The sequence below is a fragment of the Burkholderia sp. BCC1988 genome, assembly GCF_905339895.1.
GTDB lineage: Bacteria > Pseudomonadota > Gammaproteobacteria > Burkholderiales > Burkholderiaceae > Burkholderia.
Genome location: NZ_CAJPHA010000003.1, coordinates 170,074 through 285,416, shown reverse-complemented (window position 1 = coordinate 285,416; position 115,343 = coordinate 170,074). Strand labels below are relative to the sequence as shown.

85 protein-coding genes and 1 pseudogene (2 of these 86 only partly in view) are annotated in these 115,343 nt (G+C 65.6%); 38 read left to right on the top strand and 48 right to left on the bottom strand.

The features are described from left to right. Positions 1–86, top strand: the end of a protein-coding gene (locus tag U4012_RS06110) for a carboxymuconolactone decarboxylase family protein (protein ID WP_124487932.1). The gene continues 244 nt to the left of window position 1, outside the view; only the last 86 of its 330 coding nucleotides appear in the window; its start codon lies beyond the left edge, outside the window; it ends in the stop codon at positions 84–86. Between the two features lie 149 nt (positions 87–235). Next, the gene (locus tag U4012_RS06105) at positions 236–1,069 is read left to right on the top strand and encodes a class II glutamine amidotransferase (protein WP_044844085.1); all 834 of its coding nucleotides are present in this window, start codon (positions 236–238) and stop codon (positions 1,067–1,069) included. A 21-nt stretch (positions 1,070–1,090) separates the two neighbouring features. On the opposite strand, the gene U4012_RS06100 is transcribed toward U4012_RS06105, so the two are convergent. The 23 genes from U4012_RS06100 to U4012_RS05990 all read right to left on the bottom strand — a co-directional run bounded on the left by U4012_RS06100 (position 1,091) and on the right by U4012_RS05990 (position 40,269). Continuing rightward, positions 1,091–1,768, bottom strand: coding sequence for a GNAT family N-acetyltransferase (locus U4012_RS06100; RefSeq protein ID WP_321797092.1), 678 nt, complete (start codon positions 1,766–1,768; stop codon positions 1,091–1,093). Further along, positions 1,768–3,096, bottom strand: a complete 1,329-nt coding sequence (locus U4012_RS06095) for an aminotransferase class I/II-fold pyridoxal phosphate-dependent enzyme (RefSeq protein WP_321796960.1) — start codon at positions 3,094–3,096, stop codon at positions 1,768–1,770. The genes U4012_RS06100 and U4012_RS06095 overlap by 1 nt, the downstream gene beginning before the upstream one ends. 37 nt (positions 3,097–3,133) lie before the next feature. Beyond that, positions 3,134–4,048 carry a UDP-3-O-acyl N-acetylglycosamine deacetylase gene (locus tag U4012_RS06090; RefSeq protein ID WP_135801181.1) on the bottom strand — a complete coding sequence of 305 codons (915 nt, stop codon included), beginning with the start codon at positions 4,046–4,048 and terminating at the stop codon, positions 3,134–3,136. Beyond that, positions 4,045–11,658, bottom strand: coding sequence for an SDR family NAD(P)-dependent oxidoreductase (locus U4012_RS06085; RefSeq protein WP_321796959.1), 7,614 nt, complete (start codon positions 11,656–11,658; stop codon positions 4,045–4,047). Before U4012_RS06085 ends, U4012_RS06090 begins: the two co-directional genes overlap by 4 nt. A 2-nt stretch (positions 11,659–11,660) precedes the next feature. Then, positions 11,661–13,193, bottom strand: a complete 1,533-nt coding sequence (locus U4012_RS06080) for an LTA synthase family protein (protein ID WP_321796958.1) — start codon at positions 13,191–13,193, stop codon at positions 11,661–11,663. A gap of 1 nt (position 13,194) precedes the next feature. Then, the gene (locus U4012_RS06075) at positions 13,195–13,980 is read right to left on the bottom strand and encodes an SDR family NAD(P)-dependent oxidoreductase (RefSeq protein ID WP_321797089.1); all 786 of its coding nucleotides are present in this window, start codon (positions 13,978–13,980) and stop codon (positions 13,195–13,197) included. A 1,105-nt stretch (positions 13,981–15,085) separates the two neighbouring features. Beyond that, positions 15,086–16,561, bottom strand: a complete 1,476-nt coding sequence (locus U4012_RS06070) for a glycosyltransferase (protein WP_321796957.1) — start codon at positions 16,559–16,561, stop codon at positions 15,086–15,088. A 15-nt stretch (positions 16,562–16,576) separates the two neighbouring features. Further along, a complete protein-coding gene (locus U4012_RS06065; protein ID WP_321796956.1) occupies positions 16,577–17,662 on the bottom strand; it encodes a glycosyltransferase family protein in 1,086 nt (361 codons plus the stop codon). Continuing rightward, on the bottom strand, positions 17,643–18,983 hold the full coding sequence (locus U4012_RS06060) for a glycosyltransferase (protein ID WP_260444599.1): 1,341 nt from the start codon (positions 18,981–18,983) through the stop codon (positions 17,643–17,645). Before U4012_RS06060 ends, U4012_RS06065 begins: the two co-directional genes overlap by 20 nt. Then, positions 18,980–19,954 carry a polysaccharide deacetylase gene (locus tag U4012_RS06055; protein WP_044844072.1) on the bottom strand — a complete coding sequence of 325 codons (975 nt, stop codon included), beginning with the start codon at positions 19,952–19,954 and terminating at the stop codon, positions 18,980–18,982. The genes U4012_RS06060 and U4012_RS06055 overlap by 4 nt, the downstream gene beginning before the upstream one ends. Before the next feature lie 2 nt (positions 19,955–19,956). Continuing rightward, complete coding sequence (locus tag U4012_RS06050) at positions 19,957–20,508, bottom strand: hypothetical protein (RefSeq protein WP_124894053.1); 552 nt, start codon at positions 20,506–20,508, stop codon at positions 19,957–19,959. Further along, complete coding sequence (locus U4012_RS06045) at positions 20,505–21,617, bottom strand: hypothetical protein (protein WP_321796951.1); 1,113 nt, start codon at positions 21,615–21,617, stop codon at positions 20,505–20,507. Before U4012_RS06045 ends, U4012_RS06050 begins: the two co-directional genes overlap by 4 nt. Continuing rightward, entirely contained in the window at positions 21,614–22,783 is a 1,170-nt protein-coding gene (locus U4012_RS06040) for a nucleotide sugar dehydrogenase (protein ID WP_044844069.1), read from the bottom strand. The genes U4012_RS06045 and U4012_RS06040 overlap by 4 nt, the downstream gene beginning before the upstream one ends. A 159-nt stretch (positions 22,784–22,942) precedes the next feature. Continuing rightward, positions 22,943–24,331, bottom strand: a complete 1,389-nt coding sequence (locus U4012_RS06035) for a BNR repeat-containing protein (RefSeq protein ID WP_321796947.1) — start codon at positions 24,329–24,331, stop codon at positions 22,943–22,945. 105 nt (positions 24,332–24,436) lie between these two features. After that, positions 24,437–29,857, bottom strand: coding sequence for a glycoside hydrolase family 99-like domain-containing protein (locus U4012_RS06030; protein ID WP_321796945.1), 5,421 nt, complete (start codon positions 29,855–29,857; stop codon positions 24,437–24,439). 2 nt (positions 29,858–29,859) lie between these two features. Then, positions 29,860–31,707 (bottom strand): BNR repeat-containing protein, encoded by a 1,848-nt coding sequence (locus U4012_RS06025; RefSeq protein WP_321796943.1) that lies wholly within the window; start codon positions 31,705–31,707, stop codon positions 29,860–29,862. Further along, the gene (locus tag U4012_RS06020) at positions 31,704–34,058 is read right to left on the bottom strand and encodes a hypothetical protein (RefSeq protein WP_321796941.1); all 2,355 of its coding nucleotides are present in this window, start codon (positions 34,056–34,058) and stop codon (positions 31,704–31,706) included. The genes U4012_RS06025 and U4012_RS06020 overlap by 4 nt, the downstream gene beginning before the upstream one ends. Then, a complete protein-coding gene (wecC, locus tag U4012_RS06015) occupies positions 34,058–35,323 on the bottom strand; it encodes a UDP-N-acetyl-D-mannosamine dehydrogenase (protein ID WP_321796939.1) in 1,266 nt (421 codons plus the stop codon). The genes U4012_RS06020 and wecC overlap by 1 nt, the downstream gene beginning before the upstream one ends. After that, positions 35,320–36,438 (bottom strand): non-hydrolyzing UDP-N-acetylglucosamine 2-epimerase, encoded by a 1,119-nt coding sequence (gene wecB, locus U4012_RS06010; protein ID WP_124668532.1) that lies wholly within the window; start codon positions 36,436–36,438, stop codon positions 35,320–35,322. The genes wecC and wecB overlap by 4 nt, the downstream gene beginning before the upstream one ends. A 14-nt stretch (positions 36,439–36,452) precedes the next feature. Then, complete coding sequence (locus tag U4012_RS06005) at positions 36,453–37,625, bottom strand: chain-length determining protein (protein ID WP_321796936.1); 1,173 nt, start codon at positions 37,623–37,625, stop codon at positions 36,453–36,455. Next, positions 37,622–38,284: an ABC transporter ATP-binding protein gene (locus U4012_RS06000; protein ID WP_124668533.1), complete on the bottom strand. Its 663-nt coding sequence runs from the start codon at positions 38,282–38,284 to the stop codon at positions 37,622–37,624. Before U4012_RS06000 ends, U4012_RS06005 begins: the two co-directional genes overlap by 4 nt. Then, entirely contained in the window at positions 38,281–39,096 is an 816-nt protein-coding gene (locus U4012_RS05995) for an ABC transporter permease (RefSeq protein WP_124668534.1), read from the bottom strand. Before U4012_RS05995 ends, U4012_RS06000 begins: the two co-directional genes overlap by 4 nt. A 6-nt stretch (positions 39,097–39,102) precedes the next feature. After that, on the bottom strand, positions 39,103–40,269 hold the full coding sequence (locus U4012_RS05990) for a polysaccharide biosynthesis/export family protein (RefSeq protein WP_124668535.1): 1,167 nt from the start codon (positions 40,267–40,269) through the stop codon (positions 39,103–39,105). 714 nt (positions 40,270–40,983) lie between these two features. Here U4012_RS05990 and U4012_RS05985 point away from each other — a divergent pair. Next, the gene (locus U4012_RS05985) at positions 40,984–41,796 is read left to right on the top strand and encodes a mechanosensitive ion channel family protein (protein WP_321796933.1); all 813 of its coding nucleotides are present in this window, start codon (positions 40,984–40,986) and stop codon (positions 41,794–41,796) included. Between the two features lie 176 nt (positions 41,797–41,972). Here the strand turns inward: U4012_RS05985 and U4012_RS05980 are convergent, their stop codons facing one another. After that, a complete protein-coding gene (locus U4012_RS05980; protein WP_124551347.1) occupies positions 41,973–42,656 on the bottom strand; it encodes a DedA family protein in 684 nt (227 codons plus the stop codon). Between the two features lie 171 nt (positions 42,657–42,827). Between U4012_RS05980 and mutL the strand changes: the two genes are divergently transcribed. Both mutL and miaA read left to right on the top strand, forming a co-directional pair. Continuing rightward, positions 42,828–44,822, top strand: coding sequence for a DNA mismatch repair endonuclease MutL (gene mutL, locus U4012_RS05975; RefSeq protein ID WP_321796930.1), 1,995 nt, complete (start codon positions 42,828–42,830; stop codon positions 44,820–44,822). After that, a complete protein-coding gene (miaA, locus tag U4012_RS05970; RefSeq protein ID WP_321796928.1) occupies positions 44,819–45,796 on the top strand; it encodes a tRNA (adenosine(37)-N6)-dimethylallyltransferase MiaA in 978 nt (325 codons plus the stop codon). Before mutL ends, miaA begins: the two co-directional genes overlap by 4 nt. 169 nt (positions 45,797–45,965) lie before the next feature. Here miaA and purM read toward each other — a convergent pair whose 3' ends face one another. Further along, the gene (gene purM, locus U4012_RS05965; protein ID WP_014897998.1) at positions 45,966–47,021 is read right to left on the bottom strand and encodes a phosphoribosylformylglycinamidine cyclo-ligase; all 1,056 of its coding nucleotides are present in this window, start codon (positions 47,019–47,021) and stop codon (positions 45,966–45,968) included. A gap of 247 nt (positions 47,022–47,268) precedes the next feature. Between purM and hda the strand changes: the two genes are divergently transcribed. From hda to U4012_RS05930, 7 genes are all read left to right on the top strand, one after another. Beyond that, a complete protein-coding gene (gene hda / locus U4012_RS05960) occupies positions 47,269–48,003 on the top strand; it encodes a DnaA regulatory inactivator Hda (protein WP_044844057.1) in 735 nt (244 codons plus the stop codon). 11 nt (positions 48,004–48,014) lie between these two features. After that, entirely contained in the window at positions 48,015–48,692 is a 678-nt protein-coding gene (locus tag U4012_RS05955) for an HAD family hydrolase (protein ID WP_044844056.1), read from the top strand. A 5-nt stretch (positions 48,693–48,697) separates the two neighbouring features. Next, positions 48,698–50,233, top strand: coding sequence for a polynucleotide adenylyltransferase PcnB (gene pcnB, locus U4012_RS05950; protein ID WP_321796924.1), 1,536 nt, complete (start codon positions 48,698–48,700; stop codon positions 50,231–50,233). Positions 50,234–50,268: 35 nt separating this feature from the next. After that, positions 50,269–50,811 carry a 2-amino-4-hydroxy-6-hydroxymethyldihydropteridine diphosphokinase gene (gene folK, locus U4012_RS05945; RefSeq protein WP_044844054.1) on the top strand — a complete coding sequence of 181 codons (543 nt, stop codon included), beginning with the start codon at positions 50,269–50,271 and terminating at the stop codon, positions 50,809–50,811. Beyond that, complete coding sequence (locus U4012_RS05940) at positions 50,808–51,494, top strand: deoxynucleoside kinase (protein WP_044844053.1); 687 nt, start codon at positions 50,808–50,810, stop codon at positions 51,492–51,494. Before folK ends, U4012_RS05940 begins: the two co-directional genes overlap by 4 nt. 43 nt (positions 51,495–51,537) lie before the next feature. After that, the gene (gene panB / locus U4012_RS05935; RefSeq protein WP_044844052.1) at positions 51,538–52,353 is read left to right on the top strand and encodes a 3-methyl-2-oxobutanoate hydroxymethyltransferase; all 816 of its coding nucleotides are present in this window, start codon (positions 51,538–51,540) and stop codon (positions 52,351–52,353) included. Positions 52,354–52,539: 186 nt separating this feature from the next. Next, entirely contained in the window at positions 52,540–52,992 is a 453-nt protein-coding gene (locus U4012_RS05930; RefSeq protein WP_321796919.1) for an STY0301 family protein, read from the top strand. Positions 52,993–52,999: 7 nt separating this feature from the next. On the opposite strand, the gene U4012_RS05925 is transcribed toward U4012_RS05930, so the two are convergent. The 5 genes from U4012_RS05925 to grpE form a co-directional block, all read right to left on the bottom strand. Beyond that, complete coding sequence (locus tag U4012_RS05925; RefSeq protein ID WP_321796917.1) at positions 53,000–54,937, bottom strand: bifunctional anthranilate synthase component I family protein/class IV aminotransferase; 1,938 nt, start codon at positions 54,935–54,937, stop codon at positions 53,000–53,002. Between the two features lie 4 nt (positions 54,938–54,941). Beyond that, positions 54,942–56,078 (bottom strand): molecular chaperone DnaJ, encoded by a 1,137-nt coding sequence (gene dnaJ, locus U4012_RS05920; RefSeq protein ID WP_044844050.1) that lies wholly within the window; start codon positions 56,076–56,078, stop codon positions 54,942–54,944. 264 nt (positions 56,079–56,342) lie between these two features. Then, on the bottom strand, positions 56,343–58,286 hold the full coding sequence (gene dnaK, locus U4012_RS05915; protein WP_044844049.1) for a molecular chaperone DnaK: 1,944 nt from the start codon (positions 58,284–58,286) through the stop codon (positions 56,343–56,345). A gap of 147 nt (positions 58,287–58,433) precedes the next feature. Further along, entirely contained in the window at positions 58,434–58,874 is a 441-nt protein-coding gene (locus U4012_RS05910) for a thioredoxin family protein (RefSeq protein WP_321796913.1), read from the bottom strand. Between the two features lie 10 nt (positions 58,875–58,884). Then, positions 58,885–59,430 (bottom strand): nucleotide exchange factor GrpE, encoded by a 546-nt coding sequence (gene grpE / locus U4012_RS05905; RefSeq protein WP_044844047.1) that lies wholly within the window; start codon positions 59,428–59,430, stop codon positions 58,885–58,887. Positions 59,431–59,780: 350 nt separating this feature from the next. Between grpE and U4012_RS05900 the strand changes: the two genes are divergently transcribed. Then, positions 59,781–59,942: a hypothetical protein gene (locus U4012_RS05900; protein ID WP_006476841.1), complete on the top strand. Its 162-nt coding sequence runs from the start codon at positions 59,781–59,783 to the stop codon at positions 59,940–59,942. Here U4012_RS05900 and U4012_RS05895 read toward each other — a convergent pair. The 3 genes from U4012_RS05895 to hrcA all read right to left on the bottom strand — a co-directional run bounded on the left by U4012_RS05895 (position 59,914) and on the right by hrcA (position 62,551). Further along, entirely contained in the window at positions 59,914–60,321 is a 408-nt protein-coding gene (locus U4012_RS05895; RefSeq protein WP_124487960.1) for an RNA-binding S4 domain-containing protein, read from the bottom strand. The two genes, U4012_RS05900 and U4012_RS05895, sit on opposite strands and share 29 nt — an antisense overlap. Positions 60,322–60,326: 5 nt before the next feature. Beyond that, entirely contained in the window at positions 60,327–61,391 is a 1,065-nt protein-coding gene (gene hemH, locus U4012_RS05890) for a ferrochelatase (RefSeq protein WP_321796910.1), read from the bottom strand. Positions 61,392–61,528: 137 nt separating this feature from the next. Then, complete coding sequence (hrcA, locus tag U4012_RS05885) at positions 61,529–62,551, bottom strand: heat-inducible transcriptional repressor HrcA (protein ID WP_011544637.1); 1,023 nt, start codon at positions 62,549–62,551, stop codon at positions 61,529–61,531. Between the two features lie 130 nt (positions 62,552–62,681). Between hrcA and U4012_RS05880 the strand changes: the two genes are divergently transcribed. Both U4012_RS05880 and recN read left to right on the top strand, forming a co-directional pair. After that, a complete protein-coding gene (locus tag U4012_RS05880) occupies positions 62,682–63,584 on the top strand; it encodes an NAD kinase (RefSeq protein WP_124487961.1) in 903 nt (300 codons plus the stop codon). Between the two features lie 19 nt (positions 63,585–63,603). After that, a complete protein-coding gene (recN, locus tag U4012_RS05875) occupies positions 63,604–65,253 on the top strand; it encodes a DNA repair protein RecN (protein ID WP_044844043.1) in 1,650 nt (549 codons plus the stop codon). Between the two features lie 259 nt (positions 65,254–65,512). Here the strand turns inward: recN and glnE are convergent, their stop codons facing one another. Further along, positions 65,513–68,314 carry a bifunctional [glutamate--ammonia ligase]-adenylyl-L-tyrosine phosphorylase/[glutamate--ammonia-ligase] adenylyltransferase gene (gene glnE, locus U4012_RS05870; protein ID WP_321796906.1) on the bottom strand — a complete coding sequence of 934 codons (2,802 nt, stop codon included), beginning with the start codon at positions 68,312–68,314 and terminating at the stop codon, positions 65,513–65,515. 226 nt (positions 68,315–68,540) lie between these two features. Between glnE and U4012_RS05865 the strand changes: the two genes are divergently transcribed. The 6 genes and pseudogenes from U4012_RS05865 to U4012_RS35885 all read left to right on the top strand — a co-directional run. Further along, positions 68,541–72,740: a YhdP family protein gene (locus tag U4012_RS05865; protein WP_321796904.1), complete on the top strand. Its 4,200-nt coding sequence runs from the start codon at positions 68,541–68,543 to the stop codon at positions 72,738–72,740. A 51-nt stretch (positions 72,741–72,791) separates the two neighbouring features. After that, positions 72,792–73,619 (top strand): carbon-nitrogen hydrolase family protein, encoded by an 828-nt coding sequence (locus tag U4012_RS05860; RefSeq protein WP_044844040.1) that lies wholly within the window; start codon positions 72,792–72,794, stop codon positions 73,617–73,619. Positions 73,620–73,711: 92 nt separating this feature from the next. After that, positions 73,712–75,178, top strand: a complete 1,467-nt coding sequence (gene tldD / locus U4012_RS05855; protein WP_057926717.1) for a metalloprotease TldD — start codon at positions 73,712–73,714, stop codon at positions 75,176–75,178. Between the two features lie 397 nt (positions 75,179–75,575). Then, on the top strand, positions 75,576–76,649 hold the full coding sequence (gene aroG, locus U4012_RS05850) for a 3-deoxy-7-phosphoheptulonate synthase AroG (RefSeq protein WP_044844038.1): 1,074 nt from the start codon (positions 75,576–75,578) through the stop codon (positions 76,647–76,649). 119 nt (positions 76,650–76,768) lie between these two features. Further along, entirely contained in the window at positions 76,769–77,077 is a 309-nt protein-coding gene (locus U4012_RS05845) for a type II toxin-antitoxin system Phd/YefM family antitoxin (RefSeq protein ID WP_321796898.1), read from the top strand. Beyond that, positions 77,034–77,126 (top strand): annotated as a pseudogene (locus U4012_RS35885) (type II toxin-antitoxin system VapC family toxin); the annotation flags it as partial. The gene U4012_RS05845 and the pseudogene U4012_RS35885, both read left to right, overlap by 44 nt. 309 nt (positions 77,127–77,435) lie before the next feature. On the opposite strand, the gene U4012_RS05840 reads toward U4012_RS35885, so the two are convergent. The 3 genes from U4012_RS05840 to U4012_RS05830 form a co-directional block, all read right to left on the bottom strand. After that, a complete protein-coding gene (locus tag U4012_RS05840) occupies positions 77,436–78,233 on the bottom strand; it encodes a hypothetical protein (RefSeq protein WP_321796896.1) in 798 nt (265 codons plus the stop codon). Between the two features lie 1,058 nt (positions 78,234–79,291). Then, positions 79,292–80,500, bottom strand: a complete 1,209-nt coding sequence (hmpA, locus tag U4012_RS05835; protein WP_321796894.1) for an NO-inducible flavohemoprotein — start codon at positions 80,498–80,500, stop codon at positions 79,292–79,294. Between the two features lie 93 nt (positions 80,501–80,593). Further along, positions 80,594–81,145: a cob(I)yrinic acid a,c-diamide adenosyltransferase gene (locus U4012_RS05830; RefSeq protein ID WP_044844034.1), complete on the bottom strand. Its 552-nt coding sequence runs from the start codon at positions 81,143–81,145 to the stop codon at positions 80,594–80,596. 140 nt (positions 81,146–81,285) lie between these two features. Between U4012_RS05830 and U4012_RS05825 the strand changes: the two genes are divergently transcribed. The 6 genes from U4012_RS05825 to proC all read left to right on the top strand — a co-directional run bounded on the left by U4012_RS05825 (position 81,286) and on the right by proC (position 88,722). Beyond that, positions 81,286–82,695, top strand: a complete 1,410-nt coding sequence (locus U4012_RS05825) for an FAD-binding oxidoreductase (protein ID WP_044844033.1) — start codon at positions 81,286–81,288, stop codon at positions 82,693–82,695. A 37-nt stretch (positions 82,696–82,732) separates the two neighbouring features. Then, a complete protein-coding gene (locus U4012_RS05820; protein WP_044844032.1) occupies positions 82,733–84,226 on the top strand; it encodes an FAD-linked oxidase C-terminal domain-containing protein in 1,494 nt (497 codons plus the stop codon). 180 nt (positions 84,227–84,406) lie between these two features. Next, on the top strand, positions 84,407–85,495 hold the full coding sequence (gene glcE / locus U4012_RS05815; protein WP_044844031.1) for a glycolate oxidase subunit GlcE: 1,089 nt from the start codon (positions 84,407–84,409) through the stop codon (positions 85,493–85,495). A gap of 290 nt (positions 85,496–85,785) precedes the next feature. Next, complete coding sequence (glcF, locus tag U4012_RS05810; protein ID WP_044844030.1) at positions 85,786–87,012, top strand: glycolate oxidase subunit GlcF; 1,227 nt, start codon at positions 85,786–85,788, stop codon at positions 87,010–87,012. A 148-nt stretch (positions 87,013–87,160) separates the two neighbouring features. Beyond that, the gene (locus U4012_RS05805) at positions 87,161–87,859 is read left to right on the top strand and encodes a YggS family pyridoxal phosphate-dependent enzyme (protein ID WP_321796889.1); all 699 of its coding nucleotides are present in this window, start codon (positions 87,161–87,163) and stop codon (positions 87,857–87,859) included. 50 nt (positions 87,860–87,909) lie between these two features. Further along, positions 87,910–88,722: a pyrroline-5-carboxylate reductase gene (proC, locus tag U4012_RS05800; protein WP_321796887.1), complete on the top strand. Its 813-nt coding sequence runs from the start codon at positions 87,910–87,912 to the stop codon at positions 88,720–88,722. A gap of 102 nt (positions 88,723–88,824) precedes the next feature. Here the strand turns inward: proC and ubiA are convergent, their stop codons facing one another. The 6 genes from ubiA to recG form a co-directional block, all read right to left on the bottom strand. Beyond that, complete coding sequence (gene ubiA, locus U4012_RS05795) at positions 88,825–89,697, bottom strand: 4-hydroxybenzoate octaprenyltransferase (RefSeq protein WP_044844028.1); 873 nt, start codon at positions 89,695–89,697, stop codon at positions 88,825–88,827. 298 nt (positions 89,698–89,995) lie between these two features. Beyond that, complete coding sequence (gene dpsA / locus U4012_RS05790; RefSeq protein ID WP_044844027.1) at positions 89,996–90,484, bottom strand: non-specific DNA-binding protein DpsA; 489 nt, start codon at positions 90,482–90,484, stop codon at positions 89,996–89,998. A 120-nt stretch (positions 90,485–90,604) separates the two neighbouring features. Then, positions 90,605–90,739: a hypothetical protein gene (locus U4012_RS05785; protein WP_268906939.1), complete on the bottom strand. Its 135-nt coding sequence runs from the start codon at positions 90,737–90,739 to the stop codon at positions 90,605–90,607. Positions 90,740–90,844: 105 nt separating this feature from the next. After that, complete coding sequence (gene katG, locus U4012_RS05780; protein WP_044844026.1) at positions 90,845–93,031, bottom strand: catalase/peroxidase HPI; 2,187 nt, start codon at positions 93,029–93,031, stop codon at positions 90,845–90,847. 550 nt (positions 93,032–93,581) lie between these two features. Next, positions 93,582–94,541 (bottom strand): hydrogen peroxide-inducible genes activator, encoded by a 960-nt coding sequence (locus tag U4012_RS05775; RefSeq protein WP_009689274.1) that lies wholly within the window; start codon positions 94,539–94,541, stop codon positions 93,582–93,584. A 137-nt stretch (positions 94,542–94,678) separates the two neighbouring features. Then, positions 94,679–97,018 (bottom strand): ATP-dependent DNA helicase RecG, encoded by a 2,340-nt coding sequence (recG, locus tag U4012_RS05770; RefSeq protein ID WP_321796880.1) that lies wholly within the window; start codon positions 97,016–97,018, stop codon positions 94,679–94,681. 167 nt (positions 97,019–97,185) lie between these two features. Here recG and queA point away from each other — a divergent pair, with 167 nt between their 5' ends. From queA to U4012_RS05740, 6 genes are all read left to right on the top strand, one after another. After that, positions 97,186–98,253 (top strand): tRNA preQ1(34) S-adenosylmethionine ribosyltransferase-isomerase QueA, encoded by a 1,068-nt coding sequence (gene queA / locus U4012_RS05765; protein ID WP_321796878.1) that lies wholly within the window; start codon positions 97,186–97,188, stop codon positions 98,251–98,253. 207 nt (positions 98,254–98,460) lie between these two features. Next, positions 98,461–99,660, top strand: a complete 1,200-nt coding sequence (gene tgt / locus U4012_RS05760) for a tRNA guanosine(34) transglycosylase Tgt (protein WP_044844022.1) — start codon at positions 98,461–98,463, stop codon at positions 99,658–99,660. Between the two features lie 231 nt (positions 99,661–99,891). Then, complete coding sequence (gene yajC, locus U4012_RS05755) at positions 99,892–100,215, top strand: preprotein translocase subunit YajC (RefSeq protein ID WP_006476868.1); 324 nt, start codon at positions 99,892–99,894, stop codon at positions 100,213–100,215. A 106-nt stretch (positions 100,216–100,321) separates the two neighbouring features. After that, complete coding sequence (gene secD / locus U4012_RS05750) at positions 100,322–102,352, top strand: protein translocase subunit SecD (RefSeq protein ID WP_321796875.1); 2,031 nt, start codon at positions 100,322–100,324, stop codon at positions 102,350–102,352. Between the two features lie 18 nt (positions 102,353–102,370). Continuing rightward, the gene (gene secF, locus U4012_RS05745) at positions 102,371–103,321 is read left to right on the top strand and encodes a protein translocase subunit SecF (protein ID WP_044844020.1); all 951 of its coding nucleotides are present in this window, start codon (positions 102,371–102,373) and stop codon (positions 103,319–103,321) included. Positions 103,322–103,481: 160 nt separating this feature from the next. Further along, entirely contained in the window at positions 103,482–105,050 is a 1,569-nt protein-coding gene (locus U4012_RS05740) for a S41 family peptidase (RefSeq protein WP_321796872.1), read from the top strand. A gap of 27 nt (positions 105,051–105,077) precedes the next feature. Here the strand turns inward: U4012_RS05740 and U4012_RS05735 are convergent, their stop codons facing one another. From U4012_RS05735 to U4012_RS05715, 5 genes are all read right to left on the bottom strand, one after another. Next, positions 105,078–105,515, bottom strand: coding sequence for a hypothetical protein (locus U4012_RS05735; RefSeq protein ID WP_321796870.1), 438 nt, complete (start codon positions 105,513–105,515; stop codon positions 105,078–105,080). Between the two features lie 276 nt (positions 105,516–105,791). Beyond that, complete coding sequence (locus U4012_RS05730; protein WP_321796868.1) at positions 105,792–107,069, bottom strand: MFS transporter; 1,278 nt, start codon at positions 107,067–107,069, stop codon at positions 105,792–105,794. A gap of 176 nt (positions 107,070–107,245) precedes the next feature. Further along, positions 107,246–107,827, bottom strand: a complete 582-nt coding sequence (locus tag U4012_RS05725; RefSeq protein ID WP_044844018.1) for a YceI family protein — start codon at positions 107,825–107,827, stop codon at positions 107,246–107,248. Positions 107,828–107,893: 66 nt separating this feature from the next. Further along, positions 107,894–108,454, bottom strand: a complete 561-nt coding sequence (locus U4012_RS05720; protein ID WP_124520275.1) for a YceI family protein — start codon at positions 108,452–108,454, stop codon at positions 107,894–107,896. Between the two features lie 8 nt (positions 108,455–108,462). Then, positions 108,463–109,023, bottom strand: coding sequence for a cytochrome b (locus tag U4012_RS05715; protein WP_044844017.1), 561 nt, complete (start codon positions 109,021–109,023; stop codon positions 108,463–108,465). 258 nt (positions 109,024–109,281) lie between these two features. Between U4012_RS05715 and U4012_RS05710 the strand changes: the two genes are divergently transcribed. From U4012_RS05710 to U4012_RS05690, 5 genes are all read left to right on the top strand, one after another. Beyond that, positions 109,282–109,947, top strand: coding sequence for a paraquat-inducible protein A (locus tag U4012_RS05710; protein ID WP_044844016.1), 666 nt, complete (start codon positions 109,282–109,284; stop codon positions 109,945–109,947). After that, complete coding sequence (locus U4012_RS05705; RefSeq protein ID WP_124487981.1) at positions 109,944–110,573, top strand: paraquat-inducible protein A; 630 nt, start codon at positions 109,944–109,946, stop codon at positions 110,571–110,573. Before U4012_RS05710 ends, U4012_RS05705 begins: the two co-directional genes overlap by 4 nt. Then, positions 110,566–112,182, top strand: coding sequence for an intermembrane transport protein PqiB (locus tag U4012_RS05700; RefSeq protein WP_044844014.1), 1,617 nt, complete (start codon positions 110,566–110,568; stop codon positions 112,180–112,182). Before U4012_RS05705 ends, U4012_RS05700 begins: the two co-directional genes overlap by 8 nt. Then, positions 112,182–112,919 (top strand): PqiC family protein, encoded by a 738-nt coding sequence (locus U4012_RS05695; RefSeq protein ID WP_321796860.1) that lies wholly within the window; start codon positions 112,182–112,184, stop codon positions 112,917–112,919. Before U4012_RS05700 ends, U4012_RS05695 begins: the two co-directional genes overlap by 1 nt. 512 nt (positions 112,920–113,431) lie before the next feature. Beyond that, a protein-coding gene (locus tag U4012_RS05690; protein ID WP_321796858.1) for a site-specific recombinase crosses the window boundary here: on the top strand, positions 113,432–115,343 show its 5' portion. It continues 212 nt past the right edge of the window; 1,912 of the gene's 2,124 nt are visible here — the first part of the coding sequence; its start codon is at positions 113,432–113,434; its stop codon lies off the right edge, out of view.

Genomic DNA, 115,343 nt, shown 5'->3' with positions numbered 1-115,343 from the left:
CCGAGGCGCTCGGCGTCGCGATCGCGCTGAATGCGGGCGCGGCGCTCGTCTATTCGGCCCGCGTGATGGACGCGCTCGGCGAGTGACGCGCACCTGAAGGGTGCGGCGCCCGCCGCATCCTTCGCGGACGATCGCCGGCGCGGCCGGCCAGCCGGCGGACGCGGCGCGGTCGCGTACGCCGGCGCCGCGAAGTCGGCTACCATGCGCGAGAAGATTCATCGCGAAGGAGCGCTCCATGTGCCGCTGGCTCGCCTATACGGGTAATCCGATCCATCTCGAGACCGTACTGTTTCGCGCGAAGCATTCGCTGATCGACCAGAGCCTGCATTCGGAGCTGGGCGCCACGACCACCAACGGCGACGGGTTCGGCATCGGCTGGTACGGCCGCCCCGAGGAACTGCCGTTCCGCTATCGGTCCGTGCATCCCGCATGGAACGACCGCAACCTGCGCGAAGCCGCGCGCGCGATCCGCTCGCGGATGTTCATCGCACATATCCGCGCGGCAACCGACACGCCCGTCCAGGAAACCAACTGCCATCCGTTCCGCCACGGCCGCTGGCTGTTCGCGCACAACGGGCTGATTCGCGATTTCCACAAGCTGCGCCGCGACCTGACGATGAAGGTCGACCCGGCACTGTTCCCGACGATCGAAGGGACGACCGACTCCGAGCTGATGTTCCGTCTCGCGCTGACCTTCGGCCTCGAGCAGACGCCGCTGCCGGCGCTCGAACGGATGGTCGGCATGGTCGAGGAAACCGCCGCGCGATACCGCGTTGCCGAGCCGCTCAACATGACGATCTGCGCGACGGACGGTGAGCGGATCATCGCGGTGCGCTACTCGAGCGAACGGCAATCGCGCTCGCTGTTCCACAGCACGTCGTTCAAGCATCTGCACGAACTCTATCCGCACAACCCGCGCATCGCGGAAGCGGGCGACGACGCGTTCATGGTCGTGTCGGAGCCGCTCGTCGACTTGCGCGGCGCATGGGAGGAAGTGCCGGAAAGCATGGCGATCGTCGCGCAGGGGGCGGATGTGCAGCAGCGGCCGTTCAATCCGCGGCATAAGTAGGCCGCGACGGCGGGGACACCGTCAGCCGCGGCGCGCGAGCCGCATGCGGACCGAAGCGAGTTCGGCGGGCAGCCGGCGCGAGCGCTGACGTGACCGCGTCAGCACGGCAAAGCCGAGCCGCTCGTACAGTTCGCGGGCACGTACATTCCGGGCCAGCACGTCGAGCACGATGTCGCGGCTGCCGTCGTCCGGCACCGCACCGGTCTCGAGCGCGTCGCGCAGCAGTGCGGTGAAGATGCCCGTGCCGCGCTGCCGCTCGTCCGTCGCGCAATGCGCGATGAGGATCTGCGCACGTTTCGGCGCCGGAATCTCCGTTTCGAGCACCAGCCCGCGCAGCAACTGGCCGATCGCGCGGCGCACGCCGAAAAAGCGCGCCAGGGCCCACACGACGTGAAGGTCGTCGAACATCGTCCGGCGCCCGTCATGGATGGCCATCACGGCCTGTACCGTGCCGTCGGCGCCGACCGCGACCCGATGCCGGCGCCATGAGAACCGGCCGTGACGCGAGCGGAACGCCTGTTGCAGGAACGCAATGCAGCGCGCGTCGCTTTCACCGAGGAAGAAGCCGAATTCGCCGACACCGGATGCGAACACGAGCGGCGCGCATGCCGCCGCATCGTCCGCGCAAGCGGCGCGAAACGGTGTCGACGCATCGGCATGCGGCGCGTCGACGGACGGTGCGAGCGCCGCGGCGGGCATCACGTTGCCCGCCCCGCCAGGCGCGCCAGCACGGCGACGGTCCGGCTGATCTGCGCCGGCTCGTGCGTCGAGCAGATGAAGAAACGCAGGCGCGCGGCCTTTTCCTCGACGGCCGGATAGAAGATCGGCTGCACGTTGATCCCTTCGTCGAACATCGCGTTGGCCCATTGCGCGGCTTTCAGCGAACTGCCGGTGATCACCGGCACGACCGCATAGCCGGCGCTCGTGCCGGTGTCGAGCCCCGCGGCGCGCGCCTCGGTCAGGAACTGCCGGCCGCGTGCCTGCAATTGCGCCACCCGCTGCGGTTCGGCATGCAGGCGTTCGAGCGCGGCCAGCGACGCTTCTGCGAGCGTCGGCGCGAGTCCGACGCTGTAGAGAAAGCCCGGCGCCAGATGGCGCAGCATGTCCACGAGCGGCTGGCAGCCGGCGATGAAACCGCCGCAACCGGCCAGCGTCTTGCTCATCGTGCCCATCCACATGTCGACCTGGTCGGGCGCGACCGCGCAATGTTCGCGGATGCCCTTGCCCGTCGCGCCGAGCACGCCGAGCGAATGCGCTTCGTCGACCAGCAGGAACGCGCCGTGGCGCGTCTTCACGTCGACGAAACGCTGCAGGTCCGGAAAATCGCCATCCATGCTGTACAGCCCTTCGATCGCGATCAGCACGTGCCGGTATTCGCGCCGCACGCGCGACAGCAGAGCGTCGAGCGCCTGCCAGTCGTTGTGCGCGAAGCTCAACCGCTTCGCGCCGCTCAGCTGCGCGCCCTGCACGATGCTGTTGTGCGCGAGCGCGTCGTGGACGATCAGGTCGCCGGGGCCGAACAGCGCACCGATCACGGTCACGTTGGTCGCGTGGCCGCTCACGAACGCGACGCAATCGTCGGTCTCGTAGAACGCAGCCAGCGCGCGCTCGAGGTCGCGCTGCACCGGACGCTCGCCCGCGACCATCCGGCTCGCGGACGCCGACGTGCCATAGCGGTCGATCGCGGCCTTCGCCCGCTCGGATACGGCCGGATCGCCGGCGAGACCGAGATAGTTGTAGTTCGCGAAGTTCACGTATTCGCGACCGCCGATCTGCGTGGTCGCGCCGGCGATGCCGTCATGCACGCGGAAGAACGGCGAGTCGACGCGCAGCTTCTCGCCCATCTCGCGCATGATCCTGACCTGCTGATACTGCGGCATCGATTCGAAACGGCTGCGCGCCGACGCGACCTGTGCCGCCGGTGCAGCGGGCACACCGGGCGCCGCGACGGCTTCCGTCGCGCGCTCCAGCTGCCGTTTCAGGGCTTTCGCCGCCAGTTGCTGGCGAAGGTGTTCTCCGAGTGCCATGTCTTTGGTTCCGGGCAATCCGTGCGTTGCGTCCGCATTACGCGGACACGTCGACCCATTCGTACGCGTCGGGCGTACCTAGCAGCGCGCTGAGGAGTCTGTAGTTCATTTCGTGGGTGGGGCGATGTGCGATGACACGCCCGAGCAGCGGCGAACCCGCGAGCGCAAGGTCGCCGACGAGATCGAGCACGCGATGACGCACGAATTCGTCGGGCGCACGCAGCCCGCCGATCACGTGATTGCCGATGATCGACGCCGTGCACGACGGTCGTGCGCCACGCAGGATCGGCGTGCCCGTCAGGTAACCGACCGCGATTGCCGGCACGGCCCACTTGATCCGTCCGTACGAACGCGACGACGAAATCTCGCTGGCAAACGTCCCCGGCGTGAGCTCGCCGTCCCACTGCATATCGCCGAACCCCTTGAGATCGTCGCGCACGCTGAATTCGTAGCGCTCGGCGGGCTCGACGCGCAATTCGCGCCGCGACGCACCTTCGCCGTCGGCCACGCTCACCGGTTTCAGCACCCGGAGGAAGCGCTTCGAACGCTGCAACTCGGCTCGGCCGCCGGCGGCGATCGCGTCGATCCAGGGCCGTGCGCTACCGTCGAGAATCGGCACTTCTTCCGCATCGAGTTCGACGATCGCGTGATCGATCTCACAGGTCAGCAGCGACGCGAGCAGGTGCTCGACCGTACGCACGCCCATGCCGTCGTCCGCTCGCAGCATCGTGCAGAGCGGTTGTGCACGACGCACCGCCGGGCCGGCGGCAAGCCTCCCCAGTTCATGCTCGCCGCGCATGCGGCGAAATACGATCCCGTGCCGTTCGGCCGACGGGGCTGCGGGCAGGATCCGCACCTGGACCCGGCGCCCGGTGTGCAGGCCATGTCCGGTCATCGTCACCGGCCGGGCGACCGTCCCTTCGCTGGCCCGCCATCCTTGCGGCGCTTTCACCCGGCATGCACCGGCGTCGATTTGCATGTTGCTGCCCTCTGGTTTTCGTGATCCTGATTGCGTGCGAGTGTCGCGCGCGCCTCGTCGCCCAGCCCATGCCTCGCGACCAGCGCATCGGCCAGCTCGTCCGCTGCCGCGACGTTCTCGTTGCCGCCGTGCGCATCGAGCAACTCGACGATGCGCTCGGCCAGCGTATGGACCGTCGCGCCTTCCGCGATCGCCATGATCGACAGCTTGACGCCGAAGGTCTCCTCGACGGCCATGCCGAGCTCCATGCCCATCAGCGAGTCCATTCCGAGATCCAGCACCGACCGGCCGGCATCGACGCGCTCCGGCGACATGTGCAGAATCCGCGCGATCTGGCCGCGCAGCGCCGACTCGACGAGCGCGACGGCCTCGGCCGCCGACAACGTTCGCAATTGCTCCAGCAACACGCGATCCTCGCTCGACGCCTCGACCGCCCCACCCGTTTGCAATGCCGCGTAACGGCGCGCGTGCGCGGCCGGCATGCCGCGCGAGATGGCGCCCCAGTCGAGACGCACGACCGCTTCGCCGGCGCTCCCTTGCACAAGCGCGCGTTCGAGCGCGCCCATCGCCTCGTCCGACGTGATCGACGCACCGCCGATCCGCGACTGCAACGCCTCGCGCGTGTCGGCGTTGCGCGCGAGGAAACCGACGTCCTCGATCGGCCCCCATGCCATGAACATCGCCGGCAGCCCCGCCGCGCGACGATGTGCGACCAGCGCCTCGAGGAAGCCGTTGGCGGCCACATATGCACCCTGCCCCGGATTGCCGAGATAGGTCGTCGCTGACGAGTACACGACGAAGAAATCGAGCGCACATCGCCGCGTCGCGCGATGCAGGTTCCATGCACCGGCCACCTTCGGTTCGAGCACGGCCGCGAAGCGCGCGTCATCGACGTTGCGCAGCAGACCGTCGTCGATCTGCATCGCCGAATGCAGCACACCCTTGAGCGGCGTCCCGCGACGCTCGATCTCTTCGATGAGGGTTTCCAGCGCCGCGCTGTCGGTCACGTCGCATCGCGCGACCGACACCTGCGCGCCGAGCGCGTCGCGCCAGCGATCGGCTTCGGCCTGCATCGCGGCGCCCAGTGCGCCGCCGCGACTCGCGAGTGTCAGGTGCCGTGCGCCGCGCTCGATCATCCAGCGCGCGGTCGCGAAACCCAGCCCGCCGGTGCCGCCGACGATCAGGTACGCCGCCTGCGGGTCGAGCCGCAGGGTCGGCACCGCGACGCCGCGCGTCGGTACCGGCGTGCCCGACGGATAGGTGACCAGCACCTTGCCGATCTGGCGCGCCTGCTGCATGTAGCGGAACGCTTCCTCCGCACGCGCGGCCGGGAACGCGCGGTACGGCAGCGGATGCAGCACGCCGCCCGAGAACAGGTCCATCACTTCCTCGAACAGTCGCGTCGTCAGCGACGGCAGCACGCCCATCAGCTGATCGGCGTCGATGCCGAAATAGCTGATGTTGTTGCGGAACGGCCGCAGGCCGATCTGGCTGTTCTCGTAGAAGTCGCGCTTGCCGAGTTCGAGGAAACGGCCGAATGGACGCAGCGTATCGATGCTGCGCACCATCGCTTCGCCGGCGAGCGAATTGAGCACGATGTCAACGCCTTCGCCGTGCGTGCGCGCGAGAATCTCGTCGGCGAACGCGAGGCTGCGCGAATCGAACACGCGGTCGACGCCAAGCAGGCGAATGAACTCGCGCTTCTCGTCGCTGCCGGCGGTCGCGAAGACTTCCGCGCCAAGATGTCGCGCGATCTGGATCGCCGCGATGCCGACTCCGCCCGCACCGCCGTGCACGAGCACGCGCTCGCCGCGTCGCAGCCGCGCCAGTTCGCACAACGCGTAGTACGCGGTGAAGAATGTCGTCGGGACCGTGGCGGCCTCCTCGAACGACATCGTGTCGGGCTTGCGTGCAATCGCGGTTGCGCGCGTGACCACGCGTGTCGCGAACGATGCCGGCGCGAAACCGAGCACGGCGTCGCCCGGTACGAAACCGTCAACGCCCGGGCCGATCCGGACCACGCGCCCCGACATCTCCATGCCGATCGTCGCGCCCGCGAAGCCCGTCTCGACCGCCTCGTCGGACAGCAGCCCCATCGCGTACATCACATCGCGGAAATTGAGCCCGGTCGCCATCGGCTCGATCTCGACCTCGCCGGCGGCGAGATCGTGTGCTGGCATCGCGAACCATTCGAGGTTGCGCAACGAACCCGGCATGTCGAATGCGAGCCGTGCTCCCGGGTGGTCCGATGCAGGCGGTAGCGCGTTGTCACGCTCGGCCGCCTGCGCAGCCGGCAGCATGCGCGGCACGTAGCGGCCCTGCGGCGCCAGCAGCACTTCCTCTTCGCCATCGTCGCCGAGCAGCACCATCGCAAGCTGCAGCGCCGGTTGTTCGACGGCCTGATCGACGTCGATCAGACGGATCGGCAGCGTCGGATACTCGTTCGCGATCACGCGGCCGAGGCCCCACAACGTTCCGTGCTCGGGATGCGCCGACGCACCGGCCGCGAACGGCGCCCCGCCGCGCGTCACGACGCACAGCCGACCGCGTTCCGCCGCGCCCGCCGCCTCGAGATCGCGCACGAGCGACGCCAGCGCGAGTGCGCCGCCGTGCTGCGCGCGCATCACGGCCGCACCGTCGGCCGAGTCGAGCGATGCAAGCGGCGCCACGAACACGACATGCGCCGGATGCTCTGCCGGCTGACGCGCCGACCATGCGGCAGCGTCACGCACCGATGCCGATTCGACCCGGCAACCGAGCCGCTCGAGCTCGCCCGCCAAGGAAATGCCGAACGCGTCGTCACCGTCTTGCGCGATCAACCAGTGCGCCGCGTCGCTCGTCGCCATGCGACGCGCGAGATCCGCGTCGTGCGATGCGATAGCCACCGGTTCGTCGGCGAATGGCTTGCGTGCGGCGATGAAGGTCGGCACGCCTTCGAGATCGAGGCCTTGTTCGGTATCGCGCACCACGTCGACGAGCCCGGCGCGTTCACACATCGCGACGATCGCGGCTGGCGCCAGCGTGCCGTACGCACCGGCGGACACTTCGCCGCCGGCCATGCCGAACACGATGTCGGAGAACCGGCTTCGCCGCCCTTCCGTGATGGCGACCAGGCCGCCCGGTGCGAGCCGTTCAGTGATCGCCGTCAGCGCGGCGAGCGGATCCGGGTGATCGCCCAGCATCCGGTTGACGATCACGACGTCGAACGGCGTCGTATCGCAACATTGCGCGAACAACGGCGCGTCGGTCGCAAACACCAGCGTTCGTACCTGCGCGTGCGCTTCTGCATCGAACCCGGCGAGCTGCTGCTGCGTACCTGCCAGCAGGTATTCGCAGCGACCGGCCGGCACGTCAACGTCGAGCGGTTGCAGCACGTCGCCGCTCGCGGCACCGATCTCCAGCACACGCAAGCGCCGTGCATCCGGCCACGCTGCGATCGCCTGCGTCACGCAGGCGGCGAGCAGCGCACGCACATGCGCCCAGGTCGGCGAGGCATCGAAGAACTGCTCGACCAGACTGCGCCCGGTCGACGACAGCAGCGCGCCCTCGGACGACGCGTCGCTCAGCACGCGCGGCAACGCCGCGCCGACGTGCGCCAGCAACGTCAGTTCGGCGACATGGGCCGGCGATGCCGCCAGCACGTCGCGCCACAGCGCGTCACGCGCGGGCATCGCCGCGCAGGCTTCGTCATCGCGAACCAGACTATCGCCGTCGAAACGGGCCAGCCCGTCTTCGACGACGATCTCCGCCAGTCGCGCGACCTGTTGCGGGTGCGTGCCCATCGGCAGCGCCGGCTGGGCGAAGACGCCAAGCGCATCCAGTGCGTCGAGCGCATGCAGACCGGCGAGCACGTCGAGCAGCGGCAGCATTTCGGTCAGATGCTGCGTGCGGCGCGCGTGGTCTTCGCGCGCCGCGACATGCGCGTTCGCACGCTCGACGAGCATACCCGGCTGTGGCAGTGCCGCGGCCGTGTAACCGCCCGGCAGCGGCCGCGCCTCGAGCACGTAGGCAAAGCGCGCCGGCGCGCCGTGACGGCGCCCGGCGAGATCGACGCGACGGAAGCGGCACGCGGCAAGGCGCGCGACGATGCTGCCGCTGGCATCGATGAATTCGAACGATGCGACGATCGAATGCGGGCTGCGGCGGTGAATGCGCGCCAGCACGCGACGAATCGATTCGCCGCTCAGGAAATCAACGCGGCCGATCTGGACCGGAACAAATGCCGCATGCGCATCGTCCGGTGCGGCGCCGGCCTGCCCCAGCAACGCGAACAGCGGATGGAAACCGCTGTCCATCAGCGCGGGATGCAGCAGATAGTCCGGCTGCACACACACGTCGGCCAGGACCGTCGGCACCTCGAGCTCGGCAAGCGCGTCGTCGCCCGACACGCACAGCGACCGCACCCAGCGGAACGCCGGGCCGTAGCTGAGGCCGATCGCCTCCGTGCCCGCATACAGCGCGTCACCGGATAGCACCGGACGCGATTGCAACCGGGCGATCACGGACGCCTCCGGCATGCTGTCCGCATCGAGCGTATTGCCGCTTTCGAGCAGGCGCCCCGTCACGTTCAGGTTCCACGGGCCGTCCGTCATCCGGTCGCGCGTCTCGATCGTAAACGACGCGGTGCGCACGTCGATCGCGAACCGGAACAACTTTGCGTGCTGCGGCTGGAACACGACCGGCATGCGGATCTCGACGTTCTCGATGGCCACATCCGGCGTCCCGAAGAACGTGCGCGCCGCCGCGAGCGCCATTTCGACATAACCGGCACCGGGGAACGCGACGCCACCGTCGACGACGTGATCGGCGAGCATCGCCACGCGCTGTGGATCGAGCTGGTTCTCCCAGGCGAACGCATGCTCGTGCAGGCGATAGCCGAGCAGCGGATGATCGACGCGGCGGTTCACGAGCCCGTAACCCTCGACGCTCGGCACCAGCCAGTAACGCTCACGCTGCCACGGATAGGTCGGCAGCGCGGCGTGCGGCGCGTCGGGCACGAAGCGGTCGAGATCGACGCGCGCGCCTTGCGCAACCGCCGACAGGATCGAATGGGCGAGCATCTCCGCGCTATCGTGCTGGCGCTTGAGCGTCGGCACGACGACGCCAGGCGCAACGCGCGCCGCAAGCGTCTGCTTCACGTAGGTGCGCAGGATCGAGTGCGGCGCGATCTCGACGAACACGCGCACGCGATCGTCGGCCAGGCGGGAAATTGCGTCGCCGAAACGCACCGGCTCGCGAATGTTGCGCCACCAGTAGCCCGCGTCGAGCGCGGTGCCCGGCAGCGTGTCGCCGGTCACCGTCGACACGAATCGCGTATGCGTCTCGCGCGGCGCGAGATCGGCCAGCCCGTCGCGCACGACCGGCTCGATCGCGTCCATGCGGCTGCTGTGGAACGCGTAATCGAGGTCGAGCATCTGGTAGAAATGGCCCGCGTCCGCAAGCGCCGCGCCGAGCGCGTCGAGCGCCGCTTGCGACCCCGCGAGCGTGACCGAGTCGGGGCTGTTGGCGCCCGCGATTTCGATCGCTGCGGCGAGATCGAGACGCGCGATCCAGTCGCGCGCCGCGGCTTCGCCGACGCCGGCCGCCGCCATCCTGCCTGCGCCACGCGTGAGACCCTGTGCCCCGCTGCGGATCCGGATCACGCGCACGGCTTCAGCGAGCGTGAGTGCGCCCGACGCCCAGGCCGCGGCGATCTCGCCGACACTGTGGCCGACTGCCGCGTCGAAGCGGATGCCGCGCGCGGTCAGCACACGCGTGATGCCGACCTGCATCGCGAACAACAGCGGCTGCGCGTTCTCGGTCGCGGCGAGCCATGCGGCGTCGACACCTTCGCACATGACTTCGACGAGCGACGCGTTGCCGTCCGCGCGCCAGAGCGCATCGACTTCGTCGAGTGCCGCGCGAAACACCGCATCTTCGGCATAGAGCCGCTTGCCCATCCCGGCCCATTGACTGCCGTTGCCCGCATAAACGAACGCGACCGGCGCGTCGCCTTCGACGGCCTGCCCCTGCACCGCGCACGCCGGCAGCCCGCGCGCCGACGGCTCGGCAAGTGCGGCGAGCGCGGCCAGCCCTTCGGCCCGATCTGCCGGCGCGATGACCGCGCGATGCTCGAGCCACTGGCGACGCCGTGCGGCGGCAGCCGCGAGTGCGGCCCAGTCGGCACCCGACTGCAGACGTGCGAGATAGCGCGCAGCGACGGCCGCCAGCGCAGCCGGTGAACGTGCGGTGAGGACGAGCGGCGGCAACGGTGCATCGATCCTTGCCGCCGACTGTGCGGTGGGCGCGGGTGCCGCTGCTTCGGTGATGACGACGTGCGCATTCGTGCCGCCAAAGCCGAACGAGTTGATGCCGATCGTCAGCGGTGCTTCGCCGCGCTCGAGCGGCGTGAACCGATCGACCACGCGCAAGCGGCCGCCATCGAAATCGATGCCGGGATTCGGCGTATCGAAATGCAGCGAGCGCGGCACCGCACGATGCTTCAGGCACAGCACCGCCTTCAGCAGGCCCGCCATTCCCGATGCCGTTTCGAGGTGCCCGATATTGGTCTTGACCGAACCGATCAGCAGCGGATCGGATTCGGGCCGGCCGCCCGACACCGCATCGATCAACGCACGCGCCTCGATCGGATCGCCGACCGCCGTGCCCGTTCCGTGTGCCTCGAGATACGCGAGCGTGCGCGGATCGATACCAGCGCGCCGATACACGGCGCGCAGCAGGTCCGCCTGCGTCGCCGCGGCCGGCACGTTGATGCCGCCATGCGAATGGCCATCCGAATTCACGCCCGATCCGGCGATGACCGCGTGGATCGTATCGCCGTCGGCCAGCGCCTGATCGAGCGGCTTGAGCAGCACGAACGCACCGCCCTCGGCACGCACGTAGCCGTCGCCGGTCGCGTCGAACGCACGGCAGCGGCCGCGCGGCGACAGCATCGACGCCTTCGAGAAACTGACGAATCCGAACGGGTGCAGCAGCAGGTTCACGCCGCCGGCCAGCGCCATCGCGGTCTCGCCCGACTGCAGCGCCCGGACCGCCTGATGGAGCGCGACGAGCGAAGACGAGCATGCGGTGTCGACCGACATGCTCGGGCCGCGCAGGTCGAACAGGTAGGACACGCGGTTCGACGCAATGCTGAGCGTGTTGCCGGTTGCCGAATACGGATCGATCGTGTTCATGTCGTCCATATTGCGGTTGCCGTAATCCATGCCCGCCACACCGACGAACACGCCGCAGTCGCGGCCGCGCATCGCAGCCGGACGCACGCCGGCGTCCTCGAACGCCTCCCACGCGAGTTCGAGCAGCAGCCGCTGCTGCGGATCCATTTGCGCGGCCTCGCGCGGCGAGATGCCGAAGAATTCGGCGTCGAAGCCCGCGACGTCATCGACGACGCCCGCGGCGAACGTGTAGCTCTTTCCCGGCTCGCGCTTCGACGGGTGCTGGTAGAACGCCGTACCGAAACGGTCCGGTGGGATGGCGGTCACGGCATCGCGTTCGTCACACAGCAGTTGCCAGAAGTCGTCCGGTCCCTCGACCCCACCGGGAAAGCGGCACGCTATCCCAATAATTGCAATTCGTTTTTCCATCATCACGCCGGCGTCTGCAGCATCCCGGTCGGCGAAGCGGCGCGCGTGCAATCGACGTGCACCATCGCGCGCTGTATCGCGGCACCGAGACTCTCGACGCGAACGTTTCGTTGCTCGCCGAAATCGTTCGCGAAGTTGCGCCAAATAAAGTAGTCGCTATTGGTCGGTTCGGTTCCGAGCGCGTCGAACACCGAAATCAAAGCAGGAACGTGATCGCCGTAAAAGCACAGCACGGTCGGTCGTTCCCGCATGCGGAGATAATCAGTCAGCTTGCCGATCATGCCGTCGGCATTCTCGACATGTCGAAGATAGGCGGTCAGGTCGCGCCAGCGCGCGTCGTCGCCGAGCGTATGCCGCGATTCGGACTCACCCGGCCCGACCGATTCCAGATGCAGCGGGCCATGGTTTTCCATCGTGATCGCAAATGCGAATACCGGCCTGTCGCCGTGCGCCTGGAGGGCCGCGATGATCGCATCGGCCACCGGACCGTCGCCGATATACGGCCCGATTCGCGTCGCATCGCCGAAATCCCGAATGTCCAGAAAGCGGTCGAAATGCATGAACCGGAATGCCCGGTCGCGCCCGAAGAAGTCGGCGTGATACGGATGAATCGCGAGCGTGCGATATCCGCCTTGCTTGAACCAGCCCGCCAGCGACGCGCACGCGCGGCGCACGTACATGTACGGATAAAAGCGCGAATAGCCGAGCGCCGCCGACGGCAAACCCGTCAGCATCGCGAATTCGCTACGCATCGTATTCGCGCCCCAGGCGGGAACGTCCAGGCTGCCCTGCATGAATGCTTCGCTGCGGGCGCGATCGAGGTTCGCGTAAGGCTCCGACAGCACGCTTGCGCCGAGACGGCGCGCGTCGAAATAGGATTCGCTCTGGATGACGATCACGTCCGGCGTGCTGTCCGGACGGCCGCCGGAGAATGGCCCGGCATCGACCGCGCGAAAAAACGCATTGCGTTCCGCGCGCCGCAGCCCGTTGACGAGGTAAGCGACGAATGTCGCGAAGAACCCCGTCCGGCGCTGGTCCGCCATCGGGTCGAGCGTCAGCGGCATGCGACGCGACAGCGCGACGCAAACCGGCACGCAAGCGGCCGCGATCAGTGCGGCGGCGCTACGCGCCGTCGAGCCGGCCGATTGTTCGAGCAGAAACCCGGCCGTCGCGACCGCAACGGCGGCAGCGATGCCGAGCACCTTGCCGGCACTCAGAAACGGCAGATAGAGACGCGGATGTGCGAAGACCTGGCTGAACAGGCTCAGGTCCGTAAAGACGAAGGGCTCGCGCAGGGATTCGTATTTTGCGTTGCTGATGACCGCCAGCAAGGCGATCAGCACGAGGGCGACGGATGCCGAGAAAAGCGGCCGTGCCGTCACGGCGAAAGTCGCGCCCGCCACGATCGCGAACGCGCAGACATGCAATGCGATCGCCGCCGGCGAACGGGCGAGCGACGTGCGCGGATACGCGATGGCCTCTACGAGAAATGAGAGTGCGGCTGCGGCAGCCGCGAACGCGAATCCGGGCAGCACGTCACGCCTTCCCGCGCGGGAGGTAGGACAGACGACCGAGAATGGCATCCGCCAGCGTGGCCGGCAGCAGGCGCAGCAACTTGATGCCGAAGGCAAGACTGAACGGAAAGGCGATTTCCACGCGGCGTCGCGCGAGGCGCTTCTTGATGTATCCGGCGGCCTTGTCCGCACTCCACATGAATGGCTTGCTGCCCGGGAAGACGTCGCTCATTGCCGTGCGGACAAAACCCGGCATCACGACCGACAGGCCGATGCCCTCGCGTGCGAGGATCGGGCGCACGGAATCGCAGTAGGCGACCAGCGCCGCCTTGCTCGCGCAATAGGCGGGCGAGATGGCCATGCCCCGCAATGCGGCGAGCGAGCTGACGACCGCGATCTGTCCGCGCCCGCGCATGCGCATCCGGTCGATGGCCGGCAGCACCGCATGGAGTGCGCCGTACAGGTTGGTATCGACGACGTCGGCGGTACGCGCCATGTGCTCCCAGTCGTCGGCGGACTGCAGCGTGCTGGCGACGCCTGCATTCGCAATCATCAATTCGATCGGGTATCGCGTATCGAAATCGATCATCCAGTCCTGGACGGCGGCCGAATCGCGCACGTCCATGCAGCCGATCACGACGCGGGCGCCGCGCGCGCGGCATTCTGCAGCGACGGATTCCAGCCGTGCCGAATTTCTGCCAATCAACCCCAGCGTGATATCGGGCGCGGCATAACTCAATGCCAGCGCGCGCCCAAGCCCGGCACTACTGCCGGTTATCACGATTGCTCGTGGCCCGCTTGCGCTCACCTGCCCTCCCCGGTTGCGAATATTGCTGTTTTTCCATCGTTTTAAACGAACATTGTTTTTCAGCGGCCGTCTGGTTATCGATCTCCAAGCGCCAAGCGCTGCCTGATATTTCGACCAAGCAGCGGACAACATTGTCGATTTATTGCGTTTGATTATTTCGTATGATTTGACTACGCCCGCAACATGCCACGCACTGATATCGCACATCGACGTGACGACGTGCGACCGCCCGAATCAGGGTTGCGAAAAAATGTGCGGACCATGCAGCGAACGCAACCACATGGAAATTTGCGCGGCGCGAAAGGCAGTTGGCCACAAGCTTACAACGCGCCGACGCGATCATACATCAATATTAATATTCGAGTAAAACCTTACGTGTTACAACTGCTTACATCAGACATGCGCCGGCGGTCCTGCTCCATGCAAAGGTAGAAACTCGCGTTGCCTGCAATCCTCAAGTACCGGCCGCACACCGATTCCCGAAGTACAAATATCGGAAAAAAATGCCGAACCGCTCTCCTGACCGTCCGGTCGCGACCGATCCTCAGGATGCTTTAATCGTGCAGATAACCGATGCGCGCGGCACCGCGCGGCGGACAGCATGCGGCCATCCCGCAAGCAATTCTTAAAGTTCTTCCGGCTATTTGTCAGACATACCCTCCGACCTGGCGAGTTCGACGAAAGGCTGTCTGGTGGCATTCTGCTCCGTCCAATTGGGTCGGATAGAATTCCTCGAATGTTCTTTGCAAATCTTGATGATCCTTCGACTCGCTTGGTTCGCTGAACTATGTATGGAGATCGTCAGGCAGCGTCTTCGACCGGCGCCAGACCGGCGAAGCGAGCGCAACCGGACGGCCGCGCCCTCGGTAAAAATGAATGGGCCGCCCTCGGCGGATCGAGCGGCCGGTCAGTGCATCAGCGGTCTGCGGAACTCGTCTTACGGTATCGATTGTTATTGCGCGTTCTCTCGTCGCGCAAACATCGGGGTTGCTTTCGATGCTGACAATTTCTTTACGCAGGCCACATGGAAGAAAGGAAGGTGCCCTTAACGAATCGGCAATTCTCGCCCGTCAATTGGACCGATTCGACTGCGCGCACCTTGAAATCACGATTGCTCACGGGCACGGCGCTCTCGCCACGACCAATAGAGAACCATCCCGAAGCCGACGCAAACCGTTACGTTGAGCGGAATCAGAACGTAGTTCTTCTTCTCAATCGCCAGCAAAATCGTCACGAGCGAATAGGAAAACGTGGCGATTTCTCCGGCCAGCAGGACTGCATTGATACGCGGCATCGTGGAACGATAGGCTTCCTTTCCTTTTGGCGTGCGATGAAAACCGCTATACACGCCGAAAACGGCGCGCACGCCCCCCGCGAAGTAATACCAGGCCATCGGCAAGAACATCGCGATATAAAGGTAGGTATCCCATACGGTTTTCAGAACACTCGGTTTGTCGTCGAATCTCGCGCCCTTGCGTGAACCGAACGCATTCGCAAGCGCCCAGATTGCCACCAGTACAAAAAAGACGAATGCGCCGAGATGAATACCTTCGCCGTCGAAATGCACCAGGCAGGTCAACGGCAGGCTAAGCAGGATCAGCACATAGATCGAAGCCAGCAGCACGGACGAGAACATCACCGAGATCGCGTGCATCCGCTTCATCAGCGGCATGCTTTGCGACAACATTTGCCCGACATGCTTGAACCCGCTGTGGATCAGGCCGCGCCCCCAGCGTTCCCGTTGAATGCGAAACGCGCTGATGGTCTCCGGCAGCACCGACATGGAAACGACCTCTCGCAGATACGCGTATTTCCATTCACCGAACTGCGCGCGATAGCCGAGGTCCACGTCTTCGGTGACCGTCGACGCATTCCAGCCGCCCAGTGCATCGACGCACTCCTTGCGCCACACACACGAGCTGCCGCTCAGCGAAGCCATGTCGCCGTCCTCGCTCAGCCCTACCGTCACGTACTGCTGGTGACCCATTTCCATGGCCTGGAAGCGCGTCAAAAACGACGCATCGCGATTCTCGTAGCCGATGCCGGTCTGAAGGAAACCGAGCTTCGGATCGGTGAAGCACGGAATAGTCTTCAGCAGGAAATCCGCCGGCGGCACGAAGTCCGCATCGAAGATCGCAAAGAACTCGCCGCACGACTGCTGGATGCCGTTGACCAGATTGCCGGCCTTGTAGCCCGTTCGCGACTGGCGCTTGACGAGCCGGATGTTGATTCCGTCGGCGGCGTAGCGATCGACTTTCGCCCGTGCCAGTTTCGTCGTCGCATCCGACGAGTCGTCGAGCACCAGGATCTCGATCTCGTTCGGCGGATAGGTCAGCCGGCAGGCCGCGTCGATCAGCCGCTCGACCACCTCGGACTCGTTGCAGATCGGCAGCAGCACACTGACCCGAGGATGAAACCCGTTTTCGGAAATCCGGACGGGCTGCGCCAGGTCGGTCAGCTTGCGCCGTTCGACCTTGCGCGAAATCAGCAGCACGCGCAGTTCGAGCAGCACGTACAGCGCAAAGTAGAGCACCACCAGCAGGAACACCAGCTGGGCAGCATAGGAGAGCAGCGCGAGCATCGTGACCGCTTCTCCTCAGATCTTCACGACGGCGAAGATTTCCTCCAGCCGGTGCGCCCACGTATGGTTTTGCCGTACGTAGCGTGCGCCTGCCTCGGCTCGGTCCAGATCGTCCTGCGACGGACCGTGCCGAAGCCGCGAAAACAACTCCCGCGCCTCGTCAGGCGTATCGATCACGTGGCAGAACCCGCGGAAGTACCGGTCGACCGAACGGCTCGCGTTGGTCACGGCGATGCCGCCACACGCGAGGATTTCGACCAGGCGCCGCGAGAACATCGTCTCGGAGCCCGTCACGGAATTCACGTTGATCGAGATCGCATGGGATTTGTACACATGCGCCGTTTCCCGATGCGGCACCTTGCCATGCACGCGCAGCCCGCTCTTCTTCGGATAGCGAAACTCGAAGAAGCGCGACAGGCGATCGTGATTGCGGTCGAATACGTTGAGCGGCAGATTGCTCTGCTCGCAGGTGTCGAACACCATGTCGAGAAAGCGGCGGCGTTCGTTCAGGATGCGCCGGTAATAGCTGCCCGTGAAGCACGCCTCGTTGCGCACGAAATTGAAGCCCGAGAAGTTGTGTGACGCCGGCTGATACGGCATCACGAGCGTATTCACCGGCACATGCGCGGGCACCTGCTGCCGATACCGATCGAGACACTCCTCGTCGGTCGTGAACACGTAGTCGAATACCTTCGCCACGTCGATGAACGTGTCGAAGAACGCGCCGTCGTCCTTGTTCCAGAATACGGTCGGCACACCCGCGCGCCTGGCGAAGTCGACCAGGCGAAAGATCGCCGTCGGCTTGCCCAGGCGCATCGGCGGCGACTGTCGCGCCAGCTCGTAGCGCCAGCTTCCGTCCACGCCATGAAACGCCGATTCCACGAACACGAGATCGGGCTTCCAGTTGCCGATCACATCCGCGTAGTTGGCAGGCGTCATGGTGCGCACGCGGCATTCCGCCGACAGGCAATCCGCCGTGAAGTAATCCGTGACGAGCGCGATCTTCAGGCGCCCGAAGCGCCCGGCCTGCTCCACGTCCTCCGCAACCGTCGGGTAGTCGTAGACCAACGAACCCAGTTTTCTAATGACCCTGCCGACCATTTAACCCCTCACCCTGCGACATTGGCAGTGCGTTCATGACAAATTCGCGCCAGCGGCGCTGCGTGGCCGCGTATTCTCTCGCCTGGCCGCGCAACGCCGCGAGCGTGCCGCGATCGGACAGCGCCGCATCGATGACCCGCGCCAGGTCGACCGCATCGCCGGCCTTGAAAAACCAGCCGGCCGGACTCGGGCCCAGTTCGTCGCGAAACACCGGCAAATCCGGCACGATCACCGGCTTGCCCATCGCGAGCGCCTCCACGAGTTTGATCGGCGGCACGATCTCGCAAACCTTGAACGGTTTGCGCGGAATGCACACCAGCGCGCAACGGCCGAGCGTCCTGCGCGCCTGCTCGGGCGACGTCCGGCCCAGAAAGCGAACCTGCTCCGCCAATCCGAGGCGTCGGACCTGTGCCTCCAGCGCCGGCCGTGCCTCGCCTTCTCCGACGATCTCGACCCGCACCGTGCGCCCTTCCCCGATCAACCGCCCGACCGCATCGATCAACGTATCGAGCCCTTCATAACCGATCAGCGAACCCGCATAGCCGATCGTGTCCGCGTCGATCTCATCGGGTTTCGACGGCGTAAACCGCTCGGGGTCCACGCAATTCGGCAGCAGATGCATCCGCTCGCCGGCAATCCCCCAGCGGTCCCGCGCGAACCGCCCCAGCTGCGCCGAGATCACGAACAGCTTGTCCGCGTGACGGGCCACCAGGCCCTCCAGTTGCAGCCCCTGCGCGAACCCCTGGCGCCCTTCGTATTCCGGCATGCGCGAGATGCGCGTCAACTCCCACAACCCGCGCATCTCGTACTGGAACGGGATGCCCAGTTGCCGCGCCGCCAGCAGGGCCGGCAGCGCGTTCACGTGATTCGACGCCGCGTGGATCACGGACACGCGATGCTGCATGGCCACGCGCGCGATGACCGGCGCTGCCTGCAACGCATACATCAGCACCGGCCGGTTGTTCAACGGTGCGCTCGCATGCAGATACCGGACCTCGCTGACCTGCGTGTCGCTTCCCGCGACATCCATCAGGCGATCCACGCGATCGCCGGGATAACCGGGCCGCGTCAGCGGATGCACGCGACCGCCCGCAGCGGCCAAGGCGCGAACGACTTCGTGCGTGCGCGTCGTATAGCCGCTCGTGTGATACGGCAACGCGCTAGCCGCCACGTACAGCATGCTGTCCGGATCACCGACGAACGGCACGCCGCGCGAACGCTGCTTCACCTTGCGCTCGAGCACATGCGCCGTCAGTCGACGGCTCATCGCGAGAAGCGGCTCGGTCAACGCCGTCTGCAACGAATCGAGCATCGTGCTCATGCTTTCACCGCCCCGGCCGCCTTCAGTTCGGCATGGGCGAGATCGGTCGTATGCGTGGTCCGGATCTTTCCTCGGGCCTGCAGGTCCAGGAATTCCGCCGTGGTGATCACGTCGTAGTCCTTCGTCAGCCGCGACAGCAGCTTCCGGTAGCCTTCGACGCGCTGGTCGTCCCGGTAGGTCGCGTGCCCGTTTTCGTCCCAATACAGCAGCGACCACGAATGGAGCAGGAAGATCGAGAACGTCGGGCTGCCGCTGAACGCGTCGAGCAGCAGCTTGCCCCACCACGGACGGAACCGGAAATACGGCGACTCAGGGTAAGTCAGGCGTGCCCACCATTCTTCCTTGCCCACCTTCGGCAGGATTTTCTTTTCCGTCATCGGCACCTCGATCACGCCGTTCGACCACTGGAACGGCAGATTCGTGGGCTCGCTGTAATTGCACTGCCCGGCATGGACGGCGCACAGGGAATTGTTGAACGACAGTTGTACGCCGGTGGACTTCAGCGCCCGGATCGTCGACGCGTTCCAGCGGAACGAACCTGCACGGTGCGCCAGCACCGGCTTGCCCGTTTCCGCCGAAATCAGCCCGCCGAAGTGGCGAATCACGAACTCCGCGCGCGCATCGTCCGTGTATTGGTTCATGTATTGCGGACGCCGCGCGAGGCCGTGCTCGGCCCAGAACGCGTCCGGCAGGTATTCGGGATGCGTGTGCAGTTGCACGTCCTGCCCTGCGGCATCCAGTCGGCGCACGACGTCCTTCGTCTCGTCGAGATACGCATATGCGCCGCACTGGTCCACGAAGAACACGTGCTTGACGCCGAACTCGTCGCCGATGGAAGCCATTTCACCGACCCCCGCCCGCCCCTTTTCGTGCACACCCCACATCAGCCGTTTGACGTGATCCTCCGTGGCACGCTTGGGCAGCGCCTCGGTATCCACCGTCAACATGGCATAGCGATTTCTATCCATCATGTTCAGTTCACTTCCACCAGTGCCTTCCAGTCGGCGTCGTTGGCCTGCGCCGCGGCCGGCGGAACGATCCGCGCATCGCGATAGCGCCACGCAAGGTACGCGCGCTTTCTCTCGCGATAGGAACGGTCCTCACCGCTCAATTCCGGCAGGTATTCCACCAGCCAGCCCAGCCGCGAATAGAAGGCGAAATCGGCCACGTCGGTCACCAGTACCGGCGCCAGCGCATCGTTACCTCTCAGCCGCGCGGAAAATCCTTCGCACGCACGGCGCAGTGCATCGCGCTCCGTACCCGGCGCCCAGATCAGCAGCGTGTTCGCTTCGGCCGAAACCGGTGCGTGCTTCAGGGTCGACAGCCACGGATATTTCGTCACGTGAGGCGGAATCACGCCCAACGTGGCCAGCAAGCGCCTGGCACCGCGCCACGCGCGCTCCTTCAATGTGGCAGGCGGTTTCCCGGCGAGCAGGTCGTGGCGCGTCAGCAACGTCCAGTCGGGCTTCGCCGCCAACGCACGCAACTCACGCCTCAAGGTCCGGGTTTGGTCGATGATGCTCAATGCGTTCGCCTCTTGTCAGCAATCCTGGCGATGATCTCGTCCGCCGCGAGCGACGCGCCGTTCATCGGCACCGCGCACTGCGCCGGTCCTGCATCGGGCAACAGGCCCAGCAGCGCGTCGACGGCCGTCTTGCGCTCCTGTTCAGTCTCGCACGCCGAAACGACAGCCGGCATCACGTCGGCGACCATCAGTGCGCGACGCACCTGATCGTCCACCAGTTGTGCGTTGGGCACCAGCAGCGCGGGAACGCCCGACTGCACCACTTCGCAGCAGGTGTTGTAGCCCGCTGCGCCGACAAATGCATCGAACGCACGCAGATAGCGCGCCAACGGATAGACCGAGACCGGCAACACGCCGGCCGGCAATTCGACGTCACGCACCGAAATGGGCGCACGTGCCCAGACCACCTGGAAACCGGCCGCCTCGAAGGAGGCGATCAGTCCGTGCCCGATGCCGGCGACATCCTTCAGATTGCCCGGGCCGAGCGAAAAGAGGACGAAGCGGCCCGCCTGCGGCAGGCCAAGCGCGTCTCTCGCCGCTCCTCGGTCGAGCAACTCGTCGTCCTCCAGCAGGCAGACCGGCGGAACCGTCAGCCGCGTGCCGCCGTTCGTCAGGGACGCGCGTGCTTCGGTCGCACCCAGTTCACCGGGCTGGATCACGAGATCGAACAACGATTCGTCCACCGGCACCGCTTTGGTATCGGCTTTGAGCAGCCCGCGATTGGACCACACGAGGACGGGTGATCCATACATTTCGCAGGCCGTCAGCAAACCCTTGAACGGCCACGTGCCGTCGAATACGACCGCATCCGGACGCACCCGCTCCAGCATCAGGCCCAATCGGACGGCCAGTTCACTGTTCCAGCCGAACGTCGAACTCGACGACCAGTAATGCGAAACGAAGTAGTCCGCTTCGAATCCCATCTCCTCGATGATTTCGATCGCCGACGCCAGCGAAAAGAAATACGGGCGAGCGCGGCCCCGCAGGCGACGCGCGTATGCGAGGCAACGGTTCAGATGGCCCATGCCCGAGCCGTTCACGTTGAAGAACAGGATGCGCGGCAACGCGCTCGCCGCGCCTACCGCGTGACCGGACTGCTGGTCGATCATGCGTCCCCGCCGAACAGGTCGCGCGTGTAGACCTTGGCTGCGACGTCGGTCAGATCGTCGGTCAGCCGGTTTGCAACGATCACGTCGGCGGAGTGCTTGAATTCGGCCAGATCGTGCACGACCGACGAATTGAAGAACGTCGATTCGTGCAATGCCGGCTCGTAGACGATGACCTCGACGCCCTTGGCCTTGATGCGCTTCATGACGCCCTGGATGCTCGACGCGCGGAAATTGTCGGACCCCGCCTTCATCACGAGACGGTAAATGCCGACAACCTTCGGCTTGCGCTTGAGAATGCTCTCGGCGATGAAGTCCTTGCGCGTGCTGTTCGACTCGACGATCGCGCGGATCAGGTTCTGCGGCACGTCGCGATAGTTGGCCAGCAGCTGCTTCGTGTCCTTCGGCAGACAGTAGCCGCCGTAGCCGAAGCTCGGGTTGTTGTAGTGTGCGCCGATGCGTGGATCGAGACAGACGCCGTCGACGATCTGATGCGTATCGAGACCGTGCTGCGCGGCGTAGGTGTCCAGTTCGTTGAAATACGCCACGCGCATCGCCAGATACGTATTCGCGAAGAGCTTGATCGCCTCGGCTTCCGTGCTGCCGGTGAACAGCGTCGGAATGTCCTGCTTGATCGCCCCCTGCTTCAGCAGATCGGCGAACGCCTCGGCTCGCCGCGAACGCTCGCCGATCACGATCCGCGAAGGGTGCAGGTTGTCGTACAGCGCCTTGCCTTCGCGAAGGAATTCCGGCGAGAAGATCAGGTTGTCGGTGCCGAGTGCCGCACGCGTGCGCTCGGTGTAGCCGACCGGAATGGTCGACTTGATCACCATTACCGCGCGCGGGTTGATCGCCATCACGTCGCGGATGACGACCTCGATCGAGCGGGTGTTGAAGTAGTTCGTATCCGGATCGTAGTCGGTCGGCGTGGCGATCACCACGTAGTCGGCCCCGGCGTACGCGTCTTCCTTGTCCAGGGTCGCGCGGAAGTTCAGATCCTTGTGGCGCAGGTAGTCCTCGATCTCGGCATCCTCGATCGGCGACTCCTTGCGGTTGAGCATCGCCACCTTCTCGGGGACGATGTCCAGAGCAACGACTTCATTGTGCTGCGACAGCAGGACGGCGTTGGACAGGCCGACGTAGCCTGTGCCGGCGATAGCGATTTTCATGCGTATTTCTCACAGGCAAACACAGGAATCTTCATCTCTTATATCTACCCTTACTTTCATCGTCTGCTTACGGTGAAGCAGTTAAAAATATCTGATCCAGAGCCACGGGCCGACACCTACCCACCGCCGCGAAACCCGCGGCAGGTCAAGGCTCCATCATCAGGGCGACTTGCGATCCGTATGCAAGATCAAATCCGAAGTGAAATCACACGGAACAGCCGAGTTGTCGCAATTGCGCGGCTTGTCCCTGTTATCCGCAGGCAAACTGAACCACGTAACGACATGCCCCTCCTTCGACTCATTGGCCGCCATATTCTCGAATCTCACCGTCTGGACGTTAGGTACTGCGCCTTTAGGTGCCTGAACCTTCTTTACGGCCGGAGACGGACTCCACACACTGGGAGAAAGAGCCTCCGCCACCTTCATCGATCCGTCGTCGTAGACAAATGTCTTCGCACCGATTTCCGGCTGACTCACCTGCTCGATCAGGTGACCATCACTCACCTTGACGCCCGAGAAATTGATTTCACCCTTGATGGTGCCGCCACCTCTCGGATCCCAACGATAGGTCCATTGCGTTGCTGGCGCCGTCTTCCAGATTCCGTTTTCAAGACGAGCATGGAACAGTTGCGTCGCTCCTTTGGAATCGAATTTCAAGTAAGAAATAACCGGTCGGCCGGCTTCATCGAACCCCAGCCGGATATTGTTCAGCAGACCGCTTTTTTCCGGGATCTCATCCACGACTTCAGCCGTCCTTGGTGTAATCGGCAAAGGAATGACGTCGCCCGCACTGTTTTGCCACGTCTTAAGGTCACGACTCTTCGCGTAATTCACGTTGAAGTTCGTCTCGACGAAGTAATTTTCCCGCCAGACCCACGCAACATGGAAGAACCCATCCGGCCCGCGAACGTAATTCGTGTGGTACGCATTCACTGGTTTCTTCTCGGAAGTCGGAGCAAAAATTGGACGATTTGTCCAGCGGACCCACCCGGAGTTGTCGAGCCGGTTGATGAATTCCTCGCCGTCTCCGCTATGTCCGGAGCGGTACGAAAACCCGAGCGCCCCATCCATGAACCGGAAGAAATAGGGATACGTCGCTTGTGCCTCGTCTGATCCGATCATCGGTCGAACTGCTTCCAGTCCCGCCAGTTTGTCCGGAGCGTCCATCCGTGCATATACGAGCGGAGAAGCGTGCATATTCCCGGAAACATGAAGTCGATTCGACTTGTCGAGCGCAATGACAATCGAGTTGTGGGCGTCCCATCCGACAAAGCGCGATCCAACGCGCGTCTTCTCGACCTCCCCAGTGCACTTGTTTATCTGTGCAACCGACAGCCATCGATCCGCGTCGTAGTACGACACATAAACAAATTTCTTATCTTCCAGCGCATCGAATTTGACTCGCGAAGCGCCCCACACTCGATCGATCTTCAGATCCGGAGAAATACCCACGCACTTCGCATCCGTTGCGTCAGCCGCCCACGATACTGAAGATGCCGTGACACTCAGCAAGACCAGCAACCGAACAGCAACCTTCTTCGTTTCCAAGGGCACCTCCTCTCCAAATCATCCCAAATCTCACCGCGCCAGGAACCCACCTAAAGCGGCGACCGCGCCTCACCACAAGTTTCGTCGGCGATCGCCGCCGCAGACTCAGCCGTTCACTACCGATCCGGCCGCTTCACGTACGCGCCCCATCTCGGCGCCTGCAAAGGCCGCTTTAACCAGTCCTGCGTATTCCGGATATCGTCGGGTCACCACATCCACGCCCGCCTTGACTAACGCAGTCTTTTCTCCCTTGAAGCTGGCCGTTCGAATGTGATAGACGAACGACCAAGGAGAAATCAGGTTGCGCCAACCAGCCTTATAGGCGCGCATGCAGAAGTCGTTCTCCTCTCCGTAGCCTCGAGGGAAACCCTCTTCGTCAAATGACCCGCATTCGTCAATGAGCGCTCGGCGAATGTACATGCAGAATCCCGAACCGGTGGGCACCTCCGGCGGAACACATGCCTGTGTTGCCTGTGTCACAAGGAGCGCATATTCGTCATGACTCAGATGCGACGGACGCGGACAGTGTTCATTGAACTTAGGGAATGAAAACGCGCCTGCGTTATCACTCATTGCGGTAACGGTTGCTACCTTCTCGCGACTATAGGCGACAGCCCGCAACCCTTCGAGCCAGCGCGGCGTTACAACCGTATCCGAGTTCAGCAATACGACGTCATTGTCACCCGCCTCGCGAATCCCGCGATTTATCGTCTTGGTATAGCCGATATTGACGTCATTCTTGAGGATGAGGACACCCGGCACACCCTCGAACTCTTCAAGCATCGGCGTGATGCCCGGATCAGGGCTGCCGTCGTCGATCACGATCAGCCGATCCCTGGTCAGATCGGTATGTTGCAGCACCGATCGCAGGCAGTCGCGAACTGCAGTGACTGCGTTATAGACGGGCACGATCACGGTCGTCGGCGGTGCATAACCGATCGCTCGTGCCGCGACAACGGCAGGTGCATTGTCACTCGGGAGCAAACCTTTCCGACCGAGAATCTTTGCATAGCCATCCGAAAGCGCGGCCTTCAGATTGTCTTGCGTGAAATGCTGCTCGACAAACAATCGACCAGCCTGCCCCATTTCCGAAACAAGCGTGTCGTCTTCGCAAAAGCGCAGCACCGCGTCCACGACTCCGTCGATATCGCGGTAAGGCACAAGAAAGCCAGTCTTCCCGTGCTGCACCAGTTCGCCCAGTGCACCCCAGTCATAGGCAATAACCGGGCGGCGTGCAGCCATGCCCTCGGCGACCGTACGGCCGAAGCTCTCGGCAAAGTGCGAGAGATTGAGAAGCACGTTCAATTCCGACATCGCCTTGCGCGGATGCTCGGCATAGCCGGCAATGATCAGGTTATCAGGACGTGCGCCCGACTCGACCTCTTCCTGCCACTTTTTGACCTGGGCATTCACCGGGCCGACCACCACAAAGCGGGCTCGCGGTGTGAGTACCGCAGCTCGTCGCGCCACCTCGACGAAATCCTCCACGCCCTTCTTAGGGATATTCGAACTGACGATGCCAAACTTGATCGTGTTACCGAACTTGTTCCCCAGTTCGAAATCACTCAGCGTCACCGCATTGGGTACGTAAAGCGTCTTCCCCGGACGCGAAAACAACTGAGTCGTGGCGCGACTATTTCCAATCACCCAGTCCGAACGTTCGAATACACGCCCAATGATTTCGCTGATCGTCAGTCCAAGTTGTTCACGCAACGGATCGTCAAGCGAAATCAGCTCGCGCGAATGAACGACCCGCGTCCTGCCCATGCGCGTCGCAGCCTCCAACGGCTCAAGCAGCACGATGGTGTTCGCATGCACAACATCGACCGCGTGACGCGCGATGATATCTGCAAACGTCACCGTCAACCAAGCCTTGCTGTCCCGGTTGTTTTTCCACTGCGGATAGGGGAAGCAATATACACCTAGGCTGCGCTCGCATATTTCGCGGATATAAGCCTTGTTTCCGCCAGACGGCAGCGTCATCACAACATTGACGGATTGCTCGGCGAACGCGCACAGCACATCCAGGAGACTCCGCTCGCCGCCGAACAGATGATGGCCCGAAATGTGCGCGCAGAGCATCACGGTCGGCCAATCAGGATTCGGTTGCCTCTGCCCTTCATGCCAGACAATCGAAGGCAGCGGCTTCCCATCCGTGATGGCGTCCTTCGAATCCGAAAGCGAATTTCCCGGCAGCACGGGTACATCCGTTTCTCTCGGATAAGAAGCGATCCCTGCAGGCAATACCTGGGGCGTGATACCCGCGACAGACTGAGTGGCCGAAGCAAAGGCCTTCAGATAGGAGCGCCCCCAACGCTGGTCGGGTTCAAGATACGTACCCTCCGCCCACTCGTTCCACGCGTTGATGAAGACGAGCGACTCGTTCCCTTGATTGAAACGCTGCTCCTGCTCGAGGATGTTCTTCATCCAGCGACGGAAGCCATATGGCGTCGCTCCGTGGAACACGCGCGCATCGGTCAAGCGGCGAGCAGTATTGTCCCAGCCCAGCATGGTTCCTCGGTGCACCGGCCACGAATAGCCATCGTCAAATTTCGCGACATCGCCCTCCACCACTGCAGAGTAATCGAAGATCTGACCGCCAAAGTTCTTGTGCAGGTCATGCACCTTGTCACGCAAGTCCACGCGCTCCGCTTCGTGAGGCGGAAACAGCACATAGCTATCGAGCTGGTAATCCTCCGGAGAACCTTGCAACGTTTCGAGCCCGAATCGAACGGCGCACAGGTGAATCTCGCCCAGCCCCGCCTTGCGGCACTCCTCTCGCCACGCAGCGGCAGTTTCCAGCCAGTTCGGGATAATCGAAATTCGATACACCATCATGACCGGCTTGCCGTTGTAACGAATCCATCGGGGATCCCTCATCATCGGGATCAATTCCCGAATCAACGCGACATTGCTCTCGAGCGTATAGGTCTGCTCCATCAGCACGTGGCGGTTCTGGCCATCCCAGTTCCGCGACCAGTTTTCGTTGGCCCAGCAAACGCAGAAACCCGTATCGACGTTCTTGGATCGAGCCATCTGCTCAATCGGATGATTCAGCAACTTCTTGCCATCGAACCAGTAGTAGTAGTAGCAGAACCCGTGAATGCCGAATTCGCTGGCCAGTTTAGCCTGCGCGATCTGTGTCTCTTCGAGACGCAGATCGTAGTATCCGAGTTCGGTCGGCACTCGCGGCTGATAGTGGCCTCTGAACAACTGTCGAGCGCGTGTGACGTTAGTCCACTCCGTAAACCCTTTCCCCCACCACAAATCGTTTTCCGGGATCGGGTGAAACTGCGGAAGATAGAACGCGATCGTCTTCAACGTCCGAGGACGAGCAGGTTGAACGGGCTGTGCCCCTCTGTCCGCTTCAGATTGGACAACCAGATTCCCGAGTTTTGCCAGCACGGACAATACGCTCAGAACGGTCGGACGTCCCGGAAACCCGTTGGTTGCATTCTTGTCGCCAACCAGTTCACTCGGCCAAAGCGCGGAAGCCAATCCTCTCAGCAGCAAAGGTTTGAGCCATACTTCGGCTCCAACTGGCACCGCGATCGTCTCGTCGGAAAGGCTCAGCCCCATGCGCGACAGTGCAATCTTTACACCATCGATCACGCGATGATTGCCGCCCTCCTTGGAAAGCGAAACGAACCGCTTTGCGCGCATGCCCCAGCCTGAATCCGCGGTAAATTCGGCCGCCCGGCTCGCGACATCCGAAAGCTCGTCGTCGCCCTCGCCGGGTGTCAGCCACAGAACAGCCTGGTAGTCATCGAATACGTTCGATCCGGCCAGTCGCAGAAAATGCTCGGCGTTCCCGTCACCATCGCCGTCACCCACGATTGTCACGGATGCCGTCAGGTTGCCGAAATTTACGTGCTCGACATCGGAGAACCCTAGCACAAACAAGTCGTGTCGCTGGCCCAAGGCCGGAAGCATCCTTCTCACACGCTCCCATGCTTCGTCGTTCATCACGTTTGCCACAACGGCGATCGGGGCCATCGGACGCAGTCCGCGCAACATGAACGCGTCCTTTCCCAACCTAAACTGCGGCTGGTCACTCCGATGGGTAACGTTCGACTTCGTGACGACGTCATTGGCCCCTCGGTCCGGCCGAATCGCTTCGACGGTGGTTTCGCGCTCACGCCCTTGATTGATCAAGTGGCCAAAGAGCCGAACGATTTCAGCGTCGTTCGAGCAACGAAGATCCGTCACCCAGTTGCGGAGCTCGTCAGCGTTCACCCCCACCGACAGGACGTCGTGAAACAGCGTGCTGCGGTGGTTGCCCTGCGGCCGGTTTCCATCGACAGCACTCAACACCGCGCCCAGCGCGTGCGTCAGCTTGTCCATCGAAACCATCGAAACGTCGTCATACTCGAACAGATCGGCCATTGCCGGCGAGTCACACGCCAGCACGGGGACACCCATCCCGACGGCATCGGTAAGCTTCGCCGGAACCTGAAACTGCGCGACCATTCCCCCGTCGTGTAGAAAGACACAAACGTCAGCCATCGAGACGACTGCGGGAATTTCGGCGAATGGCTTGTTGGCAATGAATGCCGTCTGGCAACCACGAACCTGCTCGAGCGTCTCCTTCAGCGACTGATCCGGGAAGTCTCCGACGATCGCGAACAGGACATCATTCCGCCCGAGCGCGGCAATTGCTTCGGCTGTCTCGACCAGCCCCTTGTGCGGCCGGGGAGTACCGAAGAACAGGACAATTTTCTTGTCCGCAGGCAGCCCGTATTTTTTTCGGCTCTTCGCCTTCAACTCCGGCGAAGGAGCAAAGGCATTTTCGTCGCGAGCGTGACGAACGATCAGACCTCCATATCGATTCTGCAGCGCCGGGTTCGAAACGGTAACCCCGTCGAACAGACTCACCATGCCGACAGCAATCCGCGTCCAGTCCTGCCCGGTCAGATTCAACTTAGGAAGCTGCTGATGCTTGGCCACGTACTCCGCGATGCCGATAGGCGACTCTGCCTGGACAAATGCCAACTCCTCGTCGTCGATGTCCATCAATACCTTCGCATCCCAGATCAGCTTGTAGAGCGCTCCAAACAAGACATTGGGGCCGCGCGGCTTCGAGAGATGCACGATATCGTAGGGATGCGCGACGACCAGTTCGATGGCCTGCTCGACAAATCGCGTCTCGTCCTCGACCAGGATGGCGTGCTTCGCAATTTCGGTTTCCTGGATCGGCCCCCAGATCTCTCGCCCGAACTTTGGAAAGAGGCTGCCGATGATCTCGACGTCGGCAAATCGCTCATACAGCATCGCCAACGTGTAGGCTCGCCCGGCCGAATTGTGTGCGAGCTCCCAGCTGCAGACACCGACTCGCGGTCTGCCCGCCTCATCGCGACTTTTTCGGTATCTTTGCTTCGCAAGAGCGAGGTTCGCCGATGCAATCCGGGCAAGCCCGGGCGTGGTGATCAAAACCTCGGCATATTTCCGAATAGCTTCTTCGTACTTCCCCGAACGCATGTATTCGTTGCCAAGTGCGAGTGGCGTTTTCATATTCTTGTTCATCATATTTAGTTATTCGTGAATTTGATGTCCAACAACGTGACTGCAGCGTTCACAACTTGGCAATCAAGGTCATGCGCTGGTTGTTCGTTACGCTGCAACAACAGGCTGAGAACACTCTCATTTTCCCAGCGAGTTCGATCGATGATTGGCTCGGCAAAGCCGAAACCCTCATCCAGAATGAATCGTGTGTGTTTTTCCGACCAAAGGTAGTCAGGTGCCGCAAGCATAGTCACCGCCATTCGATCGCGACTATGATCTCCGCGAGTGATGACGTATACGTTGTCGAACCGATCGACAACGACTTCCGGGCGACTAATTGGAATTTGCAGCGTCCCCTTCCCTCGCAACACAAAAGGCTGAGTGCGCGCTGAAATGATCTGATGCCGCCACTGCGCACCATCGAAGTACAAATGCTGATACTGAGGAATTCCACCCGAATCGTCCGCATAGAAAACAATATGCGGACGATTTCGGCTGTCCAGTGCCATGCTGCACTGGTTGATCAGATTACTTCCAGGCGAGACTGGAAAAATGATTTCGGCATTTACCTGAGTGATCGGAAGTTGATAGCCTCGCCCCTTTGATGTCTGCCAGCTGACGCCGTTATCGAATGAACATGCGTATCCGATATTCACGTTGTTGATGAGATCTTCCTCACCGAGCGTATGCGTGCGCCACACGAAGCTGAGGTGCAGACTTCCGTCGCTACCGATGGCAGGATGGTTCCAGTAGGCGTTGCTCGTCCATGGCTTCGACTCACTGCCGCTCAGAATCGGCAAGGGGCGATCCGCCCAACTCTCGGTCTCTTCGTCATAAACCTTGACGCGAGCGTTTCCGCTATCGTGCACGCCGTCACGATAGAGCAAGACCAGTGGAAACCCGTGATGCGGCTGAACGAAGGTTGGATAGGTCACCCGTTCCTCGGACGTCCCCGTCATCGGAAGCTCATCCGTCCACCCGTTGATATCGTTGGCCCTGATGCTTCGGCGATAGCGCAATCGCGTAGCATGATGTCCGTAACACAGGTGGACATGCCCCCTCCGGTCGACGCCAAGGCTAATACTGTTGTGCGCATCATTCAGGTCGTACGCACCTTCAATATCATGGCTCTCGATAACTTCCGTCTTCAGATTGCGCTGAACAATGCGCAGCCTGCGTGAATCGACATAGAACGCGGTAGTCTGCCAGTCGAGATGGGTCAGGATTCCGTGATGTCGGAAAATGACGGTATTGATGGTATTACCCGCCCATGCCTCACCGAGATGGTGCTTTGATAGCGTGACGACTTCGAATGCGGAACTTGCACGAGGAAGTTCGCGCAGTGCAGCGCTTGCGTCACTGGCGAGATACGTGGACGTCATGCCAAGCTCCTGGCACTGTTGACTGACTCGCGCTTTGGTCAGCAGCACCTTGTCCGATCCAGGTGCACCGACCCTGATAGACGATTCGAAATGCTTCAATGCCCGAGGTAAACTTCCTGCGACGACAGCGGCACGCCCCAGGCTGTTATGAACACCAGCGACGAGAATCTGACAAAGATGACGCTCGCTGACGCCCCAGTCCCGAGCCAGTCGTACATACAGCTTCGCCTCGGCGAACCTTCCCAGCTGCAGACGCCCCGATGCCGCGAGCAACGCCAGCTTGGCACGATCGGGATGATGTTGCAGGGTGGCGCGCTCCAGCCTGGCGAGGCTTTGCCAATCGCCAAACTGCCACTGGGTACGTGCTCGTTCAAGCAAATTCTCGTCGTAAGGCACGACGGTTTGCTCGGACCGAACCTCGACAATTTCTGCCGACCGCCCACGTTGATTGGCCAGTGCCTTGTAGCGCACGTTCACCGACTTCTTTCTCATAGCTCTGGCTCTCGAAGCAGGATGTCCTTGATCAGCTCAAGCTGCGCTTCCGCTCGAATCATCTCTTCCTGCACCAGCCTCTGACGCGCCTTCAACTCCGCATCGCTCTCCTGTTGATTTTCGAGTTGTTGTTGTAACGCGTTGATTTGCTCGACGTGCTCCGCCACAAGTCGGGATGACTCGCCGTGCTGACTCATCAAGGTCGATTTCTCGCCTTCCAGTTGCGTCTTGGCCGCCTGCAGAAGTTCGATCTCTCGTTTGCGCTCGACCTCCTGCTTGACGGCGTCTTCATTCCGCGCCGCCAACGTCTGCCGCTCTCGCTCGGACACGGCATTGGCTTGCTTGAGCGCCTCGAGTTCGCGCGAACGCTCGGTCGCATGCTCGTTGGCACCTTCGAGCTGGGTGGTCAGTGCCGAGGCTTGTTGTTCCAGCTTGGCTTTGACCTGCGTCAGCAGTTCAATTTCATGATCGCGCTCGCTCACGTGTTTGACGACGTCTTCGTACTGCGCGGCCAACGTCAGATTTTCGCGTTCAAGACGTGCCCGATCCTGTGCAAGGACATCGACTTCTCGCGCGCGTTCGGCCACCTGCGCCGCAATCTCCGCTTGATGCCGCGCAGTCAGCACCCTTATTTCCAGCTCCAGTCGCGTAGCCATCTGTTCGAGATCCACGACGTGTCGTGCCTGCTCGGCCGATTGCCGGAGCGTCGCCTCGTGCTGCCGCTCGAGCGCCGCCTTCTCCTGTTCGAGCCGCATCGAGATCCGTTCCAGTGCTTCGACCTGCCTTGTTCGCTCAACCACCTGCGCGCTGATCTCGTCGTGTTGCGCCAATGCAGACAGTTTTTCCTGTTCCAGTTGAGCCCACGCCTGCTTCATGGTCTCGACTTCCTGGCTACAAGCAATCAGTTGCTCGATCACTTCCTCATGCATTGCGATTGAGGCAAGCAGTTCTTCTTCCAGTTGCGTTTTAGCCTCTGTCAGGTCGGTGACGTCCTGACAGAGTTCGCCGACATGCTCGACGTTTCTCTCATGCTGTTCGACGAGCCTGGAGCGCTCTTGCCCGAATCGCTCTTCGACCTGTTTCAGGATTTCGACTTCCTGCGTACGCTCGGTCACCTGTCTGACAGCATTTTCGTGGCGAGCCATAAGCTCGGATTTTTCACGCTCGAGGCCAGATTTTTCTCGCTCAAGGTTTGCCTTTTCTCGTTCGAGGTCTGCTTTTTTTCTTTCGAGGTTTGCCTTTTCTCGTTCGAGATCTGCTTTTTTTCTTTCAATGACTGCCTTTTCTCGTTCGAGATTAGATTTTTCTCGTTCGAGGCGCGCATTGGCCTGTTTAAGCGTATCGACTTCCTGATCTCGAACGCCCGAATGCTTCAACGCCTTTTCCTGGTGCGTTGCCAACGCGGACTTTTCCTGCCTCAATTGCGCATTGATCCGCGTCAGCTCCTCGACTTCGCGGTTACGTTCGGCAAGCAATCGCGCGCTCTCGTCACGCGCGCGAGCCAGACTGCCCAGTTGCTTCTCGAACTGGTCCCGGCGCTCGGCGAATCCGGTACGCTGCTTCGCTTCGCGTTGGCGAGCATGCTTGGCCTCATAACGCAACTGGCTGGCTTGACGAGCCTCCGAATCACTGAATTTCGTATCCGACGGCAAGATGTCCAGCAATGCTTCCGCTTCAGCGAGACTGCCAGCCTCATGAAGCCGGAAGGCGAGCCACTTTAGTCGAAAGGACTTCGGCTCCAGCGAGTATGCGCGTTGCGCTGCCTCTGCTGCGCCGGCGCGATCGCCAGTCATCAAATGTCGCCCAAGCGTCGTATAGCCATTCGCGCGCGTGACCGGTGAAATGCCGTTGCCGGCCATCAGCTTTTCCACCGCCTCGAAGCCACCCTCGTCATATGCGGCAATGACCTTCGTAAAGGCTTTCCCGCCCAGCACTTCGGGAGGCGATTGACGACGATAGCTGCGCCAGATCTTCCCGAGTGCACCGGGTACGGAGAACAGCGCCTTCGGCGAGTCGACGCCCTGAATCAAGAGATTCCCGAGCTTGATATTCAGGGCGTTTTCCCTTTCGAGCCGATGAACCTTTCTCTGCGCGCTCACCAAGGCACGCAAGCGCTGATTTTCAACCAGCGCGTTGTGAAACTCGTCATCGGTCCCGCCCGCGACCGGCACGACATTTCCCAGCGCCCCGCTCGGCCAACCTTCTTCCGCAGCTCTCTTCTGCTGATAGTGGTGTTCGAGCTCTTCCTGAACCTGGTGAAGTTGCAGTAGCAGAATCTCGTTTTCCTCTTTCATTTCATGGAGGCGAGATTCAACATTGACCCGGGTGGTAGAATTTTCTTGTTCGATCATTATTTTACGCCCTTCCAAATGCCACGAGTATCGATAAGCACCTTTCCGTCGCTCCAGCCAGGTTTTACGCTTTTGAACTCAGCGTGATCAACCAGCAAAACTAATATGTCGGCTCGAGAAATCGCCTCATCGAGCGTTGCCAGAACCAAACCCGAATTCGCCAAGCGTTCCGGCATTTCTGCGAGATTCGGCTCCACTACCATGACCTTGCCGCGGTGGCTTTCGGCCAGAATTCCGGCAATTTGCAGCGCCGGACTTTCACGCAAATCGTCGATATCCGCCTTGTAAGTAATGCCAAGGCACGCGATGCGGATATCGCCGCGCGTAGCGCCCGACCTCGTCATCTCGACAATGGCCTCGCTCACCTTGCGAATGACCCACTGGGGCTTGACATCATTGACATGGCGAGCGGCGCGAATCAATGTCGATTCATCCGGCGTGCTATCCACGATGAACCAGGGATCGACGGCGATGCAGTGCCCGCCCACGCCGCAACTGGGCTGCAGGATATTCACGCGAGGATGCCGATTTGCCAGCTTGATAAGCTCCCAGACATCGATGCCTTGCTTGTCGCAAATCATCGAAAGCTCGTTGGCAAAAGCGATGTTGACATCACGAAAGCTGTTCTCGGTCAGCTTGCACATCTCCGCAGTGCGCACGTCAGTGACAATACAATCACCTTGCACAAATGCCTTATAGAGTGCGACGGCTGCGTCGGAACAGCCGCGTGTCATGCCGCCGATCACACGATCATTCACAACCAGCTCATGAACGATTCTCCCCGGGAGAACACGTTCAGGACAGTAGGCGATACGAATATCGGACACGTCGCCCACCTGCTGCGGAAAACTAAGGTCTGGGCGCATCTCGGCCAGCCAATTGGCCAACATTTCTGTCGTGCCCACCGGCGACGTCGATTCGAGAATGACGAGGTTGCCTTTGGAAAGCACGGGAGCGATCGATCTGGCCGCCGATTCGATGCAGCTCAAATCGGGCCGGTGATCCGGTGTCAATGGCGTCGGTACGGCAATGACGAATGCATCCGCCGGCTCGGCCTGAGTCGCCGCTCTCAGATATCCGGCGCCCACCGCCGCCTGGACCAGGATGTCCAGTTCAGGCTCGACAATGTGAATATCACCACGGTTGATCGTATCGACGACATACGGCGATACATCGACGCCAATGACCCACCGCTTGCGTGAAGCGAATAGCGTTGCGGTCGGCAAGCCGATATAGCCAAGACCGATGATTGAAATGGTGTTCAACGTGTACTCACTAGAATATCGCGGATGCGTTGCGCAGCCTTGCCATCACCGTACGGATTCGCCGCTCGCGCCATCGCGGCATAGCTCGCCGGATCGTCAAGCAACCTGGTTGCCTCCGCAACGATTGTGGCTTGATCGGTTCCCACAACCTTTGCCGTACCCGCCGCAACGGCTTCCGGGCGCTCCGTCGTCTCGCGTGTCACAAGTACGGGCTTGCCCAGGGCCGGCGCTTCTTCCTGAATGCCACCGGAATCCGTGATGACCAGTGCTGCCCGGTTCATCAAGTAGACGAATGGCAGGTAATCCTGCGGTTCGATCAAGAACACGCCGGGAACATTTTCGAGAAGACGATGAACCGGTTGCTTGACCTTGGGATTAAGGTGCACCGGGAAAACTATTTCGACGTCACCCCGCTGCGCGATTTCCTGCAGCGCGAGACACACGGCCTCGTGCCCTTCGCCCAGATTTTCCCGGCGATGGCCGGTAACAAGAATCAACCGTTTTTCCGGATCGAGAAAAGCGAATCGAGTTTCCAGCGCCTTGTGCTGAGCAGCATCCTCGTGCATGCCAGCCACGGTTTCCAACAGGGCATCGACAACCGTATTGCCCGTGATGTGGATGCGATCTTCCGAGACACCCTCTCGCAAAAGATTGTCACGCGCATGCGATGTCGGAGCGAAGTGATACTTCGCCAGGACACTCGTCAGGCGGCGATTCGCTTCTTCAGGCCACGGAGCCGACAAATTCCCGGTGCGAAGACCTGCCTCCACGTGACCTACACAGATTTGCCGATAGTGTGCCGATAGCGCCGCGGCGAGCGTTGTCGACGTGTCGCCCTGTACCAGCACTAGGTCCGGACGAGCATCGCTCAACACGGAATCGAGGCCTGCCAATGCCCTGCTCGTCATGCCGAGAAGGGATTGATCGGGGGCCATGACGTCCAGATCGTAGTCGGGACGAACACGAAAGAACCCGAGCATCGAGTCGAGCATCTGCCGATGTTGCGCGGTCACGCAGACTTTCGCGTCGATCTCCGGATCTTTCTTCAGCACGTTGACCAGCGGCGCCATCTTTATCGCTTCAGGTCGCGTTCCGAGCACGATCAGGGTTCTCATTGCCATCCCCGCTCTCAATCCACGTGATCCATGATGATGCTTTCCAGCAGCTTCACCACTCCGGCCAGCGCAGCCGCAAGCAGCAACGTGACAAAGGCGTTGTAGAGCCGTCCCGGCTCCGTCGGATAGCCCGGCTTGGTCGGCGTCTGAATGATCGAGACCATTTTCAAGGTCCGCGCAGCATCCATCCGCCCCTTCTCCAATGCAGACAGGGCCGTCTTATACAGATCCTGAGCGAATCCAACCTGCATTTGCAGACGCTGGAACTCTTCGACGGTGTAGTTGAGCGTTCTTCGCGACGGAGAGGCAAGTTCGGCTCGCTTCTGGGCGATCTGTTGCTCAAGTGCATTGAGCGTGTTCCTGAGCATCACGACCGTGGGCTGATTCGGACTCAGGGACGCCGGCAGGGCCGACAACTGGGTCTGAACATCGGTTTTTTGCGCTTCGAGCTTGTCGATGATTGCGTTCAGACTCTCCACCGTCGCCTGCGGAGCGACCAGGCCTTTGCGATTCTGAAAGTCGATTACGGTATGCGTTGCATCCAGAAGCCGGTCGTGCGCCGCGGTCACTTGCCTCGACAGGAAATCGACTTGCGATTGCGCCAGTTGATGCCCAATCTGATTCATGTGGGCCTCACCCTCACGAACCATCAGCTTCACAATCGCCTGCGCCATGTCGGGATCGTATGCCTGCGCTCGAATATGTAATACCCCGCTATAGTCATCGTATTGGACGTCGATGCGCGACAGCCAGTACTGATAAAACCATTCAGTCGGCGCATTTTTGAACCACATCCGCGAAATGGGATCGCGGCGCCAATTGCTGAAATGCGAGCGCAAATCCAGGGAAGCATCTAGCTTCTTGAGCATGTCGAGTGACAACAGATATTCACGCAGTAGCAGCTGATCTGCACGGTTAGGGCCGCCGGCACCCGGCACGATTGCCGATACGTCCACGCCTGGATTGCTGATTTGATCGGTTGTCTGGATGATGACGTTCGCCTCCGATGCATAACGATCAGACGCGATCAGCAGCCAGTACGGAATGGATATCACCGCATAAATAAAAATAACTTTTATAATCAGACTAAAAATCCGGACAGAACACGCGACATCTTTGGCCTTTCGGAAAATGGCCACCAGCCGAGCGACAACGCCCCCTTTCCCGATGGATAGCTGCTTGTTCATGCAAAAATATTTTCCTTGTATGCCCGCAATGCCTCGTCGAGATCATCGAACCAGGAAGCGCGACCTTCATTAATCCAAATTCCAGACTGACAGAACTGCCGAAGCGTGCTTTCGTCATGAGAAACCATGATCACACTCGCCTGGCTTGTTTTTCCCTTGAATGCGTCAGCAGCTTTCTTTCTGAATTTTGCATCGCCAGCAGCCGTGACCTCGTCGGATATATATACGTCGAAGTCGAATGCGAGCGACAATGCAAATTGCAGACGCGATCTCATCCCCGACGAATAGGTCTGAACCGGTCTATCGAAAGCCTCGCCCAACTCTGCGAAATCCTGGATAAAGGCGAGCCGATCCCGGAGTTCGTCCTGTCGACCGTGAATCCGGCAGACAAATTTTGCGTTCTGACGTCCGGTCAACGTTCCCTCGAGCCCACCCGCCCCCATCGGCCACGACACACGACACAACCGCTCGACACGCCCCTTGGTGGGATGGTCGACGCCACCGATGATGCGCAACAACGTCGACTTTCCGGCTCCGTTCACTCCGATCAGCGCGACGCTTTGCTTTGGCGGTATCGTCATGTCGATCCCGCGCAACACCCATTTCCCGACGCCGTGTTCGGTCATGTAACGCTTATGGACGTCCTCGATACAGATCATCGCGTCACCAATTTATTAGAAAAACGACGGTAAAGCGCCAGACCCAGCAACATGGAGCCAAGAGCCCACCCGTAGAGATAAGTCAGACTGACGCCGGGTGCCGTGTGATACGAAGGCAAAAAGCCGATCCGGACCAACTCCAGACCATGTACGACTGGGTTGACCAGCAAAATGTCCCGATATGGATTGGGTATCGACATAATCGGAAACAAGGCACCTGAGATGTAATAAAGCGGCAAATAAAACAACTTGAAGATATGGTCTACTTCGGGAACGAAATTCATCGCTACCGACGTGACCAATCCGAGTCCCAGACCAAACAACCACAACCCCAGAAGGCTAGCGATTGCCAATAGTGGATCCGCCGGAAGCAAAACCGGATTAAGCAGATCGGGCGTTATCACACGCCCCGTAGCAAGTGCTGCCGCGATGATGATGATCGAGATCGGAACCATTAGAAACAGCTCCAGCACCGCTCTCACGATCGCCGCATCAAAAGGCTTTACCTGTCGGTAGACAAAGAACGCATAGTTGCAATCAATCCCGTGCAACACCTGGATCCACGTGCGCCGCCACAGCAGGAAGCCAATAAATCCCGCGATGATCCACATGGTTATCGCGATTCCACCGACTTCGTGAATCCGGAAGGTCGTATATCCGAATGCGTGTATCGCGATATAAATCACGGGTTCCATCAACAACCACAGCCACGCCGCACGCGCTTCGAACAACCGATCCAGTGCCTCGCGCAGGAACATGGCTCTCCAGACGGAGACCGTGACCTCGAACGGAGTACGCACCTTTCCCGACATCGCGCCTTACTCCAGTTCGCGGTTGAGCGTCGCCGCCGGGCTGGCGACCATCACAACGAGCGTAAGGAACTTCTTGAACTCAACCTCGGGCGAGTTCGAGACGTAAATCACGTCATGATTCTGAATCGGGAAGTTCTGTGTCACGAAGAACGCTGCTGGATCCCGCAGGTTGATCTCGTAGACCACCGGCACGGTGCCGTTGATGGCCCTGACCGCCTTGTCCTGCGCATCGACCAGCTTCGCGTCTTCGAATCGGAACACGAACACGCCGCGCGCGTCGGCACGGTTGTCGTTGAGGCCACCCGAACGCGCGAGCGCCTGGGCCAGCGAAATGCCTTGCGCTTCGAAAGGAATCTCGTCGTTCTTGCCCGTTGCGCCCAACACCGAAAAGCTCTGCGACTGGAAAAGTGCCGTCACGACATCGCCCGGCTTGAGCACGACGTTCTGGTGCGGATCACGAATGACCGAATCGAGCGGCATCGTCGCAGTGACACTGCCTCGCGAAAGTTGCACGGCCATGCGGTTGACCGACTGCTTCACGCCGCCCGCAAATGCCAGCGCATCGAGCAGACGCTCGCCCTTCGGGGTCAGCGGCATCAGCGCACTCGTGTTGACTTCGCCCACGACCGTGATGTTCGACGCATTGTTCTTGGTGACGCTGACGAGAACCTGCGGCAGGTTCGCCTTGCCCTTGAGATGGCCGACGATGCTCGACTCGATCTGCTCCGTCGTGCGCCCTTTGACCGGGATCCGCCCCGCGAACGGGATGGTGATCGTGCCGTCCGAGGCCACCATCTGGTTGGGCAGCGTGACGCTGTTGGCCGTGCTCGTCGTCATCGGCTGCGCGGGCGCCAGCGTGCTGAACAGCATCGCCGGCGGCGCCTCCCAGATCGTCACTTCGATGACGTCGCCCGGGCCGATCAGGTAGTTGTTGGTAACCGCACTCGGAAAGATGTTCGCGAATTGGCCCAGCTTCTTGCTGTCGGCAAGTTTCCGCGCCAACGTATCGTTGACGTCCACCAGTTGAATGCCTTCGATCCGTCCGCCGGTTTCCGGCACTTCCTGCACTTTCTGGCGCGACGCACCGGAAGCAGGTATCCAGTCCGGATAGGTTGCACACCCCGAAAGCGCCACAGCGGCAAGAACGGAAATTGCCAATACACTCTTTTTCATGGATCTTGAGGCCAAGACTTTTTACTATTGATTTGCAAGCGTCATTTCCCGGGCGTTCAATCAACGCATCCCCCGAACACCCGAACGCTCATTCATCAGCCGATTGACTCGATCAGGCCACCGGCGTCTCAAAAATTCTTCACTTAAATTTGCACTCTTTCGGACATTGACGACCGAAAAAGCAACAAATCCCCCCTCTGTGACAACAGAAGAAATGGTTACTGCACGTCGAATCCCGCCACGGATACCTGGCCAGTTAGCGAACGAACGTCGGAAAACCACGGAAAATAACCAACACGACGGCACACCTGCAAAGCACGTCCGGCATTGGCAGCCGGCCGATTGCGCCTGTTATCAGGGGTGTTCGACCGTCTCATGCAATCGAACTGCCCGCTCAGGTTCTCGCGACTTACAGCGCAGGGTCTCCCGACGCCGGCATTATCGCATGGAAGTCGGACACACCCGAAATCACTCTGTAAGTTATAGGATCAGTCCGCATCACGATCGACCGGTAATAAGCGGTAATTAATACGTACTGCATACCCGATTTAACAATGTTCGTGTCGTGGCAAACGGCATGCGACACGCGGATTGAAACGTTTTACATGCCGCTGCTCCGGCAGGTGCGGTGGTTGTCTCGGTCATGCAGGTCGGTTATAACCGTGCGACGAAAATCGGCCGCAGGCCATTCTTTAAACCCGCCATGGAGCCCCCATGCTGAACCTGGAATCCACCCAGCAATTCCTAATGACCCGCGGCCTCGACTTCGGCCTCAACCTCCTCGCCGCGATCGCGTTGTGGTTCATCGGCCGCTGGGCGATCCGCCTCGGCACGCGCCTGCTGGGCAAGGTGGTACGCCGCAGCGGCAAGGTCGACCCGACGCTCACCGACTACCTGACCTCCGTAGTCAGCGTGCTGCTGACGATCCTGCTGATCCTTGCGATCCTGCAGATCTTCGGTGTTCAGACCACGTCGTTCGCCGCCCTGCTCGCCGGCCTCGGCCTCGCGATCGGCACGGCCTGGGGCGGCCTGCTCGCGCACTTCGCCGCCGGCGTGTTCATGCAGGTACTGCGTCCGTTCAAGATCGGCGACGTGATCAGCGCGGGCGGCGTCACGGGCACGGTGAAGGAACTCGGCCTGTTCGGCACGACGATCATCACCGCCGACAACGTCGTGACGATCGTCGGCAACAACAAGATCTTCTCGGACAACATCGCGAACTACAGCGCGACGCCGCATCGCCGCGTGGACCTGACCGCGAAGATCGCGAACGGCGTCGACGCGGCCGATGCGATCAACCGCCTGAAGACGCAGATCCAGTTGATCCCGAACGTGATGAAGGTGCCTGCGCCGGACGTCGGCGTGCTGCAGTTCACGCCGGAAGGCCCGCTGCTGTTCGTGCGTCCGTCGACGCAGCCGGAGAACTACTGGCAGGTGTACTGCGACACCAACCGCGTGATCCTCGAGACGTTCCGCGACGCGCAATACCCGACGCCCGAAACGCCGATCTTCCATCGCACGACCTGAGGAACGGTGTCGCCAAGCGGTTCGCAGGATTCTGACTGAAGCAGCCGGCGTCAAGCAGCCGGATCGGCCGATACCGCACATCGGCAATCGATCGGACCGCACGAACCGCACGGACGAAAAAAAAAGCGTGGCAACTGCCACGCTTTTCACTGCGCCGAAGCGGAAAACGCGCAGGCTCAGCGGCCGCGCGTGTTCTGCGTACCGCCCGAATGCCGCCCGCGCACCAGCTTCCACAGCGCGCCGAGCGCGACCGGCACGATCGCCGCGCCGATCCCCGCCAGCACGATCACGTTCAGATACTGGCGGATGAACGGGATATTGCCGAAGAAGTAGCCGAGCAGCACCAGCAGCAGCACCCAGAGCAATGCGCCGATGACGTTGAACAGCTGGAAGCGCGCGACGCTCATTGACGACGCGCCGGCGACGAACGGCGCGAACGTACGCACGACCGGGATGAAGCGCGCGAGCACGATCGTCTTGCCGCCGTGCTTGTCGTAGAACGAGTGGGTCTTCTGCAACGCCGCGCGATCGAGGAAGCGCTCGAGCACCGGGATATGCGTATTGAACACCTTCGGCCCGACCCAGCGGCCGATCAGGTAGTTCACGGTATTGCCGGCAATCGCAGCGACCAGCAGCAGCACGATCAGCCCGCCGACGTTCATGTCGCCCGTCGCCGCGAACGCGCCGCCGATGAACAGCAGCGAATCGCCCGGCAGGAACGGCAACACGACGAGCCCCGTCTCGCAGAACACGATCAGGAACAGCACCAGATACACCCACGCACCGTACTGCCGGATGAAGTCGCCGAGGAACGCGTCGATATGCAGGACCAGGTTGACGAAATGAAGCAGCGTATCCAAATGCGATTCCTCGAAGGCGAAAGGGCCGGAGCGGCCGAAAAGCGGAAGTGCCCGCCGCACAAGGCGGTGCGCGGAACGCAGTCATCATACCGAAACTACCTTAAGGCTCCGTGAAAAAAACGTAAGCGGCCCCGGCCACGGCATCCGCCGCCGCCTCGCTATAATTCGGCCATGTCCGAAATCACCGAAACGGCCGCAGGCGCCGTGCCCACGCCCGCCGCGCGCCCGCTGCGCGCGATCCAGCCCCTGCCCGACCAGCTGATCAGCCAGATCGCCGCCGGCGAGGTGGTCGAACGCCCGGCGTCGGTCGTCAAGGAGTTGCTCGAGAACGCGATGGACGCCGGCGCAACGACGCTGCGCATCGTGCTCGAGGAAGGCGGGGTCAAGCGCATCTCGATCACCGACGACGGCTGCGGGATTCCGCCCGACGAACTGCCGCTCGCGCTGATGCGTCACGCGACGAGCAAGATCCGCTCGCTCGAGGAGCTCGAGGCGGTCGCAACGCTGGGTTTCCGTGGCGAAGCGCTCGCGTCGATCGCGTCGGTCGCCGAGATGTCGATCACGAGCCGCACGGCCGAGGTCGCGCATGCGACGAAGATCGACGCGACCACGGGCGCGCTGTCGCCGGCCGCCGGCGCGGTCGGCACGACGATCGAGGTGCGCGAGCTGTACTTCAACACGCCCGCGCGCCGCAAATTCCTGAAAAGCGAGCAGACCGAGTTCGGCCACTGCCTCGAAATGATCCGCCGCGCGGCGCTCGCGCGGCCGGACGTCGCGATCTCGGTGCTGCACAACGGCAAGGCCGTCGAGCACTGGAACGCGACCGAACCCGCACAGCGCGTCGCGAAGATCCTCGGCGACGGCTTCGCGACCGCACACCTGCCGCTCGACGAGCAGGCCGGGCCGCTCGCCGTCTACGGCTGCGCGGGCCTGCCGACCGCGAGCCGCGGCCGCGCCGACCAGCAATACTTCTTCGTCAACGGCCGCTTCGTGCGCGACAAGCTGCTCACGCACGCGGTGCGCGCGGCGTACGAGGATGTCCTCCACGGCGACCGTTACCCGTCGTACGTGCTGTTCCTCGATCTGCCGCCCGAAGCCGTCGACGTGAACGTGCACCCGTCGAAGATCGAGGTGCGGTTCCGCGATTCGCGCTCGATCCACCAGTACGTATTCCACGCGGTGCAGCGCGCGCTCGCGCGCCACGCGGGCGCGTCGCCGGAAACCACCGCGGGCGGCCATGCCGCACAACTCTCACCGGCGCCGAGCGGCCCCGCGTCGTTCCTGAATACGCCGCTCGGCCAGGACGCGGCCGCCGGCACGGGCGGCAGCGGCTTCTCGTCGGCGTCGTCCTCCTCGTCGTCGGGCAACACATGGATGCGCCAGGCGCGCATGACACAGGGCACGCTGCCGGTCGCGCAGCCGCTCGCGCTCTACGACGCGCTGTTCGGCCGCAAGGACACGGGCGCGGGCACGCCGGACGGCACGACGATCGTCGCGCGCGACGCGGCCGATGCAGCGGCTGCGCCGGCCGCGCCGCTGTCGGGCTTCGTCGCGTCGCCGCTCGCCGCCACCGCGCACGACGAGCAGCCGCTCGGCTTCGCGCTCGGCCAGATCCACGGGATCTACGTGCTCGCGCAGAACGCGCACGGCCTCGTGATCGTCGACATGCACGCGGCGCACGAACGGATCCTGTACGAACAGTTCAAGAACGCGCTCGCCGACCGCACGGTCGCCGTGCAGTCGCTGCTGCTGCCGATCTCGATGACGGCGACGCCGGTCGAGATCGGCACGGTCGAGGAAGAACGCGACACGCTCGAATCGCTCGGCTTCGACCTCGCGGTGCTGTCGCCGACGTCGCTCGCGATCCGCGCGGTGCCCGCGCTGCTGAAGGACGCGGACCTGCAGTCGCTCGCGCGCGCGGTGCTCGCCGACCTGCACGCGTTCGGCGGTTCGCGCGTGCTCACCGAACGCCAGCACGAGCTGCTCGGCACGCTTGCGTGTCACCACGCGGTGCGCGCGAACCGGCGCCTGACGCTCGACGAGATGAACGCGCTGCTGCGCCAGATGGAAGCGACCGAACGTGCGGACCAGTGCAATCACGGCCGGCCGACGTGGTATCAGCTCACGCTGAACGATCTCGACCGTCTCTTCATGCGCGGACAATGAGCGCTACACCGCAGTCCGCTCCGACGACGATCGCCTGCCTGCTCGGCCCCACCGCCTCCGGCAAGACGGCCGCGGCGCTGGCGCTCGCCGCGCGCCGTCCGATCGAGATCGTCAGCGTCGATTCGGCGCTCGTCTACCGCGACATGGATATCGGCACCGCGAAACCGACGCGCGACGAGCGCGCGAGCGTGCCGCACCATCTGATCGACATCATCGACCCGGCCGATGCGTATTCGGCGGCCGAATTCCGCGCGGACGCGCTGCGCCTGATCGGCGAGATCGCCGCGCGCGGCCGCACGCCGCTGCTCGCGGGCGGTACGATGCTGTACTACAAGGCGCTCACGCAGGGCCTCAACGACCTGCCGACTGCCGATCCGGCCGTGCGCGCCGAGCTCGACGCCGAGGCCGCGCGCGACGGCTGGCCGGCACTCCATGCGCGGCTCGCGCAGGTCGACCCGGCGACGGCCGCGCGGCTCGCACCGAACGATTCGCAGCGGATCCAGCGCGCGCTCGAAGTGTTCCTGCTGAGCGGGCAGCCGATGTCAGTGCTGCTCGCCGCGCCGCGGCGCGCGGACGACGCGGCCGCGGCCTATCGCTTCGTGCCGGTCGCGCTCGAACCGTCGGACCGCGCGGTGCTGCACGCGCGCATCGCGCAACGCTTCGACGCGATGCTCGACGCGGGCTTCATCGACGAAGTCGAACGGCTGCGCCGCCGCGAGGATCTGCATCTCGGCCTGCCGTCGATGCGCTGCGTCGGCTACCGGCAGGCATGGGAATTCCTCGACGGCGACACCGACTACCGGACCATGCGCGACAAAGGCATCTTCGCGACGCGCCAGCTGTGCAAACGGCAGATCACGTGGCTGCGCGCGATGCCGGAGCGGATCGTCGTCGACTGCGTCGCGCCGGATTCGACGGCGCAGGCGCTCGACACGCTCGAACGCGTGCTCGACGGTCGCATCGACGATCAATAACGGGGCAGGATCGCTGCGCATCGATCCTGCTTGCGTGCGATACCCTCGTCTTCGGTCATTGTCGTTCCTTCTTCGGGCCGCCCGCCAATACGCCAACGGCCACGCCAGAAAAAAAGCCGCCCGGATCGACTCCGGGCGGCTTTCCTTGCTGCATCCTGCGTGCGCTGCGTCAGACCACGACCGTCTGCGCCTCGCCTTCGCGGCTCGCACGGACGGTGCCGATCTTCCACACCTGTTCGCCGGCGGCCGTCAGGTCGGCGATCGCCGCGTCGGCATCGGCTGCCGAGACGATCACGGCCATCCCGATCCCGCAGTTGAACACGCGGTGCATTTCCGCGTCGGCGACGCCGCCGTGCTCCTGCAGCCACTTGAACAGCGGCGGCAGCGGCCACGCGTTCTGGTCGAGCTCGGCCGTGAGGCCTTCGCGCAGCACGCGCGGAATGTTCTCGACGAGGCCGCCGCCGGTGATGTGGGCCATGCCCTTCACCGACAGCTTCTGCATCAGCGCGAGCAGCGGCTTCACGTAGATGCGCGTCGGCGCCATCAGCGTGTCGGCCAGCGAGCGGCCGTGGAAATCGGCCGACAGGTCGGGGTTCGCGCGCTCGATGATCTTGCGCACGAGCGAGAAGCCGTTCGAGTGGATGCCGCTCGACGCGAGGCCGAGCACCACGTCGCCTTCGGCGATCGTGCTGCCGTCGATGATCTTGCTCTTCTCGACCGCGCCGACCGCGAAACCGGCCAGGTCGTATTCGCCGTCCGGGTACATGCCCGGCATTTCGGCCGTTTCACCGCCGATCAGCGCGCAGCCGGACAGTTCGCAACCATGCGCGATGCCCTTGACGACGGTCGCGGCCGTGTCGACGTCGAGCTTGCCGCACGCGAAGTAATCGAGGAAGAACAGCGGCTCGGCGCCCTGCACGAGGATGTCGTTCACGCTCATCGCCACCAGATCCTGGCCGACGGTGTCGTGTTTGTTCAGATGAAAGGCGAGCTTGAGCTTGGTGCCCACGCCGTCGGTGCCCGACACGAGCACGGGCTCCTGGTACTTCTTCGGCACTTCGAACAGCGCGCCGAACCCGCCGATGCCGCCGAGCACGCCGTCGCGCAGGGTTTTCTTCGCAAAAGGCTTGATCTTGTCGATGAGCGCGTCGCCCGCGTCGATGTCGACGCCTGCGTCGCGGTAGGACAGACCTTGGGCGTCGGGAGCGGATTTCGGAGGATTCATGGGGGAATGCGAGAAGGTCGGTAAAATGCGATTTTACCCGAAGCCGGCCCGTTGGCCGGAATTCCCAGCACCGAATCGTCAGGGATTGCATCTTGGTCGACACGTCCCCGTTTTCATCGCCCCGCGAGCCGCGCCGGAAACCGCGCGCCGCCGTGCGTGCGGCCGCGTGTTCAGGCACCGGAGCAGCCCCCCGCGCGTGCCCGGCGTACGGCGCGCGTTTCATCAACCGACCTGCATTGTGACTGTTGTGTCCCGTCAACTGACGCTCGATCTCGGCACGCCGCCGCCCGCCACGTTCGACAACTTCATCATGAATGAGGAGAACGACGAGCTCATCTCGCGGCTCCAGAAGCTCGACCTCGCGCTCGCGGCGGGGCCCGTGCCGGACCGGTCGTTCTACATCTGGGGCGAGCCCGGCAGCGGCCGCACCCACCTGCTGCAGGCGCTCGTGAGCGACGCGTCGTACGGCTACGCGCGCTACCTGACGCCGCAAAGCCCGCTCGGCGCGTTCACGTTCGACCCGCGCATCGGCATCTACGCGATCGACGACTGCGACAAGATGAGCGACACGCAGCAGGTCGCGCTGTTCAACCTGTTCAACGAGGTCCGCGCGCACCCGTCGAGCGCGTTCGTCGCGGCGGGCCCCGCGGCGCCGCTCGCGCTCGACGTGCGCGAGGATCTGCGCACGCGCCTCGGCTGGGGGCTCGTGTTCCACCTGTCGCCGCCGTCCGACGCCGGCAAGATCGCCGTACTGAAGCTCGCGGCGAAGGAGCGCGGGATCGCGCTCACCGACGACATCGCCGCTTACCTGCTCACCCATTTCCGCCGCGACATGCCGAGCCTGATGGCGCTGCTCGACGCGCTCGACCGCTTCTCGCTCGAGCAGAAACGCGCCGTCACGCTGCCGCTGCTGCGCCGGATGCTGGCCCGCCCCGGCGACGACATCGCACCACCGGGCACAGGCCCGAACCGCTTCGAGTAAAATGCGCTTCCATGACTAATCTGGCACTCTTTGACCTCGATCACACGCTGATCCCGACCGATAGCGACCACGAATGGGGCCGCTTCATGGTGAAGCTCGGCATCGTCGACGCGGAAAGCTTCTCGCGTCAGAACGATCAGTTCTTCGCCGACTACAAGGCCGGCAAGCTCGACATCCATGCTTACCTGTGCGCGATGCTCACGCCGCTCGCGAAGTATTCGCGCGCGCAGCTGGCCGAATGGCACGAGCAGTACATGCACGAGGTGATCCGCCCCGCGATGACGCCCGCCGCGCTCGAACTCGTGCGCAAGCACCTCGATGCCGGCGACCTGTGCTGCGTCGTGACCGCGACCAACGAATTCATCACGCGTCCGATCGCGACCGCGTTCGGCGTCGACACGCTGATCGCGTGCGAGGTCGAAACGACCGACGGCCATCCCGACTCGCCGTACACGGGCCGGCCGACCGGCACGCCGAGCTATCGCGAAGGCAAGATCGTGCGCACCGAAGCGTGGCTCGCGTCGCTCGGCAAGCACTGGGACGACTTCGAACACAGCTACTTCTACAGCGACTCGCACAACGACATCCCGTTGCTCGAGAAAGTCACCGACCCGATCGCGACCAACCCCGACGACACGCTGCGTGCGCATGCAAGCGACCGCGGCTGGCGCATCCTCGATCTCTTCTGAACGTCGTGATCAAAAAATTCATTCGCAAGCTGCTCGGCCAGGACGGCGCCGAACACACGTCGCCCGTCGAGGCGCCCGCCGTCGAAACGGCCGCTGCCCCGCGCCCCGCGAAGGGGAGCCGCGGCGGCGGCGCCAAGAAGGCGCGCAGCAACCACGAGCCGACCGTCGTGCCGGCCAGCGTGCACCAGATCGATCCGTCGCTGATCTCGCGGAACGCCGTGCGCGTGACCGACACGCTGCAGCAGGCGGGCTTTCGCGCGTTCATCGTCGGCGGCGCCGTGCGCGACCTGCTGCTCGGCATCGCACCGAAGGACTTCGACGTCGCGACCGACGCGACGCCGACCGAGGTGCAGCGCCTGTTCCGCCGCGCGCGGCTGATCGGCCGCCGCTTCCAGATCGTCCACGTGCAGTTCGGCCAGGAACTGATCGAGGTATCGACGTTCCGCGCGCTGGTCGACGCCCCGCCCGAAGCCGCCGCGGCCGAGCCGCCGAAGCGCCTGAAGCGCGACGAACTCGACCGCCGCACGCATGCGGTGGACGCGAGCGGCCGCGTGCTGCGCGACAACGTGTGGGGCGAACAGCACGAAGACGCCGCGCGCCGCGACTTCACGATCAACGCGATGTACTACGACCCGTCGACGCAGACGGTGCTCGACTACCACGACGGGATGGCCGACATGCGCGCCCGCCTGTTGCGGATGATCGGCGACCCGGCCACGCGCTTCCGCGAGGATCCGGTGCGGATGCTGCGCGTCGTGCGTTTCGCGGCGAAGCTCGGCTTCGAGATCGAGCCGCACACGCGCGAGCCGATCAACGCGCTCGCCGACCTGATCAACAACGTGCCGGCCGCGCGCCTGTTCGACGAAATGCTGAAGCTGCTGCTGTCGGGCCACGCGCTCGCGTGCCTGCAGCAGCTGCGCAAGGAAGGCCTGCACCACGGGCTGCTGCCGCTGCTCGACGTCGTGCTCGAGCAGCCGCAGGGCGAGAAGTTCATCACGCTCGCGCTGAACAACACCGACGCGCGCGTGCGCGCCGGCAAGCCGGTGTCGCCGGGCTTCCTGTTCGCGACGCTGCTGTGGCACGACATGCGCCAGCGCTTCGAGCAATACACGGCGGAGGGCGAAATCCCGGTGCCGGCGCTCCATCGCGCGATGGACGACGTGCTCGACATGCAGACCGAGAAGCTCGCGATCCACAAGCGCTACTCGGCCGACATGCGCGAGATCTGGGGCCTGCAACTGCGCCTCGAAAAACGCTCGGGCCGCAGCGCGATGCGGCTGCTGGAACACCAAAGGTTTAGAGCGGGGTATGATTTCCTCCTGTTACGCTGCGAATCCGGCGAGCTCGATGCGGAAGTCGGACAGTGGTGGACGGATTTCATCGAAGGCGACGCGGCCGCCCGTGAGGCACTCCTCACGCAGGGCGGCTCGAAGGAAAAATCGCCCCGCAAGCGGCGCCGCCGCGGCGGTGCGCGAAATCGCAAGCCGGGCGAAGGCGCCGCCGAGCAGGCGCCGGACACCGCGGGCGGTTCCGACGACTGACGCGCTCGCCGGCGAACGACGTAGGAAGTGATGCCATGACGGTTGCATATATCGGACTGGGGGCGAATCTCGGCGATGCGCGCCAGACCCTGAAGGACGCGGTGGTGTGCCTCGCGCAGCAGCGCACCATCTCGATCCTCGGCAAATCGAGCCTGTATCGCACGGCGCCCTTCGAAGCGGGCGGCGACGATTACTACAACTGCGTCGTCAAGCTCGACACGACGCTGTCGGCCCGGGAGCTGCTCGCGCTCTGCCAGAAGATCGAACATCACTTCGGGCGCGAGCGCCCGTATCGCAACGCGCCGCGCACGCTCGACCTCGACATCCTGCTGTTCGGCTCCGATTCGATCGACGAACCCGACCTGATCGTCCCGCATCCGCGCCTCACCGATCGCGCATTCGCGCTCGTGCCGCTCGTCGAAATCGAACCGGCGCTCGACATCCCCGCGCGCGGCCGCGCCGATGCGTTCCTCGCCGCCGTCGCCGATCAGCGCGTCGAGAAGGTGCAGACCTGCCAATGCCTGATGCAGAAGGCCCTTGCCGCCGGCGCTGACGCCGACAAGAACCCCTGCCGATGAACACCACTCCGCTGACCGTCACCGCGCCCGACCTGCGCGCCCCGCATCGCTACCTCGTGATCGAAGGCCCGATCGGCGTCGGCAAGACGACACTCGCGCGCCTCTTCGCCGAGCGCTGGTCGATGCAGGCGCTGCTCGAACGACCGCAGGACAACCCGTTCCTCGAACGCTTCTATCGCGACACCGCGCGCTATGCGCTGCCCGCGCAGCTGTCGTTCGCGCTGCAGCGCGCGCAGCAGGCGCGCGAACTGATCGGCGCGCTCGATACGGGCCGGCCCGTCGTCGCCGATTTCATGCCGCAGAAGAACGACATCTTCGCGCGGCTGAACCTGCCGGAAGACGAATGGCAGCTGTACCGGTCGATCGCGACGCACCTCGACGTGCCGCAGGCACCCGCGCCCGATCTCGTCGTCTACCTGCAGGCGAGCCCCGAGGTGCTGTTCTCGCGCATCCAGAAGCGCGGGCTGCCGATGGAGCTGCAGATCAGCGACGCGTACCTGCGCTCGCTCGTCGATGCATACAACGAATTCTTCTATCACTACGACCGCACGCCGGTGCTGACGGTCGCAGCCGAACACCTGAACCCGCTGGATTCCCCCGAAGACCTCGCGCTGCTGGTCGAGCGCATCGACACGATGCGCGGCCGCAAGGAATTCTTCGTCAAGGGCGAGACGACGCGCTGACGCGTCCTCGCCTGTCGTTCCTCCCCATCGAACCGGATTTCCCATGACCTATCTCCAGGAATCGAGCCGGCCTGCCGTCACGGTGCCCAAGCTGCAGGCAATGCGCGAAGCCGACGAGAAGATCGCGATGCTCACCTGCTACGACGCGAGCTTTTCCGCGCTGCTCGATCGCGCCGGCACCGACGTGCTGCTGATCGGCGATTCGCTCGGCAACGTGCTGCAGGGCCACACGACCACGCTCCCGGTGTCGCTCGACGACATCGCGTACCACACCGCATGCGTCGCGCGCGTGCAGCCGCGCGCGCTCGTCGTCGCCGATCTGCCGTTCGGCACGTACGGCACGCCGGCCGAGGCGTTCGCGAACGCGGTCACGCTGATGCGCGCCGGCGCGCAGATGGTGAAGCTCGAAGGCGGCGAATGGCTCGCCGACACGATCCGCTTCCTCGTCGAACGCTCGGTGCCGGTGTGCGCGCACCTCGGCCTCACGCCGCAGTCGGTGCATGCGTTCGGCGGCTTCAAGGTGCAGGGCCGCACGGAAGCCGGCGCCGCGCAGCTGCTGCGCGATGCGCGGGCGATCGAAGATGCGGGCGCGCAACTCGTGGTGCTCGAAGCGGTGCCGACGCTCGTCGCGTCCGAAGTCACGCACATGCTGAAGATCCCGACGATCGGCATCGGTGCGGGCCTCGATTGCTCGGGTCAGGTGCTGGTGCTGCACGACATGCTCGGCATCTTCCCCGGCAAGCGGCCGCGTTTCGTGAAGGATTTCATGCAGGGCCAGCCGAACATCCAGGCGGCCGTCGAGGCGTATGTGAGCGCGGTGAAGGACCGCACGTTCCCGGGCCCGGAACACTCGTTCTGACGCGGGACGGGCGTGCCGTGGCGCGCGGTCGGCGCTTGCTGCGGCACACTCGCTGACGTGGCCGCGATGCGGTGCGCCGTTTCTCGTAGTGCATTGCGGACAATACGTACTTTCTAACTCGTCCTATTCCTGCACACCTTCGTCGCTGCGACCATCAAACCTTCGTCAAGCGAAGGAGTGGAAAAGATGGCGCATGTGTATGAAAAGGCGGCTGAACATCGGCTGCTCGCCATCGCCGCGCTCGCATGCAGTCCGCTCGTCGCATTACCCGCGTCCGCTGCGACCGAAGACTGCCCCGCACGCGTTGCCGTTACCCAGCGGCTCGACGGTCAACCACCCGATGGCTGGAAAAGCTTCGACACGCAAAGCACCTACCCGCTTGCCAGCGTCACCTTCTGGTCAGGGCCGCCGGACCGGATGATGTCCTTGCTGCCGAACCGCTCGCGCTCCGAACGCAAAAGCGACGTCTATACCTGGTCGCTCGCTGAAAACCGTGAGGATTACTGGGTCTCATGCGACTACGGGAATACGAGCGTCGTGATCGCACGACCGCTCGGCAGACAGGCGCAGACTTGCGTCGCGCGTTACAGGCGTGGGCACGCCATCGTACAAAGCTGGCAATGCACGCCGGGGAAGTAATCCGTGTTCAGGCCGGTGCGCTGCCTTGAATCAGCCGCGCCGCGACCGACCCGCGCAACGCATTGCAGATCATCAACTCGTCCGCGTTCAGCACATCGTCGAGCGTCAGCACACGCTCTTTTGCGCCTAGCGCCGGATCGTCGAGCAGCACACCGCGCATCACGCCGGGGAGCACGCCGCACGACAACGGCGGCGTCAACCACACGCCATCACGCTTCACGAACACATTCGACCGCCCGCCTTCCGTCACCTCGCCGCGCTCGTTGACGAACAGCATGTCGAAGCCGCCGAGCGCTTCCGCCGCCTGCCATGCACGGTCGTACTCGGCACGGCGCGTCGTCTTGTGCAGCAGCAGCGCATCGTCCGCGCAGGTCGGCGCGAAGCCGTGCGCGGACGCGAGCATCACGCCGACCGGCCCCGCGGGCAGCGGCTTCAGCGCCGCGGCCGTGATGTCGACCGTGCCGTCCTTCGCGAGTGCGAGCCTCATCCGGTACGGGCCGTTGCCGTCGAGCGCCGCGCAGCGCGCGTCGATCTCGCGGCGCAACGCATCGGCGTCGAGGCGGAAGCCGAACGCATCCGCGCTGCGCTGCAGCCGCGCGAGATGGCGCTCGAGATGCCGGATGCCGTCCGCACGTGTCGCGGCCGTGGTTTCGAACAACTGGAAGCCGGGATCGGCATCGGTCAGGAATCGCGCTTTCAATTCGCACTCCGCATATTCGTCGGCGGCGACGCTGTCGAGCACGATGCCCGCGCCGACACCCATCCTGCCGCGCCGCCGGCCGCTAGCGGCCGTTGCCGCGTCGCGCGAGCCGATCGTTGCGGCAGCATTCATACCGACCGCATCGAGCGTCAGCGTCCGGATCGCGACCGACAGGCAGAAATCGCCGCAGCCGGCCACGCCGTCGGGCACCGCAGCGCCTGCCGAAAGGCCTTCCTTCGGTGCATCGAGCCAGCCGATCGCGCCCGTATAGAGCCCGCGCGGCGTCGACTCGATCGCGTCGATCAGTTCCATCGTCTTGTGCTTCGGCGCACCGGTGATCGATCCGCACGGAAACAGCGCACGCAGCATCTGCGCGAACGTGGTGCCGTCGCGCCAGCCGGCCTCGACCGTCGACGTCATCTGCCACACCGACGCATACGGCTCGACCGAGAACAGCGCCGGCACCTTGACCGTGCCCGTGCGCGCGATCCGCGACACGTCGTTGCGCAGCAGGTCGACGATCATCACGTTTTCCGCGCGGTTCTTCGGATCGTTCGCGAGGAACGCGGCAGCCGCCGCATCGTCGCGCGGATCGGCCGAGCGCGGCGCGGTGCCCTTCATCGGCCGCGCGCGCAGCACGTCGCCGTGCTTCTCGACGAACAGCTCCGGCGAGCACGACACGACCCACGCGCCGTCGGGCAGCGCGATCAGCGCGCCGTAACGCACGGGCTGACGCGCGCGCAGCCGCCGGTACAGCGCGAGCGGCGTGCCGAACATGTCGAAATTCAACCGGTACGTGTAGTTGATCTGATACGAATCGCCCGCCCGCAGCGCGTCGTGCACCGCGGCGATCGCCGCGTCGAACGCGTCGCGCGACACACTCTTCGCGACGTGCGCGACGCCCGCGATCGACGGCGGGCCGCCGCCGTCCTGCTGCGCGAGCCAAGCATCGACTTCGTCGCGCGACAGGCGCTCGCAGCGCGCATACAGCAAAAAGCGCAGCGGGGCATGGCCCGGCTGCGCTCTGTCCAGATTGCGTCCGAATTCGTAGTCGCCAACGACGATCGCATGCAGCCCGTCGCGCAGATCCTGCGCCACCGCCGCATCGACTTCGTCGAGCCGTGCCGGATCCGTGCACACGCGTTCGCGCACGAAACCGGAATACAAACGACTCGACCGCGCGGACGCGGTCGAGTCGCAATCGTCCAAGAGCGCGAACGACGCGCTCTCGTTGCCTTCAGTCATGCCGTTACTCGAAGAAGCTCTTCACCCGGTCGAACCAGCTCTTGCTCTGCGGGCTGTGACGCGCACCGCCCTCGGCCAGCGACTTCTCGAACTGCTTGAGCAGGTCGCGCTGCTGGTCGGTCAGCTTCACGGGCGTCTCGACCTGCACGTGTACGTACAGATCGCCCGCGATGCTCGAACGCAGACCCTTGATCCCCTTGCCGCGCAGGCGGAACGTCTTGCCCGACTGCGTGCCTTCCGGCACCGGGAACGACGCACGGCCGGCCAGCGTCGGCACCTCGATCTCGCCGCCCAGTGCGGCGGTCGTGAACGGGATCGGCATCTGGCAGTGGAGATCGTCGCCGTCGCGCTCGAACACCGAGTGCGGCTTGATGTGGATCTCGACGTACAGGTCGCCCGGCGGCCCGCCGTTGATACCCGGCTCGCCGTTGCCGGCGGAGCGGATCCGCATCCCGTCGTCGATGCCGGCCGGGATCTTCACTTCGAGCGTCTTGGTTTCCTTCACCTTGCCCGAGCCGTGGCAGTGCACGCACGGTTCCGGGATGTAGGTGCCGGTGCCGTGGCACTTCGGGCAGGTCTGCTGGATGCTGAAGAAGCCCTGCGACATGCGCACCGTGCCCTGGCCGTGACAGGTCGGGCAGGTTTCCGGCTTCGTGCCGGGCTTCGCGCCCGACCCGTGACAGACTTCGCACGACACCCAGCTCGGCACGCGGATCTGCGTGTCGTAGCCGTGCGCGGCCTGCTCGAGCGTGATTTCCATGCTGTAGCGCAGGTCGGCGCCGCGATACACCTGAGGACCGCCGCGGCCGCCGCGCGCGGCACCGCCCGCGGCCTGGCCGAAGATGTCGCCGAAGATGTCGCCGAACGCATCCGCGAAGCCGCCGAAACCCTGTGCGCCCGCACCGCCCATGTTCGGATCGACGCCCGCGTGGCCGTACTGGTCGTATGCCGCGCGCTTCTGGTCGTCCGACAGCATTTCATAGGCTTCCTTCGCCTCCTTGAAATGCTCTTCCGCATCCTTGTTGTCCGGATTGCGGTCAGGGTGATACTTCATCGCAAGCTTGCGATACGCCTTCTTGATTTCGTCGTCGCTCGCGTTCTTCGCGACGCCCAGAACCTCGTAGTAATCCCGTTTCGCCATATCGATTCACTGTGCCGTCGCGCGTCACGCACGCGGCGGCTCCTTTCGCCCGCAGTAAAGTCTCTCGACTCGTCTGGCGCTGCGCCGTCCGCGGACGGCTCGCGCAGCACCCGCCAAAAAACAAATGTGCCCGGAGGGCCGCGAAGCCCGCCAGGCGTGGAGTCGATCCGGCCATCCGGAAGGAAAGACAGACCGCTTTCAGTCGTTGGTCAACCGCGCCGCGCGCGTTTCCACGCGCGGCGTACGGTGCCATTGCAACCCGGCTTAGTCCTTCTTCACTTCCTTGAACTCGGCGTCGACGACGTCGTCGGCAGCCTGCTGCGCACCGCCCGCCTGGGCCGCGCCTTCCGCTGCACCCGCCGCGCCGGCCTGCTGCGCCTGCATGTCGGCGTACATCTTTTCGCCGAGCTTCTGCGAAGCCTGACCGAGTTCCTCGACCTTCGCGTCGATCGCCGCCTTGTCGGCCGACGTATCCTTCAGCACGTCCTCGAGCGACTTCAGCGCCGCTTCGATCTTTTCCTTCTCGCCCGCGTCCAGCTTGTCGCCGTACTCGGTGAGCGCCTTCTTCGTGCTGTGGACCAGCGCGTCGCCCTGGTTGCGCGAATCAGCCAGCTCGCGCAGCTTGTGGTCTTCCGCTGCGTTCGCTTCCGCGTCCTTGATCATCTGGTCGATTTCAGCGTCGGACAGGCCCGAGTTCGCCTTGATCGTGATCTTGTTTTCCTTGCCGGTCGCCTTGTCCTTCGCGCCGACGTGCAGGATGCCGTTCGCGTCGATGTCGAAGGTCACTTCGATCTGCGGCACGCCGCGCGGCGACGGCGGGATGCCTTCGAGGTTGAACTCGCCCAGCAGCTTGTTGCCTGCCGCCATCTCGCGTTCGCCCTGGAACACCTTGATCGTCACGGCCGACTGGTTGTCGTCCGCCGTCGAATACACCTGAGCGTGCTTCGTCGGGATCGTCGTGTTCTTGTTGATCATCTTCGTCATCACGCCGCCGAGCGTCTCGATGCCGAGCGACAGCGGGGTCACGTCGAGCAGCAGCACGTCCTTGCGGTCGCCCGACAGGACCTGGCCCTGGATCGCCGCGCCGACTGCGACGGCTTCGTCCGGGTTCACGTCACGGCGCGGATCCTTGCCGAAGAACTCCTTCACCTTCTCCTGCACCTTCGGCATGCGGGTCTGGCCGCCGACCAGGATCACGTCGTCGATGTCCGACACCTTGACGCCGGCGTCCTTGATCGCGATGCGGCACGGTTCGATCGTGCGCTCGACCAGATCCTCGACCAGCGCTTCCAGCTTCGCGCGGGTGATCTTCAGGTTCAAGTGCTTCGGACCCGATGCGTCGGCCGTGATGTACGGCAGGTTGATTTCGGTCTGCTGGCTCGACGACAGCTCGATCTTCGCCTTTTCAGCGGCTTCCTTCAGGCGCTGCAGCGCGAGCACGTCCTTCGACAGGTCGACGCCCTGCTCCTTCTTGAACTCGCCGATGATGTAATCGATGATGCGCTGGTCGAAGTCCTCGCCGCCGAGGAACGTGTCGCCGTTGGTCGACAGCACTTCGAACTGCATTTCGCCGTCGACGTCCGCGATCTCGATGATCGACACGTCGAACGTGCCGCCGCCGAGGTCATACACGGCGATCTTGCGGTCGCCCTTCTCGGCCTTGTCGAGGCCGAACGCGAGCGCGGCTGCCGTCGGCTCGTTGATGATCCGCTTGACTTCGAGGCCCGCGATGCGGCCGGCGTCCTTGGTTGCCTGGCGCTGGCTGTCGTTGAAGTACGCCGGCACCGTGATCACGGCTTCCGTGACCGGCTCGCCGAGGTAGTCTTCGGCCGTCTTCTTCATCTTGCGCAGCACTTCAGCCGAAACCTGCGGCGGCGCGAGCTTCTCGCCGTGCGCTTCGACCCATGCGTCGCCGTTGTCGGCCTTGATGATCGCGTACGGCATCAGGCCGATGTCCTTCTGGACTTCCTTCTCTTCGAAGCGGCGGCCGATCAGGCGCTTCACGGCGAACAGCGTGTTCTTCGGGTTGGTCACGGACTGGCGCTTGGCCGGCGCGCCGACGAGCACTTCGTTGTCGTCCATGTAGGCGATGATCGACGGCGTCGTGCGCGTGCCTTCCGAGTTCTCGATGACCTTGACCTGGTTGCCTTCCATGATGGCGACGCACGAGTTCGTGGTGCCGAGGTCAATACCGATGATCTTTCCCATTTTTCCTAATCTCCAGAAATGCTTGTTTGCTGCGCGAAACCCCGCGTTTTTGGGCAGTTTCGCGCGCCAGAATTCAACTCTGTTCCCGAAATGCGTCCGGCCGATCCGTTTTCAAGACCCGCCAAGCGATGCGGATATTAAATTTTTTCAATCGCCGCCGGTAGCCGGATCGTACGGACCGGCGTCGCGGTCCGACGGCGCGCCGGCCGCCGCGGCGATCTTCGCGCGCGCCGCCGACACCGCCGCCTGGAACTGCGCGAGGCCATGCCAGCCGGTCGCGCGGCCGAGCCGCTTGCCGCGGTGGAAGAAGAACCACGTCGGCACGCCGTGCAGGCCGAAGCGGCGCCCCAGCTCATGATGTTCGTACACGTTGCAATGGAACCACTTCAGGTCCAGCTCGCGGATCGCGTCCGGCTGGGCGAGTATCGCCTTCTTGGCGATCTCGCAGTTGAAGCAGTCGACGCCCCAGAAGAACACCACGGCGAGCGCATCCCCGGCGCCGGCGATCGCGGCGTCGAACGTGTCGGCCGCCAGCGCCTGCATGTCGAACGCGTCGAACGCGGCCGGATCGACGCCGGCGGGAACCATCGCGTCGGCCTTACTTCGGCTGGGCGACCGTGACGAGCGCCGGGCGCAGCACGCGGTCGGCGATCATGTAACCCTTTTGCAGGACGGTCACGACGGTGTTCGGCTCCTGCTCGGCCGGCACCATCGAAATCGCCTGGTGCTGGTGCGGATCGAACTTCTCGCCGACCGGGTTGATCGCGACGACGCGGCCCTTCTCGAGCGCGCTCGTCAGCTGGCGCAGCGTCAGTTCGACGCCTTCGCGCACCTTCGTGATGTCGCCGGACGTATCGCCGACGGCAGCCTCGAGGCTGTCCAGCACGGGCAGCAGGTGCTCCGCGAAGCCCTCGATCGCGAACTTGTGCGCCTTCGAGACATCTTCCTGCGCGCGGCGGCGGACGTTCTCGGTCTCGGCCTTCGCCCGCAGGAAGCTCTCCTGCAGCTCGGCGACCTTGGCTTGAGCCTCCGCGAGCGCCGCGTCGGCTGCTTCGGCGGCGGGCGCCGCGCCTTGCGCCGCCTGCTTCTCGCTGCCGATGTCTTCGGCCGATTGGGTAGCCGGGTTCTCTTGCGTGTTTTCCATGTCGCTGAAAGTCGATTAGAGGTTGAAGCCAAATCGGCAACCGCCGGACCGTATGCCGGCGGCACCGCACATTGTTGGTGCAAATAAGGGCGAAAACTGCGATTTCAAGGGGGTTATTCACCGGCATTCGCCAATGCCGTGAAACAACCGCGCTGCGCGCCGCCGATTACGTGCATTTGTCGCCGGATCGGACGAAACGACCGGTAACAACGCTTACCAGGCAAGTACTAGCTCGGCACAGGGGGGTGCACTACACTCCATTCAAGCGTCGAAAAAGCGCGTTTACCCTAGCTTACCGGCGCCTGACATCCACCTGGCGCTGCATTCACAGTCCCATCGAGGCGCGTACCGTGAAACTGACCTTTGCCATATCGGTGGTCGCGCTGGTACTGATTGCCGGCACCACCACCATCTGCCTGTCCGGAGCCGTCACCGACCGCACGACCGAATACGGAAGCGCGCGGGCGACGTTCGACCAGATGTTCAGCTCCCACCAGAAAATCTGTCGATGATGCGCCGGTCGCGCTTGGTCGGCCGGCCGTGCAGTTCCGCCGCCGGCTCGCGATAGGTGCGGCGCCGTTCCAGTTCGGCGAGCCGCGCGACGCGCCCCGCTTCCGTTTCCTCGTAAAGCGTCTGCGCGATGCTCGCGGGCCCGCGCACGTCGCAAATGCCAAGCACGGCAATGTGCCAGACGACACCGTCGATCGCAATCTCGACCTCGTCGCCGACGCGCACGTCCTTGGCCGGCTTCACCGCCGCGCCGCCGATCTTCACGTGGCCCTTGTCGACCGCGTCGGACGCGAGCGAGCGCGTCTTGAAGAAGCGGGCCGCCCACAGCCATTTGTCGATGCGCAGCTTCGCGCCGGGTTCCGTCGAAATCCTGTAGTTCATCGCGTTCAACTCACCGTTTCGGGCTGCGCGGCCTTCACCGGCCAGCCCTGCAGATTCTCGGCGACGATCTCGCCCACCGCGCCGATCCACGCGGGCGCGCCGTTCAGGCACGGAATCCGGTGGAACGCCTGGCCGCCGCCCGCGATGAACTCGTCGCGCACCTCCATCCCGATCTCCTCGATCGTCTCCAGACAATCGGCCGTGAAACCGGGACAGAACACGTCGGCCCGCCGCACGCCCGCCTCGCCGAGTTCGCGCAGCGTCGGCGCCGTGTACGGCTGCAGCCACTCGGCCTTGCCGAAGCGCGACTGGAACGTCACGCGGCATTCGAGCGTCGACAGCCCGAGCGCGGCCATCAGCAGCGCGCCCGTCTGCTGGCACTGGTCGTGATAGGGGTCGCCCAGATCGAGCGTGCGCTTCGGCACGCCGTGGAAACTCAGCACGAGCTTGTCGCCGGCCGTGAAGTCGGGCCGGCCATGCTGCGCCCAGTACTGGCGAACCTGCTCGGCGAGCGCGTGGATGTAGGCCGGATGGTCGGCGTAGTGCCGCACCGTGCGCACTTCCGGCTGGTTGCGCATCCGTGCGAGCGCGGCGAACGCGGCATCGAATGCCGTCGCGGTGGTGGACGCCGAGTATTGCGGATACATCGGCATCAGCAGCACGCGCTCGACGCCCGCACGCTTGAACTGCGCGAGCGCCTGCGCAATGCCCGGGCTGCCGTAGCGCATCGCGTAGTCGACCGTCACCTGATAGCCGTTCGACGCGAGCAGGTGGCGCACGCCGTCGGTCTGGCGCTCGGTGTATACGCGCAGCGGCGAGCCTTCGGGCATCCAGACGGCCGCGTACTTCTTCGCGGACGCGCGACCGCGCAGCGGCAGGATCAGCGTGCGCAGCAGCACCTGCCAGACGACCTGCGGGATTTCGACGACGCGCGGGTCCGACAGGAACTCGGCCAGATAGCGCCGCACCGCGCGCGGCGTCGGGGCGTCGGGCGTGCCGAGATTGATCAGCAGCACGCCGATGCGATGGGCAGCCGCGATGCTCGAAGGCGGCTCAAGATCGAAACGCATGGGCAGGAACGTGCTCGGGGCACGCAGTCGGACGGCCCTCAATTATAGCGGGCCGTCTCGCCCGGGTCGGCTGGCCGTTCGGCCGACTGGCGGTGCGCACGGCGCCGCGGCACGATGGCGGGACGGTATCGGTCGGGTTACTGCTGGCTCAGCGTGAGCGACAGCAGCCGCGCGGTGATGTCGACGATCGGGATCACGCGGTTGTACGCCATGCGGGTCGGGCCGATCACGCCGAGCGTGCCGACGATCTGGCCGTTCACCTCGTAGGGCGCGGTCACGACGCTCATTTCCTCGATCGGCACGAGCGTCGATTCGCCGCCGATGAAGATCTGCACGCCCTGGGCGTGGCTCGACACGTCGAGCAATTGCAGGAGGCCCGTCTTTTGGTCGAACACGTCGAACAGCTTGCGCAGCCGCGCCATGTCGGACGACAGATCCGCCACTTCGAGCAGGTTGCGCTCGCCGGAAATGAGCACGGTGTCCTCGGTGTCGGGCACCTCGGTGCTGGCCGTCACGGCCGCATGCATCAGCGTGGTCATGTCGCCGCGCAGCTGGTCGATCTCGTCGCGCAGGCGGCGGCGCACCTCGTCGAACGACAGCCCGGCGAAGTGCGCGTTGATGTAGTTGGACGCCTCGGTGAGCTGCGACGGCGAATAGTCGCGCGGCGTCGCGAGCATGCGGTTCTGCACGTCGCCCTCGGGCGTGACGATGATCAGCAAGATGCGCTTGTCCGACAGCCGCATGAACTCGATCTGCTTGAACACGTGGCTGCGGCGCGGCGTCAGCACGACACCCGCGAACTGCGACAGGTTCGACAGCACGCTCGCCGCGGCCGCCACGACCCGCTGCTGCGGTTCGCCGGCCTGCAGCGTGTTCTGCACCTGGCGCGCGACGGCCTCGGCGTCGATCGGCGCCTCGACCGTCAGCATCGTGTCGACGAACAGCCGGTAGCCGCGCGGCGTCGGCACGCGACCGGCCGACGTGTGCGGGCTCGACACGAGGCCGAGCTCCTCCAGGTCGGACATCACGTTGCGGATCGTTGCCGGGCTCAGTTCGAGCCCGGAATAACGGGACAACGTGCGCGAGCCGACCGGCTGACCGTCGGCGATATACCGTTCGATCAGGGTTTTCAGGAGGGTTCGTGCGCGAGGATCTAGCATGGTGGAAAATTTTAGCGCAACCGCGCGAGCACGGCGAGTGGCCGCGGCCACTGTCGCCCGGGCCGACCGATCCGGCCCCGTTCGCGCACAGCCGGTTCTTTTCGTCAACGAGCTATGGTGTAATGCCGGCATGAAAACCGGTAATCAGTTCAACACCGTCGCGCTCGTCGGCCGGAGCAACACGCCCGGCATCGCCGAGCCGCTCGCCACGCTGGCTGGCTGCATCGCGAAGCTCGGCTTCGAAGTCGTGTTCGAAGCCGAAACGGCGCGCGAGATCGGCATCTCCGGCTATCCGGCGCTTACCCCGGCGGAGATCGGCGCGCGCGCGGACGTGGCGGTCGTGCTCGGCGGCGACGGCACGATGCTCGGCATCGGCCGTCAGCTCGCGCCGTACAAGACACCGCTGATCGGGATCAACCACGGGCGGCTCGGCTTCATCACGGACATCGCGGCGGCCGACATGCAGGCGCGCGTCCCGGTGATCCTGTCGGGCAAGTTCGAGCGCGAGGAGCGCTCGCTGCTCGAGGCCCGGATCGTGCGCGACGGCGAACCGATCTACCACGCGCTCGCGTTCAACGACGTCGTCGTGAACCGCAGCGGCTTTTCCGGGATGGTCGAGCTGCGCGCGTCGGTCGACGGCCGGTACATGTACAACCAGCGTTCGGACGGCCTGATCGTCGCCACGCCGACCGGCTCGACCGCCTACGCGCTGTCGTCGGCCGGCCCGATCCTGCATCCGCAGCTCCAGGGCATCGTGCTCGTGCCGATCGCGCCGCACGCGCTGTCGAACCGGCCGATCGTGCTGCCCGACGATTCGAAGATCGCGATCCAGATCGTGGGCGGCCGCGACGTCAACGTGAACTTCGACATGCAGTCATTCACGTCGCTCGAGCTGAACGACACGATCGAGGTGCGCCGCTCGAAGCACACGGTGCCGTTCCTGCACCCGGTCGGCTACAGCTACTACGCGACGCTGCGCAAGAAGCTGCACTGGAACGAACACGCATCGAACGAAGACGACAAGGCGTCCTGACGCACCCACGCCCGACACCATGCTCCGCCACCTCTCGATTCGCGACTTCGTCATCGTCGCCGCGCTCGATCTCGAATTCGACAGCGGCTTTACCGTCTTTTCCGGCGAAACCGGCGCCGGCAAATCGATCCTGATCGACGCGCTGGCCCTCGCGCTCGGCGAACGCGCCGACGCGAGCGTCGTGCGCGCCGGCTGCGGCCGCGCCGACATCACCGCCGAATTCACGCCGCACGACCGCGTCGCGCGCTGGCTCGACGAACACGCGTTCGACGCCGAGGACACCGTGATGCTGCGCCGCGTGATCGACGCGAACGGCCGCTCGCGTGCGTTCATCAACGGCACCAGCGCGACGCTCGCGCAGCTGCGCGAGCTCGGCGAGATGCTGGTCGACATCCACGGTCAGCACGCGCACCAGCTGCTGATGCGGCCCGACGCGCAGCGCGAGCTGTTCGACACGCACGCGGGGCTCGTGGCCGATGCCGCGAACGTCGCACGCGCGTGGCGCGTCTGGCGCGACGCAACGCAGGCGATCGACGCCGCGAAGGCGCACGAGCGCGAACTGCAGCTCGAACGCGAGAAGCTCGCCTGGCAGCTCGCCGAACTCGACAAGCTCGCACCGCAACCCGGCGAATGGGACGAAGTCGGCAGCGAGCACAAGCGCCTGTCGCATTCGGCGAACCTGATCGCCGGCGTGCAGGGCGCGCTCAACGCGCTGTCCGAGGCCGACGACGCGATGCTCCCGCAGCTCGGCGCGATCGTGTCGAAGCTGCGCAGCCTGGCCGACTACGACACGGGGCTCGGCGATGCGCTCGCGTCGCTCGAACCGGCCGAAATCCAGCTGCAGGAAGCCGTCTATTCGCTGTCGCACTACGCGCAGCGCCTCGATCTCGACCCGGCCCGGCTCGCGCAGGTCGAAACGCGCCTCGACGCGCTGCACTCGACCGCCCGCAAGTTCCGGCTGCCGCCCGACACGCTGCACGAGGAACATGCGGCACGCCGCGCGCAGCTCGCCGCGCTCGACGCGGCCGCCGATCTCGGCGCGCTCGAAGCCGCGCAGGCGAAGGCATGGGAAGCCTATCTCGCCGACGCGAAACACCTGTCGACGGCCCGCGCGCAGGCCGCGAAGGCGCTCGGCACGGCCGTCACGGCCGGCATGCAGGAACTGTCGATGGCGGGCGGCAGCTTTGAAGTCGCGCTCGTGCCGCTCGCCGACGGCGGCCCGCACGGGCTCGAACAGGTCGAATTCCGGGTCGCCGGGCACCCAGGCGTGCCGCTGCGGCCGCTCGCGAAAGTCGCGTCGGGCGGCGAACTCGCACGGATCAGCCTCGCGCTGGCCGTGATCGCTAGCGCCGCCAGCCCGACGCCGACGCTGATTTTCGACGAAGTCGACACGGGGATCGGCGGCGGCGTCGCCGAGGTGGTCGGCCGCCTGCTGCACCAGCTCGGGCGCGACCGCCAGGTGCTGTGCGTGACGCACCTGCCGCAGGTCGCCGCACGCGGCGACCATCACTTCCAGGTCGCGAAAGGCGCCGACGAGCGCGGCGGCACCGTCTCGTCGGTCGTCCCGCTCGACAAGGCGAGCCGGGTCGAGGAAGTCGCGCGGATGCTCGGCGGGCTCGAGATCACCGCCACCACGCGCAAGCACGCGAAGGAAATGCTGGCGGCCTGACACCGGCTTCGTCGGCCGAATGCAGAAGATCGGCGCATGCGCCGGTCCCGGACCGCCGACGAACCCCACGTTATTCGGAACGCGGCGTGTCGCTTTTCCCGGAACTGGCCTGCAGCGGCAGGGCGAGCAGGCAGACCGATCTGCCGGTCGAACCGCTCGCACGGCGCAGTTTTTCGATGGACGGGCGCCGCCCGGGCGCGCCCGCCCTACCCCGCGGATTCGAGCGTCCCGCCGCGAACGCGGGATTCAAACGTCCGCCTCAAACGCCCGTTTCGACCGCGCCGAACACACGCTCCCACAACGCCGTCACGGCCGCCCGCTCGTCGGCCACCAGCGCCGGATCGACCCGCGCCTTCTCCATCCCGTCGAGCCGCAGCTTGTGCTGCAGCTTCCGGTACTTGCGATACGCGGCGCCGACGCGCTCGGCCTCGTCCTCACCCATCAGCCCGAACCGCGCGACCTCGCGCAGCAGCGCGATGTTGCCGGTGTTGCGGATCAGCTCGGCATCGCTCGACGCATGCAGCAGCACCCAGTACTGGACGATGAACTCGATGTCGACCATCCCGCCGCGATCGTGCTTCAGGTCGAACAGCTCGGTCTGGTTCGGGTGGCCGGCGAACACCTTGCCGCGCATGTCGACGATTTCCTTCGCGAGCACCGCCCCGTCGCGCGGCGTCGTCAGCACCTGCTGGCGGATCGCCTCGAAGTCCGTGCCGATCTGCGGGTCGCCCGCGCTGTAGCGGGCGCGCGTGAGCGCCTGGTGTTCCCACACCCACGCGGTGTTCGCCGCGTCACCCTCGCGCAACTGGTAGCGGCGGAACGCGTCGAGATCGGTCACGAGCAGCCCGGCCTCGCCGTTCGGCCGCAGCCGCAGGTCGATGTCGAACAGCGCACCCGCGCCGGTCGCGGTCGTGAGCCAGGTGATCAGCCGGCGCGTGAACGTCGTGTAGACGTCCGCCGAGCGCTCGTCGGGGTCGTCGTACAGGAAGATCAGGTCGAGATCCGATGCGTAGCCGAGCTCCTTGCCGCCGAGCTTGCCGTATGCGATCACCGCGAACTTCGGCACGTCGCGGTGGCGCTTCGCGAGCTGCGACCAGACGACTTCGATCGTCACGTCGAGCACCGCGTCGGCGAGCTCGGACAGGCGGTCGCTCACATGCTCGACCGACAGCTGGCCAGCCAGATCGATCAGCAGGATGCGGAACACTTCCGCGTGCTGCGCGTGCCGCAGCAGGTCCATCTGCTGCTCGGGGCCGTCGGCGGCCGCGAGGCGCGCACGCAATGCGTCCTTGAACGCAGGCCAGTCGAACGGGCTCGCGATCGCTTCGTCGTCGAGCAGTTCGTCGAGCAGCTGCGGATGGCGGATCAGGTAGCCGCCGCCCCAGCGCGTCGCGCCGAGCACCGACAGCACGCGGTCGAGCGCCGCCGGATACTCGGTCAGCAGCGCGAGATAGACGCCGCGCCGGCTGACCGTCTCGAGCAGGTCGAACAGCCGCACGATGGTGTCGTCGCGGCGCGCGGCGTCGATCCGCGGCGCGGCCTCGAGCGCGCGCTGCGCGACGCTGTCGAAACGCTGCCGGCTCTTTTCCGGCAGGCCCGCGTAGCGCGACGACTGCCAGATCGCGCGCAGCCGCGCGAGCACGGCCGCCGGATCGGTGAAGCCCACGCCGTCGAGGCGCGCGAGCAGCGCGTCGTCTTCGCCGTCGTCGGCGAGCGCCCCGCTCCAGATCCACGTCGCGGCCGTGTCCTCGCCCGCCGCGCAGGGGCCGCCGTTCACCTTGTCGGCAAAGATCTGGTCGAACTGCGCCTCGACGAACGTCCGGTGACCGTCGAGCACCGTCATCAGCGCCGCATAGTCGGCAAAGCCGAGCGACGCGGCCAGCGCCGCCCGCTCGCCCGCATCGACCGGCATCGCGTGCGTCTGCGCGTCGTCGCGGTACTGCAGCCGGTGCTCGAGCGTGCGCAGGAAGTTGTAGGCGTCGGTCAGGCGCTCGCGCACGTCCTCGCCGATCAGCCCGCGCGCCTGCGCATGGCGCAGCACCGCGAGCGTCGGCCGCACGCGGAATTCCGCATCCTGGCCGCCGCGGATCAGCTGGAACACCTGCGCGCTGAATTCGATCTCGCGGATCCCGCCGCGCCCGAGCTTGATGTCGTCGGCCTTGTCGGGCCGCATCGACGCGCGGCGCGCGGCTTCCTGGCGAATCTGCTGGTGCAGCGCACGGATCGCGCCGATCACGCCGAAGTCGAGATAGCGGCGGTATACGAACGGCTTGACGATCGATTCGAGCTGCGCCGCCAGCCGCCGCGCCGCGTCGCTGTCGCCTTCGGATACGAGGCGCCCCTTGATCCACGCGTAGCGCTCCCATTCGCGCCCCTGCACGTAGAAATATTCCTCGAGCATCCCGAGGCTGCAGACGAGCGGCCCCGAATCGCCGTTCGGGCGCAGCCGCATGTCGACGCGAAACACGTAGCCGTCGGCCGTGACCTCGGACAGCACGCCGATCAGGCGCCGGCCGAGCCGCGTGAAATACTCCTGGGTGGACAGCGGCGAGCGCGTGCCGCCGGCCGTTTCGCCGTCGTCCTCGTAGACGAAGATCAGGTCGATGTCCGACGATACGTTCAGCTCGCGGCCGCCGAGCTTGCCCATCCCGACCACGCCGAGCACGACGCGCTGGCCGTCGGCGCCGCGCGGCTCGCCGTACATCGCCTCGAGTTCGGCCGACAGCAGCGCGAGCGAGCGTTGCACGGCCACTTCGGCGAGATCGGTCATCGCGCCCGTCACCTCGGCGACGTTCGCGACGCCGCTCAGGTCGCGCTCCGCGACCGCGCCGAACACCTCGATACGCAACTGCCGCAGCGCGCGCTTCAGTTGCTCGTCGCCCGGCGCGGCCGTGCCGGCCGGCGTGGCGAGCAGTTCGGTCAGGCGCGCGTCGAGCTGCGCGCGCGTGAGCGGCGCGGCGGCCCACGCGGCGATCTGGCCGGACAGCGCGGGACGCGCGGCGGCCGCGCGGGCGAGATAGCGGGAATAGGACGTGCTGATCAGGGCGGAAGCGTCGGTCATCGAAAAGCGGGCCTGGCAGTAAGGCCCCGCTGCGGGACAACGCGTGCGCGTCCCGCTGCCGACAGGCCCCTTGGACTCGGCGCGGTGTCGCGACGCGGGTGCGCCGCCGCGACAACCGCGCGCAGGAAAGCCCGTGCCGTGCGGCCTCAACGGCCGCCGGCACGAACCCGTGTGATACATTTCAACGTCAGTCTGCAAAACTACCATATCGCCGCCCTTCCGCCGCATGTCCGACCGTCAGGAATCCGCCGTAGCTGAGCCCGAAGCGGGACCTCCGAAGCACGATCATCCGGTCCTGCGTCGCGTGTTCAGGGTGACGCTGGCAGTCGGGATCGGCACGTACTTCGTCGCGTCCGGCGTGTTCCTCGGGATGCGCTACGTGCTGCTGCCGCGCATCGACGAATACCGCCCGCGCATCGAGCGCGCGGTGTCCGACAAGCTGCACGCGCAGCTTTCGATCGGCAAGCTGTCTCCGCACTGGTCCGGCATGCAGCCGGGCGTCGAAGTCGCCAACCTCACCATTCGCGGCCGTGACGGCCAGATCGCGCTGTCGGTCCCGCACGCGACGGCCGCGCTGTCGTGGATGTCGCTGCTGCGGCTGTCGCCCGCGCTGTCGAGCCTGATCGTCGACCATCCCGACCTCGTCGTCGCGCGCGCCGCCGACGGCTCGCTGAGCGTCGCGGGCGTCGGCGTCGCGACCACTCACGGCGGCAACGACACGTTCGGCACGTGGCTGCTGAAGCAGGAAGCGATCGTGCTGCGCAACGGCACGCTGCGCTGGCGCGACGCGCAGCACGACGCACCGGAACTCGCGCTGTCCGGCATCCGCCTCGCGGTGCTCAACCACGGCCGCGAGCACAAGGCCGCGCTGCAGGCGCCCGCGAACGGCACGCTGCTGCTCGGCCCGCTCGATTTCCGCGCGCGTTTCCGCCACAAGCCGCTCGCGCCGATCGGCAAGCCGACGAACTGGACCGGCGACGCGTACCTGTCGACCGGCCCGGTCGACCTGCAGACGCTCGGCCGCTATCTCGACATTCCGCTCACGATCCACGCGGGCCGGATCGACAACGCGATCTGGGCGACCTTCCAGGACGGCCACCTGCGCTCCGCGGGCGGCGACCTGCAGGGCGCCGACGTCGTGCTGCGCGTCCGACCGACCCAGCCGCGCCTCGACGTGCCGACGGTCGGGTTCGGCTGGGACATGGCGCTGGACGCCGGCCACGACTACACGCTGCACCTGACGCGCTTCAACGCGGAGCTCGGCCAGCCGCCGCTGCCGGACGGCACGCCGCTCGCCCGTTCGCTCGCGCTGTCGACGCTGACTGCCCGCTACCGCGTGCCGACCGCCGACCAGGGGCAGCTGCTGAGCGTCGTCGGCGACCGTGTCGATCTCGGCATCCTCAGCGAGTTCATCCGCGGGCTGCCGCTGCCCGCGCGGCTGCGCAACGAGCTGATCAAGCTCGACCCGCGCGGGATGGTGTCGAACTATCACATCGAGGTCGAACGCGCGAAGCCGGCGCGGGCCGAGCTCGCCGACGAAGAGCGGCGCACCGGCGCCGCGCCGATCGTCCGCTACCGTTTCCTCGGCGATCTGCAGGGCATCAGCGTCGCCGCGCAGGAGCCGCCGCCGGGTCTTTCCCCGCGCGGTCACCCGCGCGCCGGCTGGCCGGGCGTCGAGAATTTGTGGGGCCGCATCGACGCGAACGAAACCGGCGGCAGCGCGCACTTCGACACGGTCAATGCGGCGGTCACGGTACCCGGCGAATTCGACGAGCCGCGCCTGACCTTCGACCGGCTGCGCGGCAACGCGAAATGGGTGATCACGCCGGCGCCGGGCGAGAAGCACGCGCGCGTCGACGTGACGTTGCCCGACCTGTTCGTCGCGAACCCCGATGCGGAAATCGCGGTGTCGGGGACGTACACGAACCCCGGCCACGGCCGTGGCTCGCTCGACCTGCGCGCGGATTTCGCGCGCGCATCGGTGGCGCGCATCCCGCGCTACCTGCCGACCGGGATGTCCGAGCACCTGCGCGACTATCTCGGCCATGCGCTGCAGGACGGCCAGGTGACCAAGGGGGCGTCGATCGTCGCCCGCGGCCCGCTCGAGAAATTCCCGTTCGAACACGAGCCGGACGCCGGCGTGTTCCACATCGTCGCGCCGTTCACCGGCGGGCGCTTCGAGCCGACGCCGTACCCGCCGCGCAAGCTCGCGAACGGCACGCCGAGCATCTGGCCCGCACTCGACGGAATCGACGGCGTGTTCGAGCTCGCGCAGAACAAGCTGCGCTTCGACATCGCGCGCGCGCACTACAAGCGCGTCGCGCTGACGAAGGTCGCCGGCCGGATCGACGATCTCGGCAATCCGTCGAAGTCGCCGCTCGTCATCGACGGCCATGCGCAAGGCCCGCTCGCGGACCTGATCGACTACGCGGACAACAGCTCGCTCGGCGCGATGAGCGGGCACATCGGCCAGCGGATCGATGCGCAGGGGCCCGCGGCGCTCGCGCTCAAGATCACGATTCCGCAGCACGTTCCGCATCCGCATACGCACGTCGAGGGCGCACTCGCGTTCGGCGGCAACACGCTGTCGACCGACGGCGTGCCGCCGCTGTCCGCGCTGCGCGGCAGCGTGCGCTTCAGCGAGGCCGGCGCGTCGCTGCACGAGCTGTCGGGGCGCTTCCTTGGCGGCCCGGTGCGCGCGAACGGCAACTTCCAGTCGCACGGCCCGTACGCGGTGGACGTCGACGGCAAGCTCGCGCTCGACGCGGCGCGCGGCCTGAACCTGCGCGGCACGGCCGCGGCGCTGCTCGAGCACGTGGTCGGCGACGCGCCGTACCAGCTCGCCGTGCGTGGCGCGCCGGGCCGCCTGCCGGAGGTCACCGCGCATTCCGACCTGACGGGCGTCGCGCTGAATTTCCCGGCGCCGTTCGCGAAACCGGCCGGCACGCCGATGCCGTTCCGCTTCACGCTGCAGCCGGCCGCCCAGGCCGGCGGCAAGCGCCTCGAGCATGCCGACCTGACGCTCGGGCCCGTGTCCGCGACCTACCTGCTCGACGCCACGTCGGGCCAGCCGCTGCGCGCGGTGCGCGGCGCGATGGGCATCCACCGGATGCCCGATCTGCCGCAGGACGGCGTGAGCGCCGCCGTCGACGTCGACGAACTGGATGCCGACGCGTGGCTCGCGCTCGCCCGCACGCTGCAGCACGACACGCCGCGCGCGCCGGAGCCGCAGGCCGCGCCGCGCGTCGACGTCGCGAGCTTCACGCCGAAGCGCTTCGCGCTCCACTTCGGCACGCTGAAGCTGCTCAAGCGCAACTGGGAAAACGTGATCATCGGCGCGTCGCACGTCGACGAGCTGTGGCAGGCGAACATCGCGTCGAACCAGGTCTCGGGCTACCTGTCGTGGGCGCCGGGCGGCGGCCACAACGGTGCGGGCGTGCTGAACGCGCGGCTCGCGAAGCTCGTGATCCCGCAGAGCGCGCAGCACGACCTCGTCGGCCGCGCGATGAACCTGCCGACGCCGACCGACCGGCCGATGCCGTCGGTCGACCTGATCGTCGACCAGGTCGTCGCGCGCGATCACGACATCGGCCGGCTCGTCGTCAACGCGCGCAACCTCGAGGAAGACGGCGCGCCGGTGTGGCAGCTCGACAAGTTCGAGCTGGCGAACCCGGCCGCGAAGCTGACGGCGACCGGCAACTGGCGCACGTCGCGCCGCGCGCTGGCCCGCGGCGTCGACGAAAACGAAGCGCCGCGCCGCAGCGTGTTCGACTTCAAGCTCGACGTCGGCAACGCGGGCGCGCTGCTCGACCTCGTCGGCCTGCCGCGCACGCTTGCAAACGGCCACGGCACCGTGACCGGCAAGGTCGGCTGGCGCGGCGGCCCGACCGCGGTCGATCTGCCGTCGCTCGGCGGCCAGGTCGCGCTCGACCTGGAACACGGCCAGATCCTGAAGGTCGATCCGGGTGCCGCGAAACTGCTCGGCGTGCTGAGCCTGCAGAGCCTCGCGCGCTTCCTGACGCTGAATTTCCGCGACGTGATCGGCAAGGGGCTGCCGTTCGACAAGATCACGGGCACCAGCCGGATCTCGAACGGGATCGCGCGCACCGACGACTTCTCGATGACGACGGCGCCGGCGAACGTGACGGTGCGCGGCGCGGTCGACCTCGGCGCCGAGACGCAGGACCTGCACGCGCACGTCGCGCCGAAGATCGGCGCCGGCACGGCAGCAATCGCGGCCGCGATCATCAATCCGCTGCTGGGTGTCGGCGTGCTGGCCGCGAACTACGCGCTGTCGGAGACGCTGTCGCACGCGTTCGCGCTCGACTACGCGATCACGGGCTCGTGGGCGCATCCGCACATCGAGCGGGTGCGAGGCGATCAGGGTAAGATGAATCACGGTCCGGCCGATGCGGCGAGCCACTGACGCGCGCAGGGTGCCGGGCCGCACCCCATTTATGACGCAACCGATCCAGCGATGACCGATCACACCCGTTCCGCCACGCCCTTTCGGGTCGCCGCGCTGCAGATGGTGAGCACGCCGGACGTCGCACGCAATCTCGCCGAAGCCGGCCGCCTGATCGCGGAAGCGGCCGGCGACGGCGCGCAGCTCGTCCTGCTGCCCGAGTATTTCTGCTTCATGGGCCATCGCGACACCGACAAGCTCGCGCTCGCCGAACCCTACCGCGACGGTCCGATCCAGCGCTTCCTGTCGGAGGCCGCGCACCGTCACGGCATCTGGGTGATCGGCGGCACGCTGCCGCTGAAGGCGCCGGAGCCCGATCGCGTGCTGAACACGACGCTCGTGTTCGACCCGAACGGCCAGGAAGCCGCCCGCTACGACAAGATCCACCTGTTCAACTTCGAGAAAGGCGACGAATCGTTCGACGAGGCGCGCACGATCCGCGCGGGCGACACGGTCGTCGCGTTCGACGCGCCGTTCGGGCGGGTCGGCCTGTCGGTCTGTTACGATCTGCGCTTTCCGGAGCTGTATCGCAGGATGGGCGACTGCGCGCTGATCGTCGTGCCGTCGGCGTTTACGTATACGACGGGCCGCGCGCACTGGGAAATGCTGCTGCGCGCGCGGGCCGTGGAGAACCAGTGCTACGTGCTCGCGGCCGCGCAAGGCGGCAAGCACGAGAACGGCCGGCGCACCTGGGGCCACAGCATGCTGATCGACCCGTGGGGCGAGATCGTCGCGGTCCGCGACGAAGGCGCGAGCGTCGTGACCGGCGCGCTCGATCCGCAGCGCATCGCCGACGTGCGCCAGAGCCTGCCCGCGTGGCGGCATCGCGTGCTGGCCTGAACCGCTGAACCGCCCGGCGCTTGAAACGCCGCCCGGCCAACCCATCTGCCCAGAACGCACCCGACAACTTTTTGAGAACCCTCGATACCCGCATGAACATCATCGAACCCGGCATCCGCAATCTTGCGCTGGCGAAGGACATCCTCCTCACGCCGTACGGCCTCGACGAGAGCCTGCTCACGCGCACGATCGCCGACATCTTCACGCATCGCGTCGACTACGCCGACCTGTACTTCCAGGCGACCCGCAGCGAAGCGTGGAGCCTCGAGGAAGGCATCGTGAAGTCGGGCAGCTTCAGCATCGACCAGGGCGTCGGCGTGCGCGCGGTCGCGGGCGATCGCACCGCGTTCGCGTACTCGGACGACCTGTCGCCGGAAGCCATCGCGCAGGCGGCCGCGGCCACCAAGGCGATCGCGGCGGCCGGCGGCGGCCGCCAGAAGATCAAGGCGGCCACTTCCCTGAAGGGCATCTCGGGCCGCGACCTGTACCTGCCGTCCGATCCGCTCGCGTCGCTCGACGCGACCGCGAAGGTCAAGCTGCTCGAGCGCATCGAGCAGATGGCGCGCGGGCGCGACCCGCGCGTCACGCAGGTGATGGCGGGCCTCGCCGGCGAATACGACGTCGTGCTGGTCGCGCGCAGCGACGGCGCGCTCGCGGCCGACATCCGCCCGCTCGTGCGCGTGTCGGTCACGGTGATCGCCGAACAGAACGGCCGCCGCGAGATCGGCTCCGGCGGCGGCGGCGGCCGCTTCGACTACGGCTACTTCACCGACGACGTGCTGTCGCGCTACGTCGACGACGCCGTGCACGCGGCGCTCGTCAACCTCGACGCGCGCCCCGCGCCGGCCGGCGCGATGACCGTCGTGCTGGGGCCGGGCTGGCCGGGCGTGCTGCTGCACGAGGCGATCGGCCACGGCCTCGAGGGCGACTTCAACCGCAAGGGTTCGTCGGCGTTCGCCGGCCGGATCGGCGAGCAGGTCGCCGCGAAGGGCGTGACGGTGGTCGACGACGGCACGCTGCCGAACCGCCGCGGCTCGCTGAACATCGACGACGAAGGCAACCCGACGCAGTGCACGACGCTGATCGAGGACGGCATCCTGAAGGGCTACATCCAGGACACGCTGAACGCGCGCCTGATGAAGATGCCCGTCACCGGCAACGCGCGGCGCGAGTCGTACGCGGCGCTGCCGATGCCGCGCATGACCAACACGTACATGCTGAACGGCGACAAGGATCCGCAGGAAATCATCGCGTCGGTGAAGAACGGCCTGTACGCGGTGAACTTCGGCGGCGGCCAGGTCGACATCACGAACGGCAAGTTCGTGTTCTCGGCGTCCGAGGCGTACATGATCGAGAACGGCAAGATCACCTACCCGGTGAAGGGCGCGACGCTGATCGGCAGCGGCCCGGAATCGCTGAAGTACGTGAGCATGATCGGCAACGACATGTCGCTCGACTCGGGCGTCGGCGTGTGCGGCAAGGAAGGCCAGAGCGTGCCGGTCGGCGTCGGCCAGCCGACCCTGCGGATCGACAAGATGACGGTCGGCGGTACGGCATAACCGCATCGCGGCGCAGACAATCCGCGCATTTTGGCAAAAGTGCGCGGATTCTCCGCATTTTTGAGCACCCCCGGTTGCCAGCGACGCGGCGACCGGGTATAAATTCCGAATCAACTTTTTTGACGAACCGAATCTCCGTCATGTCCGCCAAGTTTTATTTTTACTTTTTTTGGCATCTCAGACCGCTGGCGGATCGAGAGGGTTGATGGCGCGTGAAGCGCAACCGAAATTCCCGAAAAACCGCCGGCGAACCCGGCGGTTTTTTTTCGCCCTTCGCCACCCGGTCGCCGCCGCAGCGGATCCCGCGGCCCCGACCGAAATCACTGAATCGCTTGAATCGATGAATCTGCCGCACGCGCACTGACCGAACGGCGCCCGCAAAACCAGGAGAAACAGCATGCCCCCGCACAACACCGACGACGTCCGCATCCGCGAACTCAAGGAACTGACGCCGCCCGCCCACCTGATCCGCGAATTCGCGTGCTCCGAGGCCGCGTCCGAGCTGATCTACAACTCGCGCCAGTCGATGCACCGCATCCTGCACGGGATGGACGACCGGCTGATCGTCGTGATCGGGCCGTGCTCGATCCACGATACGAAGGCGGCGATCGAGTACGCGGGGCGGCTCGTGAAGGAGCGCGAGCGCTTCAACGGCGAGCTGGAAATCGTGATGCGCGTGTACTTCGAGAAGCCGCGCACGACGGTCGGCTGGAAGGGGCTCATCAACGATCCGCACCTCGACAACAGCTTCAAGATCAACGAAGGGCTGCGCACCGCGCGCGAGCTGCTGCTGCAGATCAACGAGATGGGGCTGCCGGCCGCGACCGAATACCTCGACATGATCAGCCCGCAGTACATCGCCGACCTGATCTCGTGGGGCGCGATCGGCGCACGCACGACCGAGTCGCAGGTGCACCGCGAGCTGGCGTCGGGGCTGTCGTGCCCGGTCGGCTTCAAGAACGGCACCGACGGCAACGTGAAGATCGCGGTCGACGCGATCAAGGCCGCATCGCAGCCGCACCATTTCCTGTCGGTGACGAAGGGCGGCCATTCGGCGATCGTGTCGACGGCCGGCAACGAGGACTGCCACGTGATCCTGCGCGGCGGCAAGACGCCGAACTACGACGCGGACAGCGTGAACGCCGCGTGCGCGGACATCGGCAAGGCCGGCCTCGCCGCGCGCCTGATGATCGACGCGAGCCACGCGAACAGCTCGAAGAAGCACGAGAACCAGATTCCCGTGTGCGCGGACATCGGCCGCCAGGTCGCGGCCGGCGACGAGCGCATCGTCGGCGTGATGATCGAGTCGCACCTCGTCGAGGGGCGCCAGGACCTGAAGGAAGGCTGCCCGCTGACCTACGGCCAGAGCATCACCGACGCGTGCATCGCGTGGGACGACAGCGTGAAGGTGCTCGAAGGCCTCGCGGAATCGGTGAAGGCGCGCCGCGTCGCGCGCGGCAGCGGGAACTGACAGGCGACACCGGCCCGGACCGTGGCTTCCCGCTTGCCAGCGGGTTGCCATGGTTCGACTGCGGCCGGTATCCGGTCCTGCTAGGCTAGCTAACACGCCCTAGCTAACCGGAGGTACTCATGTCGACCGTCAACATGCATGATGCCAAGTCGCGGCTTTCAAGTCTCGTCGAGGCACTGGAACTGGGGCGCGAATCCGAAGTCGTGATCGCCCGCAATGGCCATCCGGTCGCCTGCATCGTTCCCTACACGGCGCCTCGCCGCATCGGCGCCGCTCGTCAGCTGCTTGCCGGCCTGAACATCCCGACGACCGTCGAAGCATTCAACGCCGGCGACGAATCGATTGCCGCCGATTTCGATGCCAGCGCCGAGCGAGGACTCGCGCGTGAAGCTGTTGCTCGACACGCATATCGCGCTGTGGGCGGCTGAAGGCGCGCCGCAACTGTCGCCGACCGCCGTCGCATTTGGTCGACGCCCCGGACCCTGCAGTCCCCCCGGAATCACCGCCTCCACCACTGGCTGCCAGCAGCACTACGACGATGGCGACCAGCGAGGTACCGGCGGCTTTCAAGAAATATGGAAATCTGGAGGCGCGCTCATTACGCGCCAGGGAAGGAATTTCCATGGTGGCCTCCTTGGAGGCAGTGTCTCGGTGCGCGCAACGGGCGGCGCTGCGCGGCAACCACGGACGGCAACTTGAACACGTGAGGCACCCCGTACCGGCAACCGTGCGACCTCTCGCTTCGAGCACGGCAAGGCGAGAGCCTGCCGTCCGGCGATCGGCGATTTACCTGCCCATCGTAAGCAGCAGGGTAACGTCCTTGACGATATCGAACGCTGGGGACCCGGGGTACAGGTCATTGGCAAGCAGGTGGATTGTGCCTCCGTAATGAATCGTGTGCGAACCAGGCGGCAACTGCAGCATCAGAAAATAGCCCTCTCCCACTGATGTGCCGTTTCCGCCGGTATTTTCAAAAATCCATGGCGTGGGGGCATGAAAGTGAAATTGCCGGGTCTCGGCATGATAGGTCGTGAGATTAGTGACAGGCACATTGTCAATAGTGCAGAACAGGTTGCCGATGCGGCTGAAGAACTTTTCGGCGATGGCTTGTTGCCCGGCTGCGGTAGTGGCGAAGAAGGGCGGGTCATCGAGCGACGAGGCCTCCACATCGAGCATGGTCAGAAAGATGGCCTTGCCCGCCGGGATAATCGTCGCGGACTGATTGCACATCTGATTGGGACTGTCGGGTGCGGACCAATACCAGACGTCCCCGGTTTGCCCCGCTGAGATGGGGCGAGTGCAGTCGTTAAACGGATGCGGCAGGGTTGGGTCATTGACCGGCAGTGCCAACGCCCACTGCCAAAATGAGGCCGCCCACTCGGCATACGTTTGCCCCTCGAACGTCCCGTTCGGCGGGACAATTTGAGTGTTCGTGACAGCTGCGGGTGCAACAGCGTCGCGGGTCACGGCCGCCCCGACCGCGCTGCCGCTGTCCCCGCCACATCCGGTGAATGCCGTTGCAACCGATATAACGATTGCCGATGTCTGCAATGCTCTCTTCAGCAGAAGAACTAGGTTGTTCATGGCGACCTCCAACAGGCCAAAGCGTGTTCTTGAGGAGAGCCGGAACTGCTGGGACGCTGTTCGAAGAGCCAACGGACAACGACCGACGCAGTGCCGGACGGTGATGGCGTAAAAGTTTGCCAAAGGTGTTGCTGGGGCTGATATCTAGGCGAATGACGCAATCGACCGACCTCTGTGCTTCGTGAGCAAGAGAGACAAGCGCATGCGTACGCCTGGGTGGGCGTGCCAGGGCGCTACCGATGGAGTATCGAGAGTGCGTGCTGGAAGCAAGTGTCCATAGTCGCCGATTCGCCTTAATTCACTACTGCACGTTCCCCGGACACCAAGGACGCTCACAACGAGGCGAGCTGCATTACGGAATGTTACAGATTTATCGCTTAAGCCTAGGCCAGCAATAGACGGATTGCAACCGGCGAAGAATATAAATCAGAGCAGCGAACGGCTGAACGTCGTACCGGATACCGATGCCGCAACCCCACGAAGTGAAAATTACGAAAACTTTAATACGAGGTTTTCAAAACTTTCCAGGTCAAACGAGCTTCGCGTTCTGCCTTGATTCGTATGGAAATAGACCTATTCTCCGCACGCACACCCGTTCGCCTTTGCGGCACGATGGCGCGCGTTTTGTAACACTTAACTGCACGCATTTATTGTGAATGCAAACTGTATTGCACTTTAAAAATCTAGATTTCAATGCCAGATAGTAGTCGCATTTGTCGATTTATTCTTATAAACAGAAAGCATCAATCAAAGAATAATAGTTTGCAAATAAATCATCATTCCACTTCCCCACCAAAACGATCCTTTAAGCATCGCAAGCTTACTTAAAAAGTCGTATAGTCGCTCCACGGCTCAATGCCATTACAGCGAATTTCGCAACGGAAAGTTCGAGCTTTTTTGCGCTACTACCGCTATAACTCCACACGCTCCCTACTAACCATCCGCCGAGGCACTTTAGAGCGCTAGGGGTAACTCAGACATAATGCCGCGCAGCACGAAAAAAACCCGGCTCGCGCCGGGTTTTTTCATTGCCCCGGCCGGAACCGGCCGTCAGATCCTCACTCGAGCGCGCCCGAGCCGAAGATTTCGGTGTTGATGCGTTCCGGCGCGACGCCGAGCGCGACCAGCGCATCGCGTTGCGCCTTCATGAACGCGATCGGGCCGCAGATGTAGTAGTCGGCATCCGCCACCAGCGCGTATTGCTTCACGCGTTCCGGCGTCAGGCGCCCTTCGAGGTCGTGATCGATGCCGACGCGATCGTTCGGGCCGACCAGCTCGTACAGCACCGTGCGCTTCATGTTCGCGTGTTCGCGCACCGTATCGTTCAGCCAGTCGCGGAACGCATGCACCGCGCCCGACCGGCATGCGTGGACGAACCGCACTTCACGCGTGCTGCCTTCGCCGACCAGCGTCGAGGCCATCGACACCATCGGCGTGAGCCCGACGCCGCCTGAGATCAGCACGACCGGCGTATCGGCGCCGCGCTTCAGCGAGAATTCGCCCATCGGCGCCGTCACCTCGACGATCGCGCCCTCCTCCACGCCGTCATGCATCAGCGTCGACACCTTGCCGGCCGGGATCGCTTCCGGCTGGCCGGCCTCGCGCTTCACCGAGATGCGCAGCCACTTGCCGTGCGGCGCGTCGGACAGGCTGTACTGGCGCGGCTGATCGACGCCGAGATCGCCGACGAAGCGCTTCACCGTGACGTACTGGCCCGGCGCGAAGGTCGGCGCGTCGCCGCCGTCGGCGGGTGTCAGGTAGAACGACGTGATCTCGTCGCTCTCACGCACCTTGCGGGCAACCTTGAACGGACGGAAGCCGCTCCACGCTGCGCCCGCGTACAGGTCGGCCTCGGCGCCGATCAGGATCTGCGCGAGCTGGCCGTACGCGACGCGCCATGCCTCGATCGTCTGAGCATCGACCGCATCGCCGAGCACTTCGACGATCGACGCGAGCAGGTTCTCGCCGACGATCGGGTAATGCTCGGGGCGGATGTTCAGGCTCGCGTGCTTGTGCGCGATGTGCGACACCGCCCCGCCGAGCGCGCCGAGGTTGTCGATGTTCGCCGCATACGCATAGACCGCCTTCGCGAGCGTTTCCGGCTGGCTGCCGGTCTTCTGGTGCGTCTGGTTGAACAGGTTCTTCAGTTCCGGATGCCGCGCGAACATGCGCTGGTAGAAATGCTTCGTGATCGTCGCGCCGTGCACGGCGAGGACAGGGGCAGTGGCCTTCACGCGAGCCATCTGGTCAGCGGTGATGTGGGTCATGTCGTTCTCCGTTAAACATGCGCTTACGATACATCTTTAAAAACAGACGTCCGTCGGGCAAATTGTCGCAGTGCGGAAACACGACGCCGGGGGTCAGCGGACGCGCCCGCGCTCCCACAGCACGTCCGAGCCGCCATCCGCGCGGTTCAGCACACGCGCCAGCACGAACAGCAGGTCCGACAGCCGGTTCACGTAACGCCGCGGCGCGTCATTGAGCGTATCGGTGCGCCCGAGCGCGACGATCGAGCGCTCCGCGCGGCGGCACACCGTCCGGCAGACGTGCGCGAGCGATGCCGCGCGCGAGCCGGCCGGCAGGATGAATTCCTTCAGCGGCGGCAGCGTCGCGTTGTAGTCGGCCAGCCACGTGTCGAGGCGCGCGAGGTGCGTGTCGTCGAGCACCGCATGGCCGGGAATGCACAGCTCGCCGCCGAGATCGAACAGGTCGTGCTGGATCGTGACGAGCGCCGTGCGCACGTCGTCCGGCAGCGTCTCGGCGAGCAGCACGCCAAGATTCGAGTTCAGTTCGTCGACGTCGCCGATCGCGGCGATCCGTGCGTCGTCCTTGCCGATGCGCCGGCCGTCGCCGAGGCCCGTGGTGCCGTCGTCGCCCGTGCGCGTCGCGATCTTGCTCAAGCGGTTGCCCATGCGAATGTCCTCTCGTGCGCGGCCGCGATGCGGCCCGGTTGGGTTGGTACGCGATTATCGCAGCCCGCGGCGGCGGGCGCAGCGGGCGTTCCAGCGTAGAATGGACCGAAAGTTTGACAAGCAGTCGTCAGGAGACATTCGTGAATCACCCTGCCCCGCCGGCCGCCACGCGCCGCCCGCTGCCCCCCGCCATGCTCGATGCGCTGCGCGCCGCCTTCGGCGAGCGCGTGTCGACCGCCGACGCCGTGCGCGCCCATCACGGCCGCGACGAATCGCCGTTCGATCCGCAGCTGCCCGACGCCGTCGTGTTCGCCCGCAACGCCGATGAAGTCCGCGAAGTCGTGTCGCTGTGCGCGCTCTACAGCGTGCCGCTGATCCCGTACGGCGCCGGCTCGTCGCTCGAAGGTCATCTGCTCGCGGTGCGCGGCGGCGTCTCGCTCGACCTGTCGGAAATGAACCGCGTGCTGTCGATCAACGCGGAAGACCTGACGGTCACGGTCGAACCGGGCATCACGCGCAAGGCGCTCAACGAAGCGCTGCGCGACACCGGCCTGTTCTTCCCGATCGATCCGGGCGCCGACGCCAGCATCGGCGGGATGACCGCGACCCGCGCGTCGGGCACCAACGCCGTGCGCTACGGAACCATGCGCGAGAACGTGCTCGGCCTGACCGCCGTGCTCGCCGACGGCCGCGTCGTGAAGACGGGCTCGCGCGCGCGCAAGTCGTCCGCCGGCTACGACCTCACGCGCCTGTTCGTCGGCTCCGAAGGCACGCTCGGCGTGATCACCGAGATCACGCTGCGCCTGCATCCGCTGCCCGAAGCCGTGTCGGCCGCGATCTGCACGTTCCCGTCGATGGGCGACGCGGTGCGCACGGTGATCGAAACGATCCAGATCGGCGTGCCGATCGCGCGCGTCGAATTCGTCGACGCGCTCGCGGTGCGCTCGATCAACCGCCATTCGAACCTGACGCTCGCCGAAGCGCCGACGCTGTTCTTCGAATTCCACGGCACCGAGGCCGGCGTGAAGGAACAGGCCGAGCTCGTGCAGGCGCTCGCGGGCCAGAACAACGGCCAGGGCTTCGAATGGGCGACCCGCCCCGAGGACCGCACGCGGCTCTGGGCCGCGCGCCACAACGCGTACTTCGCGATGCTGCAGCTGAAGCCCGGCTGCCGCGCGGTGACGACCGACGTGTGCGTGCCGATCTCGCAGCTCGCCGCGTGCGTCGAGGAAACCGAGATCGACCTGCGCGCATCGTCGCTGCCCTGCCCGATCGTCGGCCACGTCGGCGACGGCAATTTCCACGTCGCGATCCTGATCGATCCCGACAAGCCCGAGGAAATCGACGAAGCCGAACGCATCAACGACCGGATCGTCGAGCGCGCGCTGCGCCTCGGCGGCACCTGCACCGGCGAACACGGCGTCGGGCTGCACAAGATGCGCTTCCTGCCGAAGGAGCACGGCGACAACGCGATCGACGCGATGCGCGCGATCAAGCTGGCGCTCGATCCGCGCAACCTGATGAATCCCGGCAAGATCTTCACGTGCTGACACGGCGGCGCGCCGCCGCGCCCCGACTGGAGACCCAATGAACGCTTCCGTCGAACTGTCGAGCGCGACCCGCGCGCAGCGCCAGCGCGAAGTCGTGCAGGCGCTGATGGCCGTGCTGCCGACGCATTGCCTGCTGTTCCGCGACGAAGACACCGCGCCGTACGAATGCGACGGCCTGTCGGCGTACCGCCGGCTGCCGCTCGCGGTCGCGCTGCCCGAAACCGAATCGCAGGTGCAGCGGATCGTGCAGATCTGCCGCCGCATGGAAGTGCCGATCGTGCCGCGCGGCGCCGGCACGAGCCTGTCCGGCGGCGCGCTGCCGATCGCGAACGGCGTCGTGCTGTCGCTCGCGCGCTTCACGCGCATCGTCGAGGTCGATCCGTACGCGCGCACGGCCACCGTGCAGCCCGGCGTGCGCAACCTCGCGATTTCGGAAGCCGCCGCGCCTTACGGGCTGTACTACGCCCCCGATCCTTCGTCGCAGATCGCCTGCACGATCGGCGGCAACGTCGCGGAAAATTCCGGCGGCGTCCATTGCCTGAAATACGGGCTGACGGTGCACAACGTGATGCGCGTGCGCGCGGTCACGATCGACGGCGAGGTCGTCGAATTCGGCTCGCTCGGTCTCGACGCGCCGGGCCTCGACCTGCTCGCGGTGATGATCGGCAGCGAAGGGATGTTCGCGATCGTCACCGAAATCACGGTGAAGCTGATCCCGAAGCCGCAGACCGCGCAGCTCGTGATGGCGAGCTTCGACGATGTCGTGAAGGGCGGCGAGGCGGTCGCCGCGATCATCGCGTCGGGGATCATCCCGGCGGGGCTGGAGATGATGGACAAGCCGGCCACCCAGGCCGTCGAGGCGTTCACGCACGCGGGCTACGACCTCGACGCGAAGGCGATCCTGCTGTGCGAATCGGACGGCACGCCCGAAGAAGTCGCGGAGGAAATCGTCCGCATGACGGCCGTGCTGCGCGAGCATGGCGCGACGCGCATCCAGGTGTCGCGCAACGAAAGCGAGCGGCTGCGCTTCTGGTCCGGCCGCAAGAACGCGTTCCCGGCCGCCGGGCGCATTTCCGCCGACTATTACTGCATGGACGGCACCGTGCCGCGCCGTGCGATCGGCCCGCTGCTCGCCCGCATCGAGCAGCTCGAGACGCGCTACGGGCTGCGCTGCATCAACGTGTTCCATGCCGGCGACGGCAACATGCATCCGCTGATCCTCTACAACGCGAACGATCCGGACGAGCTGCACCGCGCCGAGCAGTTCGGCGCGGAAATCCTCGAATGCTGCGTGGAATTCGGCGGCAGCGTGACGGGCGAGCACGGCGTCGGCATCGAAAAGCTGAATTCGATGTGCGTGCAGTTCTCGCCGCAGGAGCGCGATGCGTTCTTCGCGGTCAAGCGCGCGTTCGATCCGGCCGGGCTGCTGAACCCCGACAAGGGCATCCCGACCCGCGCGCGCTGCGCCGAATACGGCCGCCAGCACGTGCGCGGAGGGCTGCTGCCGCACCCCGACCTGCCGCGCTTCTGAGCGCCGCGCGGTGCGCGGCCCGTGCCGCCGCGCGGGCCGCGATGTGCCGCCCTGCCCGCGCCGGCCGTGCGCGCGGCGACGCCCGCATGCATTCGTCATGCGTGGCTTAGGGATAGTCGCGATGTGGATTCGCGCCACCCCGGTACAATCGACCGGACAACAACGAGGCAGCAATACAACATGGAAGAGGACGACATCGTCGCCGGATGGGCCGAACGCGTCCGCGCCGCCAGTGCCGACGGCCGGCCGCTGCGGATTCGCGGCGGCGGCACCAAGGACTGGTACGGCCAGGCGCTGGACGGCGAAATACTCGACACGCGCGCGTTTCAGGGCGTCGTGTCGTACGACCCGGCCGAACTCGTCGTCACGGTCCGCGCGGGCACGCCGCTCGCGCAGCTTGAAGCCGTCCTCGCCGAGTGCGGCCAGATGCTGCCGTTCGAGCCGCCTCACTTCGGCCGCGCGGCCACCGTCGGCGGCTGCGTCGCGGCGGGCCTCGCGGGGCCGCGCCGCGCGACCTGCGGCGCGCCGCGCGATTTCGTGCTCGGCGTCACGCTGATGAACGGCCGCGGCGAAGCGCTGCGCTTCGGCGGGCAGGTCGTGAAGAACGTCGCCGGCTACGACGTGTCGCGGCTGATGGCCGGCTCGCTCGGCACGCTCGGGCTGATGCTCGAGCTGTCGATCAAGGTGCTGCCGGTGCCCGTCGCCGAAGTCACGCTGAAGTTCGAGATGACCGCGACCGACGCGGTGCGCAAGCTCAACGAATGGGGCGGCCATCCGCTGCCCGTCAGCGCGAGCGCGTGGCGCAACGGCACGCTCGTGCTGCGGCTGTCGGGCGCCGAGGCGGCCGTGAAATCGGCGAAGACGCTGCTCGGCGGCGAAGTCGTCGACGCGGTCGAGGCCGAGCGCTTCTGGGCAGCCGTGCGCGAGCACACCGACCCGTTCTTCAACGGCATCCCGCCCGGCTATGCGCTGTGGCGGCTCGCGCTGCCGTCGATCACCGAACCGATGCACCTGCCCGGCACCCAGCTGATGGAATGGGGCGGCGCGCAGCGCTGGTGGATCACCGACGCCGACGCGCAGACGGTGCGCATGAGCGCGAAGCAGGCCGGCGGCCATGCGACGCTGTTCCGCGCGGGCGAGTCGTACGACCGCAGCGCGGGCGTGTTCACGCCGCTGCCCGCGCCGCTGATGAAGATTCACCGCGGGCTGAAGGCTGCGTTCGATCCCGCGCGCATCTTCAACCGCGGCCGGCTTTACCCTGATCTTTAGGGTCTGTTTATATATGGAACGCACATGCGAATGCCCGAAATCGCGCGTAGGGCAAGAAGTGAGGAGCGCCGTTTGGCCGAGCCAAACAAGCGACGAGCGACGCCGCCATACGGGCGATTTCGGGCATTCCCGTGGAATGAATCTTTTGATTAGGGGTTGCCACGAGAACGGCCGCTCGCCGCGTTGCGCTCCTTGCGAATACGCCAGTATTCGCGGCGTCACGCGCCTCGCGAGCGGCCGTTCTCGTGGCAACGCATGCGCGTTCCATATATAAACAGACCCTAAGATCGATGCAAACGAACCTCGCCGATTTCATCCGCAATACGCCCGACGGCGACGAGGCCGACGCGATCCTGCGCAAGTGCGTGCATTGCGGCTTCTGCACCGCGACGTGCCCGACCTATCAGCTGCTCGGCGACGAACTCGACGGCCCGCGCGGCCGCATCTACCTGATCAAGCAGATGGTCGAAGGCGCGCCCGTCACGCGCAGCACGCAGCAGCACCTCGACCGCTGCCTCACCTGCCGCAGCTGCGAGACGACCTGCCCGTCGGGTGTCCAGTACGGCCGGCTCGTCGAAATCGGCCGCAAGCACGTCGAGGCGCAAGTGCAGCGCCCGGTGCAGCAACGGCTCGTGCGCCGCGTGCTCGCCAGCCTCGTGCCGAACGCGGCGCTGTTCTCGCCGCTCATGCGGCTCGGCCAGCACATGCGGCCGCTCTTGCCGAAACGGCTGCGCGACAAGGTGCCGCCGCGCACGCGGCTGCTCGAATGGCCGCAGCGCCCCCATTCGCGCAAGATGCTGATGCTCGCCGGCTGCGTGCAGCCGTCGATGCTGCCGAACATCAACATCGCGACCGCGCGCGTGCTCGACGCGCTCGGGGTCGAGACGATCGTCGCGCCCGACGCGGGCTGCTGCGGCGCGATCCGCCTGCACCTGAACTATCACGACGAAGCGCTCGACGACGCGCGCCGCAACATCGACGCGTGGTGGCCGTACGTCGAGCAAGGCGCCGAGGCGATCGTGATGAACGCAACGGGCTGCGGCGCGACGGTGCTCGAATACGCGCACCTGCTGCGCGACGATCCGGCCTATGCGGAGAAGGCGCAGCGCATCGTCGCGCTGACGCGCGACATCTCCGACGTGCTGCTCGCGTTCGAGGCCGAGATCGCGACGCTCGCGCGGCGCCGCGCGATCCATACCGTCGCGTACCACCCGCCGTGCACGCTGCAGCACGGCCAGCAGTCGCGCGGCAAGGTCGAGCGCCTGCTCGAGACGCTCGGCATCGACGTGCGGCTGCCGGCCGACAGCCATCTGTGCTGCGGCTCGGCCGGCACCTATTCGCTGACGCAGCCGTCGCTGTCGTACCGGCTGCGCAAGCAGAAGCTGCTGAAGCTGCAGGCACTCGAGCCGCAGATGATCGTGTCCGGCAACGTCGGCTGCATCGCGCACCTGCAAAGCGGCACGCAGATTCCGGTCGCGCACTGGATCCAGCTCGTCGAACATCTGCTGTACGGCTGACGCGGATGGCCGGCCCCGCCGGCGCCCCGTCCGTATAATGGGCGAACCGATGCGGCGCGTGCCGTGCCGCATCCGCTGCCGCGTTCGTCGCCGCATTCGTCATCATTCGCCGCCGTACTCGCTTCCCGTGCCTGCTTCCGTGCCCGTCATGTCCGATTTCGCCGTCCGTCTCGATTCCGTTCACCGCCGCATCGCCGACGCCGCCCGCGCGGCCGGCCGCGATCCCGCCGCCGTCTCGCTGCTCGCCGTGTCGAAGACGTTTCCCGCCGACGACGTGCGCGCCGCGCATGCGGCCGGCCAACGCGCGTTCGGCGAGAACTACGTGCAGGAATCGATCGACAAGATCGACGCGCTCGCGGATCTGCGCGCCGCGCTCGAATGGCATTTCATCGGGCCGCTGCAATCGAACAAGACGCGCCCGGTCGCCGAACGGTTCGACTGGGTCCATTCGGTCGACCGGCTGAAGATCGCGCAGCGCCTCGCCGAACAGCGCCCCGCGCACCTGCCGCCGCTCAACGTATGCGTTCAGGTGAACATCAGCGGCGAGGCGTCGAAGAGCGGTGTCGCGCCGGCCGACGTGGCCGACGTCGCGCGCGCGGTCGCCGCGCTGCCGGCGCTGCGCCTGCGCGGCCTGATGGCGATTCCCGAGCCGGCCGGCGATATCGATGCGCAACGCGTGCCGCATCGCGCGCTGCGCGCGCTGTACGACGCATTGCGCGCCGACGGCCTGCCGCTCGACACGTTGTCGATGGGCATGTCCGCCGATCTCGAGGCCGCGGTGCTCGAAGGCGCGACCATCGTGCGCGTCGGCACCGCGATCTTCGGCGCCCGCGATTATTCGCACTGAGCGCCGCCCTTTTCCGCCTTCCCGTTCACTCACTTGCTCAATTCGACACCATGAAAATCGCATTCATCGGCGGCGGCAACATGGCCGCGGCCCTGATCGGCGGCCTGATCAAGCGCGGCGTCGCCGCTGACGGCCTGTATGCCATCGACGTCAACGAAGACGCCCGCGCGCGCACCGCGCAGCAGTTCGACATCCGCACCGGCGCGGCCGTCGACGCGACGCTCGCGGACTACGACGCGATCGTGCTCGCGGTGAAACCGCAGGTGCTGAATGACGTCGCGCAGGCGCTCGCGCCGCACCTAAAGTCGCAGCTCGTGATCAGCATCGCGGCCGGCATCCGCGGCACCGACCTCGCCCGCTGGCTCGGCGACTACGCACGCGTCGTGCGCACGATGCCGAACACGCCGGCGCTGGTCGGCATGGGCGTGACGGGCCTCGCCGCGCTGCCGGGCGTCGACGCGGCCGGTCGCGAGCTCGCGTCGAACGTGCTCGGCGCGGTCGGCGAGATCGTCTGGTTCGACGACGAAGCGCAGCTCGACGCGGTCACGGCGATCTCGGGCAGCGGCCCGGCGTACGTGTTCTATTTCATCGAAGCGCTGCAGGAAGCCGCGCGCCGCCTCGGCATGAACGACGAACAGGGCCGCGCGCTGGCGGTCGCGACGTTCGCGGGCGCCGCGCAACTCGCCGCGCAGTCGGGCGAACCGGCGAGCGTGCTGCGCGAGCGCGTGACGTCGAAGGGCGGCACGACGGCCGCCGCGCTCGCGTCGTTCGACGCGCAAGGCGTGAAGGAAGCGATCGTGCGCGGCGCGCTCGCGGCCGAGGCACGCGCGAAGGAAATGGGCGACGAGCTCGGTCGCGCGTAAGCGCCACGTCGTCGGCCGGGCTTGCCCGGCCGCGCCAACAAAAAAAGCGGCCGCGGCCGCTTTTTTGTTGGCATCGCGCGCCGGCGAGGCGCCCGTACCGCTTCAATTGGCAGCCGGCCCCGCCAGCAGGTAATGCACGGCGATCCCCGCGAACAGCACGCCGCCGAGCCAGTTGTTGTGCCGGAACGCCGCGAAGCACGGCATCCGCTCGCGATCCTTGATCAGCGTGTAGTGATACAGCGCGCAGCCGACCGCCGCGGCCCAGCCGGCCCAGTACGCGAGACCGAAGCCGAGCGTCACGCCGATCCACACGTAGATGCCAAGCGTCACCGCATAGCACGCCATCACGGCCGCGACGTCGAAGCGGCCGAACGTCAGCGCGGACGTGCGAATGCCGATCTTGATGTCGTCGTCGCGGTCGACCATCGCGTATTCGGTGTCGTACGCGACCGACCAGAAGATGTTCGCCACCAGCATCACCCACGCGAGCGTCGGCACCGTGTCCTGCACGGCCGCGAACGCCATCGGGATGCCGAAGCCGAACGCGATGCCGAGATACGCCTGCGGAATCGCGAAGAAACGCTTCATGAACGGGTACGAGCCGGCGACGAACAGCGCGACGACCGACAGCTCCTTCGTCAGCGTGTTGAGCGGCTGGATCAGCAGGAACGCGATGAACGACAGCACCACCGCGATCGCGACGGCTTCCCATGCGCGGATCTTGCCCGACGTCAGCGGCCGGTCGGCCGTGCGCTTCACGTGACGGTCGAAATCGCGGTCCGCATAGTCGTTCATCGCGCAGCCGGCCGAGCGCATCAGCAGCGTGCCGAGCGCGAAGATCACCAGCAGCGGCCAGCGCGGATGACCGTCCGACGCGATCCACAGCGCGTTGAGCGTCGGCCAGAGCAGCAGCAGGCTGCCGATCGGCTTGTCCATCCGGACGAGCCGCAGATACAGGGGAAAGCGGGCGAGCATGGCGAACCACCGGGAAGAGAATCCCGGCATTTTAGAGCCGAGCGGCGGTTCGCGTCATGTCGGGACGGCCCGCAGCCGGGTGAGGCGGCACGCGCGCAGGCTGCTCGGGCCCGCTGCACGCGGCCGAGCAGCCGCATACGTCAATCAGGGGACAGATGCATGGGCGGGGCGGGGCCCGCCCTGCCCGATATTCGATGCCGAGGCGGGCAATCCGGCCCCGCTTCCAGTTCGGGACACCGCCCGATTGCCGATCACCCGCTGACACCGGCCGCACGACGCACGGCCGGTCACGCCGGATTCAGGCAAGCAGCGACCGCAGCATCCACGCGGTCTTTTCATGCGTCTGCAGGCGCTGCGTCAGCAGGTCGGCGGTCGGCTCGTCGCTCGCCGCATCGGCGATCGGGAAAATTTCGCGCGCGGTGCGCACGACCGTCTCGTGCCCTTCGACGAGCTGGCGGATCATCTCTTCGGCCGCCGGCACGCCGTTCGCTTCCGGCACCGACGACAGCTTCGCGAAATCCGCGAACGTGCCCGGCGCGACGACGCCGAGCGTGCGAATGCGCTCGGCGACCAGGTCGACCGCGAGCCACAGTTCGTTGTACTGCTCTTCGAACATCAGATGCAGCGTGTTGAACATCGGACCCGTGACGTTCCAGTGGAAGTTGTGGGTCTTCAGGTACAGCGAAAACGTATCGGCGAGCAGACGCGACAGGCCGTCCGCGATCTTCTTGCGGTCCTTGTCGCTGATGCCGATGTTGATCTGCGTGGCGTTGCCTTTCCTGGCCATCTTCGGGACTCCTCATTCGAAATGTTGAACCGGCGAAAACGCGTCGAGCAATCCGCATGCCGCGCCGTGCGGCATCCGTTCGCGACGTGCCAGTCTAGCGCGGCGCGCGATTCGCTGCGCTCAGCCGCCGAGCGCGTGCAGCGCCTGTGCGACCAGCTCGGCCGCCCCGCCGATGACGATCGCGAAACCGACGATACGGCGCGCCAGCTCGGCCGGCGTGAACGCGGCGCGCATGTTCAGCATCATTTGCGTCATGGTCGTCACTCCTTCGACAAGACCTTGAATCGGAAGAAAAAACGGCCGGTCGTGCGACCGGCCGTTTCACGTTTACAGCGTGACTGCGTCAGCGCATCGCGACTTTCACGCGAGGTCGAAGCGGTCGAGGTTCATCACCTTGTTCCAGGCCGCGACGAAATCGCGCACGAACTTCTCGTGTGCGTCGGCGCTGCCGTACACCTCGGCCAGCGCCCGCAGCTGCGAGTGCGAACCGAAGATCAGGTCGACGCGCGTGCCGGTCCACTTGACCTGGCCCGTCGCCCGGTCGCGCCCTTCGAACACGTCGTTCGCGGCCGACACCGGCTTCCACTCCGTGCCCATGTCGAGCAGGTTCACGAAGAAGTCGTTGGTCAGCGCGCCCGGACGATCGGTGAACACGCCGTGCTTTGCGTCACCGACGTTCGCGCCGAGCACCCGCAGGCCGCCGACGAGCACCGTCAGCTCCGGCCCGCTCAGCGTCAGCAGCTGGGCCTTGTCGACCAGCAGCGCCTCGGCCGGCGTCTTGTACGCGTGCTTCAGGTAGTTGCGGAAACCGTCCGCAACCGGCTCGAGCACGGCCATCGCCTCGATGTCGGTCTGCTCTTGCGACGCGTCCATCCGGCCCGGTGCGAACGGCACCGTCACCGCGACACCCGCGTTCTTCGCAGCCTGTTCGACGCCGGCTGCACCGGCGAGCACGATCAGGTCGGCGAGCGACACCTTCTTGCCGCCCGTCTGCGCATCGTTGAACGCCTTCTGCACGCCTTCGAGCGTCTCGAGCACCGCGGCAAGCGCCGCCGGCTGGTTCACTTCCCAGTCCTTCTGCGGGGCGAGGCGAATGCGCGCGCCGTTCGCGCCGCCGCGCTTGTCCGAACCGCGGAACGTGGAAGCCGACGCCCACGCGGTCGACACGAGCTGCGCGACCGACAGGCCCGACGCGAGCACCTTCGCCTTCAGCGCCGCGACGTCGGCGGCGTCGATCAGCGGGTGGTCGACGGCCGGGATCGGGTCTTGCCACAGCAGGTGCTCGGCCGGCACTTCCGGGCCCAGATAGCGCGCACGCGGACCCATGTCGCGGTGCGTGAGCTTGAACCAGGCGCGCGCGAACGCGTCGGCGAACTCGGCCGGGTTCTCGTAGAAGCGGCGCGAGATCTTCTCGTAGGCCGGGTCGAAACGCAGCGACAGGTCGGTTGTCAGCATCGTCGGGCGATGCTTCTTCGCCGGATCGAACGCATCGGGAATCACCTCGTCGGCGCCCTTCGCAACCCACTGGTGCGCGCCGGCCGGGCTCTTGGTCAGTTCCCATTCATAGCCGAACAGGTGCTTGAAGAAGTCGTTGCTCCACTTCGTCGGCGTCGACGTCCACGTGACTTCGAGGCCGCTCGTGATCGCGTCGCGGCCCTTGCCCGATGCGTACGTGCTCTTCCAGCCGAGGCCCTGCTGCTCGATGCCCGCCGCTTCCGGCTCGGGGCCGACGTTCGTGGCGGGGCCGGCGCCGTGCGTCTTGCCGAACGTGTGGCCGCCGGCGATCAGCGCGACCGTCTCTTCGTCGTTCATCGCCATCCGCGCGAACGTCTCGCGGATGTCGCGGGCCGCCGCGACCGGGTCGGGGTTGCCGTCCGGGCCTTCCGGGTTCACGTAGATGAGGCCCATCTGCACGGCCGCGAGCGGGTTCTCGAGATCACGGTCGCCCGAGTAGCGGCTGTTCGGGCCGCCGCTCAGTTCCAGCCAGATCTTTTCCGAACCCCAGTAGACGTCGTCCGGTTCCCACGTGTCGACGCGGCCGCCCGCGAAGCCGAAGGTCTTGAAGCCCATCGATTCGAGCGCGACGTTGCCGGTCAGGATCATCAGGTCGGCCCACGAGATGTTGCGGCCGTACTTCTGCTTGATCGGCCACAGCAGCCGGCGCGCCTTGTCGAGGTTGCCGTTGTCCGGCCAGCTGTTCAGCGGCGCGAAGCGCTGTTGCCCGCCGCCCGCGCCGCCGCGGCCGTCGGCGGTCCGGTACGTGCCGGCGCTGTGCCAGGCCATCCGGATGAACAGGCCGCCGTAGTGGCCGAAGTCGGCCGGCCACCAGTCCTGCGACGTGGTCATCAGCGCCTGCAGGTCGCGCTTCACCGCCGCGAGGTCGAGCTTCTTGAACGCTTCCGCGTAGTCGAAATCCTTGTCCATCGGATCGGACAGCGCCGAGTGCCGGTGCAGGATGTTGAGATTGAGCTGGTTCGGCCACCAGTCCCTGTTCGACGTGCCGCCGGCCGCCGTATGGTTGAACGGACACTTCGATTCGGTCGACATGCTTTTTCTCCTTTGCTTGACTCGTAAGCCCCCACTTGCCGGGCGCGGTTCATGGAGCATTGCGGGGGGATGAAACGGAACAGGTTGATCCTGTCGTACTACGGGGTGTCAGGCCGCGTGGCCTTCGATGCGGGTTGCGGGACTTCGGACATGCAACGCTCCCTCATGGCTGAACGGCGGTGAGTCGTGGAACACCGAACCGGCATGCAACGGCACTCATCCGCCATACGTACGGTCCGCCAGGTACGCGAACGCAATCGGGCGCAGGCTCCGGGCCGCGGCCCTCGCACGATTGACGACCTCGTCGCGCGACGGGATGTTCCGCTGCGCGTGCTGCAGTACCGACCGCATCATGACATCCTCCTTTGACGCTTGCATTCAACGTGCGAATCGAACCGCCGATCCGACGCAATCCATGGAAATGATTCTAATTACGTCTATCGATATTTTGAATTTAATAAATTTTATCTATTCGATAGGCAAAATAAACGGGGTCGCCAGACCCCGTTCATCCGCCTGCCTCGGGAGCACTGCTCCCTGATCAGTTCACTCAGTTCATCGTCGCCGGCATGTCGAGCTTCGCGACGCCTGGCAGCTCGCATGCGGCGATCGCCTCGCTGATCGCGTCGATCGCGGGCATCCGCGTGAAGCTCTTGCGCCACACCAGCACGACGCGGCGATCCGGCACCGGTTCGTTGAACGGCACGTACGACAGCAACTCGGCGTCGGGGCCGTTCGCGCGCGGACCAACCTCGGCGACCGACATCCGCGGCAGCACCGTGATACCGACGCCGCTCGCGACCATGTGGCGAATGGTTTCGAGCGACGAGCCCTCGAAGGTCTTCTGGATGCCGTCGGCCGTCTGCGAGAAGCGCATCAGCTCCGGGCACACGCCGAGCACGTGATCGCGGAAGCAATGGCCGTTGCCGAGCAGCAGCATGGTTTCCTGCTTCAGGTCCTCGGCGTCGATCTCGTCGCGCTTCTCCCACGGATGGCCGGCCGGCAGCGCGACGACGAACGGCTCGTCGTACAGCGGCCGCACCATCAGGCCGGTTTCGGGGAACGGCAGCGCCATGATCGCGGCGTCGATCTCGCCCTGCTTCAGCAGTTCGAGCAGCTTCAGCGTGTAGTTTTCCTGCAGCATCAGCGGCATCTGCGGCACGCGCTGGATCATCTGCTTGACGAGCGTCGGCAGCAGGTACGGCCCGATCGTGTAGATCACGCCGAGCCGGAACGGGCCGACGAGCGGGTCCTTGCCCTGCTTCGCGATCTCCTTGATCGCGAAGGTCTGCTCGAGCACGCGCTGCGCCTGCGTGACGATCTGGTCGCCGATCGGGGTCACGCTCACTTCGCTCGCGCCGCGCTCGAAAATCTGCACGTTGAGCTCGTCTTCGAGCTTCTTGATCGCCACCGACAGCGTCGGCTGGCTCACGAAGCACGCTTCGGCCGCGCGACCGAAGTGCCGTTCGCGCGCGACCGCGACGATGTATTTCAATTCAGTCAGGGTCATTGTGGGTCAATCAGGGATATACAGGCGATAGGTTTAATTTATACACCCGTTGGCACCGGTTCGCCAAGTTTCTCTGTATCGCAACACGCCGAATCAGCGCTGAATGGCGGTTTTAAATCCGACCCTGAATGCGCGAATCAGGCCTTCAGATATTGCTCGCGCGCGCCGAGCCAGCGGGCGAGATGCTGCGTGACCACGTCGGGATACGCGGCGATCAGCCGCGCCGCCGCGTCGCGGGCCGGATCGATCAGCCAGCCGTCGGTCTCGAGGTTCGCGAAGCGCAGCATCGCCGCGCCGGACTGGCGCGCGCCGAGGAATTCGCCGGGGCCGCGGATCTCGAGGTCGCGCCGCGCGATCTCGAAGCCGTCGGTCGTCTCGCGCATCGTCTTCAGCCGCTCGCGGCCGGTCAGCGACAGCGGGCCCGTGTACAGCAGCACGCACACCGACGCCGCGGTGCCGCGCCCGACGCGGCCGCGCAGCTGGTGCAGCTGCGCGAGGCCGAAGCGCTCCGCGTGCTCGATCACCATCAGCGAGGCATTCGGCACGTCGACACCGACTTCGATCACGGTCGTCGCGACGAGCAGCTGCACGTCGTTGCGCGTGAAGGCCTCCATCACGGCCGCCTTGTCGGCCGGCGACAGCCGCCCGTGCACGAGCCCGACCTTCAGTTCGGGCAGTGCCGCGGCCAGCGTTTCATAGGTTTCGACGGCCGTCTGCAGCTGCAGCGTCTCGCTCTCCTCGATCAGCGGACACACCCAGTACACCTGGCGGCCGGTCAGCGCGGCCTCGCGCACGCGGGCGATCACCTCCTCGCGCCGCGCATCGCCGACGAGGCGCGTCAGCACCGGCGTGCGGCCCGGCGGCAGTTCGTCGATCGTCGACACCTCGAGGTCCGCGTAATACGTCATCGCGAGCGTGCGCGGGATCGGCGTGGCCGACATCATCAGCTGGTGCGGCTGGAAATCGCGCGCGCCGTTGGCCGCGTTCGCGGCCTTCGCGCGCAGCGCGAGACGCTGCTCGACGCCGAAGCGGTGCTGCTCGTCGACGATCACGAGGCCGAGCCGCGCGAATTCGACGGTGTCCTGGATGATCGCGTGCGTGCCGATCACGAGCTGCGCGGTGCCGAGCGCCGCGGCCTCGATCGCCGCGCGCTTCTCCTTCGCCTTCAGGCTGCCCGCGAGCCATGCGACCGTGACGCCGAGCGGTTCGAGCCACGCGCGCAGCTTGCGCGCGTGCTGTTCCGCGAGGATTTCGGTCGGCGCCATCAGCGCGGCCTGGTAGCCGGCGTCGATCGCCTGCGCGGCCGCCAGCGCCGCGACGACCGTCTTGCCGCTGCCGACGTCGCCCTGCAGCAGCCGCTGCATCGGGTGCGCGAGCGTGAGGTCGTGCGCGATCTCGTCGACGACGCGCGACTGCGCGCCCGTCAGCGTGAACGGCAGCGCCGCGTAAAGGCGTGTGGTCAGCGCATCGGCATCGGTCGCGGCGCGGCGCGGCATCGCGGGTGCCGCGCGCGTGCGGCGCTCCTCGTGCGCGCGCTTGAGCGACAGCTGCTGCGCGAGCAGCTCCTCGAACTTGATGCGGGTCCACGCCGGATGCGAGCCGTCCATCAGCGCGGCTTCGTCGGAATCGACGGCCGGGTGGTGCAGGATGCGCACGGCCTGCGCGAGCGTCGGCACGCCGAGCGGCTTCAGGTAGTCGCGCTCGATCTCGGGCGGCAGCAGCTCGGGCAGCGGCGTGCGCTCGACCGCGTTCTCGATCGCCTTGCGCAGATACGCCTGCGACACGCCGGCCGTGCTCGGATAGACGGGCGTGAGCACCTGCGGCAGCGGCGCATCGGCCTCGACGACACGCACGGCCGGATGCACCATCTCCATCCCGAAGAAGCCCCCGCGCACGTCGCCGCGCACGCGCAGCCGCTGGCCGACGGCCATCTGCTTGACCTGCGAGCCGTAGAAATTGAGGAAGCGCAGCACGAGCTGCTCGCCGTCGTCGTCCTGGATCTTCACGACGAGCTGCCGACGCGGCCGGTACGCGACCTCGTTGTCGAACACGACGCCTTCGGTCTGCGCGATGCCGCCCGGCAGCAGTTCGCCGATCGGCGTGAGCGTGGTTTCGTCCTCGTAGCGCATCGGCAGATGCAGCACGAGATCGATCGAGCGCGTGAGGCCGAGCTTCGCGAGCTTGTCGACGGTCTTCACGGGTTTGTCGGCGGCCGGCTTCTTCTTGCGTTTCGCACCGGAGGGTCCCGCTGCGCCCGCCTCGTCGCTGCCCGCGCCCGGTTCGGCGTCGGGCGCGGCCGCGGCCGGCTGCGCGAGCCGGCCGTCGGCACCGCGCTTCGGGCCCGTGCGGCGCGGCGCAATACTGCGCGGCGGCTCGTGCTCCCCCGCGCTGCGCGCGGGCAACGCGGCATCGTCCGCGTCGAACGGATCGGCGGAATCGGCAACGGCGGCGGTGGAACGGCGTGGTGACACAGGCATCGGATCGTCTGGGTGCTTCGCAAGGCAAGTACAATAGCGGCTTTCACGTCGTCCGAACGAACGACGCCGGCCAGGCCGCGCATCCCGCCATCATAGCGGCTCGCGCGCTCCATTCATGCGTTTCCGCCCTGTCGGCGGCGCCCGCCGGCCGTTTCGAACCAGCCCGCATGTTCACGCTTTCCGATTTCGATTTCAATCTGCCTCCCGAGCTGATTGCGCAAACCGCGCTGCCCGACCGTACCGCGAGCCGCCTGCTCGAGGTCGACGGCACCGTCGAGCCCGCGCACCTCGTCGACCGCCGCTTCGCCGAGCTGCCGTCGTGCATCGCGCCCGGCGACCTGCTCGTGTTCAACGATACCAAGGTCCTGAAGGCACGTTTCTTCGGCCAGAAGGCCAGCGGCGGCAAGATCGAGGTACTGATCGAGCGCGTGACCGGCACGCACACCGCGCTCGCGCAGATCCGCGCGAGCAAGTCGCCGGGCGCCGGCACGACGCTGCGCCTCGCCGACGCGTTCGACGTGACGGTCGGCGAGCGCGTCGAGCCGTTCTTCACGCTGATCTTCCCCGAGCCGTGCCTCGACCTGATCGAGCAGTTCGGCCGCCTGCCGCTGCCGCCCTATATCGAGCACGATCCGGACGCGACCGACGAAACGCGCTACCAGACCGTCTACGCGAGCAATCCGGGCGCGGTCGCCGCGCCCACGGCCGGGCTCCATTTCGACCAGCCGCTGCTCGAGCAGCTCGACGCGATGGGCGTCGAGCGCGCGACGCTGACGCTGCACGTCGGCGCCGGCACGTTCCAGCCGGTGCGCGTCGAGAACCTCGCCGAGCACAAGATGCACAGCGAGTGGTACGACCTGCCGCAGTCGCTCGTCGACAAGATCGCCGCGACCCGCGCGCGCGGCGGCAACGTGATCGCGGTCGGCACGACCTCGATGCGCGCGCTCGAAGCCGCGGCGCGCAGCGCCGACGAAGCCGGCCGCCCGCTCGCGGCGACGCAGGCCGAGACCGACATCTTCATCACGCCCGGCTACGCTTTCCGGATCGTCGACCGGCTCGTCACGAACTTCCACCTGCCGAAGTCGACACTGCTGATGCTGGTGTCGGCGTTCGCGGGCGTCGAGACGATCCGCGCCGCGTACCGGCACGCGATCGACGCACGCTACCGCTTCTTCAGCTACGGCGACGCGATGCTGCTCACGCGGCGCGACACGCCGGAGGCACCGCGCGCGTAAGCGCGGCAGGTGCGAAGACACGCCGGCCCGCGACCGCGCTGCGGCCGCTGCGCGTCGCGCCGTCGCGCCGTTGTCCCCGCGCTGTCGCCCCCGTTTTGCTGCGGTACGCGCTACGATGGCGCGCACCCGCTTTTCCCCGCCGCCGGTTGCCCGGCGGCGTTTCCAACGTGCGCCGGACTGTTTTCCGGTGGCAAGGAGAATGACGCGATGACCGAAGGTTCATCCCACGATACGCACGCTCATCCGCACGCCCCCGTGCAGGACCGCCCCGCGAACGGGCTCGAATTCGAACTGCTGACGACCGACGGCCATGCGCGCCGCGGCCGCGTGAAGCTCAACCACGGCGTGGTCGAGACGCCGATCTTCATGCCGGTCGGCACGTACGGCACCGTGAAGGCGATCCAGCCGCGCGAGCTGCACGAGATCAAGGCCCAGATCATCCTCGGCAACACGTTCCACCTGTGGCTGCGACCCGGCCTCGACACGATCGACGCGCATGGCGGCCTGCACGGCTTCATGGGCTGGAACAAGCCGATCCTGACCGACTCGGGCGGCTTCCAGGTGTTCTCGCTCGGCGACCTGCGCAAGATCACCGAGGACGGCGTGACGTTCGCGTCGCCGATCAACGGCGACAAGCTGTTCCTGTCGCCGGAAGTGTCGATGCAGATCCAGAAGGTGCTGAACTCGGACATCGTGATGCAGTTCGACGAGTGCACGCCGTACGCGACCAACGGCGTGCCGACCACGCACAAGGAGGCGGCCGAGTCGATGCGCATGTCGCTGCGCTGGGCGAAGCGCTCGCTCGACGAGTTCGACCGGCTCGGCAACCCGAACGCGCTCTTCGGGATCGTCCAGGGCGGGATGTTCGAGGACCTGCGCGACGAATCGCTCGCGGGCCTGTCGGAGCTCGGCTTCCACGGCCTCGCGATCGGCGGGCTGTCGGTCGGCGAGCCGAAGGAAGACATGATGCGGGTGCTGCGGCACGTCGGCCCGAAGCTGCCGGCCCACAAGCCGCACTACCTGATGGGCGTCGGCACGCCGGAGGACCTGGTCGAGGGCGTCGCGAACGGCATCGACATGTTCGACTGCGTGATGCCGACCCGCAACGCGCGCAACGGCTGGCTCTTCACGCGCTTCGGCGACGTGAAGATCCGCAACGCGACGCACAAGAACTCGCTGAAGCCGCTCGACGCGAGCTGCACGTGCTACACGTGCCAGAACTTCTCGCGCGGCTACCTGCATCACCTGCACCGCGTCGGCGAAATCCTCGGCGCGCAGCTCAACACGATCCACAACCTGCACTACTACCTGCAGCTGATGAGCGAGATCCGCGACGCGATCGAGACCCATACGTTCGACGCATTCCGCCAGCGCTTCGCGGAGGATCGCGCGAGAGGGGTCGACTGACGGGCCGGCGGCCCGCAGCGCGCCCGTCACATAGAACGTGTACTAAATAACGCGTTCTGGGTGCCGGTCGCGACCGCCAAACATTACAATTGCCTTTCCAAACGAGTCGCAACGGTGTCGTTTCACGCTTAACAGCTTGATCCGAAAGCGCATTTGCCGAGCCGTTCGCGCATGGGGCCGGTGGTAGAATAACCGGCTTATTTTTCGATCTTCCCCTACGGAGAGACCAACGTGCCGTTCATTTCCAATGCCTTCGCGCAAGGCGCCGGTGGCGCCGAATCGAGCCTGATGAGCTTCCTGCCGCTCATCCTGATGTTCGCGGTGCTGTACTTCATCATGATCCGTCCGCAGATGAAGCGCCAGAAGGAACACCGCAACATGCTCGCGGCCATGGCGAAGGGCGACGAAGTCGTCACGAGCGGCGGCCTCGTCGGCAAGGTGACGAAGGTCACCGAAGGCTACATCGGCGTCGAGATCGCCGAAGGCACCGAAATCACCGTGCAGAAGGCTGCGGTCACGACCATTCTGCCGAAGGGCACGATCAAGTCGCTGTAAGGTTTTCACCGAGCGTCCGGCTCCCCGCGCCGTGCCCGCCTGACAGCGCGGGCCGCCGCGGCGCCGGACGCGACGCTTTCACGCCAACCACCCGTTCGGCCCCCTCATGAATCGTTATCCACTCTGGAAATATGTCGTGATGGTCGTGGCGCTCGCCATCGGCCTTCTGTACACATTGCCCAACTTCTTCGGCGAAGCGCCGGCGGTGCAGGTGTCGAGCGGCAAGGCCACGGTCAAGCTCGACTCGACCACGCTGACCCAGGTCGAATCCGCGCTCGCGTCCGCGCAGATCACGCCGGACGACGTCACCTTCGAGAACACGGCGTCCAACGCGAACATCCGCGTGCGCCTGAAGGACACCGATACGCAGCTGCGCGTCAAGGACCTGCTGCAGAAATCGCTGAACACCGACCCGAACGATCCGCAGTACGTCGTCGCACTGAACCTGCAGAGCGCGTCGCCGCGCTGGCTGACCGCGCTGCATGCCCTGCCGATGTATCTCGGCCTCGACCTGCGCGGCGGTGTGCATTTCCTGCTCCAGGTCGACATGACGGGCGCGCTCACCAAGAAGCTCGACTCCGACGCGTCCGACGCCCGTGCGCTGCTGCGTGACAAGAACATCCGCGACGGCGGCGTGAGCCGCGTCGACCAGTCCGTCGTCGTCAACTTCAGCGACGCGCAAACGGCCGAAGACGCCCGCAAGGTGCTCGCCGCGTCGGTCACCGAACTGCAATGGGCGACCCAGCCCGGCGGCGGCGGCACGCAAGTCGTCGGCACGTTCACGCCGGCCGTGCAGAAGGCCGTCGAGGACGCCGCGCTCAAGCAGAACCTGACCACGCTCCACAACCGCGTGAACGAACTCGGCGTGTCCGAGCCGATCCTGCAGCAGCAGGGCAGCGACCGTATCGTCGTCGAACTGCCGGGCGTGCAGGACACCGCGAAGGCGAAGGACATCATCGGCCGCACCGCGACGCTCGAGGCGCGCCTCGCCGATCCGCTCAACACGCACCCGAATCCGAACGACCCCGTGCCGCCGGGCGAGGAGCTGTTCACGCAGGGCAACCAGGCGCCCGTGCTGCTGAAGAAGGACGTGATCTTCACCGGCGACCGCATCATCGATGCGTCGGCCGGCTTCGACGAACACCAGCGTCCGTCGGTCAACATCCGCCTCGACTCGGCGGGCGGCCGCTCGGTGCGCGCGGTGTCGCGCGAGAACATCGGCAAGCCGATGGCGATGGTGCTGTTCGAGAAGGGCAAGGGCGAGGTGCTGACGGTCGCGACGATCCAGTCCGAACTCGGCGACCGCTTCCAGATCACGGGCCAGCCGACGCCGCAGGCGGCGGCCGATCTCGCGCTGCTGCTGCGCGCCGGTTCGCTCGCCGCACCGATGGACATCATCGAGGAACGCACGATCGGCCCGAGCCTCGGCGCGGACAACATCAAGATGGGCGTTCACTCGGTGATCTGGGGCTTCTGCGCGATCGCCGTGTTCATGATCGCGTACTACATGCTGTTCGGCGTGATCTCGGTGATCGGCCTGTCGGTGAACCTGCTGCTGCTCGTCGCGGTGCTGTCGCTGATGCAGGCGACGCTGACGCTGCCCGGTATCGCCGCTATCGCACTCGCGCTCGGCATGGCGATCGACTCGAACGTGCTGATCAACGAGCGCGTGCGTGAAGAACTGCGTGCCGGCCAGCCGCCGCAGCTCGCGATCCAGGCCGGTTACGCGCATGCGTGGGCGACGATTCTCGACTCGAACGTCACGACGCTGATCGCCGGCCTCGCGCTGCTCGCGTTCGGCTCGGGCCCGGTTCGCGCATTCGCGATCGTGCACTGCCTCGGCATCCTGACGTCGATGTTCTCCGCGGTGTTCTTCTCGCGCGGGATCGTCAACCTCTGGTACGGCGGCCGCAAGAAGCTGAAGTCGCTCGCGATCGGCCAGGTGTGGAAGCCGGAAGGCGCCACGGCCGGTGCCGCAGGCGCAGCGTTCGGCGCGGCCGACGAATCGACCGACACCGCGCGCGCCGCGAAGCTCGCCGCTCCCGCGAAGGGCGACGCACCGCGCGTCGGCAAGCCGCAGCTGCGCAACCGCGCGCAGCAAGGCGTGTCGCCGAAGAAACCGGGCTCGACCCAATAAGGCCCCGGAGACGAAGCCATGGAATTTTTCCGCATCCGTAAAGACATTCCGTTCATGCGGCACGCGCTGGTGTTCAACGTGATCTCGCTGGTCACGTTCCTCGCCGCCGTGTTCTTCCTGTTCCACCGCGGGCTGCACCTGTCCGTCGAATTCACCGGCGGCACGGTGATCGAGGTCCAGTACCAGCAGGCCGCGCAGCTCGAACCCGTGCGCGACACGCTCGGCAAGCTCGGCTATGCCGATGCGCAGGTGCAGAACTTCGGCACGTCGCGCAACGTGCTGATTCGCCTGCAGCTGAAGGAAGGCCTCACGTCCGCGCAGCAGAGCGACCAGGTGATGACCGCGCTGAAGGCGCAAAGCCCCGACGTGACGCTGCAGCGCGTCGAGTTCGTCGGCCCGCAGGTCGGCCGCGAGCTTGCGACCGACGGTCTCCTCGCGCTCGCGTGCGTGGTGATCGGCATCGTGATCTACCTGTCGATCCGCTTCGAATGGAAGTACGCGGTCGCCGGTATCATCGCGAACCTGCACGACGTCGTGATCATTCTCGGCTTCTTCGCGTTCTTCCAGTGGGAGTTCTCGCTGGCGGTGCTCGCGGCCATCCTCGCGGTGCTCGGCTACTCGGTCAACGAGTCGGTCGTCATCTTCGACCGGATCCGCGAAACGTTCCGCCGCGAACGCAAGATGAGCGTGCAGGAAGTGATCAACCACGCGATCACGACCACGATGTCGCGGACGATCATCACGCACACGTCGACGGAAATGATGGTGCTGTCGATGTTCTTCTTCGGCGGCCCGACGCTGCACTACTTCGCGCTCGCGCTGACGGTCGGCATCATGTTCGGCATCTACTCGTCGGTGTTCGTCGCGGGCTCGCTCGCGATGTGGCTCGGCATCAAGCGCGAAGACCTGATCAAGGAAAAGAAGACCGCGCACGATCCGGACGATCCGAACGCGGGCGCGCAGGTTTAAGCGCCGTACCGCTTCGGCTGATACCGGAAGGCCGGTCCCTCGTGGACCGGCCTTTTTTCATGGGCGAGCCGCCGCCCTCCTCGTCCGTCGCGACTGCACGGACCGTCGGCTACAATCGCGTCACCGTCCCGCCCCGCCACCCGCCGAAGCCGCGGTCCTCATGATGCCAGCCACGCGTGTCGTTCATCGCATCGTCGCCTGGAGTACCGGCGCAGCCGCCGCGGCTGCGTTCGTTGCATGCGCATCGGCCGCGCGCGCGCAATCCGCGTCCGCGCCGCCTGCCGTCCCGCCTGCGGCCCCGTCCGCGGCCGCGGCGGCCGCTGCTGCCGCCGCGTCGCAACCGTCACCCTGCCCGCCCGACTGGGAACCGCAGCTCTGCGAACTGAAGGCCGCGGTCGACGTGCTGAAGAAGCAGCACCTGACCGACGTCGACATCGGCGCGCTGCTCGACGCCACCGTGCACGACGGGATCAAGACGCTGCCGCACGCGCGCTTCTTCAACGCGAAGGAGGAGCAGGAACGGCGCGACGACGAGCGCCGCGCGCGCGACGGCACGCCGGGCATCGGCATCGTGTTCGAGACACGGCCCGACGGGCTGCACATCCTCGACGTCATCCCCGACGCGCCCGCCGAACAGGCCGGCGTGCGGCCCGACGATCTCGTCGTCGCGATGAACGACCGGAGCGTCGTCGGCATCGACAGCAGCGAGGTCGTGAAACTCGCGAAGGGCGACGCGGGCGTGCCGCTGAAGCTCACGGTCCGGCGCGGTCCGAACCATGCGACGCTGACCTTCGCGCCGGTCCGCGCGATCGTCCGGCCACACCCGGCGACGACGAAGCGGCTCGCCGGCGACATCCTGTACACGCGGCTGTCGAGCTTTCCGGAACCCGCGGTCGGCAGCTATATCGACGCGGTGCAGGCCGCGCGCCGCGCGGGGCCGCCGGTGAAAGGCGTGATCCTCGACCTGCGCATCAACGGCGGCGGCGCGCTGAATGCGGCGATCGGCATCACCGCGCTGTTCGCCGGGCGCGACCGTACCGCGATGATCACGCTCGAGCGCGACGGCACGAAGCGCCGCCGCTTCACGACCAACTGGCCCGACTACGAACTGCCGGTCATGCGCGGCCAGGATCCGCTCGCGCCGCTGCAGGCCGACGACTGGTGGCGCACCGTGCCGCTCGTGGTGCTCGTCGACGGACAGAGCGCGTCGGCCGCCGAAGCGACGGCAGCGGCACTGAAGGATCTCGGCCGCGCGCGGCTGCTCGGGATGCCGACCTACGGAAAGGGACTCGCGCAGACCGGCGTCGACCTTATCGACGGCACGCGCCTCGCTTTCACGTTCGCGCGCAACCTGCGGCCGAACGGCTGCCCGATGGACGGCTACGGCGTCGTGCCGGACTGGCTCGTGCCGCCGCGCCGCGACTCGGACGTCGACGGCGTGCTGCTGTGGTACCGCGAAGTCGATCTCGCCCGCGCGCCGTATGCGGACCGGGTCGCGCCCGACCCGTTCGCGCAGGTCCGCAAGGCGCGGCAGGCACTGCGTGAAGCCCGCGTGCGCGCGAAGATCGATACGGCGAAGAGCGCGGCGCTTCCGCAGCGCGAATTCGGCACGGCAAGTGACTGGCAGCTTCAGCAAGCGCTGAATGCGCTCGCGCAGCGCGCGGTCGCGACGATCGAGGCGAAACCATCGTTGATGCCGGCGAAGCCGACGTGCGAGCCGGAAGGCTGACCTGCCAATACGATTGCAGGCCCCGGCTCAATCCGGCCCGGTCATCAGGCACGACAACGTTTGTCTTTCCGGTGACGGCGAATTACTCCATTCCGGCAAGTTTCTTTTCCGAAATCCTTCCAAAGATTGGTAGCCGCTCACATTCCAGTTGTAACCCCTCGCGTGCTCGACTTCGACAACGGAATAACGGCATCGACTGCTGCGGTTCTTCAAACGAAAGACCATTCGTTCCTGATCGCGATCCAGTCCGCTTTCCAGAATTTCGTAGTGCGTCGCCTCACAGATGCTGTAGGTTGAATTCCATTCGATTGTCTTGGCACGTACATGGAGTGCGCCCGAACAGGGCCGGCCAGTTCCCTGGAATGTACCGGTGAAGACGTGGTCGGCAGCGACCGCCGCACTCGACAGGCCGCCGATGGACATCGACAACACCCAGGCCATCAGTACGCGCATATCGCCTGCCATTTTTCGAAACCTGTCTTCGGTCGTGCCCGCTCCGCCATATCAGTCCTGTCCCGCCAAATTGCCGGGGTAATTTGCGAAATACCCCCGGGACTCTACAAAGCGAGGGACAAAATCGCTATAAGACATGACTGAATTGGCAAGGCTCAATTTGAACGACGGTAATCGCTGAAATATCATTACCCGGCGCGCGCGGCTACCTGACGGCACGCATGTCAGTACCTGAAAACCACCGCACCCTCGGAAAGCGGCTGACGCACCGCCAGCGTCGCCGCGACCTCACCGGAACCCGAACCGCCGCCGCAACACCACCAGCGCCGCGAGGCTCAGCACGGCCGCGAACATCAGGTAGAAGCTCGGCGCGGTCTTCATCCCGGTCGCGCGGATCAGCCACGCGATGATGAACGGCCCGAAGCCGCCGAAGATCGTCACCGCGACGTTGTACGCGAGCGACATCCCGGTCGTGCGCGTCTGCACCGGAAACACTTCGGACAGCAGCCCCGGCAGCGCCGCGAAATAGCCGGTCATCAAAAACGCGAGCAGCACCTGCAGCGCGATCAGCGTGCCGAAGCCCGGATGCGCGACGAGATACGCGAACGCCGGATAGATCAGCACGAGAATGCCGACGGCCGGCGCGAGCATCACGCGTACGCGGCCGTAACGATCCGACCAGTGGCCGACGAGCGGCGCGAACGCCATCTGGATCACGCCGACGACGAGGATCGCCGCGAACGCGGCCGACGGCGCGAGGCCGAGCTGCTTCACGCCGTAGGTCGGCATGAACAGCACGAGATAGGTCGCGACGGTGCCGAGCACCACCACGCCCATCGCGGCGACGAGCCGCGCCTTGTGCGACGCGAACGTGTCGCGCAGCGGGTTCGCGGTGCTTTCCGCCGCGAGGAATTCGGGCGTCTCGTCGACCTTCGAGCGGATGTAGTACGCGACGGGCCCGAGCAGCAGTCCGAAAAAGAACGGGATGCGCCAGCCCCACGCGGCCATCTGCCCGGCCGTGAGCTGCGCGTTCAGCACGGTGCCGAAACCCGCCGCGAGCAGCGTCGTGAGCCCCTGGCTCGCGACCTGCCAGCTCGCGAAGAAACCGCGCCGCCCGGGCACATGCTCGGCCAGGAACGCGGTCGCGCTGCCGAATTCGCCGCCGGCCGAAAAGCCCTGCATCAATCGCGCGGCGACGAGGATCAGCGGCGCCGCGACGCCGATCGTCTGGTAGGTCGGCAGTACCGCGATGACCAGCGTGCCGGCCATCATCAGCAGGATCGACAGCGTGAGCGCGGCCTTGCGGCCCGCGCGGTCGGCGTACGCGCCGAGCACGATCGCGCCGAGCGGGCGCATGAAGAACGACACACCGAACGTGCCGAGCGTGAGCAGCAGCGACACGGTGTCGTTGCCGGCCGGAAAGAACAGCTTCGAGATCGTCACCGCGAAGAAGCCGTAGACGACGAGGTCGAACCATTCGAGCGCGTTGCCGATCGACGCGGCGACCACCGCGCGCCATACGCGCGACGACGAAGCAATGGAGCTGGACTGCGTGACGGCGTGCATCGGCGATCTCCTTGTCGTTGTACGTTCTGTCCGACGCGTCCGTTCTCGCGCCGCGAGCTGTGCGCACGATTATAGGCGCGCAAAAAAAACCGCCGCGCCCCCGAACAACGGGAGCGCGGCGGCTGGCACGCGACGGGCCGGCGAGCGTGACGCGGCGGCCGGCCCGGCCTGGCGGGTTACTGCTGCTTGACGGCTTCGGCCGTGATCAGCAGCTTCGTCTTCATCTTGAAGCCGTACTGCTTGCCGTAGTCGAGGCCGAAATCGTCGCGGCTGAATTCGCCGACCGCGTCGACGCCGCACACTTCACGCTTGAGCATCGGATGCGGCATGCACTTGAACGAATCGATCTTCAGCGTGAGCGGCTTCGTGACGCCGTGCAGCGTCAGGTTGCCGACCACCGACACCGGCTTGTCGCCGTCGAACTTGATGGTGCCCTTGTAGTTCGCCTGCGGGAACTTGGAGACGTCGAAGAACTCGGCCGTCTGCAGGTGCTCGTCGAGCTTCGCGCTGCCCGTCTGGATCGACGCGACGTCGGTCGTCACGTCGACCGTGCCGGTCTTCGCCGCGCGGTCGAGCGTCACGCTGCCGCTCGACTTGTCGAACTTGCCGCGCCAGACCGACAGGCCGCCGAAGTGGTCGGCCTCGAAGCTCGGGTACGTGTGGCTCGGGTCGAACTGGTACGTCGCGCTGTCGGCGAATGCCGAGAACGACAGCGAGGCGGCCAGCGCGCCCGCGGCGATGATCAGATGCTTTTTCAAATGCTTTCTCCTTGGAACAGCGCCGCGCCCTCGCGCGGCATTCGGGGTGATGCGACAGCCCGCCGCTTACTTCGTGGCGACGAGATGGAACTTGATCTGCACTTCGTCGGCGACGATCGACGTGTCCTTCCACTCGCCGGTGCCGACGTTGAATGCCGAACGTTTGATCGGCAGCACGCCGTCGAAGGTCTGCGTCGCGCCGCTCTGCGTGACCGTGACGGGCACGGTGACGGTCTCGGACTTGCCCTTGATCGTCAGCTTGCCGGTCACGTTGTACTTGTTGCCGCCGGCCGGCGCGATCGCCGACGACGCGAAGGTCGCCTGCGGATACGCCTTCGCGTCGAACCAGTCCTTGCCCGTGACCTGCTCGTTGTACATCTTGTCGCCGAGGTCGAAGCTCGCGATGTCGATCGACATTTGCGCGCTGCCCTGCGCCGCCTTCGCGGGGTCGAACTTCACCTGCGCGGAGAACTTCTTGAACGCGCCTTCGGTCGGCACGTTCATCTGCTTCGACACGGCGGACACCTTGCTCTTCGAGAGATCGACGTCGGCATGCGCCGCGGCCGACGCGACAAGTGACACCGCGGCGAACGCGGTCAGCATGGAGCGGGAGAAAGACACTTTCATGGGATCCTTCATTTGGCGGAGGGAAGCATCCGCGACAGCAGGCCGTCGCGGTCCAACAACTGGTGCTTGAGCGCCGCGAGCACGTGCATGGCGACGAGCGCAAGCAGAATGTAATTCAAGGACACGTGCAGCGTCTTGAAGGTTTCCTTCAGCACCGGATCGGGATCGATCAGGCGCGGCAGCGGCACGATGCCGAGGTAGACGACCGGGATGTTCGATGCCGAGCTGTACAGGTAGCCCGTTACCGGGATCACGATCATCAGCACGTACAGCAGCATGTGCACGCCGTGCGACACCGCGCGCTGCCACGCCGGCGTGTCGCCCGGCAGCGGCGGCGGCACATGGGTCGCGCGCCACAGCACGCGCACGACGGCCAGTGCGAACACCGTCACGCCGATCCACTTGTGCCACGAGAAGTACTTCAGCTTCGTCGGCGTGAAGCCGGGGATGTCGGTCATGACCCAGCCGAGTGCGAAGCCGCAGACGATCAGCAGCGCGATCAGCCAGTGCAGCGCGATCGCGGTGTGCGCGTAGCGTGCCGGCCCGGCCGGCGGCGATTTCGATGCCATCTTGGATTCCTCAGTTGAGCGAACGGCTGCGCCGGCCCATTCGTCCGACGCTTGTCAAGGCCGCCATGCTACCGCAACCTTTTGCCACGCGCGGACTCTGAGGACACGCGCGCCAGCCGGCTGCCATGTTTACGCCATGTTACCGACCGGTCACGCGGCAACCGGGCGTTGACACGTCGAAAAAGCCGTTTTGGTAAGATTGGCGCGGGTTCCGGCCCCGTCGACGCGTCTCCCGCCCGTCGCACAACCGCTTTTCCCATGCAACGACACGACCTGATTGCCTGCCACGAATGCGACGCACTGTTGCATAAACCGCACCTCGCGCGCCGCGAAATCGCACGCTGCCCGCGGTGCGACGCGCTGCTCTATCGCGACAGCACCACGCAGATCGAGCGAATCAGCGCGCTGGCGGTCGCGGCGCTCGTCACGTTCATCATCGCGCAGGGGTTCCCGATCCTCGAAATGGACCTGAACGGCACCCGCGTGCAGACGACGCTGATCGGCGCGATCGACGCGCTGTGGCATCAGGACATGGAGATCGTCGGCGTGATGGTGTTCTGTTCGACCGTGCTGTTCCCGCTCGTCGAGATGGCCGCGCTGCTTTACGTACTGCTGCCGATCCGGCGTGGCGTCGTGCCGCCGGGCCTGAACTTCGTGCTGCGCATGATCCAGTTCGTGCGGCCGTGGGGGATGATCGAGGTGTTCATGCTCGGGATCCTCGTGACGATCGTGAAGATGGTGAGCCTCGCGCGCGTCGTGCCCGACGCGGCACTGTTCGCGTTCGCCGCACTCACGCTGATGACCGCCGTCGTGCTGATGTTCGATCCGCGCACGCTGTGGGACATGGCCGACGACCTGCGCGCCGGGCGCTCGCCCGTGCGGCCCGACACCACCCCGCCGCGACCGGAAGCCCCCCGCCGATGACGACGCCGACCGCCGCCCGCGAGGGCTATGCCAGCTGCCACGCATGCGGGCTCGTGCAGACGATCGACCATCCGCACGCGCATTGCGCGCGCTGCGGCAGCGCGCTGCACATCCGCAAGCCGAACAGCATCATGCGTACGTGGGCGCTGCTGATCGCGGCCGCGATCCTCTATATCCCGGCGAACCTGCTGCCGATCCTGCACACGTCGTCGATCGTCGGCTCGCAGGAAGACACGATCATGAGCGGCGTCATCTATTTCTGGACGTCCGGCGACTGGCCGCTCGCGGTCGTCGTGTTCGTCGCCAGCATCCTCGTGCCGATGCTCAAGCTCGGCGTGCTGACGATCCTCGTCACCAGCGCGCAGCGGCGCGCCACGTGGCGGCCGCTGCAGCGCACGCGCCTGTTCCGGATCGTCGAGCGGATCGGCCGCTGGTCGATGCTCGACATCTTCGTCGTGACGCTCACCGTCGCGCTCGTCCATTTCCGTTCGCTCGCCGTCATCACGGCCGGCCCCGGCGCGCTCGCGTTCGGCTCGGTCGTGATCCTGACGATGCTCGCGTCGATGCAGTTCGATCCCCGCCTGATCTGGGATCCAGTCGAAACCTCAGGGAAACACCATGAATAGTCCGCAAGGCCCGCAGCACGATGCGTCCCGGCCGCCCGATCCCGCGATCTCGACGAAAAGCGGCTGGCTGCCGTCGCTCGTCTGGCTCGTGCCGCTGATCGCCGCGCTGATCGGCATCGGCCTCGTGATCAAGTCCGTGCGCGAGCGCGGCCCGGAAATCTCGATCAGCTTCCACAGCGCGGAAGGGCTCGAGCCGGGCAAGACGCAGGTCAGGTACAAGGACGTCGAGATCGGCACGGTCAAGACGATCAAGCTGTCGAAAGACCTGTCGCGCGTGCTGGTGCAGGTGCAGCTGAAGAAGGAAGCCGAGGACTTCGCGATCAAGGGCTCGCGCTTCTGGATCGTGCGTCCGCGCATCGGCGCGACCGGCGTGTCGGGGCTCGGCACGCTGCTGTCGGGCGCGTACATCGGCGTCGATGCCGGCCACGGGCAGGACACGCAGACCGACTTCACCGGCCTCGAGACGCCGCCGCCCGTGACCGGCGACCAGAAGGGCACGCAGTACGTGCTGCGCGGCGATTCGCTCGGCTCGGTCGACATCGGCTCGCCCGTCTACTACCGCCGCGTGCAGGTCGGCCAGGTGGTCGGCTTCTCGCTCGACAAGGACGGCACCGGCGTCACGTTCAACGTGTTCGTCAATGCGCCGTACAACCAGTACGTCGGCGTGAACTCGCGCTGGTGGCAGGCGAGCGGCGTCGACCTGCGGCTCGATTCGAGCGGCCTGAAGCTGAACACGCAGTCGCTCGCGACGGTGATCCTCGGCGGCATCGCGTTCCAGACGCCGCCGAACCAGGACAGCGGCGCGACGGCGCCGAACAACACGACCTTCCGCCTCGGCTCCGACGAGGCCGACGCGATGCGCGATCCGGACGGCCAGCCGCTGCAGGTCGTGATGAACTTCAACCAGTCGCTGCGCGGGCTCGCGGTCGGCGCGCCGGTCGACTTCCGCGGCATCGTGCTCGGCGAAGTCACGAACATCGGCATCGACTTCGATCCGAAGACCAAGAACTTCCTGATGCCGGTGACGATGAACGTGTATCCGGAGCGGCTCGGACCGCGCTTCCGCGAAACGATCGAAAGCAAGGGCGAACCGGCCCGCCGCGAGATCGTCGAGCGCCTGGTCCAGCACGGGCTGCGCGGCCAGCTGCGCACGGGCAACCTGCTGACGAGCCAGCTGTACGTCGCGCTCGACTTCTTCCCGAAGGCGCCGGCCGTGAAGATCGACACCGCGCGCCAGCCGCTCGAGCTGCCGACCGTGCCGAACACGCTCGACGAACTGCAGCTGCAGGTCGCCGACATCGCGAAGAAGCTCGACAAGGTGCCGTTCGACCAGATCGGTGCGAACCTGAACAGCGCGCTGTCGAATGCCGACAAGCTGTTCAAGCAGCTCGACACGCAGGTCGCGCCGGAAGCGCGCGACACGCTGTCGGCCGCGCGGCAGACCTTCTCGACCGCCGAGGTGACGCTGCAGCAGGATTCGCCGCTGCAGTCCGACGTGCGCGGTGCGCTGAAGGAACTCACGCGCACGCTGCAATCGCTGAACGCGCTCGCCGACTATCTGGAGCGCCATCCCGAATCGCTGCTCAAGGGCAAATCAGGAGATCGATAATGACGACGACACGCGTGAACGTCCTCGCGAGCGGCGCGGCGGCAGTGTTCGCCGCGCTCGCGCTCGCCGCGTGCAGCTCGCCGCCCGCCCGGTTCTATACGCTGAGCCCGGCCGACGCCGCGGCGCCCGTGCGCACCGCGCCCGCCAACCCGCCGTTCCTGATCGAGGTGCCGTCCGTCGGCGTGCCCGAACAGGTCGCGAAGAACCAGCTCGTCGTGCAGAAGAACGCCGCGCAGGTCGACGTACTCGAGCAGGAACGCTGGGCCGCGCCGCCCGCTGACGAAATCCGCCGCGCGCTGTCCGATGACCTCGCCGCGCAGCTCGGCACGATCGACGTCGCGAATTCCGCGTATCCGGCCGGCGTGCCCGTCTATCGGATCAGCGTGAACGTGCAGCGCTTCGAGTCGTGGCCCGGCAAGCGTGCGGCGATCGATGCGGTGTGGAGCGTGCGCGCGGTCGGCACGCAGGCACTGATGACCTGCCGCACGAGCGTCGCGGAACCGGTCGCCGACGGCTACGACGCGCTCGTCGCCGGTCACCGGCGCGCGCTCGACGTGATTGCATCGCAGGCCGCGTCCGGCGTGCGCGCGCTCGCCGCGCGGCGCGGCTCGACGGCTGGCTCGACCCCGTCGACGACCGCGTCCGGCAAGGCGGCGGCCGCCGCGCCCGTCATACCCTGCCCGGCCAATCCGACGCCCGGCGGCGACGCGAGCGCGAGCGTCAAGTCCGGCGCGTAAGCGCGGCGCGCGGCCGGCGTCCGGTGCCTGCGCGCCTGCGACCGGATTCGGCACGCGCCGCCCGATAGTCCTCGTCGGCATCGATCCGCGTGCGCGCGCCGCCGCGCACGCGAACCCGCCGCCCTCGTCGCCACGGCCGACGCAGCACGGCATCCATCGGCCGGACGGCCGCTTTGCAGTGTTTGTCAAAATCCGCCGGAACCGGCGCCATGCAATGCGGTCGGCTTGCGTTTTCGCGCCCGATTGACGATCCTACGCACTTTCCGGCGCGTGCCGCGTGCCGCCTGTCGCGCGCGCCAGCCGGCGGCGATCCGCCCGTTGTGGCCGGCCCGGCCGCCGCGTCTCCCGGAGCTCGCACGCGTGTTCGCGTGCACCGTATCGGGGCAGCCGCATCGCGGGTCGCCGCGCATCGTCCGGCATCCCGACCAGCTTCACCGTTCTCGCCGGCGCCGCGCCGTGTGTTCCCGCCGGCATCCCGAACCCGCCCGTCCAGGGCCATCGCTATTCCGTTTATGTTTCGTTCCCTGACGACCCTGATCAAGAAGTGGCGCGCGTCGCGCAATGCGGGCCACCAGCTCGATGCGCTGCTCGCGCATGCCGACGCGGACGCGCCGTACGCCGAGCGCAGCGAATGGCTGATCGAGCTCGCGCACTGGCTGCGCCGCAACGGCGCGATGCAGGCCGCGCACGACACGCCGGCCGCACGCGATGCCGACGCACGCGCGTATCCGGCGCACGCGCGGCTGCGCTACCTGTTCCACGTGCTCGACCGCAACCCGGCATGGAAATCGCACGCGGCGCGCATCCTGCGCGGGATCCTGCGCGAATGCGACGGCATCTCGCTGCTGTGCGACGCCGGGATGCCCGTGCATTCCGGTTTCTTCGGCGCGCTGTTCGAGCGCATCGACTCGTCGCTGATCCCGCCGGCGCCGAACCGCCGCGAGCTGACGGCGCTGTTCACGCTGATGTTCCCGACGCCGGAAGACGCGCAATGGATCGACGCGCTGCCCGATGACCTGCTCGCCCGCCTCGCCGAGCTGATCTCGTTCGACGTCACCGACGAAGAACGCCACGAGCCCGGCTCGTTCTCGCGCGACCTGCTGGCCGCGCTGCACAACCTGACCTGCCAGATCAGCTCGACCGGCCTGTCGCAGACGGTGCGCAGCCGCCTGTCCGACGACGACGCGCGCAAGCCGCTCGAAACGCAGCCGTTCTACCGCCTCACGCGTGCGATGCTCGCGGTCGAGACCGCGCACGCGGCCGTCGAGGACGGCGGCGACCCGAGCAAGCTGCTGCACGAGGTGAATTACCTGCGCGTGCTGCTCGACGAATGCCGGATCGCGGTCGACGACGTGTTCGCGCACCTGTACCGCAACGGCGTGTCGGTCGACATCGTGTTCCAGGTCGAACGGATGCGCATGCGCATCCTGCGCGCGGAACTGCTGCTCAACGCGTGGATGGCACGCGACGACCTGCGCGGGATGGCGCGCCTGACGGCCGAGCTCGTCGACGCGAACCAGAACAGCCAGAGCGTGTCGCACCTCGTGCGCAGCAACTTCTCGCTGTTCGCGCGCAAGCTCGTCGAGACCAACGCGGACACCGGCGAGCACTACATCTCGCGCGGCCGCGCCGAGTACCTGAAGATGCTGCGGATGGCCGCGGGCGGCGGGCTCGTCACCGTCGTGACCGTGTGCGTGAAGTTCGCGATCACCGGCGCGCACCTGCAGTCGATGCTCGAAGGGCTGCTCGCGGGCGTCAACTACGCGGCGAGCTTCATGCTGATGCACTTCCTGCACTTCACGCTCGCGACCAAGCAGCCCGCGATGACCGCGCCGACGCTTGCGCGCGAGCTCGACGACACCGGTCACGAGGAAGGCGTGAAGGCGTTCGTCGCGTCGGTGATCGCGCTGATCCGCACACAGGCCGCGGCGATCTCCGGCAACGTGCTCGTCGTGCTGCCCGTCTGTCTGCTCGTGCAGCTGTTCGCGGGCAACCTGCTGCACGCGAACCTGATCTCGCCGGAAAAGGCGCATGCGACGCTGCATTCGTTCTCGCTGCTGGGCCCGACGCCGTTCTATGCGGCGCTCACGGGCGTGCTGCTGTGGGCGTCGAGCCTGCTCGCGGGCTGGGCCGACAACTGGTTCGTGCTGCACCGGGTCGGCGACGCGCTCACGTACAACCGCCGGCTGCGGCTCACGCTCGGCGCGTCGGGCGCCGCGAAACTCGCGCACTTCTGCCGCTCGAACGTCGCGGGCGTGGTCGCCAACGTCGGCCTCGGCCTGATGCTCGGCCTGATCCCCGCGATCGTCACCGTGTTCCTGTTCCCGTTCGAGGTGCGGCACGTGACGCTGTCGGCCGGCTCGATCGGGATCGCGCTCGGCGTGCTCGGCAAGGGCGCGCTGAATACGCCCGAACTCTGGTGGG

What these genes read in the sequence shown, in the direction of transcription:
- queA (WP_321796878.1), top strand. Translation starts at nt 97,186, where the DNA reads ATGTTCACGCTTTCCGATTTCGATTTCAATCTGCCTCCCGAGCTGATT.
- wecB (WP_124668532.1), bottom strand. Translation starts at nt 36,438, where the DNA reads ATGAGAACCCTGATCGTGCTCGGAACGCGACCTGAAGCGATAAAGATG.
- U4012_RS05785 (WP_268906939.1), bottom strand. Translation starts at nt 90,739, where the DNA reads ATGACGCAAATGATGCTGAACATGCGCGCCGCGTTCACGCCGGCCGAG.
- U4012_RS06020 (WP_321796941.1), bottom strand. Translation starts at nt 34,058, where the DNA reads ATGATCGAACAAGAAAATTCTACCACCCGGGTCAATGTTGAATCTCGC.
- grpE (WP_044844047.1), bottom strand. Translation starts at nt 59,430, where the DNA reads ATGGAAAACACGCAAGAGAACCCGGCTACCCAATCGGCCGAAGACATC.
- U4012_RS05840 (WP_321796896.1), bottom strand. Translation starts at nt 78,233, where the DNA reads ATGAACAACCTAGTTCTTCTGCTGAAGAGAGCATTGCAGACATCGGCA.
- U4012_RS05735 (WP_321796870.1), bottom strand. Translation starts at nt 105,515, where the DNA reads ATGGCAGGCGATATGCGCGTACTGATGGCCTGGGTGTTGTCGATGTCC.
- U4012_RS05865 (WP_321796904.1), top strand. Translation starts at nt 68,541, where the DNA reads ATGTCCGACCGTCAGGAATCCGCCGTAGCTGAGCCCGAAGCGGGACCT.
- U4012_RS05720 (WP_124520275.1), bottom strand. Translation starts at nt 108,454, where the DNA reads ATGAAAGTGTCTTTCTCCCGCTCCATGCTGACCGCGTTCGCCGCGGTG.
- recG (WP_321796880.1), bottom strand. Translation starts at nt 97,018, where the DNA reads ATGCCTGTGTCACCACGCCGTTCCACCGCCGCCGTTGCCGATTCCGCC.
- hmpA (WP_321796894.1), bottom strand. Translation starts at nt 80,500, where the DNA reads ATGACCCACATCACCGCTGACCAGATGGCTCGCGTGAAGGCCACTGCC.
- U4012_RS05940 (WP_044844053.1), top strand. Translation starts at nt 50,808, where the DNA reads ATGAACACCACTCCGCTGACCGTCACCGCGCCCGACCTGCGCGCCCCG.
- U4012_RS06105 (WP_044844085.1), top strand. Translation starts at nt 236, where the DNA reads ATGTGCCGCTGGCTCGCCTATACGGGTAATCCGATCCATCTCGAGACC.
- purM (WP_014897998.1), bottom strand. Translation starts at nt 47,021, where the DNA reads ATGAATCCTCCGAAATCCGCTCCCGACGCCCAAGGTCTGTCCTACCGC.
- proC (WP_321796887.1), top strand. Translation starts at nt 87,910, where the DNA reads ATGAAAATCGCATTCATCGGCGGCGGCAACATGGCCGCGGCCCTGATC.
- U4012_RS05895 (WP_124487960.1), bottom strand. Translation starts at nt 60,321, where the DNA reads ATGAACTACAGGATTTCGACGGAACCCGGCGCGAAGCTGCGCATCGAC.
- dnaJ (WP_044844050.1), bottom strand. Translation starts at nt 56,078, where the DNA reads ATGGCGAAACGGGATTACTACGAGGTTCTGGGCGTCGCGAAGAACGCG.
- U4012_RS05805 (WP_321796889.1), top strand. Translation starts at nt 87,161, where the DNA reads ATGTCCGATTTCGCCGTCCGTCTCGATTCCGTTCACCGCCGCATCGCC.
- U4012_RS05695 (WP_321796860.1), top strand. Translation starts at nt 112,182, where the DNA reads ATGACGACGACACGCGTGAACGTCCTCGCGAGCGGCGCGGCGGCAGTG.
- recN (WP_044844043.1), top strand. Translation starts at nt 63,604, where the DNA reads ATGCTCCGCCACCTCTCGATTCGCGACTTCGTCATCGTCGCCGCGCTC.
- U4012_RS05880 (WP_124487961.1), top strand. Translation starts at nt 62,682, where the DNA reads ATGAAAACCGGTAATCAGTTCAACACCGTCGCGCTCGTCGGCCGGAGC.
- ubiA (WP_044844028.1), bottom strand. Translation starts at nt 89,697, where the DNA reads ATGCTCGCCCGCTTTCCCCTGTATCTGCGGCTCGTCCGGATGGACAAG.
- folK (WP_044844054.1), top strand. Translation starts at nt 50,269, where the DNA reads ATGACGGTTGCATATATCGGACTGGGGGCGAATCTCGGCGATGCGCGC.
- U4012_RS06085 (WP_321796959.1), bottom strand. Translation starts at nt 11,658, where the DNA reads ATGGAAAAACGAATTGCAATTATTGGGATAGCGTGCCGCTTTCCCGGT.
- glcE (WP_044844031.1), top strand. Translation starts at nt 84,407, where the DNA reads ATGGAAGAGGACGACATCGTCGCCGGATGGGCCGAACGCGTCCGCGCC.
- U4012_RS06045 (WP_321796951.1), bottom strand. Translation starts at nt 21,617, where the DNA reads ATGATCGACCAGCAGTCCGGTCACGCGGTAGGCGCGGCGAGCGCGTTG.
- U4012_RS05990 (WP_124668535.1), bottom strand. Translation starts at nt 40,269, where the DNA reads ATGAAAAAGAGTGTATTGGCAATTTCCGTTCTTGCCGCTGTGGCGCTT.
- U4012_RS05705 (WP_124487981.1), top strand. Translation starts at nt 109,944, where the DNA reads ATGACGACGCCGACCGCCGCCCGCGAGGGCTATGCCAGCTGCCACGCA.
- panB (WP_044844052.1), top strand. Translation starts at nt 51,538, where the DNA reads ATGACCTATCTCCAGGAATCGAGCCGGCCTGCCGTCACGGTGCCCAAG.
- U4012_RS06040 (WP_044844069.1), bottom strand. Translation starts at nt 22,783, where the DNA reads ATGAAAATCGCTATCGCCGGCACAGGCTACGTCGGCCTGTCCAACGCC.
- U4012_RS06070 (WP_321796957.1), bottom strand. Translation starts at nt 16,561, where the DNA reads ATGCTCGCGCTGCTCTCCTATGCTGCCCAGCTGGTGTTCCTGCTGGTG.
- U4012_RS05845 (WP_321796898.1), top strand. Translation starts at nt 76,769, where the DNA reads ATGTCGACCGTCAACATGCATGATGCCAAGTCGCGGCTTTCAAGTCTC.
- katG (WP_044844026.1), bottom strand. Translation starts at nt 93,031, where the DNA reads ATGTCGACCGAATCGAAGTGTCCGTTCAACCATACGGCGGCCGGCGGC.
- glnE (WP_321796906.1), bottom strand. Translation starts at nt 68,314, where the DNA reads ATGACCGACGCTTCCGCCCTGATCAGCACGTCCTATTCCCGCTATCTC.
- U4012_RS06065 (WP_321796956.1), bottom strand. Translation starts at nt 17,662, where the DNA reads ATGGTCGGCAGGGTCATTAGAAAACTGGGTTCGTTGGTCTACGACTAC.
- hrcA (WP_011544637.1), bottom strand. Translation starts at nt 62,551, where the DNA reads ATGCTAGATCCTCGCGCACGAACCCTCCTGAAAACCCTGATCGAACGG.
- secD (WP_321796875.1), top strand. Translation starts at nt 100,322, where the DNA reads ATGAATCGTTATCCACTCTGGAAATATGTCGTGATGGTCGTGGCGCTC.
- dnaK (WP_044844049.1), bottom strand. Translation starts at nt 58,286, where the DNA reads ATGGGAAAGATCATCGGTATTGACCTCGGCACCACGAACTCGTGCGTC.
- U4012_RS05715 (WP_044844017.1), bottom strand. Translation starts at nt 109,023, where the DNA reads ATGGCATCGAAATCGCCGCCGGCCGGGCCGGCACGCTACGCGCACACC.
- U4012_RS06095 (WP_321796960.1), bottom strand. Translation starts at nt 3,096, where the DNA reads ATGGCACTCGGAGAACACCTTCGCCAGCAACTGGCGGCGAAAGCCCTG.
- dpsA (WP_044844027.1), bottom strand. Translation starts at nt 90,484, where the DNA reads ATGGCCAGGAAAGGCAACGCCACGCAGATCAACATCGGCATCAGCGAC.
- U4012_RS06100 (WP_321797092.1), bottom strand. Translation starts at nt 1,768, where the DNA reads ATGCCCGCCGCGGCGCTCGCACCGTCCGTCGACGCGCCGCATGCCGAT.
- U4012_RS05995 (WP_124668534.1), bottom strand. Translation starts at nt 39,096, where the DNA reads ATGTCGGGAAAGGTGCGTACTCCGTTCGAGGTCACGGTCTCCGTCTGG.
- tldD (WP_057926717.1), top strand. Translation starts at nt 73,712, where the DNA reads ATGAACATCATCGAACCCGGCATCCGCAATCTTGCGCTGGCGAAGGAC.
- U4012_RS05955 (WP_044844056.1), top strand. Translation starts at nt 48,015, where the DNA reads ATGACTAATCTGGCACTCTTTGACCTCGATCACACGCTGATCCCGACC.
- U4012_RS05925 (WP_321796917.1), bottom strand. Translation starts at nt 54,937, where the DNA reads ATGACTGAAGGCAACGAGAGCGCGTCGTTCGCGCTCTTGGACGATTGC.
- U4012_RS05820 (WP_044844032.1), top strand. Translation starts at nt 82,733, where the DNA reads ATGAACGCTTCCGTCGAACTGTCGAGCGCGACCCGCGCGCAGCGCCAG.
- U4012_RS06000 (WP_124668533.1), bottom strand. Translation starts at nt 38,284, where the DNA reads ATGATCTGTATCGAGGACGTCCATAAGCGTTACATGACCGAACACGGC.
- glcF (WP_044844030.1), top strand. Translation starts at nt 85,786, where the DNA reads ATGCAAACGAACCTCGCCGATTTCATCCGCAATACGCCCGACGGCGAC.
- mutL (WP_321796930.1), top strand. Translation starts at nt 42,828, where the DNA reads ATGTCCGAAATCACCGAAACGGCCGCAGGCGCCGTGCCCACGCCCGCC.
- tgt (WP_044844022.1), top strand. Translation starts at nt 98,461, where the DNA reads ATGACCGAAGGTTCATCCCACGATACGCACGCTCATCCGCACGCCCCC.
- miaA (WP_321796928.1), top strand. Translation starts at nt 44,819, where the DNA reads ATGAGCGCTACACCGCAGTCCGCTCCGACGACGATCGCCTGCCTGCTC.
- U4012_RS05730 (WP_321796868.1), bottom strand. Translation starts at nt 107,069, where the DNA reads ATGCACGCCGTCACGCAGTCCAGCTCCATTGCTTCGTCGTCGCGCGTA.
- U4012_RS06025 (WP_321796943.1), bottom strand. Translation starts at nt 31,707, where the DNA reads ATGAGAAAGAAGTCGGTGAACGTGCGCTACAAGGCACTGGCCAATCAA.
- U4012_RS05710 (WP_044844016.1), top strand. Translation starts at nt 109,282, where the DNA reads ATGCAACGACACGACCTGATTGCCTGCCACGAATGCGACGCACTGTTG.
- U4012_RS05700 (WP_044844014.1), top strand. Translation starts at nt 110,566, where the DNA reads ATGAATAGTCCGCAAGGCCCGCAGCACGATGCGTCCCGGCCGCCCGAT.
- U4012_RS05860 (WP_044844040.1), top strand. Translation starts at nt 72,792, where the DNA reads ATGACCGATCACACCCGTTCCGCCACGCCCTTTCGGGTCGCCGCGCTG.
- aroG (WP_044844038.1), top strand. Translation starts at nt 75,576, where the DNA reads ATGCCCCCGCACAACACCGACGACGTCCGCATCCGCGAACTCAAGGAA.
- secF (WP_044844020.1), top strand. Translation starts at nt 102,371, where the DNA reads ATGGAATTTTTCCGCATCCGTAAAGACATTCCGTTCATGCGGCACGCG.
- hemH (WP_321796910.1), bottom strand. Translation starts at nt 61,391, where the DNA reads ATGCGTTTCGATCTTGAGCCGCCTTCGAGCATCGCGGCTGCCCATCGC.
- U4012_RS06030 (WP_321796945.1), bottom strand. Translation starts at nt 29,857, where the DNA reads ATGATGAACAAGAATATGAAAACGCCACTCGCACTTGGCAACGAATAC.
- U4012_RS06055 (WP_044844072.1), bottom strand. Translation starts at nt 19,954, where the DNA reads ATGATGGATAGAAATCGCTATGCCATGTTGACGGTGGATACCGAGGCG.
- U4012_RS05830 (WP_044844034.1), bottom strand. Translation starts at nt 81,145, where the DNA reads ATGGGCAACCGCTTGAGCAAGATCGCGACGCGCACGGGCGACGACGGC.
- U4012_RS06060 (WP_260444599.1), bottom strand. Translation starts at nt 18,983, where the DNA reads ATGAGCACGATGCTCGATTCGTTGCAGACGGCGTTGACCGAGCCGCTT.
- U4012_RS05930 (WP_321796919.1), top strand. Translation starts at nt 52,540, where the DNA reads ATGGCGCATGTGTATGAAAAGGCGGCTGAACATCGGCTGCTCGCCATC.
- U4012_RS05740 (WP_321796872.1), top strand. Translation starts at nt 103,482, where the DNA reads ATGATGCCAGCCACGCGTGTCGTTCATCGCATCGTCGCCTGGAGTACC.
- U4012_RS05775 (WP_009689274.1), bottom strand. Translation starts at nt 94,541, where the DNA reads ATGACCCTGACTGAATTGAAATACATCGTCGCGGTCGCGCGCGAACGG.
- U4012_RS06005 (WP_321796936.1), bottom strand. Translation starts at nt 37,625, where the DNA reads ATGAACAAGCAGCTATCCATCGGGAAAGGGGGCGTTGTCGCTCGGCTG.
- U4012_RS05985 (WP_321796933.1), top strand. Translation starts at nt 40,984, where the DNA reads ATGCTGAACCTGGAATCCACCCAGCAATTCCTAATGACCCGCGGCCTC.
- U4012_RS05910 (WP_321796913.1), bottom strand. Translation starts at nt 58,874, where the DNA reads ATGGTTCCCGCCGGCGTCGATCCGGCCGCGTTCGACGCGTTCGACATG.